Below are 112,450 nucleotides of genomic sequence, written 5' to 3' on the forward strand. Positions count from 1 at the left end.
CCGCCCGGGGCGGCGCCGCCGCCCCGGGCGGGGGGGTCGGCCGCGCCGCCCTGTTTCTGGGGGGCGTGCCTTGGGGGCTGGTCGTGCGGTCCGCCGTGTTGCTGGGGGCGTGCCCCGGGGCTGGTCGCGCGGTTCCCCGCGCCCCTGGGGCGTGCCCTCCAGGGGCCGGTCGTGCGGGTGCCCGCGCCGCGGGGGGCGTCAGGCGTTCGTTCGTAGCGGCTGCCGTACCTCCGGTGCCTCGAGTTCCTCCGCCGTGCGCCGGGCCGTGCGGCGGGCCCAGCGCCCGGTCGTCACGGCGCCGAGGACCAGGACCGCCAGGCCGCAGGCGGCCAGGATCCACCAGCCGGGACGGGCGGCGGAGACGAACGCGGACCGGTACGACGACGCGCCCACGCCCGCCGCGAGCACCGCTCCGATCACCGCCACGCCCAGGGTCTGGCCGAGCTGGCGGCTGGTGGAGGCGACGGCGGCGGCCACGCCGGCCTGGGCCCGCGGCATGCCGGAGACGGCGGTGTTGGTGATGGGCGCGTTGACGAAGCCGAAGCCGACGCCGAACAGGACGTACCCGATGAAGAGGGTTACGTTCGACGTCTCCGCCTCGAAGGCGGCGAACAGGACACCGCTCACGGTCAGCGCGCCGCCCGCGATCAGCAGGGGCAGCCGCGGCCCCCGGCTGCCGACCAGCCGTCCGGACAGCGGGGCGCACAGGAAGGTCGGCACGGCCATCGGCAGCATCCACAGGCCGGCGTGCAGGGCGCTCAGTCCCCGCACGTTCTGCAGGTAGAGCGTGGACAGGAACAGGAAGCCGCCCAGCGCGGCGAAGGCGCTGATCGCCGTGACGGTGGCCCCGCTGAACGGCACCGACCGGAAGAAGCGCAGGTCGATGAGGGGTTCGGCGCGGCGCGGTTCGTAGCGCAGCAGGCCGAGGAGCGCGGCCAGCGCCAGTACGGCGTAGGGGAGCACGGAGAGGAACCCGGCGCTCGGTGCCTCGATGATCGCGTACGTCAGGGAGCCGAACAGCACGATCACCATCAGCTGGCCCAGCGGGTCGGGACGGCGGGCCCTGGGGGCGCGGGACTCGGGGACGAACCGCAGGGTGAGCAGGAGCGCGACGAGTCCCACCGGCAGGTTGACCCAGAAGATCGAGCGCCAGCCGACCGACTCCACCAGCAGCCCGCCCACCAGGGGCCCGGCGGCCATCGAGATGCCGACGACCGCGCCCCACACGCCGATCGCGCGGGCCCGCTCGCGTGCGTCGGTGAAGGTGTTGGTGATGATCGACATGGCGACCGGGTTGAGCATCGAACCGCCCACCGCCTGCACCATCCGGAACACCACCAGCGACGACAGGTCCGGCGCCAGCGAGCACAGCAGCGAGCCGGCGGTGAAGACGACCAGGCCGGTCATGAAGACGCGTCTCCGGCCGATCCGGTCGGCCGTGGAGCCGGCCAGCATCAGCAGCGCGGCCAGCACCAGCGTGTAGGCGTCGATCGTCCACTGGAGCCCCGACGTGCTCGCGTGCAGGTCACGCTGCATGGCGGGCAGGGCGACGTTCAGGATCGTGTTGTCGATGCTCACGATCAGCAGGCTCATGCAGCAGATGCCGAGCACGAGCAGGCGTCGGCGGTGGGTCAGCTCGGGCATGATCTCCATCGTACGCCGCTTCGATAGTGCGGTTAACTAATGACCGTTACATGATCTCGCGGCGGCGCAGGCCGAGCACCGCTCCGCGTGCGTGACAATGGAGGAATGTCCACGCCCACCACGCCCGCCCCCGCCACCGCGAAGCCGCCGTTGCAGATCGGCCCGCACACCGTCGCACCGCCCGTGGTGCTGGCGCCGATGGCCGGGATCACCAATGCGCCCTTCCGCACGCTGTGCCGGGAGTTCAGCGGCGGCAAGGGCCTGTTCGTGAGCGAGATGATCACGACCCGGGCGCTGGTCGAGCGCAACGAGAAGACCATGCAGCTGATCCACTTCGACGCGACCGAGAAGCCGCGCTCGATCCAGCTCTACGGTGTCGACCCCGCGACCGTCGGCAAGGCCGTCCGCATGATCGCGGAGGAGGACCTGGCCGACCACATCGACCTGAACTTCGGCTGCCCGGTGCCCAAGGTGACCCGCAAGGGCGGCGGCTCCGCCCTCCCGTACAAGCGCAACCTGCTGCGGGCCATCCTGCGCGAGGCCGTCAGCGGCGCCGGTGACCTGCCCGTCACCATCAAGATGCGCAAGGGCATCGACGACGACCACCTCACCTACCTCGACGCCGGCCGCATCGCCGTCGAGGAGGGCGTGACCGCGGTCGCCCTGCACGGCCGCACCACCGCCCAGCACTACGGCGGCACCGCCGACTGGGAGGCCATCGCCCGCCTCAAGGAGCACGTCCCGGAGATCCCGGTGCTCGGCAACGGCGACATCTGGTCCGCCGAGGACGCGCTGCGCATGGTCCGCGAGACCGGCTGCGACGGCGTCGTGGTCGGGCGCGGGTGCCTCGGACGCCCGTGGCTGTTCGCCGACCTGGTCGCCGCCTTCGAGGGGCGCACGGACGCCTTCGTCCGGCCGACGCTGCGCGAGGTCGCCGACGTGATGGTCCGGCACGCCACCCTGCTCGGCGAGTGGATCGGCGACGAGGCCCGCGGCGTGATCGACTTCCGCAAGCACGTGGCCTGGTACCTCAAGGGCTTCGCCGTCGGCTCCGAGATGCGCAAGCGCCTGGCGATCACCTCCTCGCTGGAGGCGCTGCGCGCCGGTCTCGAGGAGCTCGACCTCGACCAGCCCTGGCCCACCGGCGCCGACGGCCCCCGCGGCCGTACCTCCGGCAACAACCGGGTCGTCCTGCCGGACGGCTGGCTGAAGGACCCGTACGACTGCGCGGGCGTGGGCGAGGAAGCGGAACTCGACACCTCCGGCGGCTGATCGCGTCCGCCCCTGCCGCGTTCACCCCCGCGTCCACCCTCTGCGTTCACCCCTTGGACGGACGCGGGGTCGAGCCGTACGCCGTCAGGAAGCGGTCGCGGAAGGAGCTCATCCGCCACACCGGCGCGTCGTGGGCGGGCCGGAGGCCGTCGGTCCAGTTCCAGCCGTCGATCGCGCCGAGCACCTTCGGGTCCTTCGCGACGATCGAGACGGGCACGTCACGGCTCGCCCCGTCGCCGCTGACCCGCGCGATCGGCTGGTGGTCGCCGAGGAAGACCAGGACGGTGTCGTCGGTGCCGTAGCGCTCCAGCCACTGGGTGAGGCAGGTGACCGAGTACTGGATCGACCTGCCGTACTCCTCGCGGGACAGCGCGGAGTCGGCGATGACGTCCGCGGACTTGCGGCCCGCCGCCTCGATCCCGTCGAACACCGAGCCGTCGCCGAGCTCGTCCCAGCCGACCATCCTCGGGATCGGCGCCCACGGCTGGTGGCTGGAGGTCAGGATGATCTCGGCCATCAGCGGCTTGTCGCGCTTCCTGCCGTGCTCCAGCCGCTGGAACGCCTCCAGCGCGTACTGGTCCGGCATGGTCGACCAGCTGAACTTCGGCCCCTCGTACCCGAGCCGGTGGGCGTCGTAGACCTTGTCCAGCCCGTGGAAGCGGGCCTCCGGCCAGGTCTTCTGCACGCCGGGCATGATGCCGACCGTGTCCCAGGCGCCCGTGTCGCCGAACATCGCGGTCAGCGTGCGGTGGCCGCCCGACGTCACCGTGCGGTAGCGCTGCTGGTTGTCCACCCACAGGCCGGACAGGAAGGTGGAGTGGCCCAGCCAGCTCCCGGCGCCGTACGTGGGCGAGGTCAGCCAGCCGCTCCTCGCCCGGTAGCCCGCCGCGGCCAGCGCCTTCGTGCTCGCGTCGAGCGTCCGGTCCACGCCCGGGGCCATGGCCGGGTCCTCGACCGCGCTGCGGCCGTAGCTCTCGATGAAGGCGAAGACCATGTCCTTGCCGCGCAGGTCCGGCACCAGCTCCTCGCCGGGCGTGGCCCCGAAGGCGTCGGCCTTCGCCTCCCTGGCGAAGGCCGCCTCGTCCCGCACCGTGTCCACCACCCGCTCGGTCTGCGCCCTGAGGGCGTGGGCGGCCCGGCCGGAGACGAGCGGCATGCCGAAGGCCTGCAGACCGAGGACCGAGCAGGTGATCCACACGGCGCCGGCGGCCAGCACCCCGCGCGTCGCCCGGTCCCGGTGCGCGGCCAGCAGATCACCCAGGCGGACCGTCGCCAGGACCGTGCACACCAGCAGGGCGAGCGCGAGCGCGACGGCGCCCAGGGCGGCCAGGGTCGCCACCGTCCCGCCCAGCGAGTCCGCCACGTACGCGCGGGCGTCGTCGAGCAGGCCCCAGTCGAGCACGACGTTGAAGCCGCGGCCCAGGTACTCGCCGAAGCCCATGTCCAGCAGGTTCAGCAGGGTCAGTACGCCGAGGCACCCGCCGCACAGCACGGCCACGACCCGCCGGGGCCGCCGTGGCAGGCCCAGCAGGACGGCGGCGCCGACGACCGCCTCGCCGGGTATCTGCGCGAAGCGGTTCGGCTCCAGGGCGACGTAGGTGTTCGGCAGGAGCAGCGCGGCGAGGACGAGGGCGGCGGCCAGGACCGTGGTGGTCCGGCGGAGGACGCGCGCGGGGACGGGATGGCGGGTGCGCCAGGCGCGCCAGTGGGCGAGGCGGGCGGCGAGGGGGCGGCCGGGTGCGGGTGCTGCCGCATCTCCGGCGCCGGGCCGCGGGGCGGGTCCGGGCGCCGGCCCCGCGGCGGCTCCCGGTGCCGCCTCCGCCGTCTCCGCGGTGTCTGTGCCTGTGTCTGTGTCTGTGTCTGTGTCTTTGCCTGCGGCTGTGCTGGTGCTGGCGTCCGGGTCCGGGCCTGTGGCGGCGGCGTCGGCGGCCGTGTGCGGTGGCCGGTGGAAGCGCGTGAAGACAGGCACCCGAAGGTCCTTCCCTGTGGAACCCGGTGGACGGCGGACCCGGTGTGGGGGCCCGGGTCCGCCGCACTGACGTACGTCCCGCGCCCGGGATGCGTTCAGCCCGGCGCGACCGCGCCCCGGACGGCGTCCCGGAACGACGTCCGCATGGTGAAATCCGGCGGGCTGTGGCAGCGTGATTCTCGCCACCTCTGATAGCGACAGTGCTCAGATGAGCGGATCTTGACCGAGTCCACTTCTCCAAACGGTGGCACTGAGTGCCATCCCATGATCGTTCATCGATCGAACTCAGACGAAGAGAATGGCGCTCAAGTGAGCGATGTGCCGGGTCGACGGGAGGTCATTCGTTCAAGAAGTGAAAACACAGACCGCCGCTCGCTTGCCAAGCTTTGACTTTCAATCCGCTGGCGGACGAGTGGTTACAGGCGCATGACGCACAAGTGGACGTACCCAGGTGCCTTCGATCTGGGTACATTCCTCGCCGTCAGGGCAGCCACCGCGTCCTCGAGGAGTCGAGACCCGTGTCGGAAAACAAAGAACCCCAGGTAGCCGAGCAGGGCACCGGCGTTGAGGGCGTGAAGTTCGTCTACGACTTCACCGAGGGCAACAAGGACCTCAAGGACCTCCTCGGTGGCAAGGGCGCCAACCTCGCCGAGATGACCAACCTGGGCCTTCCGGTCCCTCCCGGCTTCACCATCACCACCGAGGCCTGCAAGACCTACCTCGACAGCGGCGAGGAGCCGGCGGCACTGCGTGACGAGGTGAGTGCGCACCTCGACGCCCTCGAGGCGAAGATGGGCAAGAAGCTCGGCCAGGCCGACGACCCCCTCCTCGTGTCGGTCCGCTCCGGAGCCAAGTTCTCCATGCCCGGCATGATGGACACCGTCCTCAACATCGGCCTCTCCGACAAGTCGGTGCAGGGCCTGGCCAAGCAGGCCGGCGACGACCGCTTCGCGTGGGACTCCTACCGCCGCCTGATCCAGATGTTCGGCAAGACCGTCCTCGGCGTCGACGGCGACCTCTTCGAGGAGGCGCTGGAGAAGGCCAAGGCGGCCAAGAAGGTCACGGTCGACACCGAGCTCGAGGCCGCGGACCTGAAGAAGCTGGTCGCCACCTTCAAGAAGATCGTCAAGAAGGAGGCCGGCCGGGACTTCCCGCAGGACCCGCGCGAGCAGATGGACCTCGCCATCAAGGCGGTCTTCGACTCCTGGAACGGCGAGCGCGCCAAGCTCTACCGCCGCCAGGAGCGCATCCCGCACGACCTCGGCACCGCCGTCAACGTCTGCTCCATGGTCTTCGGCAACCTCGGACCCGACTCCGGCACCGGCGTCGCCTTCACCCGCGACCCCGCCTCCGGCCACCAGGGCGTCTACGGCGACTACCTGCAGAACGCCCAGGGCGAGGACGTCGTCGCGGGCATCCGCAACACCGTGCCGCTCGCGGAGCTGGAGCAGATCGACAAGAAGTCGTACGACCAGCTGATGCAGATCATGGAGACGCTGGAGAACCACTACCTGGACCTGTGCGACATCGAGTTCACGATCGAGCGCGGCCAGCTGTGGATGCTCCAGACCCGCGTCGGCAAGCGCACCGCGGGCGCGGCCTTCCGCATCGCCACCCAGCTCGTGGACCAGGGCCTGATCGACGAGGCCGAGGCGCTCTCCCGCGTCAACGGCGCCCAGCTCGCCCAGCTGATGTTCCCGCGCTTCGACGAGAGCGCCAAGGTCGAGAAGGTCGGCAGGGGCATCGCGGCCTCGCCGGGCGCGGCGGTCGGCAAGGCCGTCTTCGACTCCTACACCGCCGTGAAGTGGTCCCGTTCCGGTGAGAAGGTCATCCTCGTCCGCCGCGAGACCAACCCCGACGACCTGGACGGCATGATCGCCGCCGAGGGCATCCTGACCTCGCGCGGCGGCAAGACCTCCCACGCGGCCGTCGTCGCGCGCGGCATGGGCAAGACCTGTGTCTGCGGCGCGGAGGAGCTGGAGGTCGACACCAAGCGCCGCCGGATGACCGTGCCCGGCGGGCACGTCGTCGAGGAGGGCGACGTGATCTCGATCGACGGCTCGTCCGGCAAGGTCTACCTGGGCGAGGTCCCGGTGGTCCCGTCCCCGGTCGTGGAGTACTTCGAGGGCCGCATGCACCCGGGCGCCGACGACGCCGACGAGCTGGTCGAGGCCGTGCACCGCATGATGGCCTTCGCCGACCGCAAGCGCCGGCTGCGGGTGCGCGCCAACGCCGACAACGCCGAGGACGCGCTGCGCGCCCGCCGCTTCGGCGCCCAGGGCATCGGCCTGTGCCGCACCGAGCACATGTTCCTCGGCGACCGGCGCGAGCTGGTCGAGCGGCTGATCCTGGCCGACACCGAGGCCGAGCGCGAGGAGTCCCTCAAGGAGCTGCTGCCGCTGCAGAAGCAGGACTTCGTCCAGCTCTTCGAGTCGATGGACGGACTGCCGGTCACCGTCCGCCTGCTGGACCCGCCGCTGCACGAGTTCCTGCCCGACATCACCGAGCTGTCGGTCCGCGTCGCCCTCGCCGAGTCCCGTCAGGAACCGCACGAGAACGAGCTGCGCCTGCTCCAGGCCGTGCACCGGCTGCACGAGCAGAACCCGATGCTGGGTCTGCGCGGCGTCCGCCTCGGCCTGGTCATCCCCGGCCTGTTCACCATGCAGGTCCGTGCGATCGCCGAGGCCGCGGCCGAGCGCAAGGCGGCCAAGGGCGACCCGCGCGCCGAGATCATGATCCCGCTGGTGGGCACCGTCCAGGAGCTGGAGCTCGTCCGCGACGAGGCCGACCAGGTCATCGCCGAGGTCGAGGCGGCCACCGGCGCGAAGCTCAAGCTGTCGATCGGCACCATGATCGAGCTGCCGCGGGCCGCGCTGACCGCCGCCCAGATCGCCGAGGCCGCGGAGTTCTTCTCCTTCGGCACCAACGACCTGACGCAGACCGTGTGGGGCTTCAGCCGCGACGACGTGGAGGCCAGCTTCTTCACGGCCTACCTGGAGAAGGGCATCTTCGGCGTCTCCCCGTTCGAGACGATCGACAAGGACGGCGTCGGCTCGCTCGTCGCCGCCGCCGCCAAGGCCGGCCGCGCGACCCGCCCCGACCTGAAGCTCGGCGTCTGCGGTGAGCACGGCGGCGACCCGGAGTCGGTCCACTTCTTCCACGAGGTGGGGCTGGACTACGTCTCCTGCTCGCCGTTCCGCATCCCGGTCGCCCGGCTCGAGGCCGGCCGCGCGGCCGTCACCTCGCAGGGCAGCGACCACCGCTGACCCCGCGCGGGGCACAGGACCCCGGAGCCGCCGTCTGTCACCCGACCACCCTCACCGATCGGCGGCGGCTCCGGATCACGAGAGGGGGCGGCACCCTTGTGCGGGGGTGCCGCCCTTTCGTGCGTCGTCCTCCGGGAGGGAGCCGGCGTTCGCTCGGCTCCGTCGTCACCCGGGCCGGGGCGCCGCCGCGGTCACGCTGCCCGCGACGCAGACCAGTGACGCCACCGGGCGATCGGCAGGCCCGGCGCGCCGCGGACGCCCGAGCAGGGCGCCGCGATCGCCATCCCGCCGTACTGAGACTCCGCGAAGGGGAGCCGCCTGCCGCGCGGTGGGGTGCCGCCCCGGGCGTTCTCGCTGTTCACTGTGCGAGGGCTGTGTCCGTGTTGTGACTCTTCTTTCAAAGTCGCACCACAACCATCGGGTTCACCCGTTGGTCATCTGCACGATGGTCCTACACCCCTGACAGTAATGAGACGACACCGGAAATGGCGGACGGATGTCCCAGACGGAGCAGTCAAGGCCGGTCGACAAGGCCGTGGAGCACGATCGTGGCGAGGTGGTGACGCCGGAAGTGGTGCCGCCCGCCGCGGGCGCGCGCGTGGACGTCCCGGCCGGGCCGGTCGTCCGCGGCAACCGGCTCGCCGCGCTGGACGGGCTGCGGTTCCTGGCGGCCCTGGCCGTGGTGCTCTTCCACTTCATCGGGCAGACCCCAGGGGCCATGATCCACGTCTGGGGCCGCCCTTACCAGGAGACGTTCCCCGACGTGCACGGCTACTTCGCCTTCGGGCGGCTGGGCGTCGACCTGTTCTTCCTGATCAGCGGCTTCGTCATCTGCATGAGCGCGTGGGGGCGCACCCCGCGTGACTTCTTCATCTCCCGTGTCACCCGCCTGTACCCCATGTACTGGGTGGCGATAGCGGTGGCGGTGACCGTCATCTACCTCTTCGACACCCCCTTCGGGCACCCCAACCCGCGGGTCGTCTTCGCCAACCTGACGATGCTCCAGACCCCGCTCGGCGTGGACAACCTCGACTCGGTCTACTGGACGCTCTGGCCGGAGCTGTGCTTCTACCTCACCTTCGTGGTGGTGGTGTGGAAGGGGCTCACCTATCAGCGCGTGGTCATCTTCTGCGGACTGTGGACGGTCGCCGCGGTGCTGGCGCCCAGCGCCCACATCCCCCTGCTCACCCTGCTGGTGAACCCCACGTCCGCGCCGTTCTTCATCGCGGGCATGGCCTTCTACCTCATGTACCGCTACCGGCCGACGCCGCTGCTGTGGGGCATCGTCGCCATGTCGTGGCTGCTGGCCCTCCACTTCCTGCTGGCGCCGCGCGGTGGCCGCAACAACTGGGAGACGTGGACGCCGTGGCGCGGCTGGCTGGTCCTGGTGACCACGGTGTTCTTCCTGCTGATCGCGGTGATCGCGCTCGGCTGGACCAGCAGGATCCGCTGGCGGGGACTGACGGTCGCGGGGACGCTGACCTTCCCGCTCTACCTGCTCCACGACGTCATCGGCATGTCCGTCGCCCACCGCTTCGGCGAACGGGTCGACCCCTGGGCCCTCGTCGGCGCCACCGTGGCCGGCCTGATCCTGCTGTCGTACGTCATGCAGCGGTTCGTGGAACGGCCGATCGCGCTGGCCATGCGGCGGCTGCTGAGCAGCGCCGAGTTCAGTCTGCAGCCACCGAAGCCACGCCGCTGAGCGCGCGGGGCGGGGCCGGGGGCGACGCGACCCCGGCCCCGCCCGCCGTTTCCGGAGCCGGTCAGCCGGCGCCCGCGCACGGCCAGGAGAGGACCGCCGGGCGAGGAACGTGACGTGACCGGACGGTGACTTTCCGTTCCTGGGGTGCCTGCGCGTACGGTGGGACGAGGTCCGGGAGATCGGGAAGGAGCCGTCGATGGCCGGCTGGAGCGCGCGCGACATCCCCGATCAGGACGGGCGGACCGCCGTCGTCACCGGGGCCAACAGCGGGCTCGGGTACGTGGTCGCGCGGGAGCTGGCGCGCAAGGGGGCGCGGGTCGTGCTCGCGTGCCGCGACGAGGGGCGGGCCCGGGCGGCCCTGGAGCGGCTGACCGGCGAGGTGCCGGACGCCGACGCGGAGACGGCGCGGCTCGACCTCGGTGACCTCACCTCCGTACGGAAGTTCGCGAGCGCGCTGCCGTACGGGCGGATCGACCTGCTGGTCAACAACGCCGGGGTGATGGCGCTGCCCCACGGCACGACGGCGGACGGGTTCGAGACGCACTTCGGCGTCAACCACCTGGGGCACTTCGCCCTGACCGGACTGCTGATGCCGGCGCTGCTCGCCGCGCCGGACGCCCGGGTCGTCACCGTCTCCAGCATGCTGCACGCGCTGGCCGACATCGACCCGCGCGACCTCAACAACGTGCGGCGGTACGGGCGGTGGACGGCCTACGCCCGCTCGAAGTCCGCCAACCTGCTGTTCACGCACGAACTGGCGCGCCGGCTGGCGGCGCGGGACGGCGGCCCGCGCGTGACGGCCGCCGCCGCCCACCCCGGGTACGCGGCGACCAACCTCCAGACCGCCGGGCCGCGCGCCGAGGGGCGGCGGGTCGCCGAGCGCCTGATGCTGCTCACCAACCTGGCCGTCGCCCAGCCTGCCGAGGCGGGCTCGCTGCCCGTCCTGTACGCGGCCACCGCGCCCGCCGTGGCCCCCGACTCCTTCACCGGCCCGTCCTTCGCGATGTGGCGCGGGGCGCCCGCACCGTCCTGGCGGGCACCCCGGACCCGGGACGACGCGATGGGGGAGCGGCTCTGGTCCGCCTCCGAACGCCTGACGGGGGTCACCTACGAGGCGCTGCGCACCTGAGCGCGGTGCGGACCGGTCGGAAACGGACCGCGCGTGACACGGGCCCCGGCGCGGGGCGGGTCAGGCGGTCTGTCCGCCGTCCACGACCAGCTCCGTGCCCACCACCGAGGCCGCGTCGTCCGACGCCAGGTACAGCACGGCCGCGGCGACCTCGGCCGTGGCGGAGACCCGGCCGAGCGGCACCTCGTCCCGCATGCGCTCCGCCCGCCCGGTCTCCGTCTCGCCCGGCCGCAGGGACATGGAGGTCGCCGTGGCACCCGGGCTGACGGCGTTGACGCGGACGCCGTCGGCGATGTGGTCCAGGGCGGCGCCCCGGGTGAGCACCGAGACCGCCGCCTTGGTGGCGGCGTAGGCGGCGGCGCCCGGGCTGCGCTTGTGCACGCCGAAGGTCGAGGCGACGTTCACGATCGCCCCGCCGGCCGGCTGGGTGCGCATGTGGCGGATCTCCGCCTGGAGGGCGAGGAAGACGCCGGTGACGTTGATGTCGAGCTGCGTGTGCCAGTCCTCCTCGGCCAGGTCGGCCAGCGGGACTCCGCCGCGGAAGACGCCCGCGTTGTTCACCGCCACGTCCAGCGAGCCGAAGTGGTCCACGGCCGCGTCCACGACGGCCCGCACGTCCCCGGCCCTGGACACGTCGGCGGCGACGGCCAGCGCCTTGCCGCCCGCCTCCTCGATCAGGGCCACCGTTTCGTCGAGCGGCTCCCGCCCACGCCCGGCGACGACGACGTTCGCGCCCTCCCGGGCGAAGGCGAGGGCGACGGCCCGTCCGATGCCGGAGCCGGCGCCGGTGACGAGGGCGGTCCTGCCGGTGAAGCGCTGGGTGGTCATGAATCTCCCCTTTTCTTGACCGATCGGTTCATTATGAGGACGTGCGAGACACCCCTCCGGAGAGAGGTGCCCCGGTCGTGCCTCAGTCGAGCAGCGCGAGGGCCTGTTCCGCCGCGTCCCGCACCCGCGCCGGGTCCTGCGAGGCCTTGCCGACCACCCGCAGTCCCTGGAGCAGGACGAGCAGCATGCGGGCGAGGGCGAGCGGGTCGCGGCCGGCGGGCAGTTCGCCCTGGGCCCGGGCCCGGGTCAGGGCCGCGTGCAGCACCGTCTCGAGCCGGTCCCAGTTGCGCTCGACCCGCCGCGCGGCGACCGGGTCGTGCGGGGCCAGCTCGGCGGCCGTGTTGGTGACGAAGCAGCCGCGCCCCCGCTCGTCCTCGGCGGTCGCCTCGGCGGCGTAGCGCCGCACCAGGGACCGCACGCCCGGCAGGGCGGGGCCCGGGCGGGCCAGCTCCTCCAGCAGCTCCGGGAGCAGCCCCTGCTCGTAGCGCTCCAGTGCCTTCAGGTACAGCTCGCGCTTGTTGCCGAAGGTCGCGTAGATGCTGGCGCGCCCGACGCCGAGGTGCTCCACGAGGTCGGACATCGACGTCGCCTCGTAGCCGCGCCGCCAGAACAGCTCCAGGGCTGCCCCGAGCGCGGCGTCCGGATCGAACTCCTTGGTCCTGGCCACGCGACGCAGCCTAGGTCTTTCCGAAACGATCGGTCAAGAAAGTGGGTCAGGCAGCTCGTACCTCGTACGTCGCCACCCGCACCGTCTCGTCGTCCAGGCACTGCCCGGTCGTGAGGTCGAAGCGCTGCTTGAGCAGCGGGGAGGCGACGAAGGGGCGGCCCCGGTGACTGCCGGTCAGGCCGCGGGAGAGGACGGCCGCGCCGGTGAACGGGTCGCGGTTGTCGATGGCGTACAGCCCGCCGTCGCGGTCGCGGAACAGGGCCACCTGCCCGCCGTCCGGCAGCAGGGCCGCCACGCCGCGGCCGGGGAGCAGGGCGCCCAGGTCGCAGGCCGTGAACCAGTCGTCCGTCAGCCGCAGCCGGACCTTCGGGCCGGTGGTCTCGGGTGCCAGGGTCTCGGGTGCCAGGGTCATCGCCGGGTGCTTCCTTCCAGGAGGTCGTCTTCCGAGGGGCGTCGCCTGCCGATGGACAGCAGCGGCAGGTCGGGCTTCATCTGGTCGCGTTCGGGCACGAAGCCGACGACCGGGTCGGGCGTGTCCGGCGCGTTGACGAAGGACACGAACCGGGCCAGCTTCTCGGGGTCGTTCACGGTCTCGGCCCACTCGTCGCGGTAGTGGGACACGTGCGCCCGCATCAGGGACTCCAGCTCGTCGCAGATGCCGAGCGAGTCGTGCACCACCACGTCCCGGACGTGGTCCAGGCCGCCGGGGATGCGCTCCAGCCAGGTGGAGGTGCGCTCCAGCCGGTCGGCGGTGCGGATGTAGAACATCAGGAACCGGTCGATCAGGCGCACCAGTTCGGCGTCGGAGAGGTCCTGCGCCAGCAGGTCCGCGTGGCGCGGGGTGGCGCCGCCGTTGCCGCCGACGTAGAGGTTCCAGCCGTTGGACGTGGCGATCACGCCGAAGTCCTTCGACTGCGCCTCCGCGCACTCGCGGGCGCAGCCCGACACCGCCGACTTGAGCTTGTGCGGGGACCTGAGCCCCCGGTAGCGCAGCTCCAGGTCGATCGCCATCCGCACCGAGTCCTGGACGCCGTAGCGGCACCAGGTCCGCCCCACGCAGGACTTCACGGTGCGCAGCGACTTGCCGTACGCGTGCCCCGACTCGAAGCCGGCGTCCACCAGCCGGGCCCAGATCAGCGGCAGCTGCTCGACCCGGGCGCCGAACATGTCGATGCGCTGACCGCCGGTGATCTTCGTGTAGAGCCCGAAGTCGCGGGCGATCTCGCCGATGACGATGAGCTTCTCCGGCGCGATCTCGCCGCCGGGGATGCGCGGCACGACCGAGTACGAGCCGTTGCGCTGGAGGTTGGCCAGGAAGTGGTCGTTGGTGTCCTGCAGGGCCGCCTGCTCGCCCTCCAGGACGTAGCCGCTCGCGCCGATCGCCGGGGCGAGGGAGGCGATGACCGAGCCGACCGCCGGCTTGCAGACCTCGCAGCCCTCGCCGCCCCGGGCCTCCTCGCGGCCGTGCCGGTCCAGGAGGTCCCGGTAGGAGGTGATCCGCAGGGCGCGGACGATCTCGTACAGCTCCTCGCGGGTCTGCGCGAAGCAGCCGCACAGGCCCTTGTCGACCTCGACGCCGCTCGCCTCCAGCTCGGCGGTGACGAGCTGGCCGAGCACCTTGACGCAGGAGCCGCAGCCGGTGCCGGCCCGGGTGCACTTCTTCACCTCGGGCACCGTCGTGCAGGAGTGCTCCGTCACCGCGCCGCGGATCGTGCCCTTGGTGACGTTGTGGCAGGAGCAGATCACCGCGTCGTCGGGAAGCGCGGACGGGCCGAGCCGGTCCGGGGCGCCGGCGCCGGCCGGCAGCACGAGGGACTCGGGGGAGACCGGGGGGACCGAGCCGGTGAAGGCGCGCAGCGTGCCGTAGGCCTCCGCGTCGCCGACCAGGATGCCGCCGAGGAGGGTGCCGTCGCGGCCGACGACCAGCTTTTTGTACAGGCCGGCGCGGGAGTCGGAGTAGACGACGTCCAGGCACCCCTCGGCGGTCCCGTGGGCGTCGCCGAAGGACGCCACGTCCACGCCGAGCAGCTTCAGCTTGGTGGACAGGTCGGCGCCCGTGAACGCCGCCTCGTCCCGGGCGATGGCCGCGGCGGCCGTCTCGGCCTGCTCGTACCCCGGGGCCACCAGCCCGTAGACCCGGCCGTCGGCGGCCAGCGCGCACTCGCCGATCGCGAAGACGTGCGGGTCGGTGAGGGTCCGGCACTGCTCGTCGACGCCGATGCCGCCGCGTTCGCCGACCGCCAGTCCGCAGTCGCGGGCCAGCTGGTCGCGGGGGCGGACGCCGGCGCTGAACACCACCAGGTCGGTGGCGAGCTCGGAGCCGTCGGACAGCCTCATGCCGATGACGGCGCCGTCGTCGCCGGTCAGGACCTCCTGCGTGCCGACGCCCGTGTGGACGGAGAGGCCCATCCCCTCGATGGTGCGCAGCAGCGCGGCGCCGCCGCCCTCGTCGACCTGCACCGGCATCAGCCGCGGCGCGAACTCCACGATGTGCGGGACGAGCCCGAGCCCCTGGAGCGCGCCCGCCGCCTCCAGACCGAGCAGCCCGCCGCCGACCACCGCGCCGGTCGTCGCGTCCTTCGCGTACTCCTCGATGGCGAGGAGGTCCTCGATCGTGCGGTAGACGAAGCAGCCCTCGGCGTCCTTGCCGGGGACCGGCGGGACGAAGGGGTAGGAGCCGGTGGCCAGGACCAGGACGTCGTAGTCGACGGCCAGCCCCGAGCGGGCGGTCACCCGGCGGGTCTCGCGGTCGACGGTCTCGGCCGGGTCGCCGACGTGCAGTTCGATGCCGTGCCGGGCGATGAAGTCCGGGTCGGTCAGCGACAGGTCCTCGGGGGACTTCCCCGAGAAGTAGGAGGTGAGCTGCACCCGGTCGTACGCCGGGCGCGGCTCCTCGCACAGCACGACCACGCGGTGCGTGGCGGTCAGGCCGCGCTCGGCGAGCGCCTCGAGGAAGCGCTGGCCGACCATGCCGTGGCCGACGAGCACAATGGTGGGGGTGGGCCCCGGGGTGGCGGTCATCAGGAGCCTCCGTCGTTGGTGAGCAGGTGGAGCAGGGGGCCGCCGTCGGACGGGAGCGGCTCTGCTCCCTCCCAGGCGCGCGCGAGCGCGCCGACGGTGCCGAGTTCGCCGACCAGGACCCCGCCGATCAGCCGGTCGTCGCGGACGACGACCTTGCGGTAGGTGCCCCGGGTGGCGTCGGCGAGCCGCACGACGTCGTCCCCGGGGCGGGGGTCGGTCTCGCCGAACGCGGCGAGGTCGAGGGGGCCGTCCGGCCCGGTGAGGGTGAGCCGGGTCAGGGACCGGGTGCCGGTGTAGCGGGCGGCGCGGTCGCCGGCCAGCAGCGCGGCCAGCGCGCCGGCCTGTTCGAGGGCGGGCGCGGCCAGTCCGTACACCGTGCCCGCGTGCTCGGCGCAGTCGCCGACGGCACGGATGTGCGGGTCGGAGGTGCGCAGCTCGTCGTCGACGACCACGCCCTTCGCGACGTCCAGTCCGGCCGCCCGCGCGAGACCCGCCCGGGGCCGGACCCCGCAGGCCAGGACCACCAGGTCGGTGCCGAGGGTGTACCCGTCGGACATCTCGACCGACCGCACCGCCCCGCCGGCCGAGCGCACGTCCCGGACCCGGCACTCGGTGTGCACCTCGACACCGAGCTCCTCCAGACGGCGCCGGACGAGCGCGGAGGCGGCCGGGTCGAGCTGGCGTTCCATGAGCCGCTCGGACTGCTGGGCGAGGACGACCTGCGCGCCGCGCACGGCCAGCGCACGGGCGGCGGACACCCCGAGCAGGCCCCCGCCGACGACGACCGCCCGCACTCCGGGCCGCACCGCCTTGGACAGGGCCAGGCAGTCGTCCATGGTGCGGAACGCGTGCACGCCCTCGGGCAGCTCGCGGTCCGGGGTGAACAGGCCGCGCAACGGCGGCAGTACGGCGTTGGAGCCGGTGGCCAGGACCAGCGTGCCGTACGCGATCACCGAGCCGTCGGCGCAGCGCACCGTCCGCCCGGCCCTGTCGATGCCGGTGACCCGGGCGCGGGTCAGCTCCGCGGGCGCCGGCAGGGCGGTCACCTCGGGTCCGAACCGGCCGGCGAGCACCTCCGCGAGCAGTACGCGGTTGTACGGGCGGTGCTCCTCGTCGCCGACCACCAGGGCGGGCGTGCCGAGCTCACCGAGCCGCCGGGCGAGCGTCACACCCGCGAGCCCGGCGCCGATCACCACCACACGCGCATTCGAGGTCATGGCGACGAGCGTGCGACGCGGGTGTTACCCGGCCGCATCCCCGCTGTTTCCCACCGGGAACGCTGCCCTCAGCGGGGGCGGGGGAGGGGTGTGAGGGGCGGCGGGCCCGCCGCAGTTCCCCCGGCGGGCCCGCGGAAATTCCCCCGGCGGGCCCGCCGGGGAACCTCAGAAGTCCCTCATCTCGATGGACTGCACATCCATCCCGGTCCTAGGGTCGCGATCATGCCCGACATATCGCTGACCATGGTCGTTCTGCTGTGCCTCGCCGCCCTCGCGGCCGGGTGGGTCGACGCCGTGGTCGGCGGCGGCGGACTCCTGCTCCTGCCGGTGCTGCTGCTCGGCCTGCCCGCCGGGACCCCCGCCGCGCACGCCCTGGGCACCAACAAGGCGGTCGCGATCGTCGGCACCACGGGCGCCGCGGTGACCTACGCCCGCAAGGCGCCCGTGGACGTCCGCACGGCCGTGCGCATCGGGCTGGCGGCCCTCGCCGGGTCCTCCGGCGGGGCCTTCTTCGCCGCCGGCATGAGCACGGAGGTGCTCAAGCCGGTGATCATGGTGGTGCTGCTCGCCGTCGCGGCCTTCGTGATCCTGCGCCCCGCCTTCGGCACCGCCCCGGCCGCCGGCCCGGCCACCCGCCGCCAGGTCCTCGCCGCGATCGGCCTCGCGGGTCTCGGCATCGGCTTCTACGACGGCCTGATCGGCCCCGGCACCGGCACCTTCCTGGTCCTGGCGCTCACCGCCGTCCTGCACCTGGACCTGGTGACGGCCTCCGCCACCGCCAAGATCGTCAACTGCTGCACCAACGCGGGCGCCCTGGCCACCTTCGCCTGGCAGGGCGCGGTGCTGTGGCAGCTCGCCGCCCTGATGGCCGTCTTCAACCTCGCCGGCGGCATGTTCGGCGCGCACACGGCGCTGAAGAAGGGCAGCGGCTTCGTCCGCGTCGTCCTGCTGACGGTCGTCTTCGCCCTGGTGGCGAACCTGGCCTACGAGCAGTGGCTGGCCTAGGGTCCGTCGTTCGGATCAGGCCGGCTGAAAGAGACGGTGCCTCTGGGCCGGCCCGCGACGCCGGCATGGTCCGAACGACGGGCCCTAACCGCGCAGGGCCAGCAGTTCCACCACGCCGGTCGTGTCCTCCTCCCCGTGCCCCCCGGCGAGCCGTCGCTCCAGCAGCGCCATGTACGGGGTCAGCAGCTCCGCGCTCACTCCCTGTTCCGCGGCCGTGCTCAGCAGCGTCGCGTTGGCCGCCACCTGCATCGCGAGGTTGGAGACGACGTCCTTGCCGTAGTCGCCGCTCGCCAGTTGGTCGGCGGTCTTGTGCACCGAGCCGGACATCGCGCCCAGCCACGACGCCAGCAGCGGCGCGAAGTCCTTCGGCGCGATCTCCTCGGGACGGATCAGCGCGAAGGCGTGCGCGATGCCCGCGAACATGCCGCTCATCGCGCTCAGCAGGGCCACGTCGTGCAGCGCCGCGAAGCCCGCGTCCTCGCCGACGAAGCGGGTGCCGGCCGGGACGGCGAGGGTGTCGCGGTGCTCCTCGAAAAGGGCGGGGGAGCCGCTGTAGAAGACGTAGCCGCCCGAGCCGGGGTCCCCGATCATCGGCGGTACGGCCATGATCCCGCCGTCCAGGAAACGGGCCCCGCGCGCCGTCGCCCACGCGGCGCGGGCGCGGCCCTCGCCGGGCGTCCCGGTGGTGAGGTTCACCAGGTCCCGCCCGGTCAGGTCGGCCGCGTCGAGGGCTTCGCCGACCGAGGCGTCGTCCAGCAGGCAGACGATCACCAGGCGGTTGGCGGCCACCGCCGCCGCGGCGCTCGGGGCGACCGCCGCGCCGTCGGCGGCCAGGGCCTCGGCGCGGGCGGGGGTGCGGTTCCAGACGGTCACGGGGTGGCCGGCGGCGAGCCAGGCGCGGACGAGGGCGGCGCCCATGGCGCCGGCGCCGAGGACGGTGAGCGGAATACGAGGGGCGGTTGTCTTGTCAGTCATGACGATCAGCCTCCGCCGAGGCCGGGGCCCGCTCAAGTACGCACTTTTTAGTGGGTGGTTACCTCGGGGGAAGCATGCAGCCGGCGGGCAGGGACAGGGGGACGGGCATGGGGACGGCACGGCGGCCGGGGGCGTACGTCTGCGGGGTCGACGCGGCGATGGACGTCATCGGCGGCAAGTGGAAGGTGCTGATCCTGTGGGCGCTCGGGGAGGGGACGTGCCGCTTCGGCGCCCTGCGCCGCGAGCTGCCCGGCGTGACGGAGAAGGTGCTCGCCGCGCAGCTGCGGGAGCTGGAGGCCGACGGCATCGTGCACCGCGAGGAGTACGGCGAGGTGCCGCCGCGCGTCGAGTACTCGCTGACCGCCCGGGGCGTCGCCCTCAACGAGGCGCTGGCGCCGCTCGGCGCGTGGGGCAGGGCGAACGTCCTGAACGCCTCACCGGCTGCCGGTGAGGTGCGCGAAGACGACCACGTTCCCCTGGTACCCGGTCCCGCGTGAGTAGCCGCCGCCGCAGGTGATGACGCGCAGCTCGGGCCGGTCCGCCGCCCCGTACACCCGCTCGTCGGGGAAGTCCGTCGCCGCGTACACCTCCACCGCGTCCACGGTGAACACCGCGACGCCGCCGTCGCGCCGGTCGACCTCGATGGCGGCGCCCTTCACCAGGGCGCCGAGCCGGTAGAAGACGGCGGGCCCCTCGGCGTTGTCGACGTGCCCGGCGACGATCGCGGTACCCGTCTCGCCGGGCGTCGTGCCCGCCTCGTACCAGCCGGCGAGGTTCGTCCGCTCGGCGGGCGGGACGTCCAGGCTGCCCGTCGGCGTCAGGCCGAGACCGGTCAGCGGGGCGTCCACGCCGATCGCCGGGATGCGCACGCGGTCGGGCGGGGAGGGCGGCAGCGCCGGCGCGGCGGGCGCCTCCCGGGCCCGCGCCGAGCCGGCCTGCGCGGCCGACGGCTGCGGCGGGGCCCCGTCCGCCGCGCCGCCGCCGAGGAGATACGCCCCGGAACAGAGGGCGGCCGCGGTGACGACGGCTATCGCGGTGTTGCCGACCCTGCGCATGACGACCACTCTCCCTCGGGGGATCCCCGGCCCCCTCCGGGCCGCGAGGGGCATCGGACCCGGAGGGGGCGGGGAAGTGCGGTACCGGCGGACGGGCAGCGGAGGGTGCCCGTCAGATCCCGTCGCCTCTCGCCCGGCGATGCAGGAGCCAGGTACCGCCCGCGGCGGCGACGGCGAGAGCCGCAACGCCGGCCGCGGTCTGCACGGGATCGGGGCCAAGAGCGCCGCCGACCCCCGTCTTGACGCTTCCTCGCGGGTACACCTGCTCGCGGGCGGCGGTCAGCGTGACGACCAGGTCGCCCGTCACCCGGCGGCCGCTCCGGGCGCAGACGGCGACGATCTCGTACGTCCCCGGCTGCGCGCTCGGCGGCACGTCGAACCGCCCGGTCACCTCGCCCCCGGGCGTGTCCGGTGCCAGCGGGAACCGGCCCGCGCCCACCGCGTCGGCGTCACCCGTCGCGGAGCCGTCGTCGTCGCACGCCGAGGTGGTCACGACGGCCTCCTCGCCGGGCACGACCGAGGAGGGGAACACCTCCAGTCGGCCGGTGGCCTCGTCGCCGGAGTACGCGGGCGCGGTGGCGAGACCCGCGGCCGCGACGGCGAGCGCGGTACCGGTCAGCAGGCGGGCGGTGCGTCGCATCGGTGCTCCTTCGAGCTCTTCGGTGGCCCTGCCCTACCGAGGAAAGTGGCACCGGACGCGCCCCGCTCCCCGAGCGCGCCCCGCGACTGCGGCGAACGGGTGGCACCGGAGGGTCCGCCGGGTCCGTCCATGATCACGTCCCCGCAGGTCACCGCGGCGGTGCGGGCCGGCGGCGGAAAAGATCCGGAAGGGTGCGCGGCGGGCGTGTGAACGGGTGACCGGGCTGTTCGCCGCGGGGCGCCGCGGAAACGGGCTTGACCTCGAGCAAAGTTGAGGTACCAGGGTGTTCCGCATGACCACACAGACCGCTCCCCTGCACGTGACCCTGCTCGTCGGCAGCAACCGCCACGGCCGCTTCGGCCCCGTCGTCGCCGACTGGCTCCTGGACCACCTCCGCGAACGCGACGACCTGGTCCCCGAGGTCGTGGACGTCGCGGCGACCGACCTGCCCACGGACCTCGCCCGGACCCCGGAGGCGACCGCCGCACTGGCGGGGGTCACCCCGAAACTGGCGGGTGCCGACGCGTTCGTCGTCCTGACCCCGGAGTACAACCACTCGTTCCCGGCGGGCCTGAAGAACCTCGTCGACTGGCACTACGGCGAGTGGCGGGCCAAGCCCGTCGGCCTCGTCTCCTACGGCGGCCTCGCCGGTGGCCTGCGCGCCGTGGAGCACCTGCGTCAGGTCTTCGCCGAACTGCACGCCGTGACGGTCCGCGACACGGTCTCCTTCCACAACGCGGGCGCGGCCTTCGACGACGCGGGCACGCTCAGGGACCCGGCCGGTCCGGACGCGGCGGCGAAGACCATGCTGGACCAACTGGTGTGGTGGGGCCGGGCCCTGCGCGAGGCGAGGGAGAAGAGCCCCTACGGCGCCTGACCCCGGGCGGCCCACGTCCCGCGCCTGCCCGTCAACCCGCGACCCCGTCCGTGTCGACCACCGGCGATCCGAACGAACTGACACGGCACGGCGGCCGGCCCCCCCCGGGGAGGGTGCCGGCCGCCGTGCGGTGCCGACGGGCCGTCAGCCCACGTTCACCGCGCTCCACGCCGCGCCGACCGCGGCGTACTCGGTGCTGCCGGCGCCGTACAGCTCCTCGGCCGCGCTCAGGGTGGCGGCCCGCGCCCCCGCGTAGTCCGTGGAGGAGGTCATGTGCACCGTCAGCGCCCGGTACCAGATGGCGCCGAGCTTGTCCCGGCCGATCCCCGTCACCGTGGAGCCGTCGCAGGTCGGGGAGTCGTAGGCGACCCCGCCCAGGGTCCGCGGGCCGCTGCCCTCGGCCAGCAGGTACGCGAAGTGGTTCGCGACGCCGGACGAGTAGTGCACGTCGAGATCGTCGACCGAGTCGCTCCAGCAGTCCGCCGAGGCGCCGTCCCTGCTCGGCCGGTCCATGAAGCGCAGGGCGCCGCGCCCGAAGCCGGAGCGGACTACCTTCTCGCCGATCAGGTAGTCACCGGCGTCGGCGGGGTTGCCCGCGTACCACTCCACCAGCGTGCCGAAGATGTCGGAGGTGGCCTCGTTCAGGCCGCCGGACTCGCCCGAGTACGTCAGCGCCGCCGTCGACGACGTCACCCCGTGCGACATCTCGTGCCCGGCGACGTCCAGCGACACCAGCGGCCCGAAGGTCGTCCCGTCACCGTCGCCGTACGTCATGCAGAAGCAGGTGTCGTCCCAGAAGGCGTTGTTGTACCGGGTGCCGTAGTGCACCCGGTTGGAGGAGCCCTTGCCGTCACCCGCGATGCCGGTCCGCCCGTGGACGTTCCGGTAGTAGTCCCACGTCACGTCGGTGCCGTACTGCGCGTCCACCGCGGCGGAGGCGCGGTCGGCGGTCGTGCCCGTTCCCCAGTGGTTGTCGGCGTCGGTGAACACCGCCGAGGGCGCCCGGCTGAGACAGATGGTCAGGACGCACAGGTCGGTCTGGTTCGCCGCGTCGCCCGTGTACGTGCCGCCGCGCGTCGCGTCCTTGAGCTGGTACGCCGACCCCGACCGCGTCGTCTCCAGCGGCACCGTGCCGCCGTACAGCGACCGGCCGTCGCCGGAGACCGACTCGATGGTGTCCCAGGCGTCGATGCGGGAGCCCGTGCGCGCGTCGGTCAGCACCGTGCGCGCGACCGGGTTGCCCAGCGAGTCCAGCGCCACCGCGTTCGTGCGCCAGGCCAGCTTCGGGGCGCCGTGCAGGGCGTCGACGACCAGCTCGGGCTTGGCGGTGAGCCGCTTCAGGAGCTCGCCCGGGTTGGCGGCGCGCAGCGCGTCCGCCGCCAGGCCGGCGGCCCGGGGCGCGGACAGCTTCGGCGTGACGGTGGACAGGGAGAGGGACGTCCGCGTCGCGCGGTCGGCGCCGCGGTAGTCGCCGCCGGGGGACAGGTGGACGACGAAGTCGCCGCCGAGCACGGGCAGTTCGTGGTAGGTGCGGTCGTAGCGGACGTGCTGGGTGCCGTCCTCGTCGACGACGACGTCACGTACCCGCGTGTCCTGGGCCCCCGTCAGGCCCAGGCTCACGGCGTGGTCCGCGAGGGCCGCCGCCGCGTTGTCGAGGGCGGCGGCGGGGGTCGGCCGGCCGGCGGCACCCGCGGTGGGGACGAGAGCGGCGACCAGGAGGGACGCGGCGGTGACGGCGATGCCGCCCGTGACGGGAAGGGAACCTCTGACGCGCCGTATTCGGCTCATCGATCTCCTCGGGACAGGCGCTTCCGGCGCGTGGGGCGCTGGTGGCGCATGGGGGGCTCTGGTGCTGAATCGGATTCAAGAGCCCGCCGGATGTCATGTCCATAGCGCTCGCGTGGAGATCATGAGGGGAGAGAATGACCCTCGTGGACACCGAGCGACGGCCCTTCTTCGTCTACGGGACGCTCCGTCCCGGCGGCGCCCATCACGCCCGCTTCCTCGGCGGCCGCACCCGGGCCGTGGAGCCGGCCCGCCTCACCGGCGCCACGCTGTACTCCGGCCCGGGCTACCCCTGGGCCGTGGAAGCTCCGGACGGCACGGTGCGGGGCGACCTCGTCATCCCTGTGCCGGAGGCGTACGACGACGTGCTGGCCGCCCTCGACCGGCTGGAGGAGTACGTGCCGGGCGACCCGGGCAACCTGTACGACCGCGTGGCCAGGGACGTCGTCCGGGACGCCGACGGGACGCCCGTGCGCGCCTGGGTGTACGTCGCCGCCCCGGCCGTCGCCGCCCGGCTGCGGGCGCGCGGCGTCCCGGTCCCCGGCGGCGACTGGCGGGTCCGGTGAGTGCTACGCCACCGTTTCCACCCGCACCGCGCACACCTTGAACTCCGGCATCCGCGAGGTCGGGTCCAGGGCCGGGTTGGTCAGGGTGTTGGCGCGGCCCTCTCCGGGCCAGTGGAAGGGCATGAACACGGTGTCGGGGCGGATGCCGGTGGTGATGCGGGCCGGTGCCACCGCCCGGCCCCGCCGGGAGACGACGGCCAGCGGATCGCCCTCGGCCGCCCCCAGCCGCGCCGCGAGCCTCGGGTGCAGCTCCACGAAGGGTCCGGGCGCGGCGGCGTTCAGCTCGGCCACGCGCCGGGTCTGCGCACCGGACTGGTACTGCGACACGACCCGCCCCGTGGTCAGCAGCACGGGGTACTCGTCGTCGGGCTCCTCGGCGCTCGGGCGGTGCGAGACGGGGACGAAGCGGGCCCGGCCGTCGTCGGTGGCGAAGCGCTCCAGGAAGAGGCGGGGGCTGCCCGGGTGCGGCTCCGCCCCGGCCGTGTCCGGCGGGGGCGCCGCACACGGCCAGAACACGCCGCTCTCCTCGGCAAGCCGCCGGTAGCTGATCCCCGAGTAGTCCGCGGGCCCGCCCGCGCTCGCCCGGCGCAGCTCCTCGAAGACCTCCTCCGGATCGGTCGGGAAGCCCTTCTCCAGACCCCGCTCCGCCCCGAGCCGCCCGGCCAGCCCGTGCAGCACCTCCAGATCGCCGCGCACCCCGTCCGGCGGCGTCACCGCGCGCCGCCGCAGCAGCACCCGGCCCTCCAGGCTGGTCGTGGTGCCCGTCTCCTCCGCCCACTGCGTCACCGGCAGGACGACGTCCGCCAGCGCCGCCGTCTCCGACAGCACCACGTCGCACACGGCCAGGAAGTCCAGCGAGCGCAGCCGCCCCTCGACGTGTGCCGCGCGCGGCGCCGACACCACCGGGTTGGAGCCCATCACCAGCAGCGACCTGATGTCCGTGCCCAGCGCGTCCAGCAACTCGTAGGCGCTGCGCCCCGGCCCCGGCAGCGAGTCCGGGTCCACGCCCCACACCCCGGCGACATGCCGCCGCGCCGCCGGGTCGGTCAGCTTGCGGTAGCCCGGCAACTGGTCGGCCTTCTGCCCGTGTTCGCGTCCGCCCTGCCCGTTGCCCTGCCCGGTCAGGCAGCCGTAGCCCGACAGGGGCCGCCCGGCCCGCCCGGTCGCCAGGCACAGGTTGATCCACGCGCCCACCGTGTCCGTGCCCTTGGCCTGCTGCTCGGGCCCGCGCGCGGTGAGCACCATCGCCGCCCGAGGCGCGCAGAACAGCCGCACCGCCTCCCGCAGTTCGGGGACGGACACCCCCGTGATCCGCTCCACGTACTCCGGCCAGTGCGCCATCGCCGCCGCCCGCGCCTCCTCCCAGCCCGCCGTGCGCTCCTCGACGTAGCGCTCGTCGACCCGCCCCTCGGCGACGACCAGGTGCAGCAGGCCCAGCGCCAGCGCCAGGTCGGTGCCCGGCCTCGGCGCCAGGTGCAGATCGGCCTGCTCGGCGGTCCTCGTGCGGCGCGGATCGACGACGATCAGCGTGCCGCCGTTCTCGCGCAGCTCGTGGAAGTACCGCATCGACGGCGGCATCGTCTCCGCCGGGTTCGAGCCGACGAGGATCACGCACCCGGTCCGCGGGATGTCCTCCAGCGGGAACGGCAGCCCCCGGTCCAGCCCGAACGCCCGCGTGCCGGCCGCCGCCGCCGACGACATGCAGAACCGCCCGTTGTAGTCGATCTGCGAGGTCCCCAGCACCACCCGGGCGAACTTGCCCAGCGCGTAGGCCTTCTCGTTCGTCAGCCCGCCCCCGCCGAACACCCCGAGCGCGTCCGCGCCGTGCTCCTCGCGCGTGCGCGCCAGGTTCCCGGCGATCCGGTCCAGCGCCTCGTCCCACGACGCCGGCACCAGCGCGCCGGCACCGTCCCGGACCAGCGGAGAGGTCAGGCGGACCGCCGACGCGAGCACCGCCGGCGCCGTCCGGCCCTTGCCGCACAGCGCGCCCCGGTTCACCGGGAAGTCCGCCCGCTCGGTCACCTCGACGCTCCCGTCGGCGGCGGGCGTCAGATTCATCCCGCACTGCAGCGCGCAGTACGGGCAGTGCGTGGGCGTCGGGGTGCTCTGCATGCCGTCCAGCGTGCGTCGCCCGTGTTACGCGACCGGGCGGCCGATTGTTACGCCGCCGGGACGGTGACCTCCCGGCCGCCCTCCGGCCGCGGTGAGGGCCGGCTTCAGCGCCCGGCGGCCAGCGCCTCGGCCACTCCCGGCTCCTTCGGCCCGAGGAAGCGCGGATCCGGCTCGAACACCGCGTCCAGCGCCGCCTTGCCCGCCGCGAGGACCTCCCGCGCGCCCCCGTAGTACCAGGTCGCGTCGTGCTCGGCGTCGACCCCGACGCCGTACGACGCCACCCCCGCCTCCTGGCACAGGGCCACGGCCCGCCGGATGTGGAAGCCCTGGCTGATCAGCACGGCCCGGTCGACCCCGAAGATCCTCTTCGCGCGGACGCAGGAGTCCCAGGTGTCGAAGCCCGCGTAGTCGCTGACGATCCGCCCGTCGGGCACCCCGTGCCGGACCAGGTACGCGCGCATGGCGTCCGGCTCGTCGTACTCCTCCCGGCTGTTGTCCCCGGTCACCAGCACCACCTCGATCCGCCCCGCGCGGTACAGTTCCGCCGCCGCGTCCAGCCGGTGGGCGAGGTACGGCGACGGCTCGCCCTCCCACAGCCCGGCACCGAAGACGACCGCGACCTCGGTGCGGGGCACGTCGGCGGTGGTGCGCAGCCGGTCGCCGGCCACCGCGTACATCCAGGTCGACGGCAGCAGGGCCAGCACACACGCGGCCATCACCGCCTGGACCAGCCGTCGCTGCCCCGTACGGGTGCGCGGAAGGCGCGGTCTGCCAGGTCTCCAGCGGCGCATCGGTCGGTTCCCTCCCCGGTCGTCTCCTGCTCCCAGGGACGTGCGGGGGCGCCGTCCGGTTCGCCGCCCGCTCACACCGGGCGGCCGGTAGCGTGTGAGGCGACGGCACATCACCGTGACGCGGGCGCAACGGGGAGGCAACGTCCCCCCGCCACGCTCGGTGCATGACGGCGACCACGATGACGCGCAGGACGAGCGGCACGGACAGGACGGGCACGGCGCACCCCGGCGGTGGCCCCGCCCTGGTCGTCGTCGCCCACGGCAGCCGCGACCCCCGCGCGCTGAGCACCGTACGGGCACTCCTCGACCGGGTCCGCGCCCTGCGCCCCGCCCTGCCGGTGCGCCTCGGCCACATCGAGCTGAACGCCCCCCTGCTCCCGGACACGCTGGCCGCGCTCGGCGACGGCGAGGCCGTCCTCGTGCCGCTGCTGCTCACCCGCGGCCACCACGTCGGACGGGACGTCCCCGAGATGGCGGCGGCCTCCCCGGCCCGCACCCGGGTGGCCGCCCCGCTCGGTCCGCACCCCCTCCTGGTGGACGCCCTCCACGACCGCCTGACCGAGGCCGGCTGGCCCGCCACCGCCCCCGCGGACGGCGCCGTCGTCCTCGCCTCCGCGGGCTCCCGCGCCCCGGCCTCCCGCGCGGACACGGCCCGCACGGCGGCGCTCCTCGCCGCCCGCCTCGGTGCCCCGGTCGTCCCCGCCCACGCCTCGGCGGCCGCGCCGACGGTGCCGGAGGCCGTCCGCGCCCTGACCGCCGAGGGCCACCGCCGTATCGCCGTCGCCTCCTGCTTCACGGCCCCCGGCCGCTTCGCGACGGAGTGCGCGGCGGCGGCCCCGTGGATCGCGTCGGCCCCGCTGGGCACCCACCCGGCCATGGCCCGCCTCCTCCTGCACCGCTACGACGAGGCACTCAGAGCGGGCAGCGCCCGTGAACGCCGGGCGCCGGCGACCCCCTAGGGGCCCGCGAGACCGTACCGACATGCGGCTCCGCCGCGCGGGCGCGACCGGCCGCACACGACCCGCGGCAGCGCACCTACGGAACCCCGCGGACGGGAAGGCGCCCGACTGTCACACCTTCCCCTTACTGTTCATGACATGGAAGGCACCGCACCCCCCGCCCCGTACGACCCCACGTCAGTGGCCCGCTGGGCCCCGGAACCGGACAAGCGCCCCGGCCGCACCGCCTTCCAGCGCGACCGCGCCCGCGTCCTGCACTCCTCCGCCCTGCGCCGCCTCGCCGGCAAGACCCAGGTCGTCGCGCCGGGGGAGGGCAACCCCATGTGGGACGCCAGCCCCCGCACCCGGCTCACGCACTCCCTGGAGTGCGCCCAGGTCGGCCGCGAGCTCGGCGCCGCCCTCGGCTGCGACCCGGACCTGGTGGAGGCGGCCTGCCTCTCCCACGACCTCGGCCACCCGCCCTTCGGCCACAACGGCGAGACCGCGCTGAACGAGTTCGCCGAGGACTGCGGCGGCTTCGAGGGCAACGCCCAGTCCCTCCGGCTGCTCACCCGCATCGAGCCCAAGCGCTTCACCGACGAGGGCTCCGTCGGCCTCAACCTCACCCGCGCCACCCTCGACGCCGCCACCAAGTACCCCTGGCCCCGCGGCGCCCACCCCGGCGACCCGGCGTCGCCCAAGTTCGGGGTGTACGAGGACGACCGCCCCGTCTTCGAGTGGCTGCGCGAGGGCGCCCCCGGCACCCGCACCTGCTTCGAGGCGCAGGTCATGGACTGGTCCGACGACGTGGCGTACTCCGTGCACGACGTCGAGGACGGCCTGCACGCCGGTCACATCGACCCCAACTGCCTGCTCGCCGACCCCGAGCGCGAGGCCGTCTTCGAGGCCGCCGCCGGCCGCTACGTCCCGGCCGGCACCGACCACGCCGAACTGGCCGCCGCCCTCGACCGCCTCCTCGCCCAGGACTGGTGGCCGCACGGCTACGACGGCTCGGCCGTCGCCCAGGCCCGCCTGAAGGACGCCACCAGCCAGCTCATCGGCCGCTTCTGCCTCGCCGCCGAGACCGCCACGCGGGCCGCGTACGGGGACGGCCGCCTCACCCGCTACGCCGCCGAACTGGTCGTCCCCCGCGAGACCCGCATGGAGTGCGCCGTCCTCAAGGCCGTCGCCAACCTGTACGTCATGCAGCGCGCCGAACAGACCCGGCTGCGCGCCGACCAGCGCGTCGTCGTCGCCGAGCTGGCCGAGGCGCTCACCGCCCGCGCCCCCGACGGCCTCGACCCCCAGTTCCGCGCCCTGTTCGACCGGGCGGGCGACGACCGGGCCCGCAAACGGGTGATCGTCGACCAGATCGCCTCCCTCACGGACGCCTCGGCCCGCTCGCTTCACGCCCGCCTGACGGGTCATCCGTGAGACTGTCGGTGGCCTGATCGGGTCACTCCCCCTTCCCGCGCCACGCGGTGTGCGGGACGCTCGCCTGTGGCGGCACCCTGACGAGGAGGCAACAAGTGGTCGACGCGGATCAGACATTCGTCATCGTCGGAGGAGGCCTGGCGGGCGCCAAGGCGGCCGAGACACTCCGCACGGAGGGTTTCACCGGCCGGGTGATCCTCATCAGCGACGAGCGCGACCACCCCTACGAGCGCCCGCCGCTGTCCAAGGGCTACCTGCTCGGCAAGGAGGAACGCGACAGCGTCTTCGTGCACGAGCCCGCCTGGTACGCGCAGCACGACATCGAGCTGCACCTCGGCCAGACCGTCGTCGCCGTCGACCGTGCCGCGAAGACCGTCCACTACGGCGACGACGGCACCTTCGTCCGGTACGACAAGCTGCTCCTCGCCACCGGCGCCGAGCCCCGCCGCCTCGACGTGCCGGGTACCGGCCTCGCGGGCGTCCACCACCTGCGCCGCCTCGCCCACGCCGAGCGCCTCAAGGGCGTCCTCGCCTCCCTCGGCCGGGACAACGGCCACCTCGTGATCGCCGGCGCCGGCTGGATCGGCCTGGAGGTCGCGGCGGCGGCCCGCGAGTACGGCGCGGAGGTCACCGTCGTCGAGCCGGCGCCCACCCCGCTGCACGGCGTCCTCGGCCCCGAGCTGGGCTCCGTCTTCGCCGAGCTGCACGAGGCGCACGGCGTCCGCTTCCACTTCGGCGTGCAGCTCACCGAGATCGTCGGCCAGGACGGCATGGTGCTCGCCGCCCGCACCGACGACGGCGAGGAACACCCCGCGCACGACGTGCTCGCCGCGATCGGCGCCGCCCCCCGCACCTCGCTCGCGCAGGCCGCGGGCCTGGAGATCGCCGACCGCGCGCACGGCGGCGGCATCGTCGTCGACGAACGGCTGCGCACCTCCGACCCCGACATCCACGCGGCCGGCGACGTCGCCTCCTTCCCGCACGCCCTGTTCGACACCCGCCTGCGCGTGGAGCACTGGGCCAACGCCCTCAACGGCGGCCCCGCCGCGGCCCGCGCGATGCTCGGCAAGGACGTCGCCCACGACCGGGTGCCCTACTTCTTCTCCGACCAGTACGACCTGGGGATGGAGTACTCCGGCTGGGCGCCGGCGGGCTCGTACGACCAGGTGGTGATCCGCGGGGACGCCGCCAAGCGCGAGTTCATCGCCTTCTGGGTGAAGGAGGGCCGCGTGCTGGCCGGGATGAACGTGAACGTGTGGGACGTCACGGACCCGATCCAGCGGCTGATCCGCTCGAAGGCCCAGGTGGACACCGAGGCGCTCGCCGACCCGCACACATCCCTCGAAAGCCTCATTCCGTAGCTCCGATTCCGTCCCCGTAGAATTCACACGTGGCAGGACGGATCAACGACGAGGACGTGAAGGCGGTACGGGACGCGGTCCCGATCGACGCCGTCGTCTCCGAGTACCTCCAGCTGCGCAACGCGGGCGGCGGCAACCTGAAGGGGCTGTGCCCGTTCCACGACGAGAAGTCGCCGTCCTTCCAGGTCAGCCCGAGCAAGGGTCTCTTCCACTGCTTCGGCTGCCAGGAGGGCGGCGACACCATCACGTTCGTGATGAAGATCGACCACCTCACCTTCTCCGAGGCGGTCGAGCGCCTGGCCGGACAGGCCGGCATCACCCTGCGCTACGAGGAGGGCGGCTACAACCCCGCCCACCAGCGCGGCGAGCGCATCCGCCTGGTCGAGGCCCACAAGATCGCCGCCGAGTGGTACGCGGAACAGCTCGCGACCTCCCCCGAGGCCGACACCGGCCGGGCCTTCCTCGCCGACCGCGGCTTCGACCAGTCCGCCGCCGTCCACTTCGGCGTCGGCTACAGCCCGCAGGGCTGGGACCACCTCACCCGCTTCCTGCGCGGCAAGGGCTTCAGCGACAAGGAGCTGGTCCTCTCCGGCCTCGCCCAGGAGGGCCGCCGCGGCCCCATCGACCGCTTCCGCGGCCGCCTGATGTGGCCCATCCGCGACATCGGCGGCGACGTCGTCGGCTTCGGCGCCCGCAAGCTCTACGAGGCCGACAACGGCCCGAAGTACCTCAACACCCCCGACACCGCGATCTACCGGAAGTCGCAGGTCCTCTACGGCATCGACCTCGCGAAGAAGGACATCGCGAAGGCGTCCCGCGCGGTCGTCGTCGAGGGCTACACCGACGTCATGGCCTGCCACCTGGCCGGCGTCACCACCGCCATCGCCACCTGCGGCACGGCGTTCGGCGGCGACCACATCAAGATCCTGCGCCGGCTGCTGATGGACAACGGCTCGGCCCGCGTGATCTTCACCTTCGACGGCGACGCCGCCGGCCAGAAGGCGGCCCTGCGCGCCTTCGAGGACGACCAGAAGTTCGCCGCCGAGACCTACATCGCCATCGCCCCCGACGGCATGGACCCCTGCGACCTGCGCCTCGCCAAGGGCGACGACGCCGTCGCCGACCTGGTCGAGCCGCGCACCCCGCTGTTCGAGTTCGCGCTGCGCCAGATCGTCGCCCGCTACGACCTGGACACCCCGGCCGGCCGGGCCGCGGCCCTCGACGAGGCCGCCCCGGTGGTCGCCCGTATCAAGAACAGCGGCGCCCAGCACGAGGTCGCCGTGCAGCTCGCCGGCATGCTCGGCATCCTCGACACCCAGTTCGTCGTCAAGCGCGTCGCCCAGCTGGCCCGCTGGGCCCGCGACCGCGGCGGCCGGGGCCCCGCTCCCGACCGGCCGCAGCGCGGCGGCGGTGACGGCCCGCAGCAGTACGCCGCCGCCACCGTTTCGGCCCCCCGCGGCCCCGCGCTCAACCTGCGCAACCCCGTCTTCGCCACCGAACGCGAACTGCTGAAGCTCGCCCTCCAGCGCCCCCACCTGGTCTCCCCGGCCTTCGACGCGTACGGCGTGGACGAGTTCACCGCGCCGCCCTACGCGGCCGTGCGCCAGGCGATCATGGAGGCGGGCGGCGCCGAGTTCGGCGTCCAGGACCCGCAGGACTACCTGGTCCGGGTCCGCGAGGCCGCCCCCGACGACACCGTCCGCGCCATGGTCACCGAACTCGCCGTCGAGGCGATCATGCTGCACCGGGGCGTGAAGGACGTCGACGAGGTCTACGCGGGCGCCCAGCTCGTCACCGTCCGGCGCCGCGCCGTCGAGCGCCGCATCCGCGACATCACCGGCCGCCTCACCCGCCTGGGCGGCCACGGCGACCCCGCCGAACTCGCCGCCGTGCAGAACGAGCTGTGGGTCCTCCAGCAGTACGACCAGACCCTGCGCGAACACGGCGCCGCCGCGCTGTAGCAGCGCCCGCCGGTCAGCAGGCGGTCACGGACCGGACGCAAAAAGTCACCGCACGCCCCTCGTGGCGGCGATGTGTCGTACCCCACACTGGGGCGGTGCCCGACTCCTCGGAGCACGGCCGACCCGTCCCCGACGGTTCCCGAGGCCGCCCGGTCGCGTTCCCCGCGCACGGGACGGACAGCGGCGAGCGAGCCGGCTCCGCCCCCGAAGCACCGCTGCCTCCCCCGCCGGCAGCGTCCCCCCTGGAGGTCGCCCCCGTGCAGACCCGGACCCTCACCCAGACCGACGCGCGGACGGACGCCACGCGCCCCGAGGAGCCGCCGGCCGACGCCGTCGAGGCCGCCGGGGAGCCGTCCGAACCGCCGGCGCCCACGCGCACCGAGAGCGGCGGGCCCTCCGCCGACCTGTTCCGCCAGTACCTGCGCGAGATCGGCCGGATCCCGCTGCTCACCGCGGCCGAGGAGGTCGAGCTCGCGCGCCGCGTGGAGGCCGGGCTGTTCGCCGAGGAGAAACTGCGCCTCACCCCCGACCTGGACAGCCGCCTCGCCCTGGACCTCGACCGGATCGTCGTCCTCGGCCGCGTCGCCAAGCGCCGCCTGATCGAGGCGAACCTGCGGCTCGTCGTGTCGGTGGCCAAGCGGTTCGTCGGACGCGGGCTCACCATGCTCGACCTGGTCCAGGAGGGGAACCTGGGCCTGATCCGGGCCGTGGAGAAGTTCGACTACGCCCGCGGCTACAAGTTCTCCACGTACGCCACCTGGTGGATCCGCCAGGCCATGTCCCGCGCGCTGGCCGACCAGGCCCGCACCATCCGCGTCCCCGTCCACGTCGTGGAGCTCATCAACCGGGTCGTCCGCGTCCAGCGCCGCATGCTCCAGGAGCGCGGCCACGAGCCGACCCCGCAGGAGGTCGCCGCCCACCTGGACCTGCCCCCGGAGCGCGTCGGCGAGGTGCTGCGCCTGGCCCAGGAGCCCGTCTCCCTGCACACCCCCGTCGGCGAGGAGGACGACGTCGCCCTCGGTGACCTGATCGAGGACGGCGACGCCACCAGCCCCGTCGAGTCCGCCGCCTTCCTGCTGCTGCGCGAGCACCTGGAGGCCGTGCTCTCCACCCTCGGCGAACGCGAGCGCAAGGTCGTCCAGCTCCGCTACGGCCTGGTCGACGGCCGCCCCCGCACCCTGGAGGAGATCGGCCGCATCTTCGGCGTGACCCGGGAGCGGATACGCCAGATCGAGTCCAAGACCCTCAACAAGCTCCGCGACCACACCTTCGCGGACCAGCTCAGGGGTTATCTGGACTGACCGGGGCCCGTGGGCCGGGCCCCGGCCCGCTCAGCCGTCCACCTCGGCCACGGCCTGCGCGAACTGCGCCTTGTACAGCCGCGCGTAGGCCCCGTCGGCCGCCAGCAGGGCGGCGTGCGCCCCCTGCTCGACGATCGACCCGTTCTCCATGACGAGGATGGTGTCCGCGTCCCGGATGGTGGAGAGCCGGTGCGCGATGACGAACGAGGTCCGCCCGTGCGCCAGCTTGGCCATCGCCTTCTGGATCAGCACCTCGGTCCGGGTGTCCACCGAACTCGTCGCCTCGTCCAGCACCAGGATCACCGGGTCGGACAGGAAGGCCCGCGCGATGGTGATGAGCTGCTTCTCACCGGCGCTCACCCCCGTGCCCTCGTCGTCGATCACGGTGTCGTAGCCGTCGGGCAGCGTCCGCACGAACCGGTCCGCGTGCGCCGCCCGCGCCGCCTCCTCGATCTCGCCCCGGGTGACCTCGCGGGACGCGCCGTACGCGATGTTCTCCGCGATGGTGCCGCCGAAGAGCCAGGTGTCCTGGAGCACCATGCCGATCCCGGCCCGCAGCTCGTCCCGGGACATCTTCGCGACGTCGACGCCGTCCAGGGTGATCCGGCCGCCGGACACCTCGTAGAACCGCATCAGCAGGTTGACCAGCGTGGTCTTGCCGGCGCCCGTCGGGCCGACGATGGCGACCGTGTGCCCCGGCTCCACCGTCAGCGACAGGTCCTCGATCAGCGGCTTCTCCGGGTCGTAGCGGAACGACACGTGCTCCAGCTCCACCCGCCCGCGCAGCTCCTCGGGCCGGACGCCGGGGATCGGGTCCGCCGACTGCTCCTCCGCGTCCAGCAGCTCGAAGATCCGCTCCGCCGACGCCACGCCCGACTGCACCAGATTCGCCATCGACGCCACCTGCGTCAGCGGCATCGAGAACTGCCGCGAGTACTGGATGAAGGCCTGCACGTCACCGATCGACAGCGAGCCCGAGGCCACCCGCAGGCCGCCGACGACCGCGACGAGCACGTAGTTCAGGTTCGACACGAACATCATCAGCGGCTGCATGACGCCGCTGTTGAACTGCGCCTTGAACCCGGCCTCGTACAGCGCGTCGTTGTGCTCGGCGAACTGCTTCGCCGACTCCTCCTGCCGGCCGAACACCTTCACCAGCGCGTGCCCGGTGTACATCTCCTCGATGTGCGCGTTCAGCTGCCCCGTCGAGCGCCACTGCTGCACGAACTGCGGCTGCGACCGCTTGCCGACCCGTGTGGCGACCACGAAGGACAGCGGCACCGTCACCAGCGCGACCAGCGCCAGGATCCAGGAGACGTAGAACATCATCGCCAGCACGCCGATGATGGTCAGCAGCGAGTTGATGAGCTGGCCCATCGACTGCTGGAGCGTCTGCCCGATGTTGTCGATGTCGTTCGTCGCACGCGACAGCACCTCGCCGCGCTGACGCTTGTCGAAGTACGACAGCGGCAGCCGCGACAGCTTCGTCTGCACGTCCTCGCGCAGCCGGAACATCGTCCGGTTCACCGCCCGGTTCACCAGCCGCGTCGCCACCGCCATCAGCAGCCCGGCCACGGCGAACACCGCCAGCGCCAGCAGCAGCACGTGTCCCACGGCGGTGAAGTCGATGCCCTCGCCCGGCGTGAAGTCCGTGCCGCGCAGCATGTCGGCGACGTCCCCGTCACCGCGCTCCCGCATGGACGCGAGGACCTGATCCTTCGTCGCCCCGGACGGCATGTCCCGCCCGACGATGCCCGCGAAGACCAGGTCGGTGGCCCTGCCGAGGATCTTCGGCCCGACCACGTTGAGACCGACGCTGAGCACCACACAGGCCAGCAGCGCGTAGATCGTCACGCGCTCCGGCCGGAACTGGGCGACGAGCCGTTTGCCCGACCCCTTGAAGTCCATCGACCGCTGGTCGGGACCGCCCCCGGCCATCATGCGCCCCCCGGGCCCCGCCATCAGGCAGCCTCCGCTTCCGTGAGCTGGGAGAGCACGATCTCCCGGTAGGTCTCGTTGTCCGCCATCAGCTCGTGGTGCCGGCCCACGCCGACCACCCGCCCCTCGTCCAGCACGATGATCCGGTCGGCGTCCCGGATGGTCGCCACGCGCTGCGCCACGATCACCACGGTCGCCTCGGCCGTCTCCCGCGACAGCGCGGCGCGCAGCGCGGCGTCGGTGGCGTAGTCGAGCGCCGAGAAGGAGTCGTCGAACAGGTAGATCTCCGGGCGCTGCACCAGTGTCCGGGCGATCGCGAGCCGCTGCCGCTGGCCACCCGACACATTGGTCCCGCCCTGCGAGACCGGCGCGTCCAGCCCGCCCTCCAGCCGCTCGACGAACTCCTTCGCCTGGGCCACCTCCAGCGCGTGCCACAGCTCCTCGTCCGTGGCGTCCGGATTCCCGTAGCGCAGGTTGGTCGCGACCGTGCCCGCGAAGAGGTACGGCTTCTGCGGCACCAGGCTCACGATCCGGGCCAGCACCTTCGGGTCGACGGTCCGCACGTCCACGCCGTCGACCAGCACCTCCCCGTCCGTGGCGTCGAACAGCCGCGGCACCAGCCCCAGCAGCGTGGACTTGCCGCTGCCGGTCGAGCCGATGACGGCGGTCGTCTCGCCCGGCCGGGCCACCAGGTCGATGCCCTTCAGCACCGGCTCCTCGGCCCCCGGATACCGGAAGCCGGCACCGCGGACCTCCAGGTGGCCGTGCCGGCGCAGCTCGGTGACCGGCGCGAGGGGCGGCACCACGCTGCTCTCCGTGTCCAGTACCTCCTGGATCCGCTCGGCGCACACCTCGGCGCGCGGCACCATCATGAACATGAAGGTGGCCATCATCACGGACATGACGATCTGCATCAGGTAGGCCAGGAACGCGGTCAGGTCGCCGATCTGCATCCCGCCGCTCTCGATCCGGTGGGCGCCGAACCAGACCACCGCGATCGACGACAGGTTCACCACCGTCATGACCACCGGGAACATCAGCGCGAGCAGGTTGCCGGTGCCCAGCGCCACCTCCGTCAGGTCCGCGTTGGCCTTCCGGAACCGCTGCTGCTCGTACTCGTCCCGCACGAAGGCGCGGATGACCCGGTTGCCGGTGATCTGCTCGCGCAGCACCCGGTTCACCGTGTCCAGCCGCGCCTGCATGGCCCGGAACAGGGGCCGCAGCCGCCGCACGATCAGCGTCACGCAGACCGCCAGCACCGGCACGACCCCGACGAGCACCCCGGACAGCGGCACGTCCAGGCCCAGCGCCATCACGATGCCGCCCACGCACATGATGGGCGCCGACACCATCAGCGTGAACGTCATCAGGGCCAGCATCTGGACCTGCTGCACGTCGTTCGTCGTCCGCGTGATCAGAGAGGGCGCGCCGAAGCCGCCGACCTCCCGCGCGGAGAAGGACTGCACCCGGTCGAAGACGGCACCCCGCAGGTCCCGGCCGAGCGCCGAGGCGGTACGGGCGCCGTAGTGGACGGCACCGATGTTGCACACGACCTGCACCAGCGAGATGCCGATCATCAGAGCGCCGTAGCCCAGGATGTAGCCGGAGTCACCGCTGACGACACCGTTGTCGATGATGTCCGCGTTCAGGGTCGGCAGGTAGAGGCTGGCGCAGGTCTGCAGGAACTGCAGCGCCACCAGCAGGGCGATGGGTTTCTTGTAGGGCCTGAGACAGGTCCGCAGGAGTCGTATGAGCACGCTGGGTCTCTCGGAGTCGGCGACAGGGGCGGTCGGTCGCCCCTGGCACCTATCGTCGGACACTCCACCCGCGTTACCTCAACCGATTAAGCCGACAGCGTCGTACTTCCGGCCGTACGGGCGCCCCGGGCCCGGCCGCCTAGCGCAGCGCCCCCGGGTGGGTCTGCTCACGCACCGACACGAACTGCTGGCGCACCGCCTGGCCCACGGCCAGCTCCTCGCCCGGCTCCAGCACCTGCGCGACCGCGCCCTGCCAGGCCGGGGGGGTGCGCGGGTCCAGCGTCCCCCGCGACACGCCCAGCGCCCAGGCCGCCTGCCGGGCCGCGCCGGTCGCCGCGTAGTCCGCGGGCTGCGGTACGACGACCTGCACCCCGAACAGCGCCGGTGCCACCGCCTGCACGGCCGCCAGCTCCGCCGCCGCCCCCAGCAGGAACACCCGCCGTACGTCCACACCCCGGCCGCGCAGCACGTCCAGGGCGTCGGCGAGGCCGCACAGCATGCCCTCGAACGCGGCCCGCGCCAGGTGCTCGGGCTTCATCGACTCGCGCCGCAGCCCGGCCAGCGTCCCGGCGGTGTGCGGCAGGTTCGGCGTCCGCTCGCCCTCCAGGTACGGCAGCAGGACCAGCCCGTGCGCGCCCGGCGTCGACTTCATCGCCAGGTCGGACAGGCTCTCCAGGTCCGGCAGACCGAGCAGTTCGGCGGTGCCGCGCAGGGTCCGTACGGCGTTCAGGGTGGTGACGACCGGCAGGTGCATGCCGGTGGCGTCGGCCAGGGAGGTGATCATGCCGCTCCGGTCGACGAGCGCCTCGGGGTGCACGGCCATGACGGACCCGGAGGCGCCGAGGGAGACGACCGCGTCGCCGAGCCCGATGCCGAGCCCGAAGGCGGCGGCCATCGTCTCGCCGGTCCCCGCGGAGATCAGCAGGCCCTCCGGCGTCGTGCCGGCCGCGTCGGACGGGCCGATCACCTCCGGCAGCATCGCCTGGTGCCCGAGCGCCAGCTCGACCAGATCGGGCCGGTACCCGCCGGTCGCCGCCGACCAGTAGCCGGTCCCGGAGGCGCCGCCCCGGTCGGTGGTCCGGCGGGCCGGCCGCCCCAGGAGCTGCCACACCAGCCAGTCGTGGGCCTGGAGCAGCACGGCGGTCCGCGCGGCGGCCTCGGGCTCGGTCCTGGCCAGCCAGCGCAGCTTGGTCACCGGCTGCGGCGCCTGGGGCACGCAGCCCACCGCCTGCGCCCATTCCTCGCGCCCGCCGAGCGCGTCGATCAGGTCGGCCGCCGCCACCTGCGAGCGCTTGTCGCCGCCCACCATGGCCGGACGCACGGTGTTGCCCTGCGAGTCCAGCGGCACGACCGAGTTGGCCTGGGCCGAGACCCCGATGGCCTGCACGCCCTCCAGCAACCCGCCGCCGGCGGCCTCCCCCAGGGACAGCAGCCAGGCCTGCGGGTCCACGTCGGAGGGCCGGCCGCCGCCCTCGGGGCTCTCGACCGGATGCGGCGCGTATCCCTGCCGGAGCACGGCACCCGTGTCCGCATCACAGACGACGATACGAGTGAAATCGGGCGCACTGTCCAACCCGGCGACTATCCCCATGCGGAAATTCTGCCGCACGGCGGCAGGTGTCCGTACCGGGTGGGGGCACACGCCTCAGGTGTTGCTGGTGCCCCAGTCGTCCGAGGCGCTGCCGCCCGCGTTGCGCTCGCGCAGCGACCGCACCCGCTGGGCCACCGAGTCCGGCATCCGGTCGCCGACCTTGTCGCTCACCACGTGGTAGGCCTTGTCCGCGATGTGGCGGCCCTGCTGTGCCGCCGACTCCGCGGTGTTGCGGACCGCCGGGTTCTGTGCGACCTGCCGGGCGGACTTCCTCAACTGCTCGTAACGCTCACGCCCGGCCTTCGTGCCGAGCACGTATCCGAGGGCGAGTCCGACGACGAATGTGAGCCGGTATCGCATGGCGGCCACCTTCCCTTGCATAGCTCCGTAGGTGCCGGGGAGTACCGATTGGCGAAGCACCCCCCTGCTTGCGCTAATGTATGTGTCGCAGCGAGCGCGCGCCCCCTGGCGAATACCCGGGTGGGTGCGTTCGATGCAACGAGGCATTCCTCCGTAGCTCAATTGGCAGAGCAGCCGGCTGTTAACCGGCAGGTTACTGGTTCGAGTCCAGTCGGGGGAGCTCGGTCCTCCGTAGCTCAATTGGCAGAGCAGCCGGCTGTTAACCGGCAGGTTACTGGTTCGAGTCCAGTCGGGGGAGCATGTTGAACGAGGACCCTGCGGGGTCCTTTTTCATGTCCGGACGCTTGCTCCCGCAACTGCCGGGAACCCACGGGAACCGCGCGGCACGCTGCGGTGTCCCAAGGTCGTGAAGGCGCCGTGGTGAGCCGACCAGCCGAGGCAGGAGATCGTATGAGCGGCTATGCTGCGGCAGACGGCGCGCACACATGTACGCGACACGCCGTTCATGGGGCGGTAGCTCAGCCGGTTAGAGCAGCGGACTCATAATCCGTCGGCCGTGGGTTCGAGTCCCACCCGCCCCACCGAGCACCACCCACCCCGCGCGGGGGACGCCGGATCACCGGCCTCCCTCGCCGCCTTCCTCGGTCTCGTCGTCGCGTTCGCCCTCGGCCTGCGACGGGGTCGTCTGCGACGGGTTCGGGACGTCCGTCCGCTCGTCGTCGCGCTCGCCCTCAGCCTGGGACGGGGTCTGTTCGCTCATCGTGGCACCTCCTGCCGGACCGCTCTCCCGCGCCGAGTACCCCCGCCCCCCGTGTCGGTACCACGCCACCGGGACCGGCCTCAGCGGCGGGCCCGGTCCAGGGCCGTCCGCAGCGCCGCGCGTACCTCGGGCGGTGGCGGCGGGCCGTCGTCGCGGGCGCCGTCGGTCACCGCCGCGGCCACCGTCCGCAGCTTGGTGTTGGACAGCTGCGAGGCCTCCCGCAGGATGTGCCACGCCTCGTCCGGCGTACAGGCGTGCAGCGCCATCAGGACGCCCCTCGCCTGGTCGATGACCGGACGGGAGGCGATGGCCTGGCGGAGCTGCTCCACCTCCTCCTGCAGCACGTGCAGCCGCTCCGACCGCTCCGCCGCCACCGCCGAGCCCACCGGCTCCGCGGTGGAGGGGCGGGGCGTGCCGCGCAGGGGAGCGGTGGTGTCCAGGCCGAGCAGTTCGAGGATCCTGCGCGGCTGGCCGGTCCAGTTCCGTGCCGTCACCGGCACCGCCCACCGGTCGCCGTAGTCGCGCAGCAGCTCCAGGAACTGCAGTCCGGCCGTGTCCATGAAGACCACGCCGCCCATGTCCAGGTCGACCCGGTCGATGCCCGCGGGCAGTGCGGCCAGGGCCTCGGCCAGGACGTCCGCACACCCGTGGACCAGCTCTCCGTGCGCGACGAGCAGCGCTCGGCCCTCCTCCGCACGGCCCTCGATCACCAGGGCGGCCGGCCTCCCCGCCGGACGTGGTGGTGCCCCTGAGGTCATGTCACCGCCTTGTGCGTCCTCGTTGTTCCCCGACGACGACCGCGACGTCACCCGGCCCCCGTCTGCCGGAGCGCCTGCCCCCCGTCCCCGGGCGGTACACCCCGCTGCGGGGAATGACCGGCCCACGGACGGGTAAAGGCTGTGCGGGTTCCGGCCGGGCCGCCCGCTCAGAGGGGCGACTGCCAGGTGGCCGTCGTCACCGGGGTGCCGCCCTCGGCGGCCGTGCCGCCGGGGTCCCCGCCGGACACCGGGGCGCCGGACGTCCCCTCGGGCGTGCCGTCGTGCGTGACCGTCAGCCGCACGGCGTCGCGGCCGTCCGGCAGCGACGCGGTCGCGTCGACGGAGACCTCGACGCGGGAGACGCCGTGCCCGCGCGACGCGGCGGCCAGGGCGCGGCGCAGGGCGTCGAGGAGGCCGTCGGCGACCCCGTCCGGCACGCGGCTGTCGACGGGGCCCCTGAAGTGGGTGGAGGGCGGGAAGCCGAGCCGGGCGGCCGCGGACGCGGTCTCGCGCAGCACCCGGCCGCGCAGGCCGGCCGGCGGTCCGGCCGGGGGCTGCTGGAGCGCGAGGATCGCCGTGCGGACCTCCTGGACCGTGGACCGCAGTTCGTCCACCGCCCGGCCGAGCAGGTCGCCGACCTGGTCCGCCCCGGGGCGGCGCCGGGTGGACTCCAGCATCATGCCGGTGGCGAACAGCCGCTGCACCACCAGGTCGTGCAGGTCGCGGGCGATGCGGTCGCGGTCCTCGTAGACCGCGAGGCGCTCCCGGCCGCGCCGGGCGTCGGCGAGGACCAGGGCCAGGGCGGCCTGGGACGCGAACTGGGTGGCGAGCAGCCGTTCGACGTCCGTGTAGGGGCGGCCGCCGCGGCGGCGGGGCAGCGCCAGCGTGCCGATCAGCCGGCCGTTCGCCTGCAACGGCAGCATCATGCTGGGTCCGAACCGGTGCCGCACGCGCGTGGTCATGCGCGGGTCGGTCGCCGAGTCCGCGACGAACACCGGCTCGCCGCCGAGGAGCTGCTCCAGGACGGGGCTGCCGGGGGCGATGACCGCGCCGACGATGCCGTCCGGGTCGTCGGGCGCCGAGGCGGTCACGATCTCCATGCCGTCCTCGGCGGTCGGCTGGAGGATGACCCCCGCCGAGGCGCCGGCGAGCAGCCGGGCCCGTTCCGCGACCGTCGTCAGGGCGTCCTCCGCGCTCTCGCCGGTGAGCAGCGCGGTGGTGACGGCCGCGGCGCCCTCGATCCAGCGTTCGCGCTGCCGCGCCGTCTCGTACAGCCGGGCGTTGCCGATGGCGATGCCGGCCTGCGCGGCGAGGACCCGCAGCAACTGCTCGTCGTCGGCCGTGAACGGACCACCGCCGGGCGGCCCGGCCAGCCGCAGCTCGCCGAACTCCTCGTCCCGCACGTGGATCGGCACCCGCAGCCGGTGCCCGGTCCCGGCGGCGCCCTCCCCGGGGCCGGTGCGGATCTCGGAGAGGCCGGTCGCGTCCGGGTCGGCGGGGGTCAGGGTCGCGCGGGCCGCTCCGGTGAGCTCGGCGGCGCCGTCCACGACGTTCCGCAGGGTGCCGCGCAGGTCGAGGTCGGTGCCGACGCAGAGGACGGCGTCGAGAAGGCGGTTCAGGCGTGACGCGGGCCGTGGGGTCATGCCGTCGGACTCCCGGCCGGGTCAGTCGGCCAGCGGGTCCAGCACCAGCGGTTCGACCCGGCCCTCCAGCATCGTGCCGAGCCCCTGGACGGCGCACACGTCGGGCCGCTCCGCGATGTGCACCGGCATGCCGGTCGCCTGACGCAGCATCTGGTCGAAGCCGGGCAGCAGCGCACTGCCGCCGACCATCATGATCCCGCGGTCGGCGAGGTCCGCGACCAGGTCCGGCGGGCAGTCGCGCAGCACCTTGCCGATGCCGTCGAGCACGGCGGTCAGCGGCGTCTGGATCGCGTTGCGCACCGCCGCGGTGTCGACCTTCACGCTGCGGGCCAGTCCGGTCGCCACGTCCCGCCCGTGGATCTCGGTGGACGTAGGGCCCTGCGGGGTGAGCCCGTTCCCGGACAGGGCGAGCTGGAGCGGCCGCACCGACTGGCTGGGCAGGACCAGTTCGTGCTGGTGGCGCAGGAGCTGCACGATCGCGTGGTCCACGGCCTCGCCGCCGACCGGGATGCGCTCGGCGGTGACGGTCGAGCCGAGGGAGAGCACCGCGACCTGCGTGGAGTGCGCCCCGCACACCATGATCATCGTCGCCTCGGGCTGTTCCACGGGCAGCCCGCAGCCGACCGCCGCGGCGATCAGGGTGTCGACGAGCTCCACCCGCCGGGCGCCGAGCCCGACCAGCGTCTCGATCGCCGCCCGCTGGGCCAGCGGATCGGCGTCGTGCGGCGTGCAGACGGCGGCGCGCAGCCGGGGCTTGCGGCGCAGCGTCCGGCGGATCTTGTCGCCGAGCAGGTGGCGCAGCATGCGCTGGGCCATCTCGATGTCGACGACCGTGCCGCCGGAGACCGGCCGTACGACCCTGATGTAGCCGGGGGTGCGGCCGGTCATCTTCTCCGCGAGCTCGCCCACCGCGATGAGCGCGCCGGTGCGCGTGTTCACCGCGGCGGCGGACGGCTGGTCGACGACCAGCCCGGTGCCCTTCACATAGACCCGGGTCCTCGACGCGCCGAGGTCGACGCCGAAGTGGCAGCGGCGCAGCTGCTCCAGAGTGGCGGTCATGGCAGTTCCTCCCGAGAGCGCGGACCGTGCGGGTCCGGCGGGGTGGCCGGTCTTCTAGGCATCGTGCGCGCGGGCGGCGGCGGGCGCCGCCCGGAGGGGGCCGGGCGGGGGGCCGCCGAACGGGGGGCGGCGGAGCGCACCCCGCCGGCGGTCCGCGGCTCCGGCGTACGGCGCCGGGGCGCGGGGACGCCGGGAGCCGCCGCGCGGTGCCGTCGGCGCGTGGCGGGAACCTGCCGGGGCGCCAACCCGCCACGTCCGGACAACTCCCCTGCACCACATGCCCCCTGAGACTCTTCGCAGCACTCCACGAAGAGAGGCGAGGATGAACAGAGGACCAGTCAGACGCGTGGCGACCCTCCTGTCGGCCGGGCTCGCGCTGGCGCTGTTGCCGGCCGCACCGGCCGCGACGGCGCGCGAGGCTCCCCAGGGCACCCGGATCCAGGCGGCCACCCGTACCGTCACCCTCGTCACCGGCGACCGGGTGACCGTCACCGACCTCGGCGGCGGCCGGCGGACCGTCACCGTCGAACGGCCGGCGGGCGCCACCGGCGCCGTGCGCACCCAGAACGCGAACGGCGCGATCAGCGTCGTACCGGACGAGGCCCTGCCCTACCTGCGCGCCGGGCGGCTCGACGAACGGCTCTTCGACGTCGACGAGCTGCTGCGCCAGGGCCTCGCCGACGGCGAGAGCGGCGAGCTGCCGCTGATCGTGACGTACGAGAAGGACGCGCGGACCCTCACCCCGCGCGGCGCCGAGCGGACGCGGGCACTGCCCAGCGTGCGCGGCGCCGCCGTCGACGCGGACAAGGGGCGCACCTTCTGGCGGGCGTTCACCGGGCAGGACGGCATCGACGAGGTGTGGCTCGACGGCCGGGTCACCGCGGCCATGGCCGAGAGCAACGCCCAGATCGGCACCCCCGAGGCCTGGCAGGCCGGGCTGACCGGCAAGGGCGTCACCGTCGCCGTGCTGGACAGCGGCGTGGACGCCGGCCACCCCGACCTCGCCGGGCGGATCGCGCAGAGCCGCAGCTTCATCGCGGGGGAGGAGGTCGCCGACCGGCACGGCCACGGCACGCACGTCACCTCCACCGTCGGCGGCAGCGGTGCCGCCTCCGACGGCAGGGAGAAGGGCGTCGCGCCCGGCGCCACGCTCGCCGTCGGCAAGGTCCTGAACGACCAGGGCTCGGGCAGCGAGTCCGAGATCATCGCCGGGATGGAGTGGGCCGCCCGGGACGTCGGGGCCGACATCGTCTCGATGAGCCTCGGGTCGACCGAGGCGAGCGACGGCACCGACCCCATGGCGCAGGCCGTCGACACCCTCTCCCGCGAGACCGGCGCGCTGTTCGTGATCGCCGCCGGCAACACCGGCGCGCCCTCCTCCATAGGCTCGCCGGGTGCCGCCGACGCGGCGCTGACCGTCGGCGCCGTCGACTCCGCCGACCGGGCGGCCTGGTTCACCAGCGCCGGCCCCCGCTACGGGGACAACGCGCTCAAGCCCGACCTGTCCGCCCCCGGCGTCGGCATCCTCGCCGCCCGGTCCCGGCTCAGCGAGGGCACCGGCGACTACACCTCCATGGACGGCACGTCGATGGCGACGCCGCACGTCGCCGGAGTGGCCGCCCTGCTCGCCGAGGAGCACCCCGACTGGACCGGCGCGCAGCTCAAGGACGCGCTGATGTCCACGTCGAAGCGGCTCGACGCCTCCGCCTACCAGCTCGGCGCAGGCCGGGTCAGCGTGCCCGACGCCGTCGGCGCGCGGATCACCGCGACGGGCAGCGCCGACCTCGGCTTCTACTCCTGGCCCTACGACGGCAACGAGCCGGTCACCCGCACCGTCACCTACACCAACTCCTCCGACGCCCCCGTCGCGCTGGACCTGTCCGTGCAGGGGGCGCCCGACGGCGTCGCCGCCCTCGCCGACACCACGCTCACCGTGCCCGCGCACGGCACGGCGTCCACCACGGTGACCGGGGACGGCGCGAAGGCACCGGTCGGGAACACCGGCGGGCAGATCGTGGCCTCCACCGGCGGCACGCCCGTCGCGCACACCGCGTTCGGGCTGGTCAAGGAGGAGGAGCGGTACACGCTCACCGTCCACGTCAAGGACCGCGCGGGCGCGGCGACCGCCGCCGATCTCGCCGTCCAGCGGCTGGCCGAGGGCGTCGACACCGTGCCCGCCCACGTCGGCGACTCCGGCACCCTCCGGCTGCGGCTCGCCCCGGGGACGTACAGCCTGACCTCCTTCCTCGACGTGCGCGGCAGCCACGGCGCCGACTCGCTCGGCCTCGGCTTCCTCGCGGCCCCCGAGGTCGTCCTCGACCGGGACCGGGAGATCACCCTCGACGGCCGGAAGCTGCGCGAGGTCCGCGCGGACGTCGGCCGGCGCACCGAGACCCGGCAGCTCCTCATGGAGTTCGACCGCAGCGCGAACGGCTCCGACCTGTTCGGCGCGGTGCAGGTGCCCCTGACGTACGACAGCGTCTTCGCCGCGCCCACCGGGAAGGTCGCCCAGGGCGGCTTCGAGTACCGGACCGTGTGGCGGCTCGGCAGGCCGATGCTGGAGGCCAAGGGGATCACCGAGGCCGTCGTGCAGCCGGGCGGCACGCTCGCCGAGGGACGGACCAGGCTGCCGCTCGTCGACGCCGGCGCCGGCCCGGTCACCGGGGCGAAGGGCAAGGCGGTCCTCGCCCGGCTCACCGAGGGCACCGAACCGGCCGCCCTCGCCCAGGCCGCCCAGGACGCGGGCGCCAAGGCGCTGTTCGTCACCGACGACGCGCCCGGCCGGCTGATGGCGTGGTGGGGCACGGACGACAACGCCGACCGGCCGCTCACGATCGCCACGGTGAACGCCGCCGACGCCGCCCGGCTGCGCGCGGCGGGCCGCGTCGACATGACCGGCACGCGCGACACGCCCTTCGTGTACGACCTGTCCGAGGGACACCCCGGCGGGGTGCCCGACCGGGACCTGACGTACGAGCCCGGCACCCGTGACCTGGCCGCCGTGCACACGAAGTACCACGCCGCCGAGCCGGTGGCCGGGGGTGAGTTCCGGTACTCCATCACCGGCACCTTCCCGATCGGTATCGGCTTCAAGGAGCGCATCGACTACCCGGCCGAACGCACCGAGTACGTCTCGACCGGGCCCGGTCAGCTGTGGCACGAGTCCGTGGACGCCGCCGACGGCGCGCTGGAGCAGCGCGGCGGGCTGGTGCGGTACGAGGGCGGGACGCGGCCGGTGCTCGACTGGTTCAAGCCCGTCTGGCACCCGTGGCTCGGCACCGGGCTGGGCTGGGGCCAGCAGCGCGCCGGCGACCGGCTCCAGTTCAACGCCCCCGGCTGGGGGGACTCCGGTCCCGACCACACCGGCTTCGGCGACGTGTGGAGCGAGGGCAGCGGGATGACCCAGACCACGGCGGTGTACCTGGACGGGGAGCTGGTCGACGAGGGGCCGTCGTCCGCCGCCTACGTGGATGCCGCCCCCGCCGACGAGCACACGTACAAGCTGGTCACGGACACCGCGCTGGACGCGGACCGCTGGAGGCTCGGGACGAGGGGCCACGCCGAGTGGACCTTCCGGTCGGCCGCGACCCCCGAGGACCGGTGGACCTTCCTGCCCCTGATCAACCTGTCCTTCGACGTGGACACCGACCTCGCGGGCGAGGTGCGCGGCGGGCGGAAGCTGTCGGTCGGGCTCGGCGCCGAGTACGTGGCGGGTGCCCCGGACACCGGGACGATCGGCGGCGGGACGCTCCAGGTGTCCTACGACGACGGCGAGTCCTGGAAGCCGGTCCGGCTGACCGGCAAGGGCGCGTCCTGGCACGGGACGCTGGACGTGCCGCGCGGTGCCGAGCACGTCTCGCTGCGGGCCTCGGCGCGTGACGACCGGGGCGGCTCGGTCACGCAGGAGATCGTGCGGGCCGTGGGCGTCCGGTAGCACGCGGACGGCGCCGCCTCCCTGGGACGGGGAGGCGGCGCCGTCGTGTTTCCCGGACCGTCAGACCAGCAGGCCGACGAAGTGGACGAGGCCGGCGAGGATGTCGGTGAGAAGGTTCATGATCGTGCGGCTCCTAGCGCTGTGCATGTGTGGGACTGGCGCTCGCTCACGGTCTGCAGCCCGTCGCTCGCGCACCGTAAGTATCACCGGGCGCACGAGCCCCGTGCGATCTCATGAGCGACGATCACCTGTTCCAGGGAACAACTGCTCCCCTGTTCGAAGCCGCAGCACGCCCAGCTCCGCCAAGTCCTGCGGACGCAGGCGAAGTTGGCCGGCCGTAGCCTCCACCTCGTCCGGGGCGCGCTTCAGGATGGCCGCGGCGAGCTCCGGCGCGATGACGGAGAAGTAGCTGTCCGGCGTGGCCCAGGTGCCGCCGGGCGCGGCCAGGGCCAGCGCGCCGCCCGAACCGCCCTCCCCGATCACCAGCGTGGTCACCGGCGTCCGGGCCGCGGCCACGGCACCGAACAGGTCGGCGATCGCGGCGCCGGCCCCCTGGCGCTCGGCCTCCGCGTCGTTCGCCGCGCCCGGGGTGTCCACCAGGGTCAGCACCGGGATGCCGAGCCGGTCCGCGAGCCGGACCAGCCGGGCGGCGGTGCGGAATCCGGCGGGCCTGGTCGCCGCCCCGGTCTGGGCGGCGTACGCGACCGTCCGCCCCGCGTGCTCGCCGAAGCCGCACAGCATGCCCCCGGCGTCCGTGCCGCCGCAGCGGTCGCCGGACAGGGCGACGCGGTGGGTGAAGTAGGCGTCCAGGTAGGCCCCGGCGCGCGGCCGGCCGGGCGCCCGGGCCCGCCGGACCGCCTCCCACCCCGTTGCCGGCAGGCCGGTCGCGCCCAGCGGCTCGGGCACCGGCGCCGGGGCGTCCGACGGCGCCGTCAGCAGCCGCAGCCAGCGCCCCAGCGTCCCGCGCAGCTCCCCGGAGGGCACGACGGCGTCCGCGCTGCCCGCCGCCACCTGCGCCTCGGCGGTGTACGCCGCCGGGTCGGCGTCCGGCGGCCGGACCCGGGAACCGGCGAAGCCCACCTGGGCGCCGGGCAGCGCGAGGACCACGTCGGCGCCCGCGCCCAGCGTCGCCCAGCCGCCCCCGGTGGCCGGGTCCCGCAGCACGGCGATCTGCGGAAGGCCCGCCTCGCGGGTGAGCGCCGACTGGCGGGCCACCCGCTGGAGCTGGGTCAGCGCGAACATCCCCTCCTGCATCCGGCTGCCCCCGGTGGCGACCAGCGGCACGACCGGCAGCCGGTGCTCCCGCGCGTACGCGTACGCCGCCTCCAGCCGGTCGCCCGTGCGCCGGCCGAGCGAGCCGCCGAGGAACCCGAACTCGAAGGCGAGCAGCACGGCACGCACCCCCTCGACGTGCCCGGTCCCGCAGACCACGGACTCCGTCTCGCCGGTGCGCCGGGCGGCGCGGGCGCGCTGGGCGCCGTAGCCGGGCCAGCCGAGCGGGCCGTCGGGTTCCGGGCCGCCGCCCGCCGGGTCGCCGCCCGGGTGGGGGAGTTCGGCGAAGTCGTCGGTGAGGAGGGCGAGGAACGCGCGGGCCGGGAGCCGGTCAGTCATGGGCCAGCGCCCGCTTCATGATCTTCCCCATGTCGTTGCGGGGCAGGGCGTCCAGGCACCGCAGGACGCGGGGCCGCTTGTGCGGGGCGAGCCGGCCGGCGACGTGCGCGGCCAGCTCCTCCAGGGTGGGCGGCGCCTGGGCCTCGGCCGGGACGATCCAGGCCACGACCCGCTCGCCGAGGTCCGGGTCGGGTTCCCCGGTGACGGCCGCCTCCCGCACCCCCGGGTGCTCCAGCAGCGCGTTCTCGATCTCCCCGGCCCCGATCTTGTACCCGCCGCTCTTGATCAGGTCGGTGGCCTTGCGGCCGACGATGCGGACGTAGCCGTCGGGATCGCGCACCGCCATGTCGCCGGTGCGGAAGAACCCGTCCCCGGTGAAGGCGGCGGCGGTGGCGTCGGGGCGGTTGAGGTACTCCGTGAACAGGTTCGGGCCGCGCACCTGGATCTCGCCGACGGTCTCCCCGTCGTACGCCGTGATCGGCGTGCCGTCCTCCTCCACGAGCCGCAGCTCCACCCCCGGCAGCGGTACGCCCACGGTCCCGGCGCGGGGCTCGCCGTCCGCGCGGACGCTCGTGTTCATCAGGGTCTCCGTCATGCCGTACCGCTCGATCACGCGCCGGCCGGTCGCGGCGGCGATGCGCTCGTGGTCGTGCACGGGCAGCGCGGCCGACCCGGACACCAGCAGCCGGGCGCCCGCGAGCGCCTTGGCCAGCTCCGGGTCGCCGGGCAGGGCCTCCGCGACCCGGTGGTACATCGTCGGCACCCCGAACAGCATGGTCGCGCCGGCGCTCAGCTCCCGCGCCACGCCCTCGGTGCCGAACCGGCCGAGGTGCCGCACCGATCCGCCGCGCCGCAGCGGGCCGAGGATCCCGAGCACCAGCCCGTGCACGTGGAACAGCGGCAGCCCGTGCACCAGCACGTCGTCGCCGGTCCACTGCCAGGCGTCGGCGAGCGCGTCCAGGGTGGCGGCGAGGGCCCGCCGGGGGATGACGGCGCCCTTGGGCGGGCCGGTGGTGCCGGAGGTGTAGACGATCAGCGCCGCGTCCCCGGGGCCGCCGTCGTCCGCGGGGGCGGGGCCGGCGGCGCGCACGTCGACGTCCACGCGCGGCAGTCCCGCGAGCGGCCCGGGCAGTTCGTCGCCGGGCGCGGCCAGCACCAGGGCCGGGCCGCTGTCGGACAGGATGTGGCCGAGCTCCTGGTCGCCCGACTTCGGGTTGAGCGGCACGGCGGCGACGCCGGCGAGCAGGGTGCCCACGACGGCGACGGCGGTCTCCAGCGCCGGCGTCGCCCACACGGCCACCCGCCCGGCGCCCCGCACCCGTTCCCCGACGGCCCCGGCCGCCGCGGCCAGTTCCCCGTAGGTGAGGGAGCGTTCTCCGAAGCGCAGGGCGGCGCGGCCGTCCGGGGCGCTGGTGAGGGCGGGGAAGAGGGAGGACACGCGTTGCTCCTGGGGGCTCGGGGAACGGACACCCGGTTCCTACCCCGGCCCCACCGCGATCCGACGCGGCGGGAGGTTGACGCCGGTCACGTCACCCCCGCGGCACGGCCGCCGTCCGCTGGAGCAGCCCCCAGGTGAACTCCGCGACCACCTCGTGCCGCCTCCCGCGCGCGTCCGGGGCGGTGAGGGCGAGCCCCCACCGGGTGGGCGCCGAGCCCTGGAGCGGCCGGGCCGGGGCGAAGGCGCGGGCGGCCTCGTCGACCGTGCAGGACCAGGGGGTCAGGTCGTCCAGCGTGCGCAGCGGCGGTCCCTGGGCGCCGGGGGCGCGGACCAGCCACTCGTTCCAGACGACGCCCCGGCCGGCCACGAGCACCTCGAAGCGCAGGTCCGGCCACAGGGGCAGCCGCCACAGCCGGGCCTCGCACTCCAGGTCCCCGATGCGGCGCGGGGCCGCCGACTCCGGCTCGCCCAGCACCGAGCGGTAGCGTGCGGCGGCGGAACGGGCATGCGGCGAGCGGAGCATCGCCTGCCAGCGCCGGTTGGCCTCCCGCATGTCCGCGATCGAGGCCCCCAGTTCGCGGCGGGCGTCCTCGACCAGGCCCGGGTTGTGGTCGGCCATGCGGCGCAGCAGCACGAGCTGGAAGTCGAGCGGCGTGAACGGGCCGGCGGGGCGCTTCGCGGAGGGCATGGGCCCATCGTCGCGCACCGTGGCAGGCCGGGCCCGCGTGCCCATTGCCGGGGCAAACGCAGTATGAGTAGCCTGTGTTCGCCATTCCGATCGCCTGTTGATATCTCGAACATCGGGTATCGCGACCGCAGGCGCCTGAGACACCTAGGGAGGGGGCCGGACATGGGACGTCTCGTACCCGCCGTGACCCGGGCTCTCGACATACTGGAGCTCTTCCTCGACGGGGACGGCACGCTCTCCGCCCCCGACATCGTGCGCAGGCTCCAGCTGCCGCGCACCACCGTGCACGAACTGGTCACCACCCTCGCCGCCCGCAAGTACATCGTCCCCGTCGCGGGCCAGCCCGGACGGTACCGGCTCGGGGTGCGTCCGTACCAGCTCGGCGCCCGCTACGCCGAGCACCTCGACCTCGCCGCCGAGGGCCAGCAGGTCGCCCGGAGCGTCGCCGAGACCTGCGACGAGACCGTGCACGTGGCGATCCTGGAGGACACCGACGTCATCTACATCGCCAAGGTCGACTCCACGCACGCGGTGCGCATGGTGTCGGCGGCCGGGCGCCGGCTGCCCGCCCACTGCACGTCCGTCGGCAAGATGCTGCTGGCCTCCCTGCCCGAGCCCGAGGTCGCCGCGCGCTTCCCCGACGGCGCCGAGCTGACCGCGATGACGCCGAACAGCATCACCGACCCGGCGTCGCTGCGCACGGCCCTGGCCGGGATCCGCGAGCGCGGCATCGCGGTGGAGAACCGCGAGTCCAACCCGGACGTCTCCTGCGTGGCCGCCCCGGTCCGGGACCGCACCGGCAGGGTCGTCGCCGCGCTGTCGATCTCCGTGCCCATGATCCGCTGGAGCGAGGAGCGCCGCGCCGAGCTGGAGGAGCTCGCCGTGAAGGGCGCCGCCGACCTGTCCGAGCGCCTCGGCCACCGGAGCCCGGCATGACCTACGAGGTGGCGGTACGGGCCGAGGCCGCCCTCGGCGAGGGCCCGACCTGGGACGCGGACGCGGGCCGGCTGATCTGGGTGGACATCCTGGGCAGCCGCGTGCACACCTACGACCCCGTCTCCGGACGGAGGACGGTGCGCACCACCGGGCAGCACGTGGGCGCGGCCAAGCCGCGGGCCGGGGGCGGGCTCGTCCTGAACCTGCGCGACGGCATCGGCGTCCTCGACCCCGACGGGGCCTTCCGCCTGCTGCACCACGACCCCGTCCCCGGACGCCGGGCCAACGACGCCGCCGTCGCCCCCGACGGCAGCCTCTGGGCCGGCACCATGCGCTACGACGAGGCCCCCGGCGGCGGCACGCTCTCCCGCCTCACGGGCGACGGCACCGTGACGACCGTCCTGGACGACGTGGCGGTCAGCAACGGCACCGGCTGGAGCCCGGACGGCCGGCTGATGTACTACGTCGACTCGCCGACCCGCCGGATCGACGTCCTCGACCACGACGCCGCCACCGGCCGGGTCTCCGGCCGGCGCCCGTTCGCCGCCGTCGAGGAGGACGCCGGCTTCCCGGACGGGCTCGCCGTCGACGCCGAGGGCTGCGTGTGGGTGGCGCTGTGGGGCGGTTCGGCGGTGCGCCGCTACACGCCGGACGGTGCCCTGGACCGGGTGGTCGGACTGCCCGTCCCGCTCGTCACGGCCTGCGCGTTCGGCGGTGCCGGCCTGACCGACCTGTACGTCACCACGGCCCGTACCGGCCTCACCGCCCCGCACCCGCTCGCCGGGTCGGTGCTGGTGGTGCCCGGAGCGGGCCGGGGGCTGCGGCAGCCGGCGTTCGCCGGCTGACCGGGGCCCTGCCCGGCGGCTCAGGCGCCGGTGCGGTCCAGGGCGCGCAGGACGTCCCGTTCGGACGGGGTCAGCGGCGGCTCGGTCGCCGGGGGCAGCGGGGGACCGGCCAGCGCGGCCAGCAGGGCGGCCGGGCGCAGCACACGGGCCGGGCCCGCCAGGATGCTGGTCACGTCCCACAGGGCGGCGGCCGCCTGAGGGGAACCGGCCGCCGTCCGCGTCAGGCGCCGGGTGTACGCGGTGACGAGACGGTCGGCGGCGTTCGGACTTCCGCCGCGCGTGTCCGGGTACCTGACGTCCTGTCCGACGGCCATGGCCCACGCCGCGTCGACCGACCGGGCCGCCCGGCGCTGCACGCGGCGGGCGAGGCCGGGCGCGGTGGGGCCGGCCCGCCGCACCTCCCCGGCCAGGACGCGCGCGCCCAGCGCGGCCACCGACATGCCCTGCCCGTAGGCCGGGTTGAAGGTGGCCAGCGCGTCGCCGAGGACGACGAGGCCCTCGGGCCAGTGCCGGGCCTTCTCCACGTAGCGCCGCACGTTGCTGGTGCTGCGGCTGACGTGCACCCCGGTGAGCGGTTCGGCGCCCGAGACCAGCCGGCCCACGATCGGGTCGGGCAGCTCCAGCGCGTACCGCAGGAAGCCCTCCGGGTCCGCCGGGGGCTCGCCGCCCCGCGTCCCGGCGAGGCTGACCATCCAGCGGTCGCCCTCGATGGGCAGGACCATGCCGCTGCGGCCCGGCCGGGACACGTACGGGTCGGCCTGCACGACCGTCAGCGGGAACCGCCCGGCGCCCTCCGGCACACGGTAGACGCGGGTGGCGTTGACCAGGCCGGAGTCCACGGTCCGCTCCCGGACGCCGGGCACGCCGAGGCCGTCCAGCCAGGTGAGCAGCCGCGAGCCGCGACCGCTCGCGTCGACGACGAGGCCGGCGTCGAGGACCTCGTCCCCGGTGCCGTCCGCCGCCGCGACGCGGACACCCGTGACGCGCCGCGAACCGCCCGTCACTTCCCGCACGACGGCCCGGCGGACGCCGATCCCGGTCCGTTCGAGGACCGCCCGGCGCACCGACCAGTCCAGCAGCGCCCGGCTGCACGTGATCATGGCGGGGCCCTCGTGGCGCCAGCGCCGCAGCCAGCCGTCGGGCGTCAGCGCCAGCATGCCCGAGCTCAGCGGTATCTCGTGCGCCCCGGCCGCGAGCAGGCGCTCGCGCATCCCGGCGCCGGGGACGAGGTCCTCCATGGCGGCCAGGCCCCCGGCCATCAGCAGATGGGCGTGCCGCCCCTGCGGCAGGCCCCGGCGGTGCTCCGGCCCGTCGGGCAGCTCGTCGCGCTCCAGCACGACGACCTCGTCCACCGCGGTGGACAACGCCGCCGCGGCCAGCATGCCGGCGAGCCCGGCACCGATGACGACAGCTCTACGGGACATGGGTCTCCTCCGGTTCGGCCGGGCCACGGCCAACTTCCGCCGGACCCGGGCGGGTTCAGCCGTGGGTCCAGCCGTGGGCGGCCCTCACCGTACCCTCGCGCACGGTGGCGCCGGCCGGAGAGGCCGCCAGGGCCCGGGCCAGCTCCACCAGACCGCCCGGGCCGGGGACCTCCGTGGCGTGCAGCCGGTACGCGCTCGGGGTGTCCAGCGGCGCCTGCCGCTCGGCGGCGCGGCGCGCGGCGTCGGCGAGCATCGCCGCCTCGGCGGCCAGCCGCGCCTCGTGGGCGGAGCGGCCCGCGCGCAGGGCGGCGTCCCGTTCCCGTTCCCGCACCCGGTCGTCGAAGTACGGGGCCAGGGCGAGCAGCGCGTCGTGGATGGACACCTCGCGCCACTGGAGCCGCTCCCGGGGAAGCTGCCACCAGGAGGCCGGCGGTTTCGGGGCGGTCGGCACGAACCGCAGCAGTGACCACAGCGGGCCGAGCCCGCGGTAGTCGTCCAGCCCCCGCCACTGGGCCACGAGCGCCGGCAGCAGCCGCGGCAGCACGAAACCCGCCGAGCAGGTCAGGGCGCCGAGCGAGGCCATGGGCGGGGCGAGCGTCGTGGACAGGAAGTCCAGGTCGTGCCCCTGCCAACGGGCCACGACCGCCGTGTACTTGGCGAGCTGGAAACCGACCACGTCCAGCAGGCTGCCGACCAGGATCAGCCGCAGCCCGGTCCGCAGCAGCCCGTCGACCTCCCGCAGCCACCGGACGCACACGGCGCACATCACCAGCGTCGCGGCGCTGTGCCCGAGCAGGTACAGCAGGATCATCTCCCGCATGTACGGGGTGTTCGCGTAGTACGTGTCGAGGTCGGTGAGCCGTTCCGTGTGCGCGTCGGCGAGCACGAACAGGGCGACGAGCGCGACGATCAGCAGCCCGTAGGCGGCCATGCTGCGCAGCACCCGGCGCCGGATCCGCGCGCGCGAGCCGCCCCGCCAGTTGATCAGCAGCACGAGCAGTGCGCAGCTGTAGGCCGACAGCATCCCGTACGTCAGGGGCGCCCCGAAGTTGGGTACGCCGGTGAGGTCGTTGACGGCGGCGAGGGTCAGCGGGGCCGCGCAGACGAGGACCAGGGAGCCGAGGAGGATCGCCGCGCAGGTGGACAGGGCCAGCGGGCTGCGGACCGGGCCGCGCGGCCGGCGCAGCAGCACCAGGCAGGACAGCCCGAACGCCCCGGCCGCCAGATACACGACGAGACTCATGCCGGACAACCTCCCTCCCTCGTCGGCCGGTTCACGCGCGCCCGGTCCACTCGCGTGCGGTTCATGCCCCGCCCGCCGTGGCCGCGGCGCCGCGTTCCCGGGCCGCGGCGGCGGGACGGGCGGTGGCCAGCGCGTCGGCGACACGCACCAGCGCGGCCGGTCCGGGCAGTCGCTCGGGCAGCCGGCCGGCCGGGCCGGGGCGGGCGCCGCCGTACGTCCTGCCCGCAGGAGTGTCCCAGAGTTCCCTCGCGCGTGCCGCCGAGGCCACGACCACCGCCCACGCGTGCGCCTCGGCCCGCTCCCGGTCGCCGGTGGCCCGCAGCACGGCCTCGTGCGTGCGGTCGTACAGCGCGCCGTCGAGATGCGGGGCGAGGTGGCTCAGGGCGTTGTGGATGCTGGTCTGCCGCCACACCAGCCGGGTCGCGGGGGAGGACAGGCGGGGCCGGGGCAGCCGCAGGGAGCGCCGGGTGAGGACGTCGTCGAGCACCCGCTCCAGCGGAGCCAGCCGCGCGTACGCCCGCCCGGCCCGGCGCCACTCGGCGGCCCGCGGGACGACCAGCGGGATCAGTATCCCGGCGACGGTCAGGAAGGCGCTCACCGCGGCCGCCGCCGGGGAGATCCCGGTGACGAGCACCGTCCAGTCCCGCCCGCTCCAGCGCGCGGCCACCGCCGCCAGTTTGGCGACGCTGTACCCGGCGTTGCACAGCGTGCCGGCCCCCAGGACCGTCAGCCCCACCCGCAGCGGGCCGTGCACCTGCCGGGCCCAGCGCAGCGCCGACACCGTGGTGACCGTGACCGCGGTGAGGTGCCCGGCCAGGTACAGCACGATCATCTGGCCGATGTACGGCGTCGTCGCGTAGTAGGTGTCCAGGTCGGTCCGGCGCTCCACGGGCGCGTCGCCCAGCGCGAAGGTGACCGCGATGCCGAGGACGACGAGCGTGTGGGCGAGGATCCAGCGGCGGGCGACGACGCGCACCCGGGGCCCGCCCCGCCAGTGGACGACCAGCACCAGGGCGGCGGCGCCGTACGCGGTGATCGACGCGTACGTGAGCGGCGCGGCCAGGTTCGGGATGCCGCTGAGCCGGTTGACGGCGCCGACGGTGGGCGGGGCGCCGAGGAGGAAGCAGAGCCCGGCCAGTCCCAGCACCGCGCAGAGGGAGCGCAGGTAGGGATCGTGGCGGTGACGCACGAGATCGGGGGTCCGGGCGGCCAGGCCGAGCCACAGCACGGCGCAGCTGATGTAGTTGGCCAGGCCGTTCACCGGTGGGGCCCGCGGTAGTTGAGCGCGGCTCCGATGCGCCCGGCCAGTCCCTCGGCGTCGTCGTCCCGCGCCGCGTACACGGAGTCCCGCGGGGCCTCCAGCCAGCCGCGCAGCCGACGGCCCATCAGCATGCCGAAGCGGTCGGCCTCCTGCTCCTCGGTCAGGCTGAAGTCGGTGCGCGCGGCGACGGGCCGGGGCGGGGCGTCCCCGGCCGGGGACGGGTCCGCGTGCGGCGTGTGCCGGCTCATGTGCCACACCTCGTGGCAGAGGATCACGATCTGGTGCCACACGGCGGCCCGCCGGTCGACCACCACGACGTCGTGCGTACCGGCCTCCAGCCAGAGCCCGCTGGCGGTGTGGGGCGGGAAGGTCTCCCGGCGGACCACGATCTCGCGGCCCCGCCACTGGGCGACGGACGCGACGAGCGCGTCGAACAGGGCCTCCGGGTCCGCGGGGACGGGCACCCGGATGGGGTCGATGAGCGCGTCGGCGAGGCGACGCATCTGCCTGCTCGTGCGCACCGTTCTCCTCCCGGGTTCCGTTCCGCTCGCGGGGGTGCCGCGCGATCCCGCCCCCGTGCAATATGCCAAGACTCCGGTCCGCCCGGCCACCTCCGCGACCGGGTGGTCCCGGTGCCCGGCGGGCGGGTGCCGCGGCTGCCCGGCCCGGGGTCCGGCGGACCGGTCCGCGGCCCTGCCGAGGTTACGCGCCGGGGTCCGCCCGCGTCCCGCGATCCGGAGACCGTCGTTCCATAAGAAACGACCTCCGCCGCCCGAACGGAAAGTCACGCTCGGCTTATTGACGTGGGCGCGCTCCCACCTTACGTTCCCGTTCGAAGTGACGAGCATGATCCGAGATCTCGAACGATGAGACGAGGCGAGGCACGGGACGGCCCGGTCCGCGCCGCGGGCGCCTCCCGGCCGCGGCGGGTGGTCCGGCGGTCGCGCGAACACCGGCCTCGCCGGCCAGTGACCGAACCCCCGCTCCGGAAGGAACCCATGCGAACAGCCCGCTTCACCCTCGACCCCGCCTTCACCGTCGGCGCGGTCGACCCCCGCCTCTTCGGCTCGTTCGTGGAGCACCTCGGCCGCTGCGTCTACACCGGCATCCACGAGCCGGGCCACCCCACCGCGGACGCCGACGGCCTCCGGCAGGACGTGCTCGAACTGGTCCGCGAACTCGGGGTGACCGTCATCCGCTACCCCGGCGGAAACTTCGTCTCCGGCTACAGGTGGGAGGACTCCGTCGGCCCGGTGGAGGACCGCCCCCGCCGCCTGGACCTGGCCTGGCGCTCGACGGAGACCAACCGCTTCGGGCTGTCCGAGTACATCGCCTTCCTCAGGAGGATCGGCCCCCACGCCGAACCGATGATGGCGGTCAACCTCGGCACCCGGGGCGTCGCCGAGGCCCTCGAACTCCAGGAGTACGCCAACCACCCCTCCGGCACCGCCCTGTCGGACCTGCGTGCCGAGCACGGCGACAAGGACCCCTTCGGCATCAGGCTCTGGTGCCTCGGCAACGAGATGGACGGCCCCTGGCAGACCGGCCACAAGACCGCCGCGGAGTACGGCCGCGTCGCCGCCGAGACGGCCCGCGCCATGCGCCAGATCGACCCCGGCGTCGAACTCGTCGCCTGCGGGTCCTCCGGCCAGTCCATGGAGACCTTCGCCGCGTGGGAGGCGACGGTGCTCGAGGAGACGTACGACCTCGTCGACCACATCTCCCTGCACGCCTACTACGAGCCGCTCGACGGCGACGTCGACTCCTTCCTGGCCTCCGCCGTGGACATGGAGTCGTTCATCGAGAACGTCGTCGCCACCTGCGACCACGTCGGCGCCCGCCTCAAGTCGAAGAAGAGGATCAACCTCTCCTTCGACGAGTGGAACGTCTGGTACATGTCCCGGTCCCTGTCCGAGGTGAGCGCCCTGGACTGGCCCGAGGCCCCGCGGCTGCTGGAGGACAGCTACAGCGTCACCGACGCCGTCGTCCTCGGCTCGCTGCTGATCGCCCTGCTGCGGCACGCCGACCGCGTCACCGTCGCCTGCCTCGCCCAGCTCGTCAACGTCATCGCCCCGATCATGACCGAACCCGGCGGCCCCGCCTGGCGCCAGACGACCTTCTTCCCCTTCGCCCAGGCCTCCCGGTACGGCCGCGGCGAGGTCCTCGACGTCCGGGTGGACTCACCGGCGTACGAGACGAGGAAGTACGGGGAGACCGACCTGCTGCACGCCACCGCCGTCCGCGCCGAGGACGGCACGGTGACCGTCTTCGCCGTCAACCGCTCCCGCACCGAGCCGCTGCCGCTCGAGGTCGCGCTCGGCGGCCTCGGCGTCACCGGGGTCGTGGAGCACAGCGTCCTCGCGGACGCCGACCCCGACGCCCGCAACACGCTCGCCGAGCCCGACCGGGTCGTCCCGCACCCGGTCACGGGCACGGCCCTGGCGGACGGCAGGCTGACCACCGTCCTGGAGCCGCTGTCCTGGAACGTGATCCGGCTGCGCTGAGCTCAGGGCTCCCGGCGGCCGGGGGAGGCGACCGGGGCCACCGGCACGCCCCCGGCCGCGCTGCCCAGCAGCGTGAGCCGTACCGAACCCGGCCCCGCCGGGGTACCGCCGCCGGCCAGCACCGCCAGCGCGAGGGTGTTGGCGGCGGCGCGCGTGCGCAGGATGCCGTTCGGCAGCACGAGCGTGCGCTGCGGGCTCTTCCCGCCGTTGACGTACTCGCCCATGTTCCAGCCGTTCAGGAAGACCTGGACGCGGTAGTCGCGGGCCGGGTCGTCGTCGAAGGCGAGACCGACGGAGGCGTCCACGTCCGGCGGGACGTCCAGCCGGAACACCGTCCGGTACCACGTGACGCCCTGCCGCCGGTCCGCGCGCGGCAGGGACACGGACTCCCAGCCGCCGTCGTCGTACCCGGGCAGGTGCCAGCCCTTGCGCTCCCCGTACAGCCCGCCGTTGTTGAGCGGCCCGCGCACCGGGTCGGGGGCCACCGCGCCCCGCACCCGCCAGTGGACGGCCGGCGAGGCGCCGCGGAAGACGACCGACGTGAGCCCCCGGGCCGCCCGGCCGTCGTCCTGCCCGCGCTGCGTGCGCCGGACCAGGACGGACAGGACGGGGGAGTGCGGCCGGCCCCCGCCCAGCCGCTCGCGCAGCCGCTCCGGCACGAGGAAGCCGGCCGTGTCGCTCCACGTGCCCTTCCCGTCCTGCCGCGCCACGTCGTGCGTGCCCAGCGGCTCCCCGTCCAGCCAGGCCATCAGCATCCCCCGCGCGCCCGTGGCGGCGGTGAGGGAGACGGACTCCAGACCCGCGGCGCCGGTCAGCCGGCCCCGGTACCAGACGTCGCCGTAGTGGTAGCCGTAGTCGTCGGCGAAGAGCACGGGCTGCTCCTCGGGCACGCGCGTCGTGCTGTGCGACGTCCGGCGGTCGGCGACCGTCCAGCCCGAGTCGTCGTAACCGGGCTCGGCCTCCGGGTTCTCGTCCCGGCGCCGCCAGCCGTCCAGCGCGGGCAGCGCCGGCTCCGTCACGCCGGGCAGCGGCCGCCGCGACCGCATGCTCTGGGCACGGCTGACCGACGTGGCGACCGCGCGGCCGTTCCAGGTGACGTCGGTGATGCCGCGCGGCGCCCACACCTCCAGCCCGTAGGCGTCGACCATGTCGCCGGTCAGCCGCACCGTGCTCCCGTCCAGGGAGGCGTCGCGCAGCAGCGCCGGGCCGTACACGAGCCCCTTGCCCGAAGGGGTCTCGTACGGCCAGAGCCGCAGGGAGGTGGCGTCGTCCGCGAAGAGCAGCAGCAGCGTCCGGTCGGAGCCGCCGCTGCGCACCCGCACCCGGGCCAGGCCGTCCGCCCCGAGCGGCACCGTCACGTGCAGCTGCTCCTTGTCGTACGCCCAGGCGGCCTCCTCGTCCAGCCGGGTGGGCCACGGCTCCTCCGGGCAGTCCAGCACGAGGTGCGCCATCTCCCCGGCCCGGCCCACGAAGGCGGCGATGTCCAGCCGCCCGACGCCGAGGGTCAGCATGGGCTGCACGGTGGCGTGGGCCAGCTTGCGTCCCCCGCCCAGGTCGAGGCCGGCGGCGAGCATGCGGGCGTCCCGCGCGGGCACGGTCACCGGCACGTCCGTCCCGCCCAGCGGCAGGGTGGACGTCACGGCCGCGGCGGAGTCGTTGCGCAGGACGTACACCTCGGCGCCGGTGTCCGGGTTGGCCAGGTGCCGCACCTGGATCCGGGCGTCGCCGGCCCGGACCGCGGGAGCCTCGTCCAGCCGCGTGAAGTCCGGGACGTGGCGCAGGAGATGCCCGATCTGGTGGAGCGGGGCGAGCCGCTCCGTGGGCCTGCGCGCCTCGTCGATCGCGGCCGCCGGGTCGTACGTGGGAGTGGGTGCCGACGGCGCGGCCAGCCAGCCCCACGAGGTGCCGCCGAACGCCGTGCCGACGTCGTGCAGCGTGACACCGTCGGCGAGGTGGGCGAGATGGACCCGCCGGGCCCCGGCCGCGTCCGCGCCCCGGTGCGTCTCGCCCCGGGCGAGCGGGGAGTCGTCGTGGAGGAGGGGCACGTCGATGCCGTCCGCGCGGACCTTCTCCCGGAGGCGGGCCAGCGCGTCGGGCCGCGGGGCGTCGAGGCGGTAGAGCAGGACCGTGCCGGTGCCCCGCGTGTACTGGTGCCGGGCGACGACGGCGTTGACGCGGGTCAGCCACTCGTCGGCGTGCCGCAGATACGCCGGTCCCGCGGTCCGGGCGTCGGTCCCGGCCGCCGTCAGCCAGCCCGGCAGACCGCCGGCGTCGACGTCCGCGCCGATGTGCGGGCCCGGCCGCAGGACGACGTACAGGCCGGTCTCGGCGGCCGTCCGCAGGAACAGGTCCAGGTCGCGGACGCCGGTGAAGTCGTAGTGGCCCGGGGCGGGGGAGTGCTGGTTCCACGCGAGGGGCACACCGACCGCGTTGAAGCCGTGCGCCCGCATCTTCTGGAGCACGTCCCGCCACAGGGACGGACTCGGCAGCCGGAACGGCTGCAACTCGCCGGCCCACAGCACCAGGCGCCTGCCGTCGACCAGCAGGGAGTGCCGGTCGAAGGCGATCCGGTGGCGCACCCCGTCGGCGCCCGGCGGCGCGGGCGCCGGACCGGTGGGCACGGGCCCGGGCGCGCCGGAGGCCGGCACCGCCCCGCCGCTCACGCTGCCGCCGAGGGCGAGACCGAGGACGGTGGTGCCCGCGAGGGCGCTGAAAACTCGTCTGCTGAGCTCCAAGGGAGCCTCTCCTGTTGCCTGTACCGCCGGTGCCGGTGCGTCGGCCGGGACACCTGTGCCGGGCCCATTGTCCACAACGCCCCGCACAATGGACGTATGAGGATCTCGGCACGGGCGGACTACGCGGTACGGGCGGTCCTGGAACTCGCCGTCCGCCAGGGCGACTGCCCCGTGAAGGCGGAGACGGTCGCCACCGCCCAGGACATCCCGCACAAGTTCCTGGAGGGCATTCTCGGCGACCTGCGCCGGGGCGGCATCGTGGAGAGCCGGCGCGGCGGGGGCGGCGGGTACCGGCTGGCGCGCGAGGCGTCGGCGGTCACGGTCGCGGACGTCATCCGGGCGGTGGACGGCCCGATCGTCTCGGTCCGCGGCGAGCGGCCGACGGGCCTCGTGTACACGGGCACGGCGGGGCCGCTGCTGCCGCTGTGGGTGGCGCTGCGCGCCAACGTCCGCCGGATCCTGGAGGGCGTGACCATCGCGGACCTGGCGGCGGACGCGCTGCCCGCCCCGGTGCGGGAACTGGCGGCGGAACCGGCGGCATGGGAGAACCCGTAGGACGACCGGGTCACGGTCCGTGCGTGACCCCGCCGGGCGGCCGGGGTCAGCCCGTGCGGCCCATGCCCGCCGCGTCCGGCCAGGCCCGCGGACCCGGGCGGCCCGCCGCCGGGACCGGGTCCAGGCCGTTGGTGCCCCGGACCTGGGCGGCCGTGAGACCACCGCGGGCCGGGACACCGGGCGGGGTGGGGCCGGTGGGCGCCGGATACGCGGCGGCGGCCGGAGCCGGGGCGGGCACGGGCTGGGGGACCGGTGCCGGGTGGGGGACCGGCACCGGCTGCGGATACGGCGGCGCCGGCTGGGGGGACGGCGCGGGGAACGGCACCGGTCGCGGTTGCGCCGGCAGCTCCGCCGGCACCGGCATCGGGCCGGGCACCGCCGCCGCGGGGGCGACGGGCACCGCGGCGGGGAGCGGCATGCCGGTGCCGGTGGCCGGAGCGGCGAGCTGCCGCAGGCCGGCCCCGTTGGTCTCGCTCATGAGGCGGTCCACCGCCGCCGTGCCCGAGCTGTAGCCGGTCCCGGTGGCGGGCCCGGGCACGGCGGCTCCCCTCCCGGTCCCGTAGAGCACCTGTTCCAGGCCGGACACCAGGCGGCGCACGTCCGCCTGGGGGCGCACCACGAGACGCAGGAAGCGGCTGGAGGACCCGATCTTGTTGCCGCACTCGCGGACCAGCACCCGGTGCTCGGTGAGCATGCGGTCCCGGACGACGGTGCCCTCGGCGCCCACCGGGAGCCGGACGAAGAGGAAGTTGCCCTGGGAGGGGTACACGGTCAGACCGGGCAGCGCCGAGAGCTGCGCGGCCATCTCCAGCCGGTCCCGGCGGACCTGGAGCAGGCTCTGCGCGTACTCGGGGCCGTGGTCGCGCAGCATGAACACCACGTGCTCCGCGAAGGAGTTGAGGTTCCACTTGGGGAGCATGGCGCGCACCCGCCCGGCGAGCGCGGGGTTGGCGACCAGGTAGCCGAAGCGGATGCCGTGCAGCCCGAAGTTCTTGCCGAGGCTGCGCAGGACGACGACGTTGGGCCGCAGCATCGCCTCCTGGACCACGCTGGGTTCGGCCTCGGCGTCGGCGAACTCCAGGAAGGACTCGTCGACGACCACGAGGTCCCGGTCGGCCATCGCGTCCAGGAACTGCACGAGCGCCTGCTTGTGCAGATAGCCGCCGTCGGGGTTGTTGGGGTTGCAGACCACCACCGTGCGCGTCCCCCTGGCCCGGACGAACTCCGCGTACTGCGCGAGGTCGAGGGCGAAGCCGCCGGACTCCTGGAGCGGGAACATGTCGACCCGCTTGCCGGTCTCCATGGGCTGGTCGGTCCAGCGGCCGAAGGTGGGGACGGGGACGGCGAGGGAGTCGCGGACCAGCAGGTGGTCGATCCAGGTGATCAGCTCGGTGGAGCCGTTGCCCATCGCCACGCACTGCGGGGGCAGTCGCAGCAGTCCGCACAGCTCGGCGGTGATGGTGTCGGCGCCGCTCGGGTAGTACGTGATGATCTCGCGCAGCCGGCCGGCCATCTCGTCGAACATCGCCGGGGTGGGGAAGTACGGGTTGCAGGGGATGCAGAAGTCCACCGGCCCGGCGCCCGCCCCGTCGCCGCTCTCCCGCGTCAGCGCCGCCATGGACGGGCTGTGCGCCGCGGTGCTGCGGAACAACGAGGTGACGCTGCCGGACAAGGGGGACCTCCGTCGGTGGACGGCCCGCGCGGGGGAACGCGGGCCGCCCTCACATACGGAGGCGGACGGGACGCCGTTCAACTCGTGTGAAGAAAGTGTGTCTCTCCCACGGCGTCACGGCGTCACGGCTTCGCCCCCACGGCGTCGCGGCTCACGCGCCGAACGAGTGCACCGTCGTCGTCCGGTACGTCTGCCCCGGCCGCAGCACGGTCGACGGGAACGACGGCTGGTTCGGCGAGTCCGGGAAGTGCTGCGTCTCCAGGCACAGCGCGTCGCCCTGCCGGTAGACGGAGCCGCCGGTGCCGGTCAGCGTGCCGTCGAGGAAGTTGCCGGAGTAGAACTGGAGCCCCGGCTGGTCGGTGGCGATGCGCAGGGTGCGGCCGGAGGAGGCGTCGCGCAGGGTGACGACGTGCTCGGGCCGGTCGGTGATGCCCTTGTCCAGCACCCAGTTGTGGTCGAATCCTTTGGCGGTGACGAGCTGCGGGTGGCCGTCCCGGATGTCCCGGCCGATCGGCTTGGCGCGGCGGAAGTCGAACGGGGTGCCCGCGACCTTCGCCAGCTCGCCGGTGGGGATCAGCCCGGCGTCGGTCGGCGTGAACCGGGAGGCGGCGATCGACAGTTCGTGGTCCTCGATCGTGCCGCTGCCCTCGCCGGCCAGGTTCCAGTAGACGTGGCTGGTGAGGTTGACGACGGTGGCCTTGTCGGTGGTGGCCTCGTAGTCGATGCGCCACTCGCCGCGCCGGGTGAGCGTGTACGTCACCTCGGCCCTGAGCGTGCCCGGGTAGCCCATCTCGCCGTCGACGCTGGTGTAGTGCAGGACCAGGCCCACGTCGGAGCCCCGGGTGAACGGCTCGACGTCCCACACCCGGTAGTCGAAGCCCAGGGCGCCGCCGTGCAGGGAGTTCTCGCCGTCGTTGACGGAGAGCTGGTACTGCTTGCCGTCCAGGGTGAAGCGGCCCTTGGCGATGCGGTTGCCGTACCGCCCGATCAGGGCGCCGAAGTGCGGGCTGCGGGCCACGTAGTCGTCGAGGTTGTCGAAGCCCAGCGAGACGTTCTCGTAGCGCCCCCGGCGGTCGGGGATCTCCAGGGACTGCACGACGCCGCCGTACGACAGGACCTTCATCCGCGTGCCGCCGTTCTCCAGCGACCAGCGGTACACCTTCGTGCCGTCGGCGAGCCTGCCGAAGAGTTCCTTCACCGGCTTCCTGCCTCCCGTGGCGTGCGCCGTGCCGCCGAGGGCGGTCGCGGTGATGCCGGCGGCCGCGGCGGATGCCATGACCGTGCGTCTGCTCAGTTCCATTGCGGCTCCTCGTACTTCCGTGGAAGAAGCGGGCCCCGCCCGGAGGGGGCGGGGCCCGAAGTGACCTACGAACCGACCTTGCGCTTGTTCCACACGTCGAACCCGACCGCCGCCAGCAGCACCAGGCCCTTGATGACCTGCTGCCAGTCGGTGCCGATGCCGACGAGGTTCATGCCGTTGTTCAGCACGCCCAGGACCAGACCGCCGATGATCGCGCCGAGGACCGTGCCGACGCCGCCGCTCATCGACGCGCCGCCGATGAACGAGGCCGCGATGGCCTCCAGCTCGAAGTTGAGGCCGGCCTTGGGCGAGGCCGCGTTGAAGCGGGAGGCGAAGACGAGACCCGCCAGGGCCGCGAGCATGCCCATGTTCAGGAAGACCAGGAAGGTGACCTTCTTGTCCTTCACGCCCGACAGCTTGGCCGCGGGCAGGTTGCCGCCGATGGCGTAGACGTGGCGGCCGACGATCGCGTTGCGCATCACGTAGCCGAAACCGATCAGGAGCGCGGCCAGGATGAGCAGCACCACCGGAGCACCCTTGTAGCTGGCGAGCAGCAGGGTGAAGATCACCACGACGGCGGTCAGCGCGGCCAACTTGACCGCGAACAGCGAGCCCGGCAGGACGTCGAGCGAGTACTCCTGCTGGCGCCTGCGGTCCCGGACCTCCTGCCAGATCACGAAGCCGATCAGCACGAGACCGAGCAGCAGCGTGAGGTTGTGGTAGTTGGTGTTGGGGCCGACCTCGGGCAGGAACCCGTTGGCGATCTTCTGCAGGCTCTCCGGGAACGGGCCGAGCGTCTGGCCCTTGAGGAAGACCTCGGTCAGACCGCGGAAGATCAGCATGCCGGCGAGGGTGACGATGAACGACGGCATGCCGGCGTAGGCGATCAGGAATCCCTGCGCCGCGCCCGCGGCCGCGCCGATGGCCAGGCAGAGCACCACCGCGAGCGGCCACGGTATGTCGTGCTGGACCATCAGTACGGCCGCCACACCGCCGGTGAAGGCGGTGACCGAGCCGACGGACAGGTCGATGTGCCCGGCGATGATGACGATCATCATGCCGATCGCCAGGATCAGGATGTAGCTGTTCTGCAGGACCAGGTTGGAGACGTTGCGCGGCAGCAGCAGGTCGCCACCGGACCACACGGCGAACAGCGCCACGATGGCGCCGAGCGCGATCAGCATGCCGTACTGCCGCATGTTCTGGCGCATGCCGTCCAGCAGCAGCTTCAGCAGGCCGTCGGCCTGGCCCGTGCCGTCGCCGCCCGGTGGCGCCGGCGTCGGGCTCTTGGCGGTCACGTCGGTGCTCATCGCGTTACCTCTTTGTCCTTCGTCATCTGGCGCATCAGCACGTCCTGAGTGGCCTCGGCCCGGGAGAACTCGCCCGTCAGCCGCCCCGCGGCCATGGTGTAGATGCGGTCGCACATACCGAGCAGTTCGGGGAGCTCGGAGGAGATGAAGAGCACCGCTTTGCCCTCGGCGGCCAGCTTGTCGATGACCGTGTAGATCTCGAACTTGGCGCCCACATCGATCCCGCGGGTCGGCTCGTCCAGGAACAGCACGTCCGGGCCCACGAAGATCCACTTGCTGAGGACGACCTTCTGCTGGTTGCCGCCCGACAGCCTGCCCACCCGTTCCGCCACGTTGGGTGCCTTGATGTTCATCGTCCTGCGGAACCGCTCGGCGACCTTGCGCTCCTCGTGCTCGTCGACGATCCCGCGCCGGGCCACCTTGCCCAGACCGCTGAGCGAGATGTTGCGGCCGATGGTGTCGTCCAGGTTGAGCCCGTAGTGCTTGCGGTCCTCGGTGACGTACGCGATGCCGTGCGCGACCGCCTCGGGCACCGTCCTGGTCCGTATCTCACGGCCGTCCTTGAGGACCGTGCCCTCGGCGTGCCGGCCGTAGGTGCGGCCGAAGACACTCATCGCGAGTTCGGTGCGGCCGGCCCCCATCAGCCCGGCGATGCCGACGATCTCGCCGCGCCGTACGTTGATCGACACCCCGTCGACGATCTTGCGCTGCTGGTCGATCGGGTGGTGGACCGTCCAGTCGCGGATCTCCAGGGCCGGTGCCGCGCCGGTCTCCGCCCGGTGCGGGGTGCGCTGCGGGAACCGGTTGTCGAGATCGCGGCCGATCATGCCGCTGATGATCCGGTCCTCGGTGGTCCCCGCGTCCTTCACGTCGAGGGTCTCGATGGTGCGGCCGTCGCGGAGGATGGTCACCGAGTCGGCGACCCGGCGGATCTCGTTGAGCTTGTGGGAGATGATGATCGAGGTCATCCCCTGGGACTTCAGCTCCAGCAGCAGCTCCAGGAGCTTGCCGCTGTCCTCGTCGTTGAGCGCGGCCGTCGGCTCGTCGAGGACGAGGAGCTTCACCTCCTTCGACAGTGCCTTCGCGATCTCCACGAGCTGCTGCTTGCCGACGCCGATGTCCGCGACGCGGGTCTGCGGGTGCTCGTCGAGCCCGACCCGGCGCATCAGCTCGGTGGCCCTGCGCAGGGTCTCGTTCCAGCTGATGACGCCGCGCGTCGCCTGCTCGTTGCCGAGGAAGATGTTCTCCGCGATGGAGAGGTACGGCACCAGCGCCAGCTCCTGGTGGATGATCACGATGCCGTGCTGCTCGCTCGCCCGGATGTCCTTGAACCGGCAGGTCTCCCCTTCGAAGAGGATGTCCCCCTCGTAACTGCCGTGCGGATGGACGCCGGAGAGCACCTTCATCAAGGTCGACTTCCCGGCGCCGTTCTCGCCGCAGATGGCGTGGACCTCGCCCTGGTGAACGGTCAGCGTGACGTCCGACAGCGCTTTGACACCGGGGAAGGTCTTGACGATCGAGCGCATTTCCAGGACGGGTCCCGCCATGGTCGTGCCTTCCAATCCTTGGGTGGGCCCGGTTACTTGAGGTCGTTCTCGCTGTAGTAGCCGCCGTCGACGAGGACCTGCTTGTAGTTGGCCTTGTCGACGCTGACCGGCTGGAGCAGGTAGGCGGGGACGACCTTGGCACCGTTGTCGTACGACTTGGTGTCGTTGACCTCGGGCTTCTTGTCGTGCAGCACCGCGTCGACCATGTTCGAGGCGACCTTGGCGAGCTGGCGCAGGTCCTTGTAGACGGTCTGCGTCTGGTCGCCCGCGACGATCGACTTCACCGAGGCGACCTCGGCGTCCTGGCCCGTGACGACCGGCATGGCCTTGCCGGAGGAGCCGTAGCCGTCCGACTTCAGGGCGGACAGGATGCCGATGGAGATGCCGTCGTACGGCGAGAGCACCGCGTCCACGCGGGCGCTGCGGTAGCTGGAGGTCAGCAGGTCGTCCATGCGCTTCTGCGCGGTGCCGCCGTCCCAGCGCAGCGTGGTGACCTGGTTGAGGGCCGTCTGCTTGGACCGGACGACGAGCTCGCCCTTGTCCATGTACGGCTTCAGGACGTTCATCGCGCCCTGGAAGAAGTACTTGGTGTTGTTGTCGTCGTTGGAGCCGGCGAACAGCTCGATGTTGAAGGGGCCCTTCTTGCCCGCCTTCAGACCGAGCTTGTCGACGATGTAGCCGCCCTGGAGCTCGCCGACCTTCTCGTTGTCGAACGAGGCGTAGTAGTCGACGTTCTCGGTGCCGAGGATCAGCCGGTCGTAGGAGATCACCGGGATGTCGGCGTCCTTGGCCTGCTGGAGCACGTTGTTGAGCGACTTGTTGTCGATCGCGGCGACGATCAGCGCGTCCACGCCCTGCGTGATCATGTTCTCGATCTGGGAGACCTGCTGGTCGGGGTCGTCCTCGCCGTAGACGAGCTTGGTCTTGTACCCCTTGGCCTTCAGTTCCTTCTCGACGTTGGCGCCGTCGGCGATCCAGCGCTCGGAGGACTTGGTCGGCATCGCGATGCCGATGGTGGCGCCTTCGGCGCCGCCCTTGTCGTCCTCGCCGCCGCCCTCGCTGTTCTGGCCGCAGGCGGTCAGGGTGAGGGCGAGGGTGGCGGCCGAGGCGATGGCTGCGAGTGCGGCTCTGCGGTTGCGCATGGTCATCATCCTTGATGTGGGTGCAGGGCTCGGTCTGGTGGTGCCGGCACGCTGGAAGCGCTGAGGGTGGAACGACCGAGAGCAGGTGTGTGGGATTGTGCGCGGTCGTGTCGTCTTTTGTGAAGGGGGTTTCCGGAACGTTATGACGAGATCTCGAACCGGTTGAGCGGACCCGGAAGCCGCGAGCCGAGCGGGGCCATGTCCCCCGCGGCGCCGTGCCGTTCGAGGAGATCCAGGGCCAGCCGGCCGCGCCGCACCCGCTCCTTGGCGGTCGCCAGCGTCAGTTCCCGCAGGTGGTGTCCGTAGGGGTAGATCCCCGGCGCCTTCGACAGGCCGAACTTCAGGTACAGCGGGGCGCCGCGCCGGACCAGCTCGGCGACCTCGTACATGCGCACATAGCCCCCGAGGTCGTCCGGGGCCTCGATGTACATGTCCATCGGCGCGGCCGAAACCCGACGGATTTCGGTCAGGTGGTCCAGCGTCAGATCGCTGGGCACGTTGACCGAGTCGGCGCCCAGCCGCTCGTACACCTCGTACGAGGCCGGGTTCACGGGACCCACCAGCGCGGACAGCTTCAGCGTGGTGTCGGCCGGCAGGACGCCGGCCGACCGCGCCCGGTGCAGCGTCCACAGCACGCCCTCGTCGGCGACGAGCAGGCACCTGACGCCCAGCTCGGTCGCCCGGACGGCGTCCTCGACGCATCCGGCGACCGCGTCGTGGCCGCGGGCCCGGAGCCCCGCGCCACCGGAGTCGGTCCGGGTGGATCCGCCGATGTCCCAGGTGCCGCGCGGCCCGGTGAACAGGCAGAGCTCGATGTCGCGTTCGGCGGTGGACTCGACCATCTCGGTGATCTCGGCGTCGGTCAGCATCCAGACGCCGCTGCCCTGGCTGATCCGGTGGATCGGCACGTCCAGCCGCGAGGACTCCTTCAGGATCACCGCCAGCGCCTCCGGCCCCTCGCAGGAGGGGACCTCGGTGCGCCAGCGGCCGCCGCCCGGGAAGGAGTGCGGCGAGGCGTCGGCGGGGTCCAGGGCGGGCGCGGCCAGGCCGAGCGCGGTGAGCGCCTGCTCGCCGGGCCGGCGGGCGGCTGCCTGGGCGGAAGAGTCGGTCACGGGCTGTCCTTCGTGTTCGATGTGCCGCCCCGAGATGCCGGTTCGAAATACCGGACATGGTTCGCGGCGAAGGGTACGGAAAGCTCGGTTCGGGTGGTGTACGCCGGTACGGGGGCCGTCAGGTCGCCCCCGTACCGGCGTACGGCCTCAGGGACGCAGCAGCACCTTGCCGACCTTCGGGTCACCGGCGCCGACCAGCTCGATGGCCCGCGCGAACTCGGCGAGCGGCAGCTCGTGCGTCACCAGCGGCAGCGGGTCGAGCAGGCCGGCGCCGAAGACCCGCACGGTGTGCGCCCAGGCGTCCGGCGGCGCCCCGAAGACGGTGTGCACCTCCAGCTGACGCACCACCAGATCGGCCGGGTCCAGACCGCCGGCGCCCGGCGCCGGGATGCCGGTCAGGACCAGGCGCCCGCCCCTGCGCAGCAGCGCGGCGGAGGTGCGGGCGGCGTCCGCGGACCCGGCGGTCTCGATCACGACGTCGAAGTCGTCCGGCAGGGGCTGGTCCCTGGTGCGGAAGTCGGTCGCCCCGTACTGCCGGGACAGCGCCTCCCGGTCCCCGCGCGTGCCGACGACCAGCAGTTCGGCCGGGGAGGCGGCGCGCAGGAACTGCACGGCGAACATGCCGAGCGTGCCGGTGCCGACGACGGCGACCCGCTCGCCGGGGCGGGCGTTCGCCTTGAGCGCGGCGGCGGCGACGCAGGCGGCCGGCTCCAGCAGGGCGGCGGCCGTGAGGTCGGCGTCGTCGGGCAGGACGTGCAGCAGGCGCGCGGGCAGGGTCAGCGTGGGTGCCATGGCGCCCGGCTGGGTGAAGCCGGTCTCCTCGTACCCGGCGCCGCACAGGGTGGTCTCGCCCGCGTGGCAGCGGTCGCACACCTGGCAGTTGCGGAAGCCCTCGCCGACGACCTTGCGTCCCACCAGGGACCCGGGCGCCCCGGCACCGACCGCCTCGACGGTCCCGGACCACTCGTGCCCGGGCGTGAGCGGGTACCGCACGTACCCCTCGGGCCGGTTGCCCTGGTAGACCTCGCGGTCGCTGCCGCAGATCCCGGCGGCGTGCACCCGCACCAACGCCTCGCCGGGACCGGGTTCGCGGGGCTCGTGCGCCACGAGCCGGTGCTCGCCCGGCGCCTCGACGACGACCGCGCGGCTCATGCCTGCGTCCCCTTGGGCTTGCGCTGCTCCCAGCCCTCGGCCCACAGGTCGAACCGCGCCTGCTGCTGCGGGAACTCGGCCGCCGCGTCGGTGTCCAGCTCCACGCCGAGGCCGGGGGCGTCGGACAGGTGGAAGCACCCGTCCTCCGGGTCCACCACCGGCGCTCCCTTGACCACCTTCTTGATCTCCGCGTCGGCGAAGTCGTTGAAGTGCTCCAGGATCTTGAAGTTCGGCGCGGTGAAGCCGACCTGGAGGCTGGCGGCGGTGAGCACGGGGCCGCCGACGTTGTGCGGGGCGACGAGCGTGTAGTGGGTCTCGGCGGTGGCGGCGAGCTTGCGGGTCTCCCAGATGCCGCCGATGTGGCCGACGTCGGGCTGGATGATGTCGACGGACTGGTCCTCGAACAGCTCGCGGAACTCGATCCGGTCGTGGATGCGTTCACCGGTGGCGACCGGGATGTCCACCTTCTCGGCGACCTTCCTCAGCGCCCGGAGGTTCTCCGGCGGCACCGGCTCCTCCAGCCAGGCCGGCTTGAAGGGCGCCATCTCCCTGGCCAGTCGCACCGCGGTGGCGGGGGAGAAGCGGCCGTGCATCTCCAGCATCAGCTCGGCGTCGGGGCCGATGGCGTCGCGCACGGCCTCGATCAGCGACACGGCGTACAGGGTCTGCTCGTGGTCGAGCTCGAAGTGCCCGGTGCCGAACGGATCGATCTTCAGCGCCCGGTACCCGCGCTCCATCACGCCCTGCGCGGCCTTGTGGTAGGCCTCCGGCGTCCGCTCGGTGGTGTACCAGCCGTTGGCGTACGCCTTGACCTTGTCGGTGACCCGGCCGCCCAGGAGCTGCCAGACGGGGACGCCGAGGGCCTTGCCCTTGATGTCCCAGCACGCCATCTCGACGACCGCGATGCCGGACATCACGATCTCGCCGGCGCGGCCGTAGTCGCCGTACTTCATGCGGCGGACCAGATCCTCGACAGCGAACGGGTCGGAACCGAGAATGTGGTTGGCCTCGGCCTCCTTCAGATAGCCGAGGAGGGCGTCGGTGTGGCCGAGCATCCGGGTCTCACCGACTCCGGTGAGGCCCTCGTCGGTGTGCACCTGGACGTACGTCAGGTTGCGCCACGGCGTCCCGACCACGTGTGTGCTGATTCCGGTGATGCGCACGGCGGTTGCCCTTCGCTCTGTTCGATATTTCGTCACTCGTTCGAAATGCTGGCGTGACAGTAAGGAGGGGGTGGCGGGGGTGTCAATGGGTCGGACAGGTAACGGTTTCGGCAGTTTGGCGAGGGCGGGGCGCGACGGGCCCGGGCGCTTTCCCACACAACCTTCACAGCGGCCTCTGGAGACACGGCCGTCGCAGAACTTAACCTTCCCGCGTCATGGACTTCTGCCACCCGTGCCGACGGCACCTCAACGGCGCCCTCGCCTGTCCTGGGTGCGGCACTCCTGCCCCCGGACTCCCCGCGTCCGAGGCCCACTTGACGGCGGCCGGGGAGCGTCCGCCGGGGGCCACCGGCGCACCGGACACCGCCGGCACCCCCTACGCCGGCGAAGCCTCCGGCACCGCGGATGCCTCCGGCGCCTCGGGTGACGAGGGTCCGGCCGGCCGTGGCGGCAGGGCGAGCCGCCGGGACCGGAAGGCCGCCGCGCACCGCCGGCGCCGTCGCCGGACGCTGCTCGTCGCCGCGGGGTTCGTCCTGGCGGCCGGCGGTCTGAGCCTCGCCGAACTCGGCACGGACGCCGCGCACTCCCCGGCGCAGCCGGCGGCCGCCGGGGGCGAGACGGCGGACGGTGCCTCGGCGCGGGAGGTGGGGGAGGCCTCGGCCGAACCGGCCGCCGGGACCTCGATATCGACCTCGTCCTCGGAGGGCCCGTCCCCCGGTGCCTCCGCCTCGGCCTCCGCTTCCGCCTCCGCCTCGGCGTCCGCGTCGGCCTCGGCGTCGTCGTCCCCGGACGCGGGGGAGCCGGGAGCGGCGACCGGGAGCGGAAGCCCGTCGGAGCCCCCGGCGCCGGAGGCGACCCCAGGCCCGGACGGTCCGTCGACGCCCCCGGACGCCCCGCCCCCGGCCGAGACCCCCACCCCGACGCCCACGCCGGATCCGACCCCCACGGAGACGTGCGACCGCTTCCTGTGGTGGTGCACCTAGCCGGCGCGTGAGCCGCGGCCCCGCCCGGTCCGCGTTCAGGCCCCCAGCATCCGCCGCAAGGCGTCCCGCAGGGCGACCCGCTCCTCCTCCGCCAGCCCCGCCAGCGGCTCCCGGGCGAAGCGCAAGGTCTCCCGCAGGTCCCGGGCCACCCGCCGGCCCTCCTCCGTCGCCGCCGCCACCTTCACCCGCCGGTCGGCCGGGTCCGGGCGGCGCTCCACCAGCCCCCGCGCCTCCAGCCGGTCCACGATCCCCGTGACGTTCGACGGCTCGCACTTCAGCTTCTGCGCCAGCTTCCGCATTGGCAGCGGCTCCAGCGAGAGCAGGCTGAGCAGCTTGGCCTGCGCCCCGGTGAGGGCCCGCTCCGCCGCGGCCTCCTCGTAGTCCGCGTGGAAGCGGGCCACGACCTCGCCGATCAGTTCGACGACTTCGAGGGTGAGCGCGTCGGGTCGGCGGGGAGTGTCGCGTGGTGTGGCCATGGAATCCAGGGTACCCAGTTGTTTGACAACCTGAAATGTTCAGTCGCATGGTTGTTTCAGGCACTGAAACATTCTCCCCGCACCCCAGGAAGGCGTCCCCCATGGCCGACTCCCCCGCTCTCCCCACCGTCAACCGCGAATGGCACCTGCTCAGCCGCCCGGTCGGCTGGCCCAAGCCGGAGGACTTCTCCCTCGTCGAGGCGGAGGTCCCCACCCCGGGTGAGGGCCAGGTGCTCGTGCGCAACCTGTTCCTCTCCGTCGACCCGTACATGCGCGGCCGCATGAGCGCCGCCAAGTCCTACGTCGCGCCCTTCGAGCTCGGCAAGGTCATGCAGGGCGGGGCCGTCGGCGAGGTCGTCGCCTCCAACGCCGAGGGCATCGCCGTCGGCGACCACGTCCTGCACTTCTTCGGCTGGCGCGAGTACGCCGCCGTGGACGCCGCGAACGCCGTCAAGGTGGACCCGGAGGCCGCGCCCCTGTCGACGTACCTGGGCGTGCTCGGCATGACCGGCCTGACCGCCTACGCCGGCCTGCTGCGTACCGCCGCCTTCAAGGAGGGCGACGCGGTGTTCGTCTCCGGCGCCGCCGGTGCCGTCGGCAGCCAGGTCGGCCAGATCGCGAAGCTCAAGGGCGCCTCGCGGGTCATCGGCTCGGCCGGTTCCGACGAGAAGGTCAAGCTGCTCGTCGACGAGTACGGCTTCGACGCCGCCTTCAACTACAAGGAGGGACCGGTGGCCGAGCAGCTGCGCGCCGCCGCCCCGGACGGCATCGACGTCTACTTCGACAACGTGGGCGGCGACCACCTGGAGGCCGCCATCGGCTCCCTCAACCGGGACGGCCGCATCGCCGTCTGCGGCATGATCTCGGTCTACAACAACACCGAGCCGGCCCCGGGCCCGAAGAACCTCGCCCGCCTCATCCAGACCCGCGGCCGTATCGAGGGCTTCCTGGTCGGCGACCACTACGACCTCCAGCCGCAGTTCGTCCAGGAGGTCGGCCCCTGGGTCCGCTCCGGCGAGCTGAAGTACCGCGAGACGGTGGTCGAGGGCATCGAGAACAACCTCGAGGCCTTCCTCGGCGTCCTGCGCGGCGACAACACCGGCAAGATGATCGTCAAGCTCTGAGCCGGAGGGCGGACCTTCCCGGGATTTCCGCCATGCGGTAGCGTCATTCCGAAATCCGTCGTGATCGTGGGCGCGAGTCACGGCGGACCGAGGAGGAAGACACCCGCATGCCGATCCAGCAGTCCGAGGTCCTGTACACCGCCGTCGCCACCGCCGAGAACGGCCGCGACGGACGCGTCGCCACCGATGACGGCAAGCTCGACGTGGTCGTGAACCCGCCCAAGGAGATGGGCGGCAGCGGCGCCGGCACCAACCCCGAGCAGCTCTTCGCCGCCGGCTACAGCGCCTGCTTCCAGGGCGCGCTCGCCGTCGTCGCCCGCCAGGAGGGTGCCGACGTCTCGGGTTCGACCGTCACCGCCAAGGTCGGCATCGGCAAGAACGACGACGGCTTCGGCATCATCGTCGAGATCTCCGCCGAGATCCCGTCCGTGGACGCCGCCACCGCGCGGGCCCTGGTGGAGAAGGCCCACCAGGTCTGCCCGTACTCCAAGGCGACCCGGGGGAACATCACCGTGACGCTCGCCTGACCGGGCCCCTCACGCACACCGGAGGCCGCGTCCCCGAGCCCGGGGGTGCGGCCTCCGGCGCCCGGTAGAGTTCCGCCCATGCGTGATCTTGGGGCGGGATTCGGCCATCTCCTGAAGGGCCAGCGCTGGGTGGCCCGGCACGGCAAGAGCTACGGTTTCGGGCTCCTCCCGGGCCTGATCACCCTCGTGCTGTACGCGGCCGTGCTGGTCGCGCTGGCGCTGTGGGGCGAGGACGTCGTCGGCTGGGCGACCCCCTTCGCCGACGACTGGCCGAGCCCCTGGCTCGGCCTCTTCCGCGGCCTGCTCACCGCCGTCCTGTTCGCCCTCGCCCTGCTCATGGCGGTCCTGACCTTCACCGCGGTCACGCTGCTGGTCGGGCAGCCCTTCTACGAGAGCCTCTCCGAGCGGGTCGACCGGGACGTCTCCCCGGACGGCACCGCACCCGTGTCGAACCTGCCGCTCTGGCGCGAGCTGTGGATCTCCGCCCGCGACAGCCTGCGCATCCTGCTGCGCGCCGCCGTCTGGGGCGTGCTGCTCTTCGCCGCCGGCTTCGTGCCGGTCGTCGGCCAGACGATCGTGCCGGTGATCGGCTTCTTCGTCACCGGCTTCTTCCTCACCGAGGAACTGGCCGCCGTCGCCCTCCAGCGCCGCGGGGTCGAGCTGCGCGAGCGCCTCGCCCTGCTCCGCTCCCGCAAGACGCTGGTCTGGGGCTTCGGCACACCCCTGGGCGTGGCGTTCCTGGTGCCGTTCGTCGCCGTGTTCCTGATGCCGGGCGCGGTCGCCGGCGCCACGCTCCTCGCCCGGGAGCTGCTGGGCGAGGAGACCCGCGAGGGCGGCACCGAGCCCTCCGAAGACGGCTCCGGCGACGGCACGGCGGCCGGCGGCACGTTCACGGACCCCGCCGGACGCGGCGGCCGTTTGTGAAGGATTCGTACGAACCGCGCACCGGGCGCCGCTTGACGGACCGGTGGGCCACCGCGGCGATTACGGTCGGACCGGGGCGCCGCACGGCGACCCCCGCGGGACAGCCCCGGTCCGGGACCTGACGGCCGGGCCGGGGCTCACGCGGCCCGCCGCCCCGACCGCCGGCCGCCGTCCGGCCCGTCCACGGCCACCGCCCAGGGCTAGCGCGCCGAGAAGCCGTACACCGTCTCCGAGCGGAACACCTCGCCCGGCCGCAGCACCGTGCTCGGGAAGTCCGGCCGGTTCGGGGAGTCCGGGAAGTGCTGCGTCTCCAGCGCGATGCCGTCGCCGGGCGCGAACGGCTCGCCCAGGTGGTCCGCGGTGTAGAGCTGGAGGCCGGGCTCGGTGGTCGCCACCGTCAGCGCCCGCCCGGACGCCGGGTCGTACAGCTCGGCGACCGGCACCGCGGTGTCCGTCACGCCCTTGTCGAGGACGAAGTTGTGGTCGTAGCCCGCACCGACCTTGCGGGCCCGGCGGAAGTCGAAGCGCGTGCCCGCCACCTCGGCGGGCGCACCCGCCGGGATCAGGTCCGCGTCGACCGGCGTGATCCGGGACGCGTCGATCCGCAGCTCGTGTCCGCCCGTGTGACCGGAGCCGCCCAGGTTGAAGTAGCTGTGGTTGGTCGGGTTCACCACGGTCGGCGCGTCGGTCACCGCCTCGTACGCGATCCGCAGCGCGCCCGGCTCCTCCAGCGTGTACGTCGCCGAGATCTCCAGGCGGCCCGGGAAGCCCTCCTCGCCGTGCGGGCTGATCCTGCGCAGGCGGACGCCGTGCCGCCCGGCGGGCTCCGCGTCCCACACGCGCTTGTCGAAGCCGCGCTCGCCGCCGTGCAGCGAGTTGGGCCCGTTGTTGAGCGCCAGCGTGTACGTCCGCCCGTCCAGCGTGAAACGGCCGTCGGCGATCCGGTTGGCGTACCGGCCGACGAGCGCGCCGAAGTAGGGCTCCGGGTGCGCCAGATAGCCGTCCGGACCGGCGAACCCCAGCACCACGTCCGCGGTGCGCCCGTCCCGGTCCGGGACCTCGGCCGACTGCACGATCCCGCCGTACGTCAGGACCCGCACCCGCACGCCGGCCCGCTCCAGGGTCCAGCGGTGGACCGGCGTGCCGTCGGAAAGTGTGCCGAAGAGTTCGTTCATGTGCGGAACTCTAGGACACGCCGGGGACCCGCCCGGACCTGCGTCGGCGCGGTCCGTCAGGGGGTCTTCGCGGTGACGGCGCGATAGGCGATCTCCGCCAGCCGGGCCTGCCCGTCCACGCTCGGGTGGAACCAGTCCCACTGGCTCAACTGGTCGGTGCCGAACCGGAAGCCGTGCACCGCCCCGCCGTCGGTACGGCACTTGCGGTCCTTCGCGCAGACCTCCCGCAGGACCTCGTTGTAGTCGTCCACGCGGTCCCGCACCGTGTTGCGCCGCAGCGTCGCCGCCGCGTCCACGGCGTCCGCGTCGGCCAGCATCGACGGGCAGATGCCGAGCTGCCACACCTGCCTGCCCAGCGGGTTGGTGCGCCCCTCGGACCACAGCCGCTTCAGGTCCGGGATGCTGGCCACGTACACCTGCGTCCTGGGCAGCTCCCGGCGCAGCGTACGCATCGCGTCCTCGAACTGCGCCCGGAAGTCGGCCACCGGGGTCATCGCGTCGGTGGAGGTCCGGCAGGCGTCGTTCGCCCCGGCCATCACCGTCACCAGTTCCGGTCTCCGTGCCGCCGCCCGCGTCACCTGCCCGGTCAGATCCGCCATCCGGGCCCCGGTGACCGCGTAGTTCCAGCTCCGCCCGGCCGCCTTCGCCCCCAGCAGCCGCACGGCCAGGCTGTCGACCTCGGCACTGCTGCCGGTCGCCCACGACACCTCGGGGCAGTCCGACAGGATCGCGCAGGCGTCGAAGCCGCGCGTGATGGAGTCGCCCACCGCGGCGACCGACCTCGGGCTCGTGTCCCAGGCCGGCGTGGGACTCGGCGACGGCCGCCCGGAGCCGGTGCCGGACGCGCCGGGGGAGTCGCCGCCGGCGGCGTCGCAGCCGGCCACGCCGAGGACGGCGGCGGTCAGCACGGCGAGCAGGGCACGCGAACGGCGCAATCGGACCCGGGTTCCGTGATCCGTCCCCTGCCCCATGCCGGTACCGTCCCTCGCCTCGTGCCTCCAACGTCCTCAACCCATGACACGGCGCCAGGGTTCCCGGGCCCCGGATGCGACGGCTCACATCCGTACAGGCGTCCTGCCGGGTGAATGCCGACGGTTTCCCGGCACCTGGACCGACGGTACGTCACACTCCTTGCGCCGTCGCACGGTAGCCTCGCCCTCATGTGGCCCACCCGGTCACGGCCGTTCCACCCGTTCCGAGAAGTCCCGCTCAGCCCGGAGGTTCCGGTGACGACCCGTGGAGTCCTGTACGTGCACTCCGCGCCGCGCGCGCTCTGCCCGCACGTCGAGTGGGCCGTCGCCGGTGTGCTCGGCACCCGCGTCGCCCTGGACTGGATCCGGCAGCCCGCCTCGCCCGGCACCTGGCGCTCGGAGTTCTCCTGGCAGGGCCAGGCCGGCATCGCCTCCAAACTCGCGTCCGCGCTGCGCGGCTGGCAGATGCTGCGCTTCGAGGTCACCGCGGAACCGTCCGCCGGAGCCGAGGGCGAGCGCTACAGCTGCACCCCCGACCTCGGCATCTTTCACGCCGTCACCGGAATCCACGGCGACATCCTGATCCCCGAGGACCGCCTGCGGGCCGCCCTGTCCCGCTCCCGGGCCGGCGAGACCGACCTGGAGAAGGAGATCGCCAAGCTCCTCGGCAAGCCCTGGGACGACGAACTGGAGCCGTTCCGGTACGCCGGCGAGGGCGCCCCGGTGCGCTGGCTGCACCAGGTGGTGTGACGCCGCGCCCCCGGGCGCCGGCCGCGACGGCACGCGAAAGGGCCCCCACCGGCCGGTGGGGGCCCTTTCAGGCGCGTACGGGGGTCGCTCAGACCGTCCGGAACGCCAGCACCACGTTGTGCCCGCCGAAGCCGAACGAGTCGTTCAGCGCGGCGATGCGGCCCTCGACGGGCAGCTTGCGGGCCTCGCCGCGGACGATGTCCGCGGTGGCCTCGGCCTCGGGGTCGATGTTGTCGACGTTGATGGTCGGCGGCGCCACCCGGTGGTACAGGGCGAGCACGGTCGCGACGGACTCCACGCCGCCCGCACCGCCGAGGAGGTGACCGGTCATCGACTTGGTGCCGGAGACCGCCATGTGGTCCACGTCGTCGCCGAGAACCTTGCGCAGCGCCTTCAGCTCGGCGAGGTCACCGGCGGGCGTCGAGGTGGCGTGCGCGTTGACGTGCACGATCTCCGCCGGGTTCAGGTCGGTGCGGTCCAGCAGGTGCTGCAGGGCGGCGGAGATGCCGCGGCCCTCGGGCTCCGGCTGCACGATGTCGTGGCTGTCGGCGGAGATGCCCTGGCCGACCGCCTCCGCGTAGACACGGGCACCGCGCTCGGCGGCGTGCTCGGCGGACTCCAGCACGAGGACGCCGGCGCCCTCGCCGAGGACGAAGCCGTCCCGGGCGATGTCCCAGGGGCGCGAGGCGCCCTGCGGGTCGTCGTTGTTCTTGGACATCGCCATCATGTTGCCGAAGGCGGCGATGGGCAGCGGGTGGATCGCCGCCTCCGTGCCACCCGCGACGACGACGTCGGCACGGCCGGAACGGATCATCTCGATGGCGTAGCCGATGGCCTCGGCGCCCGACGCGCAGGCGGAGACCGGCGTGTGCACGCCCGCCCGGGCGCCCACGGCCAGACCCACGTTGGCGGAGGGGCCGTTCGGCATCAGCATGGGGACGGTGTGCGGGGAGACGCGGCGTACGCCCTTCTCCTTGAGCACGTCGTACTGGTCCAGCAGGGTCGTCACGCCGCCGATGCCGGAGGCGATGACCGCCCCGAGCCGGTCGGGGTCGACGGCGCCGTCCTCACCGGCCTTGGCGGTGAAACCGGCGTCCTTCCACGCCTCCTGGGCCGCGACCAGCGCGAACTGCGCCGAACGGTCCAGCCGGCGGGCCTGCGGCCGCGGAATGACCTCGGAGGGGTCCACGGCGACCGGGGCCGCGATGCGGACCGCCTGGTCGGCGGCCCACTCCTGCTCGAGGGGCTTGACGCCGGACCTGCCGGCCACCAGCCCCTCCCAGGTAGAGGCTGCGTCGCCACCCAGCGGTGTGGTTGCGCCGATACCGGTGACGACCACGGTGCGATTGGTCGAGCTCACGGGAATTCTTTCTCCAACGGGATACGGATTCGTACGGCGCCACCGCCGGGTGGCGGGGCAGTCAGCCCAGAGGCAGTGATCGGTCGATCAGCTCTGGTGCTTGAGGATGTAGTCGGTCGCGTCACCGACGGTCTTGAGGTTCTTGACGTCGTCGTCCGGGATCTTGACGTCGAAACGCTCTTCGGCGGCGACGACGACCTCGACCATGGACAGCGAGTCGACGTCCAGGTCGTCGGTGAAGGACTTGTCCAGCTGGACGTCCTCAACCGGGATACCGGCGATCTCGTTCACGATCTCGGCGAGACCGTCGACGATCTCCTTCTGAGTGGCGGCCATGGCGGCGCTCCTTCGTAGATGTTCCAGAGGGTGTGGCTCTTGTGCTCCGCCCCGGACCGCATGATCCGGCACGGAGTGCCTAGGGGAGAGTAACGACCGTCGCGGCGTAGACGAGACCCGCCCCGAAGCCGATGACGAGCGCGGTGTCGCCGCTCTTCGCCTCACCGGTCGCCAGGAGCCGCTCCATAGCGAGCGGGATCGAGGCGGCCGAGGTGTTGCCGGTGGTGCGGATGTCACGGGCGACCGTGACGTGCTCCGGCAGCTTCAGCGTCTTCACCATCGAGTCGATGATCCGCACGTTGGCCTGGTGCGGAATGAAGACATCCAGGTCGTCCGGGCTGATCCCGGCCGCTTCCAGCGCCTGCTGGGCGACCTTCGCCATCTCGAACACGGCCCAGCGGAACACCGCCTGGCCCTCCTGCGTGATCGCAGGAAACTTCACGTTGCCCTCGCTGTCGAGGGGCAGCTCCGATACGTCGCCGATCCGGAAACGGTCCCACGGCACCGTCTGCTTGATCGTCTCGGACTTGTCGCCCTCCGAGCCCCAGACCGTCGGGCCGATGGCCGGCTCCTGGGACGGGCCGACCACGACCGCGCCCGCGCCGTCGCCGAACAGGAAGGCCGTCGCCCGGTCCTCCAGGTCGGTCAGGTCCGAGAGCCGCTCCACGCCGATGACCAGGACGTACTCCGCCGAACCCTCGACGATCATGCCCTTGGCCAGAGTCAGGCCGTAGCCGAAGCCCGCGCAGCCCGCCGAGATGTCGAACGCCGCGGCCTTCTCGGTGCCGAGCTTGTCGGCGATCAGGGTGGCGACGGCCGGGGTCTGGCTGAAGTGCGACACGGTCGAGACGACCACGGCGCCGATCTGCGAGGCGTCGATGCCGGCGTCCGCGATGGCCTTGCCGGACGCCTCGATCGACATGGCCGCGACGGTCTCCTCGGGGGAGGCCCAGTGCCGCGTCTCGATGCCGGAGCGCGAGCGGATCCACTCGTCGGACGAGTCGATCGTCTCGAGGATCACCTCGTTGGGCACGACCCGCGTCGGGCGGTAGCCGCCCACGCCGAGGATGCGTGCGTACGGGGCGCCCTTGCTGGGCTTGATCTTCGGCATGCTCTGGGGCTCCTTGTCAGGCCTGCTCGGCGACGAGCTCGCGGGCCGCGTCGAGGTCGGCGGGGGTCTTCAGCGCCAGCGTCCGCACGCCGGGCAGCGCGCGCTTGGCCAGGCCGGTCAGCGTGCCGCCGGGGCACACCTCGATCAGGGCGGTGACGCCGAGCTCCTTGAACGTCTCCATGCACAGGTCCCAGCGGACCGGGTTGGCGACCTGGCCGACCAGACGCTCCAGCACCTCGGCGCCGGTGGCGACGGCCCGCCCGTCCTTGTTGGAGACGTACGTCACCTTCGGGTCGGCCGGCGCCAGCTCCTTGGCGGCCTCGGCCAGCCTGTCCACCGCGGGCGCCATGTGGTGCGTGTGGAACGCGCCGGCGACCTTCAGGGGCACGACCTTGCGGACGCCCTCGGGCTTGTCCTCGTTCAGCGCGGCCAGCTGCTCCAGGGTGCCGGCCGCCACGATCTGGCCCGCGCCGTTCACGTTCGCCGGGGTCAGGCCGAGCTTCTCCAGGTGCGCCACGCTCACCTCGGGGTCGCCGCCGAGCAGCGCCGACATGCCGGTCTCCGTGACGGCGGCGGCCTCGGCCATGGCCAGGCCCCGGCGGCGCACGAGGGTCAGCGCGGCGGTGTCGTCGAGGACGCCCGCGAGGGCGGCGGCGGTGAACTCGCCGACACTGTGGCCCGCGACGACGCCCGGCATCCCCGCCGCGTCAGCGGCAGACGAGTGCGTGCCGAGGGCCGCGGCGGAAAGCAGTCCGGCGGCGACCAGCAGCGGCTGCGCCACGGCGGTGTCGCGGATCGTGTCCGCGTCGGCCTTCGTGCCGTAGTGGGCGAGGTCGAGTCCGATGGCGTCGGACCACGCGGCGACGCGGTCGGCGGCACCGGGGAGGTCGAGCCATTCAGTCAGGAAGCCGGGCGTCTGGGCGCCCTGGCCGGGAGCGACGAGTACGAGCACTCTCACACTCTCTCTTGAGGACGGCCACGACCGCCCGTGGGGACAAGGACGAAGAACACGAGGGGGTTTTGTGGACCCCCGACAAAAACCTAGAGTTGCGGATCTCCATCGGCCAGACGCCCCAGGATGAGCGCGATCCGCAGGGTGAAGGCAGACCGTACATCAGAGGGCGACCACCCGGTGACGTCCGTCACACGTCGGAGCCGGTAGCGCACGGTGTTCGGGTGAACGAAGAGCATCCGCGCGGCGCCTTCGAGGCTGCTCGCCTGCTCCAGATAGACACTGAGCGTCTCCAGGAGCGCGGCCCCGGCGTCCTCCAGCGGTCTGTAGATCTCCTCCACCAACTGCTCGCGGGCCGAAGGGTCGGAGGCGATCGCGCGCTCCGGCAGCAGATCGTCCGCCAGCACCGGACGCGGAGCGTCCTGCCAGGCGGTGCAGGCCTTCAGGCCGGCCGCGGCCGCCTGCGCGGACCGGGTCGCGGCCAGCAGGTCCGGCACCACCGGACCGGCCACCACCGGCCCCTGCGCGAACGGGCCGATCAGCGACTTCGCGACGGCCAGCGGATTGTCGCTGCCGCCCGCGATCACCACCAGCCGGTCCCCGAGCACCCCGGTCAGCACCTGGAGCTTGGCGTGCCGGGCCGCGCGCCGGATGGCTTCCACGGTCAGTTCGGAGTCCCCGTCGGGGGCGGTGCCCAGCACCACGCACACGTGTTCGGGGGAGTTCCAGCCCAGCGCGGCCGCCCGGGACACGGCGCCCTCGTCGGCCTCGCCGCTGAGCACCGCGTTCACCACCAGCGACTCCAGCCGCGCGTCCCAGGCACCGCGTGCCTCGGCGGCCTGCGCGTACACCTGGGCGGTCGCGAAGGCGATCTCCCGGGCGTACACGAGCAGCGCCTCGCGCAGCACGGACTCGTCGCCGGGCGCCGCCACCTCGTCGATGGCCGACTCCATGACCTCGATGGTGGTCCGCACCATCTCGACGGTCTGCCGCAGCGTGATCGCCCGGGTCAGCTCGCGCGGCGCGGTGCCGAAGACGTCGGTGGAGATGGCCTGCGGGGCGTCCGGGTGCCGGAACCACTCGGTGAAGGCGGCGATGCCGGCCTGGGCGACCAGCCCGATCCAGGAACGGTTCTCCGGGGGCATCGCCCGGTACCACGGCAGCGTCTCGTCCATCCGTGCGATCGCCTGCGCGGCGAGCGATCCGGAGGACTGCTCCAGTCGCTTCAGGGTCGGGGCATGCGGATGGACGGCGCGCGCCGTGGGCTCGGGCTTGCTGGTTTCGGGTTCGGGCACGGGGACAAGACTGCCTTATCCGGACGGGCGGGCTTGCCGCCGGGTCTACGGTGGACGGCGTGATGGACGTACGGCGCGCCGACGAGCGCTATCCAGGCGGCGACCGGTCGGCCGGCATCGAGTCGCGCCACGCCTTCTCCTTCGGCCCCCACTACGACCCGGACAACCTCCGCTTCGGCGCGCTGATCGCCTGCAACGAGGAGCGCCTCGCACCCGGCGCGGGCTTCGACGAGCACCCGCACAGCCACACCGAGATCGTCACGTGGGTGGTGGAGGGCGAGCTGACCCACCGGGACAGCGCGGGCCACGAGACGCTCGTGCGCGCCGGGGACGTGCAGCGCCTCGGCTCGGCGGGCGGCGTGCGGCACGTCGAGCGCAACGACGGCCCGGTGCCGCTGACCTTCGTCCAGATGTGGCTGGCCCCGCGCGAGCCCGGCGGCGACCCGTCCTACGAGATCGTCCGCGGCATCGCCGACTCCACCCCGTACGCCGTCCCCGGGGCGGGCGCGATGTTGCACGTACGGCGGCTCGCGGCGGGGGAGCGGACGGCGGTGCCGGACGGGGCGTACCTCTACGTCCACGTCGTGCGCGGCAGCGTGCGCCTGGACGGCGAGGTGCTGGAGGCGGGGGACGCGGCGCGGATCACGGACGCGAAGGAGGTGGAGGCGGTCGCGGTGACCGCCGCCGAGCTGCTGCTGTGGGAGATGTCCTAGACCTCCGCCAGCACCGCGTCCGTGAAGGGCGGCCACGCCTCGGCCGCCCACGGGCCGAAGGCGCGGTCGGTCAGGGCCACGCAGGCGACCCGGGCGTCGGGGTCGATCCACAGGAAGGTGCCCGACTGGCCGAAGTGCCCGAAGGTGCGGGGCGAGGACGAAGCGCCCGTCCAGTGCGGTGACTTGGCGTCGCGGATCTCGAAACCGAGGCCCCAGTCGTTGGGGTTCTGGTGGCCGTAGCCCGGCAGCACGCCCTTGGTGCCCGGGTACTGCACCGTCATCGCCGCGGCGACCGTGCGCGGGTCCAGCAGGCGCGGTGCCTGCACCTCGGCGGCGAACCGCAGCAGGTCCTCGACCGTCGAGACGCCGTCCTTCGCGGGGGAGCCGTCCAGGGTGGTGTCCGCCATGCCCAGCGGCTCCAGCACCGCCTGCCGCGCGTACTCGGCGAAGGGGATGTCGGTCGCCTTGGCGATGTGGTCGCCGAGCTGCTCGAAACCGGCGTTGGAGTACAGCCGCCGCTCCCCGGGCGGGGCGGTCGTCCGGTGCTCGTCGAAGGCCAGCCCCGAGGTGTGCGCGAGCAGGTGACGGACCGTCGCACCGGGCGGGCCGGCCGGCTCGTCCAGCTCGATCGCGCCCTCCTCGTAGGCGACGAGCGCCGCGTACGCCGCGAGCGGCTTGGTGACCGAGGCGAGCGGGAAGCGCCGCCCGACGGGGCCGTGGGTGCCCAGGACCGTGCCGTCGGCGCGGACGACACCCGCCGCGGCGGTGGGAACCGGCCAGTTCTCGATCAGTGCGACGCTCTTCAAGGACATGCCACCGAGCCTAAGCGGCCCACGGGCGCGGCCGCACCGAGGGGGTCGGGTCGCACGTCGCCGCCGCGGCACCGGTGACCGGCCGCACCGGCCGTCCCGCGCGTTTCCCGCCGTCGTGCTTGCCTGGAGTGCACTCCAAGGTCATAGCGTGTGGGCCATGACGGTGATGCAGACCACGGCCGGGACGGCCCGGCCGAACGCCACCAGCACCGACACCTGCGCCGCCCCGCCCCGGCGCCACCCGCGCCCCGAGGGCCAGGACCGCTACACCATCAGCGAGGTCGTCGCCTTCACCGGACTGACGGCCCACACGCTGCGCTGGTACGAGCGGATCGGCCTGATGTCCACCATCGACCGCTCGCACACCGGGCAGCGCCGCTACAGCAACAGCGACCTCGACTGGCTCGACTTCGTCGGCAAGCTGCGCATGACCGGCATGCCGGTCGCCGACATGGTCCGGTACGCGGAGCTGGTGCGCGAGGGCGAGAGCACGTACCTCGACCGGCGCGAGCTGCTGGAGTCGACCCGCCGCGATGTACTCGCGCGGATCGCGGAGCTCCAGGACGCCCTCGCCGTGCTCGACCGCAAGATCGGTTTCTACGAGGACGCGGGACGCGTCTAGAGCTCCGCGAGGAGCTCCGCCTTCTTCGAGGAGAACTCCTCGTCCGTCACCAGCCCCGCCCGGTGCAGCTCCCCGAGGTGCCGGATCCGCTCGGCGATGTCCGCGGGGTCCCGGCGGGGCACCGGCACCGGTACCGGCGTCGCGTGGCCCCGCTCCCGCACCGCGGCCAGCACCGCCGCGGCGAACGGCAGCGACTCGTGCACCGGCCCGTACCCGAGCCCGAACACGACCGACGCGGGGTCCTGGTCGGCCTGCGGGGCGACCGCTTCGGCGTCCCGCGGCAGCAGCCGGAGGTACCCCTCGAACGCCTCGGGGGACCGCCACTCCACGCCGCCCAGCGCGGCGACCGGGAAGCTCTGGTCGCCGGCCTTCCACTTCGCCGACGACGCGCCAGTCCAGGACCAGCGGAACGTCACCGCCGTCCCGTCGAAGGACGCCTTCCCGTCGTACGCCTTGAAGTGCAGCGGTGCCTCGGGCGCCGCCACCAGGTACCGCTCGGTCCTGCCGGACTCGCTCAGCAGCCCGCGCAGCTCCTCGGCGTAGTACTCCGCGAGGGTCTCCCGCTCGGCGGGCAGGACCAGCCGGTACGGGTCGCAGCCCTCCCTGAGCTGTCCGGCCGCCGCCTCCATCAGCGGATCGGCGCCGGGGCGCGGCTCGGCGCGCAGCACGACGGTGCCGCGTTTCCCGGGCGTCAGCGTCACCCCGGCGAGCGCCTCCAGCGGGACGCGGCGTTCCCCCAGGGCCTGGAACAGCTTGGGTGTTCGAATCCCCCGTTCGTAGCGGATGAGCACGGAGTCGGACTGGAACTCCCAGGCGGCATGAAATCCGGCCAGTACGTCACCCATGCGGCTCATCGTATGCGGCACGCGCTTCTTCGTCCCCTGTCCGTGCAAACCGGAGTTTCTGCTCCTCTACGCGCGTTCCGCCGTCACCGCTGCGGACAAACCCGCCCGGCATGTGCCGTCCTCTCCGGCGCAGGCGAGCGTGCGGTATGCGCCAACGCCGATCCCGGCGAAGTTCGCGAGGCTCTCCGTGCCCGGTACGAAGTACCCGGCGTGCCCCTGGGCGCCGCGCGCCGACAGCACCCGGGCCCCGAACGCCGCGGACACCGGGTCGGCACCGTGTCCCAGCCCGCCGAGCTCCAGGTACGGCACGTCCTGGATCCAGTCGTCGGCGTCCCGCATCGACCACACCCGGGCGGAGGTGTGCAGGTGGGAGGCCTTCTCGACCCGCATGCCGGGGCTGCCGGCCACGGCGATGTCGCTCACCCGGCCGGGCAGCGCGCCGGCGGCGACGCCGCACACGACCGAGCCGTAGCTGTGGCAGAACAGGGAGACGGGCGCGCGGCCGGGCAGCGCCCGCAGCAGCGCGTTCAGCCGCACGGCACCGCGCTCGGCGCGCGTGGCCGTGGCCGCCTCCATGCCGAGGCCGGCGGGGGAGGTGTAGTCGGCCCAGGCGATCACCGCGGTCCGCGTCGACGGGCTCGCCGCGCGTTCGGCCGCGTAGAGCGACTCGGCCATGCCGGCGGGCGCCGAGTACCTGCGGTCGGAGCGCTGGAAGGTGAGCAGCTCGGTGTCCACGCCGGGGACGACGACGGACACCCGTTCGGCGCGGTCCAGGTCCCCGAACACCTCGGCGACCCGGCCCGAGCCGGCCGGGTCGAAGGCGAGGATGTGGCGGCCGGGGGCGAGCAGGGACGCGTAGCGCTCCACGCGCCGGCCCGCCTCCCGCTGCCCGGAGGGGGAGAGGCGCTTGTCGTGCAGGCGCCGCCCCTCGACCGTGCGCGCCTTGCCGAGTGCCGCGCGGTTGGCCCGGTAGCGCAGCTCGACCGGTGCGCCGTTCATGTTGCCGACGGCCAGGGGGTACCGGCGGGCCAGGTCCGCACGCTGAGCCGCGGTGAGCGAGGCGAAGAAGCGGGACAGCCGGGCGGGGGCCGCCTGCGCGTCGGGCAGCGGACGTCCGTCGATCCGGCCGTGCTCCCAGGCCGTGATCGAGGCCTCGAGCGCCGTGGGTCCCCGCTGGTCGCGCAGGGCGGTCCACCCGGTGGTCGCCAGCATCACGAACACCACGGCCAGGGCGAGCAGAGCGCGCCAGACGTTCAGTTGCGGGGAGGTGTCGAAGGAAGTCACTGGGAGGACACACTAGGAGAACGGCACGGTCTCGCGTGAATCCAGTGACACGGATCACGTTTCGCTCATGTGGTACGGGGTTGCCGCCACGTCCCGGCGAGCGCGGGCCCGACCTGATCGAGGTAGGAGACCGTCAGGGCGCGCAGCGCCGCGAGGCCGGCCTCGTCCCGTTCCGACCAGATCCGCTCCGTCACCCGCACGACCGCGCCGAAGACGGCCACGGCCACGCGCGGCCGCGGGTCCTCGTCCGGGTCGAGGCCCTCGCGCGCGGCGACGACACGGGCGAGCTCCTCCTCCAGCTCCGCCGCGCGCCGCAGGTCGGCGGCGAGCAGCGCGGGCGTCGACTCGATCACCCGGCGGAAGCGCAGGTGCAGCTCGAGCGGCACCAGCTCTTCGACTGCTTCGCCAATGGTGTCCCAGCTCTCCTCCAGCGCGCCGCGCAGCGCGTCCAGCGGCGCCTCGCCCGGCGGGCGGCGGCGCACGGCGCCGGCGAAGTGCGCCTCGGCGAGCCGTGACACGTGGAACGCCGCCTCCTCCTTGCTGGCGAAGTAGCGGAAGAAGGTGCGCTGCGAGACCTCGGCCGCCGCGGCGACGTCGTCGACGGTCGTCTCCTCGTAGCCGCGCTCGGTGAACAGCTCCAGGGCTAGGCGCAGCAGCGTCTCCCGGGTGTGCCGCTTCTTGCGTTCGCGCAGTCCCGGCCGGGGAGCCGCCTGGACGTCTCCCGCCGCCACCGGCGTGTCCGCCGTCGTCAAGGGTGGACTCCTTGTCCCCGGTGCGTCACCGTTTCACCTGATCAGGCCAGGTTCAGGCTATACGGGCCCTTCGTATGCGGCGCATCGGGCACTGACCGACGAATTGGATTGTCAACTGTCAGCGACTGTCACTAGCCTCTGAAGTTATGACTAGTCAGACCACCATCGACAAAACCGGGCCGGGGGACGGGCCGCCCACGCCGTCGGAAGCGACGCCTGCCTCGGGGCTGCGCGGCCACCCGTGGGCCACCCTCGTCACCGTCGCGGTCGGCGTCATGATGGTGGCCCTCGACGGCACCATCGTGGCCATCGCCAACCCGGCCATCGGCAAGGACCTGGGCGCCAGCCTGTCCCAGCTCCAGTGGATCACCAACGCCTACTTCCTCGCCCTGGCGGTCGCCCTGATCACCGCGGGCAAGCTCGGCGACCGTTTCGGCCACCGGCAGACCTTCCTCATCGGCGTGGCCGGCTTCGCCGCCGCCTCCGGTGCCATCGGGCTGTCCGACAGCATCGCGATGGTCATCACCTTCCGCGTCTTCCAGGGACTGTTCGGCGCGCTGCTCATGCCGGCCGCGCTCGGCCTGCTGCGGGCCACCTTCCCGGCCGAGAAGCTCAACATGGCCATCGGCATCTGGGGCATGGTCATCGGCGCCTCCACGGCGGGCGGCCCGATCCTGGGCGGCGTGCTGGTCGAGCACGTCAACTGGCAGTCGGTGTTCTTCATCAACGTGCCGGTCGGCGTCCTCGCCGTGGTGCTCGGCGTGCTGATCCTGCTGGACCACCGGGCCGAGAACGCCCCGCGCTCCTTCGACATCCCCGGCATCGTCCTGCTGTCGGCCTCGATGTTCTTCCTCGTCTGGGCACTCATCAAGGCCCCGGAGTGGGGCTGGGGCTCCGGCCGGACGTGGCTGTTCGTGGCGGTGTCGATCCTGGGCTTCGTCCTGTTCGCCTTCTGGGAGAACAGGGTCGAGGAGCCGCTGGTCCCGCTGACGATGTTCCGTTCCGTGCCGCTGTCGGCGGGTGCCGTCCTGATGGTCCTGATGGCCATCGCCTTCATGGGCGGCCTGTTCTTCGTCACGTTCTACCTCCAGAACGTGCACGGCATGAGCCCGATCGACGCCGGTCTGCACCTGCTCCCGCTCACCGGCATGATGATCGTCGCCTCCCCGCTGGCGGGCGCGATGATCACCAAGGTCGGCCCGCGCATCCCGCTCGCGGGCGGCATGGCGTTCACCGCGATCGCCATGTACGGCATGTCCACGCTGGAGACGGACACCGGCAGCCTGGCGATGTCCATCTGGTTCGCCCTGCTCGGCCTCGGGCTCGCGCCCGTCATGGTCGGCGCCACCGAGGTCATCGTCGGCAACGCGCCGATGGAGCTGTCCGGCGTGGCCGGCGGCCTCCAGCAGGCCGCGATGCAGATCGGCGGCAGCCTCGGCACGGCGGTGCTGGGCGCCGTCATGGCCTCCAAGGTCGACAGCGACCTGCCGGGCAACTGGGCGGACGCGGGTCTCCCCGCGCTGACGCCGGAACAGCTCGCCGGGACCTCCGAGGCGGTCCAGGTCGGCGCCGCCCCGGTGCCCGAGGGCACCCCGGCGCCGATCGCCGCGAAGATCGCGGACGTCGCGCACGACACCTTCATCTCCGGCATGAGCCTGGCGTCGCTCGTCGCCGCGGGGGTGGCCGCCGTGGCGGTGCTGGTCGCGTTCCTCACCAAGCGCGGCGACAACGCCGAGGCCGGCGCGGGCGTGGGCCACATCTGACGAAGGGTCCGGCCCTGTCGCCCGGGTTCGTCCATCAGGGTGACAGGGCCGGCGAAGCCTCCCCGCCGGGGGGCCTCGCAGGTCACAGTGGGTCAAGTCCTCCGCAGGGCATGGGGGGATGAGAGGCTGCGGCGCGCTGCCGGAGGGGGGCAGCGCGCGGGCAGCACACCGCGGGGGGATTGTCCACCCGGACGCGGGTACTCGCACATCAACCCGAGATGAACCGAACTCGGCCAGAGGTTCAGGGAGTTGATGATGGCGAGCTTCGAACACGGTACGCGCAGGAACCCCCGGTCGCCCGGCCGGACGTGGTCAGGGACCGGGCCGGACCGCGCGACACTCGGCATCATCGGCGTCGTCTGCGCGGTCGCGGGCTTCTTCACACTGGGGATCATCCTCGGCCCCGCCGCGATCGTCTGCGGATGGCTCGCCATGGGGCGCAGCTGGGAGGGTTCACGCCCGGTGCCCGCGGTGGTCGCCTTCGCCCTGGGTGCCATCGACACGCTCCTGGCCATCATCTGGCTCGCCGGGTCGGCCGGCATGAACAACGGCATGCTCTGACCGGTCGGCAAGCCCGACGGCAGGCGCGAACGAGGAGGGCCCCCGGCATCGCCGGGGGCCCTCCTCGCGTCGTCCGCGCTACGCGTCGCCGCCCGCGACCCCGGGGTCGGCCGCCGTCACGTCGAGCAGCCGGTAGCGGTCCACCGCCTGCTTCAGCACCGACCGGTCGACCTTGCCCTCCCGGGCCAGCTCGGTCAGCACGCCCACCACGATCGACTCGGCGTCGATGTGGAAGAAGCGCCGCGCCGCACCGCGCGTGTCCGCGAAGCCCCAGCCGTCGGCGCCCAGCGACTGGTAGGTCCCCGGCACCCACCGGGCGATCTGGTCCGGCACCGACCGCATCCAGTCGGACACCGCCACGAACGGCCCCTGCGCGCCGGCCAGTTTCCGCGTCACGTACGGCACCTGCTGCTCCTCCTCGGGGTGCAGCAGGTTGTGCTCCTCGCACGCCACCGCCTCGCGGCGCAGCTCGTTCCAGGAGGTCGCCGACCACACGTCGGCCCGCACGTTCCACTCGTCGGCGAGGATCCGCTGCGCCTCGACGGCCCAGGGCACCGCGACCCCGGACGCCATGATCTGCGCCGGGATCGAGCCGCCGGTGCCCGCGCTGAAGCGGTGGATGCCCTTGAGGATGCCTTCGACGTCCACGTTCTCGGGCTCGGCCGGATGCCGGATCGGCTCGTTGTAGACGGTGAGGTAGTAGAAGACGTCCTCGCCGTGCGGGTGCCGCTCGTCCGCGCCGTACATCCGGCGCAGGCCGTCCTTGACGATGTGCGCGATCTCGAAGCCGAAGGCCGGGTCGTACGCCACGCACGCCGGGTTGGTGGAGGCGAGCAGCTGCGAGTGTCCGTCCGCGTGCTGCAGGCCCTCACCGGTCAGGGTCGTGCGGCCCGCGGTCGCGCCCAGGACGAAACCGCGCGCCAGCTGGTCGCCCATCTGCCAGAACTGGTCGCCGGTGCGCTGGAAACCGAACATCGAGTAGAAGACGTAGACCGGGATGAGCGGCTCGCCGTGCGTGGCGTACGCCGAGCCCGCCGCGATCAGCGAGGCCGTGCAGCCGGCCTCCGAGATGCCGTCGTGCAGCATCTGCCCGTTCGGCGCCTCCTTGTAGGCGAGCAGCAGCTCCCGGTCCACGGACTCGTACTGCTGGCCGAGCGGGTTGTAGATCTTCGCACTCGGGAAGAAGGAGTCCATGCCGAACGTGCGGTACTCGTCCGGCGCGATCAGCACGAAGCGCCTGCCGAGCTCCTTGTCCCGCATGAGGTCCTTCAGCAGCCGCACGAAGGCCATCGTCGTCGCGATGGACTGCTGACCCGACCCCTTCTTCACGGTCGCGTACGCCTTGTCGTCCGGCAGGGCCAGCGGCTTCGAGCGCACCACCCGGGTCGGCACGTAGCCGCCGCAGCCCTGGCGGCGGTCGTGCATGTACTGGATCTCCTCCGTGTCCCGGCCCGGGTGGTAGTACGGCGGCGGGCCGGACTCCAGCTCCTTGTCGGAGATCGGCAGGTGCAGCCGGTCGCGGAAGCGCTTGAGGTCGTCGACCGTCAGCTTCTTCATCTGGTGCGTGGCGTTGCGGCCCTCGAAGTTCGGCCCCAGCGTCCAGCCCTTGATCGTCTTGGCCAGGATCACCGTCGGCTGGCCCTTGTGCGCCTTGGCCGCCGAGAAGGCCGCGTAGATCTTCCGGTGGTCGTGACCGCCGCGGCCCAGGTGCAGGATCTGGTCGTCGGTCATGTTCTCGACCATCGCGCGCAGCCGGTGGTCGTCGCCGAAGAAGTGCTCGCGGATGTAGGCGCCGGACTCGGTGGCGTAGGTCTGGAACTGACCGTCCGGGGTCGTGTTCATCCGGTTGACCAGCACGCCGTCGCGGTCCTGGGCCAGCAGCGGGTCCCAGGTGCGGTCCCACACCAGCTTGATCACGTTCCAGCCGGCGCCGCGGAAGATCGACTCCAGCTCCTGGATGATCTTGCCGTTGCCGCGCACCGGGCCGTCCAGGCGCTGGAGGTTGCAGTTGACCACGAAGGTCAGGTTGTCCAGGCCCTCGCGGGCGGCGATGGACAGCTGGCCCAGCGACTCCGGCTCGTCCATCTCGCCGTCGCCGAGGAACGCCCACACGTGGGACTTCGAGGTGTCCGCGATCCCGCGCGCGTGCATGTAGCGGTTCATCCGGGCCTGGTAGATCGCGCCGATCGGGCCGAGGCCCATCGAGACGGTCGGGAACTCCCAGAAGTCCGGCATCGACCGCGGGTGCGGGTACGACGACAGCATGTGGGGCGCCTTGGACTTCTCCTGCCGGAAGCCGTCCAGGTGCTGTTCGGTCAGCCGGTCCAGCAGGTACGCGCGGGCGTAGATGCCCGGCGAGGCGTGTCCCTGGAAGAAGACCTGGTCGCCGCCGTCGCCCTCGTCCTTGCCGCGGAAGAAGTGGTTGAAGCCCACGTCGTACAACGAGGCGGAGGAGGCGAAGGTGGCGATGTGGCCGCCGACGCCGATGCCGGGCCGCTGTGCGCGCGAGACCATCACGGCGGCGTTCCAGCGGGTGGCGTTGAGGATCTTGCGCTCGATCTCCTCGTTTCCGGGGAAGAACGGCTCGTCCTTGGTGGCGATCGTGTTGACGTAGTCCGTGCTGCGCATCTCGGGCACGGCCACGCGCTTCTCGCGGGCCCGCTCGATCAGGCGCAGCATCAGGTAGCGGGCCCGCTCCCGGCCCCGCGCGTCGACGGCGGCGTCCAGGGAGTCGAGCCACTCCCGCGTTTCCTCGGGGTCGAAGTCAGGAACCTGACTCGGCAGGCCGCCAATGATGATCGGATTGCGATCGGATGCGGAAGCCACGCTGTTCCTTCGCTGTCGAGGGCCACTTGTGCCGGTGTCTGCGCCGATTCCCCATCGTGTACCTCGCGGGGGCAAACGTCATCTGTACCGTGGGGTAACCGGTTCCCCCATGGGGACCGGGGGCACGTTCATTCGAGTCTCGTACCCACACATGGTTCCCAAATACGCAAACGGGGCACAAGGGTGTGGTGTACGTCACCTTCGGCTCGGACGGCATGGCTGGAGTTGCGGCGACACGGCCGGGATCGTCACCGTTTCGGCGGTCCCAGTCGCCGGGTACTTGCGCGATCCGTCCCGCCCGTGTGGACTACGGCCAGGCTTCGCGCACGCGCGTGGCTGAGAATTTCACCCAAGACATGATCAGGAGGCAACCCGTGAGCGCGACCGCGGACCACGCGGAGGAGCGGACGAACCCTGCCGCCAGGCTGGGTTTCCAGCCCGGGCAGGTGGTCCAGGAGATCGGCTACGACGACGACGTCGACCAGGAGCTCCGCGAGGCCATTGAGGGCGCCGTCGAGGGCGAGCTGGTGGACGAGGACTACGAGGACGTGGCCGACGCCGTCGTGCTGTGGTTCCGTGACGACGACGGCGACCTGACGGATGCGCTGGTGGATGCCACCACGTACATCGAGGAGGGCGGGGCGATCCTGCTCCTCACGCCGAAGACCGGCCGTCCGGGGTACGTCGAGGCCAGCGACATCTCGGAGGCCGCCACGACGGCCGGCCTGACGGCGTCCAAGAGCGTCAGCGTCGGCAAGGACTGGAGCGGCAGCCGGCTGGCGACCCCCAAGGCCGCCAAGTCGAAGCGGTAGCCGGTCCGGCTCCGCGTCACCCGGCTCCGGACGGGCCGACCGCCGTCGGCCCGTCCGCGGGTCCGTGATGATCCCTGCGTAGGGTGTTTCCAGCGAATCACCCTTCGAAGGGACGAACAGGACCATGACGATCCAGGTCGGCGACAAGGCCCCCGACTTCGAACTCAAGGACAACCACGGCGCGACCGTGAAGCTGTCCGACTTCCGCGGCCGGAAGAACGTCGTGCTGCTCTTCTACCCGTTCGCCTTCACCGGCGTGTGCACGGGCGAGCTGTGCGAGGTGCGGGACAACCTGCCGCAGTTCTCCGACCGCGACACCCAGGTGCTCGCCGTCTCCAACGACTCCATCCACACCCTGCGCGTCTTCGCCGAGCAGGAGGGCCTGGAGTACCCGCTGCTGTCCGACTTCTGGCCGCACGGCAACGTCTCGCGCGCCTACGGCGTCTTCGACGAGGACAAGGGCTGCGCCGTCCGCGGCACCTTCATCATCGACCAGGAGGGCGTCGTCCGCTGGACCGTCCGCAACGGCCTGCCGGACGCCCGCGACCTGGCCGAGTACGTGAAGGCGCTCGACGCCCTCTGAGCGACACCGTGTGATTCGTCGGCTCCAGGGCCTGCGGCGGGCGGGAACCCGTCACTAGGATCGATTCGTTGATCCGACAAGCCACACCACGTCATCCAACGCACTACGGGGCTTCCCGCCCCTGGACACCAAGGGAGGACTCGTGGGAGTCAGCCTCAGCAAGGGCGGCAACGTATCGCTGACCAAGGAGGCCCCGGGACTGACCGCGGTCATCGTCGGTCTGGGCTGGGACGTCCGTACCACGACCGGCACCGACTTCGACCTCGACGCCAGCGCGCTGCTGCTGGACAGCTCGGGCAAGGTCAGCAGTGACGCCAACTTCGTCTTCTTCAACAACCTGAAGAGCCCCGACGGATCGGTCGAGCACACCGGTGACAACATCACCGGTGAGGGCGAGGGCGACGACGAGCAGATCAAGGTCAACCTCGCGGCGGTCCCCGGCGAGATCGAGAAGATCGTCTTCCCGGTGTCGATCTACGACGCCGAGAACCGCCAGCAGTCGTTCGGCCAGGTGCGCAACGCGTTCATCCGCGTGGTGAACCAGGCCGGCGAGGCGGAGATCGCCCGCTACGACCTCTCCGAGGACGCCTCCACCGAGACCGCCATGGTCTTCGGCGAGCTGTACCGCAACGGGGCGGAGTGGAAGTTCCGGGCCATCGGCCAGGGCTACGCCTCCGGCCTGCGCGGCATCGCGCAGGACTTCGGCGTGAACGTCTGAGTCACCGCTCCGTCCGAGGCGACGGCCTCGATCGTCCGGCGCCGCACGGTTTACGTGCGGCGCCGGACGCGCAGGAAACCCAAGAACCATCACCCGGGGAGGGACCATCACCATGGGCGTCACTCTTGCCAAGGGGGGCAATGTCTCCCTGTCCAAGGCCGCACCGAACCTCACGCAGGTGCTGGTCGGTCTCGGCTGGGACGCGCGTTCCACCACCGGAGCACCCTTCGACCTCGACGCCAGCGCGCTGGTGTGCAGCGGGGGCCGGGTGCTCGGTGACGAGTGGTTCGTCTTCTACAACCAGCTCAAGAGCCCGGACGGCTCCATCGAGCACACCGGCGACAATCTGACCGGCGAGGGCGAGGGCGACGACGAGTCCCTGCTCGTCGACCTCCCCAAGGTGCCCGCCCACTGCGACAAGATCGTTTTCCCGGTCTCGATCCACATGGCGGACGAGCGCGGCCAGACCTTCGGGCAGGTCAGCAACGCCTTCATCCGGGTGGTCAACCAGGCCGACGGCCAGGAACTCGCCCGCTACGACCTCAGTGAGGACGCCTCCACGGAGACCGCGATGATCTTCGGCGAGCTCTACCGCTACCAGGGCGAGTGGAAGTTCCGTGCGGTGGGGCAGGGGTACGCGTCGGGGCTCCGCGGCATCGCTCTAGACTTCGGAGTCAACGTTTCGTAAAGCCGAGTACGGCGCGGGGGAGCCCCGTACACACACGATTGGGTAGCCAGTGCTTCTGAAAACCTTCGGCTGGTCGTTCGCGGTCACCGCGCTCGGCCTGGTCGCGGCGGTCTTCTACGGGGGGTGGACCGCTTTCGGGATCGTGGCGATCCTCTCCGTCCTCGAGATCTCGCTGTCCTTCGACAACGCGGTGGTCAACGCCGGAATCCTGAAGAAGATGAATGCCTTCTGGCAGAAGATCTTCCTCACCGTCGGCATCCTGATCGCCGTCTTCGGCATGCGCCTGGTCTTCCCGGTCGTCATCGTGGCCATCAGCGCCCAGCTCGGGCCGATCGAGGCCGTCGACCTCGCGCTCACCGACAAGGACCGCTATCAGGAGCTGGTGACGGACGCCCATCCGTCGATCGCCGCGTTCGGTGGCATGTTCCTGCTGATGATCTTCCTCGACTTCATCTTCGAGGACCGGGACATCAAGTGGCTCCAGTGGCTGGAGCGGCCGCTGGCCAAGCTCGGCAAGGTCGACATGCTGTCGGTCTGCATCGCCCTGGTCGTGCTGCTCGTCTCCTCGATGACCTTCGCCGCCCACGCCCACCAGCACGGCGGCGCCCACGCGGACAAGGCGGAGACGGTCCTGATCTCCGGCATCGCGGGTCTGATCACCTACATGATCGTCGGCGGTCTCTCCGGCTACTTCGAGGACAAGCTCGAAGAGGAGGAGGAACGCGAGCACGAGGCGGAGGAGCAGGCCGTACGTACCGGCAAGCCCAAATCGGCCGTCGCGCTGGCCGGCAAGGCCGCGTTCTTCATGTTCCTCTACCTCGAGGTCCTGGACGCGTCGTTCTCCTTCGACGGCGTGATCGGCGCCTTCGCCGTCACCAACGACATCGTCCTGATGGCCCTCGGCCTCGGCATCGGCGCCATGTACGTCCGTTCGCTCACTGTCTACCTGGTCCGCCAGGGCACCCTGGACGACTACGTCTACCTGGAGCACGGCGCGCACTACGCCATCGGCGCCCTCGCCGTCCTCCTGCTCGTCACCATCCAGTACCAGATCCACGAGATCATCACCGGCCTCGTCGGCGTGGTCCTGATCGCCTGGTCCTTCTGGTCCTCCGTGCGCCGCAACAAGGCGCTCGCGGCGGCCGGCGGGCCGGGCGACGGCGAGAAGGCGGAGGTCTCCTCCGGGGTATGACACCCCGGGGTCCCGGGCCGGTGCGCCCCCGGTGCGTCCGCGCCACCGGTGTGAACCCGGCCCGGACGAGGAACGCTCTGTGCGGGGCGGCCGACGAGGACGACTCCTCGGGGCCGCCCCGTCGGCGGTGAAGGGAACGTGGGGGCGGGAATGGGCTTCTTGGACGGGCTGTGGCGCGGCCGTGAGAACGAGTTCGACTCGGGCAGCGCGGCCACCAACTCGATCGAGCTGACCAAACGGCACAGCCAGGTCTCACTCACCAGACAGGGCGCGGCCACCGGGCACCTGCGCATCAACCTCACCTGGCGGATGCGGACCTCCGACATCATGGGCGTGCAGCGCGAGAGCCTGCTGCGGCACCCCTTCAAGGCCCTCAAGCCCCCCGAGGTCGTCGGCCACAGCCAGAGCATGGTCAACGTCGACCTCGACCTCGGCTGCCTCTACGAGCTCCAGGACGGCACCCGGGGCGTCGTCCAGCCGCTCGGCGGCTACCTGGGCGACGTCAACGCCCCGCCGTACGTCAAGCTCAGCGGCGACGACCGGTTCGGCTCGGCCTCCGGGGAGACGATCTACGTCAACCTCGACCACCGGGACTCCATCAAACGCCTGCTGCTCTTCGCCTACATCTACGACCAGACGCCGGCCTTCGACCGTACGCACGCCATCGTCACCCTCTACCCGAGCAACGGGCCGCGCATCGAGATAGGCCTCGACGAGCGCCACCCGCAGGCCCGGTCCTGCGCCGTGGTGATGATCGAGAACGTCAAGGGCGAGATCCTGGTCCGCCGCGAGGTGAAGTTCGTCTACGGCTTCCAGGGGGAGCTGGACCGGCTCTACGGGTGGGGGCTGCAGTGGGGGCGGGGCTACAAGACCAAGGTCGAGCGCTGAGCCCCGCACCGGCCGCACCCGCGTTCCGGTGAGCGGCGCCCGCTAGCGGCCGACGAACTGCGGCCCCTGCGGCGGCAGCCGGAAGTCCGGGCCGGGCGCCGTGGTCGCCGGCGCCGGGTAGCCGTACCCGGACTGCGCCCCGGCGGCCCCCGCGGTGGCGGGCGCCGCCTGCGGGTATCCGTAGTCCGGCCGCCCGGCCGGCTGCGGGTAGCCGTAGGCCGGCGGTGTCGCCGGCGGCTGCTGCGGATAGCCGTACGCGGGCTGCGCCGGCACCCCCGCCGGCTGCTCCGGGGGCAGCGGGTACGAGACCTCGGAGGAGGACAGGACGGGCAGCGGCTGCACGGTCGTCGGCTCGTCGGGGCCGAACACCGGCCGGTCCGGCGTGGACGGGGTGGTGGCGGGCGGCTCCGGCGAGGCGGCGGCCGGCTCCTGCGCCGCCTCGGACTCGTCCACGGAGATCCCGAAGTCGGTCGCCAGACCCTTCAGCCCGTTGGAGTAGCCCTCGCCGAGCGCCCGGAACTTCCAGGCCTCCCCGCGCCGGTACAGCTCCCCGCAGATCAGCGCCGTCTCCTGGCCCGTCTCCGGCCTGACGTCGAAGTAGGCCAGCGGCTCCCCGTCGGCGACCGTGGCGTCGTACAGCACGATGCGCAGGTCCCGTACCCGGTCGAAGGCGACGCCGTCCGCCGAGGCGACCACCAGGATCCGGCGCACCGAGGGCTCGACGCCCGGGAGGTCCGTCTGGATCGTGTCGGTCAGGCCCTCGGGGACCCGCTTCTTGCCGAGCCGCCAGACCTGCCCGGACGGATGCCGGGGCTGGTTGTAGAAGACGAAGTCCTCGTCGGAACGCACACGGTCGTCGGGGCCCAGGAGCAGCGCGGAGGCGTCGACGTCCGGGACCCCCTGCCCGGGTGTCCAGCGCAGCACGGCGCGTACCGTGGTGGCTTGCAGCGGGACGTTCGACCCCTTCAGCATCGCGTGCGTCATGCCGTCATCCTGCCCTCTCGGTCCTGCTCACGACAACGCGGGGGCGGGCTGCCCGGGGCCGTGTCCCCGCAGCCCGGTCGCCCGCCGCCGACACGGCGGGGTTACCTGGAATTCATGCCCGGTGGGAACCACCGACATGGATACGTACGTACTATTACCGGCCACCTTGGACTGTTCACCGGACGCCCAGACACCGCGGGGGAGTATTCATGCGTCATTTCGGTCACCTCGCCCCTGAGGTGCGCCAGCGCCTCTTCCACCGGGAACCCTGCGAGTTCACCGCGGACTCCCCGGCCCGGCTGCTGTCCGCGGCCCTCGGCGCCACGCTCTACAGCCCGGCCACCCGGCCGAGGCTCGCCGACGACGTCCTCAAGCAGGGTGCGCGCGGCGTGGTGTCGATGGTGCTGTGCCTGGAGGACTCGATCGACGACGCCGACGTGGCGGCCGGCGAGGAGAACCTGGTGCGGCAGTTCACGGACCTGGCGGACCGCACGGCTCCCGGGGCTCCCGGCGGCACCGAGGTGCCGCTGCTGTTCGTCCGGGTCCGCACCCCCGAGCAGATCCCCGACCTCGTGCGGCGCCTCGGCCCGGCCGTGCGGCTGCTGTCCGGGTTCGTGCTGCCCAAGTTCACCGGGGAACGCGGCGTGCCCTTCCTGGAGGCGCTCACCGCGGCCGAGGCGGCGAGCGGCCGGCGCCTGTTCGCCATGCCGGTCCTGGAGTCGCCGGACCTGCTGTACCGCGAGTCGCGCGTGCAGACGCTGGAGGGGATCTTCCGGGCGGTCGACAAGTACCGCGACCGGGTGCTCGCCCTGCGCCTCGGCGTGACCGACTTCTGCTCCTCCTACGGGCTGCGCCGGGCCCCCGACATGACGGCGTACGACGTCCAGATCGTCGCCTCCGTGATCGCCGACGTGGTGAACATGCTGGCCAGGGCCGACGGCACCGGATTCACGGTGACCGGGCCGGTGTGGGAGTACTTCCGGGTCCAGGAGAGGATGTTCAAACCGCAACTGCGGCAGAGCCCGTTCCTGGAGGTGCAGGCGGTGGAGCTGCGCCAGAAGCTGATCGAGCACTCCATGGACGGTCTGCTGCGGGAGATCTCCCTGGACCGGGCCAACGGCCTGCTCGGCAAGACCTGCATCCACCCCTCGCACGTGCTGCCCGTGCACGCCCTGTCCGTCGTCAGCCATGAGGAGTTCAGCGACGCCCAGGACATCCTGCGCCCCGAGCGCGGCGGCGGAGGCGTGCTGAGGTCGGCGTACACGAACAAGATGAACGAGGTGAAGCCGCACCGCGCCTGGGCCGAGCGGACGCTGCTGCGCGCCGAGGTCTTCGGCGTGGCCCACGAGGACGTCGGCTTCGTGGAACTCCTCGCCGCCGGCCTGTCCGACTGAACCCGCCCGACCGAACGCAAGGAATCGATGAACGACGCAGTGGACCACGGGAGGCACGAGCACATGGACGAGGGGGCGCGTGCCGGGGAGCACGCCGGCGTCTGGTCCGGCAGCTGGGTCGCGGAGCGGCTCGGCGTCGGGATCGCGGGCGACGACGCCCTCACCGGCATGCTGGGACTCGCCCTGCGCCGCAACCCCAAGCGCGCCCATCTGCTCGTGTCCAACGTGCTCGGCAAGCACGTCCCGCAGTCCCCGTCCGTCGTGTACGGCCACGGTCTCGCCCTCGGCCGGCGCGTCCGCGGCCTGCTGGGCGCCGAGGAGGCCGGCCGGGCCGTCGTCCTCGGCTACGCGGAGACCGCCACCGGCCTCGGCCACTCGGTCGCCGACGGCCTGGGCGCCGCCCCCTGCCTGCACTCGACCCGCCGTCCGGTCGCCGGGGCCGTCCCCGCGGGCGGCTTCGAGGAGTCCCACTCGCACGCCACCTCCCACCTGCTGCTGCCCGAGGACCCGGCGCTGCTGGCCGGCGACGGTCCCCTGGTCCTGGTCGACGACGAGTTCTCCACCGGCAACACGGTCCTGAACACCGTCCGCGCCCTGCACGAGCGCTACCCGCGGGGGTGGTACGTGGTGGTCGCCCTGGTGGACATGCGGTCCGCGGCGGACGTGGGACGGCTCGAGGAATTCGCGCGGGAGATCGGCGCGCGGGTGGATCTGGTGACGGCGGCCTCGGGGACGGTGCGCCTGCCGGAAGGGGTGCTGGAGAAGGGGCAGGCACTGGTGGCGCGGTACGAGGCGGAAGGGCCCGGGGCCGCCGGTCCGCCGTCCGCGGCGCCGTCGTGGCCGGTCGCGCGGTTCCCCACCCCCGTGGACCTGTGCTGGCCTTCCGGCCTCCCCGACGGCGGACGGCACGGCTTCACCCCCGCCCACCGTGCCCGCCTCGATTCCGCCCTGCCCGGCATGGCCGCCCGGATCGTGAGGGCGCTGCCGGCCGGTGCCCGCCGGGTGCTCGTCCTCGGCTTCGAGGAGCTGATGTACGCCCCGCTGCGCCTGGCCTGCGAGCTGGAGCGGACCGCCGGGGCCGAGGTGCGCTACTCCACCACCACCCGCTCGCCCGTCCTCGCGGTCGACGACCCCGGTTACGCGATACGCACCCGGCTGGTCTTCCCCGCGCACGACGACCCCGCCGACGGCCCCGGCGAGCGCTACGCCTACAACGTCGCGGGTGGCGGCTTTGACGCCGTCGTCGCCGTCGTCGACTCGGCCGCCGACACCCCCGCGCTGCACGCGCCGGACGGGCTGCTGGCCCGGCTCGCCGCGCACGTCCCGCACGTCCTGCTCGCGGTCGTCCCGTCGTACGTGCCCGGCTCCCCCGGGTCCCCGCACGCCCCCGAAAGGCCCCCGATGCTGCCCGAGCCCCTGCGCGGTCCCGCCTTCTCCTCGTACGCCCCCGACGAGGTCGGCTGGCTGCTCCAGGACCTCTCGGAGGTGACGCTGGAGGCGCCGACCGAGGAGCGCGAGGAGGCGATCCAGCGGGGCGGCGCCCACTACGCCGAGTCGCTGCCGGTGGAGTACCAGCCCAGCGAGCAGTACCAGGAGCTGTTCCACGCGGCGCTGGAGGCGTCCGCGGCACGCCTCGCGCGGGCCGTCGGCGCCGTCACCGAGATCGTGCTCACCGAGCGGTCGCCGCGGCCCGTCCTGGTCTCCCTGGCCCGCGCGGGCACCCCCGTCGGCATCCTGATGCGCCGCTGGGCGCAGTACCGGCACGGCCTCGACCTGCCGCACTACGCCGTGTCGATCGTCCGGGGCCGCGGCATCGACGCCAACGCACTGCGCCGGCTGGCCGCCGACCACGACCCGGCCGACGTCGTCTTCGTCGACGGCTGGACCGGCAAGGGCGCCATCACCCGCGAACTCGCCGCCGCGCTCCGCGACTTCGAGGTCTCCGACGGCATCACCGGCTTCGACCCGGAGATCGCCGTCCTCGCCGACCCGGGCTCCTGCGTCCGCACCTACGGCACCCGCGACGACTTCCTCATCCCGTCCGCCTGCCTCAACTCCACGGTCTCCGGCCTGATATCCCGCACCGTGCTCCGCGCCGACCTGGTCGGCCCGCACGACTACCACGGTGCGAAGTTCTACCGCGAACTCTCCGGCGCCGACCTGTCACGGGCCTTCCTGGACGCCGTCTCCGCCCGCTTCCCGGAGGTCGCGGACACCGTCGACGCGCAGGTCAAGGAGCTCCTCGCCGCCGACCGCACCCCCACCTGGGAGGGCTGGGCCGCCGTCGAGCGCATCAGCGAGGAGTACGGCATCCACGACGTCAACCTCGTCAAGCCCGGCGTCGGCGAGACCACCCGCGTGATGCTGCGCCGGGTGCCGTGGAAGGTGCTGGCCCGCGCCGGTGCGGGCGCCGACCTCGACCACGTGCGGCTGCTGGCCGAGCAGCGCGGGGTGCCCGTGGAGGAGGTGGCCGGCCTGCCCTACACCTGCGTCGGGCTGATCCACCCGCAGTACACGCGCGGCGCGACCGGCGCCGACGGCAGGGCGGTGACGCGCTGATGCCGGTGCTCGTCGCGAGCGACCTCGACCGCACGCTCATCTACTCCGCCGCCGCCCTGGGGCTGACCATGCCCGACGCGCGGGCACCGCGGCTGCTGTGCGTGGAGGTCTACGAGAGCAGGCCCCTGTCCTACATGACCGAGACGGCCGCGGGACTGCTGGCCGGCCTCGGCGAGACGGCCGTCTTCGTGCCGGTCACCACCCGGACCCGCGAGCAGTACCGGCGGATCAGCCTGCCCGGACCGCCGCCGAAGTACGCGATCTGCGCCAACGGCGGGCACCTGCTCGTCGACGGGGTCTCCGACGCCGGCTGGCAGGCGCGGGTGGCCGCGCGGCTGGCCGACGAGTGCGCCTCGCTGGACGAGGTCCGCGACCACCTCATGAGCGCCGCCGACCCCGTGTGGGTGCGCAAGCAGCGGGTCGCCGAGGACCTGTTCGCCTACCTCGTCGTCGAGCGCGAGCTGCTGCCCGAGGACTGGGTCAAGGAACTCGCCGTCTGGGCGGAGGACCGCGGCTGGACCGTGTCCCTCCAGGGCCGCAAGATCTACACCGTGCCCAGGCCGCTGACCAAGAGCGCCGCCGTGCGCGAGGTCGCCCGCCGCACCGGCGCCGATCTCACCCTGGCCGCCGGCGACTCCCTCCTCGACGCCGACCTGCTGCTGGCCGCGGACCGGGGCTGGCGTCCCGGCCACGGCGAGCTGGCCGACTCCGGCTGGACGGCACCGGCGATCGAGGCCCTGCCCGAGCGCGGCGTGCTGGCGGGGGAGCGGATCCTGCGCGAGTTCCGCACGGCGGCGAGCGGGGGCTAGCGGCCGTGCCCGGTGGCGCTCAGCGGCGGTCGGCCTTGCGGCGGCTGCCGCGGCCCCGGCGCAGCAGCCGCAGCAGCACGAAGGCCACGACGGCCAGCGCGGCGACGGCGAGCACCACCTTCGAGTAGGCGGAGACGACGGTGCTGACCTGGTGCCAGTTGTCGCCGAGGAAGTAGCCCGCCAGGACGAAGGCGGTGTTCCAGATGGCGCTGCCCGCCGTGGTCAGCGCCGTGAACACCGGCAGGGGCATGCGCTCCACGCCCGCCGGGACGGAGATCAGGCTGCGGAAGACGGGGAGCATCCGGCCGAAGAACACGGCCTTCGTGCCGTGCCGGCGGAACCACTCCTCCGTCCGCTCGATGTCCGAGACCTTCACCAGCGGCAGCCGGGCCGCCACGGCGACGGTCCGCTCCCGGCCGAGGAGCGCCCCGATGCCATACAGCGCGAGGGCGCCCACCACCGAACCGGCGACGGTCCACACGAGCGCGGCGACCAGGTTCATGCTGCCGGTGCTGGCGGCGAAGCCGGCCAGCGGCAGGATGACCTCGCTCGGGATCGGCGGGAAGAGGTTCTCCAGGGCGACGGCCAGCCCGGCCCCGGGCGCGCCGAGGGTGTCCATCAGGTCGCTGATCCACTGGGGCGCGCCGCCCACCGCCTCCGCCGCGTTGACTGCCATGTCCCCACGCTAGGCGGACGAACCTGAAGGGATCCTGAGCGGCCGGGGCGCGTCGGGCGCCCCGGCGTCACCGGTCAGCCGCAGCAGCCCCCGCCGCAGCAGCCGCCACCGCCTCCGCCGCCCGCGCGGGGAGCCGGGGCGGAGGCCGAGCCGCCGACGGCGACCGCCGACAGCAGCTTCACCGTGTCGTCGTGGCCCGCCGGGCACGGCGCCGGGGCGGAGGACTCGGCCATGGGCCGGCTCAGTTCGAAGGTGTCGCCGCAGCTGCGGCAGCGGTACTCGTAGCGAGGCATGCGCACAGGTTAACCGGCGGGCCCGGACGGCCGGTCCCGGCGGCGGGAGCCGGTCTCAGTGCCCGCCCCCGCGCTCCTCGCGGATGTGCGCCACCACGTCGGCGACCGTCCGGCGGACCGCGTCCGTCTCCGTCAGGAAGTGCCAGTAGTCGGGGTGCCGGCCCTCGAGCGTGGTGACCGCCCGTTCCAGCCGGGCCACGGCGTCGTCCAGGGGACGCGCGTGCCGCGGGTCGGGGGTGTTGCGGCCCGCCATGGCGAGCCGCTGGGCGTCGCGGATCGCGAACCGGGTGCGTTCGACCTCCTGCTGCGGGTCCTTCTGCACGGCGTTGAGCTGCCGCAGCCGGTCGCCGGCGGCCGAGACGGCCTCGTCGGTGCCGTTCAGCAGAGCGCGGACCGTGGACAGCAGGGCGGTGGCGTCGGGCCAGCGCTGTTCGTCGCGGGCGCGCTGCGCCTCGGCCAGCTTGCGCTCGGCCTGCCGGACCGTTTCGCCGGCCTGGTCGGGCACGTGCTGGAGGTCCTGCCAGCAGGCGGCCGTGAACCGCCGGCGCAGCTCGCTCAGCACCGGTTCGACCTGTCCGGCGCGGGTGGTCAGCGCCTGGGCGCGGGTGCGCAGGGAGACCAGCCGGTGGTCGGTCTCGGCGGCCCGCTCGGGCAGGCGCTCGGCCTCGGCGCGGACCGACTCGGCCTCCCGGGTGACCCGCTCGGCCCGCTCCAGGGTCTGCGGCACGCCGTGCTGCCCGGCGCCCTGGTTCAACCGGGTCAGCTCCGGGCCCAGGGTGGCGAGCCGGGCGGCCAGGTCGTCCGCCTTCAGCCCGGCCCCGCGTACGGCGTCCAGGGCGTGCGAGGCGGCGAGCAGGGCCTGCCGGGCGCGCTCGACGGCGGGGGCGAGCCGGGCCAGCTGGGTCTCGGCCTTGCCGAGCAGGGGGCCCAGTCCCTCGGCGAAGCGGTCCAGTTCCTTCTTGACCCGGCCCAGTTCGTCCTTGGCGGCCGTGAGGTCGGTGCGGGCCCGGGAGGCGGCCGACGCCTCCAGGTCGTCCCGGTCCAGGTCGTGGGCGTCGACGGCGCCGATGTACCGGCCGCTGGCCTCGTCGATGCGCCGGCCCAGCTCGGCGAAGCCGTCGACGGCGCGCCGGGCGGCGGGGGAGGAGTCCACGGCCGCGATCGTCTCGATGGAGATGCGCAGGTCCCGCTGGGCGGTGTCCAGCTCGTAGAAGGCCGCCGCGGCGGCGTCCTTCGCGGCCTGTGCCTCGGCCCGCTGGCTCTCGGCCCGGCCGCCGAACCAGCGCCGGGTGCCGCCGCCGGCGAACGCGGCGGGCAGGGCGAGCGCGGCGAGCAGCGGCAGGCCGAGCAGAGTGAGCGTGTCACGGAGCGCGCCGGGCGGGCGCTTGCCCGGGGCCCGGTGCGGCGGGCGCGGCGCACGCGGCACCATCGGCGAGTACGGCTGCGATGGTGTCGCCGTCACATCCCTCTCCCGTGTCGTCCGTCCTGCCCGGGTTCATTCTCCCACCCGTAAGAGACGAACACACGGGCCGGTCAGTTCGCGGTTCGGACCGCGACTTTGCCGTCCTGGGTGCGCGCGGTCACCACGTGGGAGCTCGTGTCGTCCCGGGGCACGGACACGTCGACCGACCCGTCGTCGCTGTCGGCGGACACCTTGTACGTGGCCCGGGGCAGGTCGACGGTGACGGAGCCGTCGTCGCTGCGGGTCTCCACCAGGTCGGGGACGGTGCCGAGTTCCAGGTGGATCGAGCCGTCCTTGGTGGACGCGTCCACCCGGCGCGAGGAGACCTCCGCACGCAGCGACCCGTCGTCGCTGCGCAGGGTCAGCGGTCCGGTGGAGTCGCCGACCCGCACGGATCCGTCCGCCGTGCGGATGTCCAGCGCGTCCCGGAAGCCCTGCGCCCGGACGCTGCCGTCGTCGCTGCGCACCGTGACGGTGACGCCGCGGGGCACCTCCACGCGGTGCCTGGTGTCGCAGTCGGCGACCAGGCCGGAGCAGTGCGTCCGCAGTTTCAGCCGGTCGCCGTCCATGCTCCAGGTCACCTCGGGGTCGGAGCCGACGACGACCGAGCCCTTGAACCACCGGGTGACCTCGACCCTGCCCGGCGCGTGCCCGTCCGCGGCGACGATCTCCAGCGCGGAGTCGTCGGCGTCGACGGTGAGGGTGCTGCCCTGGAGGGCGAAGGACCGGTGGTCCGGTTCCTTGTCCTCGTCGGCGGAGGAGCAGCCGCTGAGCCCGGCGACGAGGACGGCGACGGCGCCGGCGGCGGCGAGGGCGCGGACGGTGACGGTACGGGCGGCCATGACGGATCTCCCCCTGTGACGGATGTCGAGGCACCGCTCCGGGACGCCCGGCCGGCGGGGCCGGCGGGCCCGGTGCGGTGATGTTCCCGACCGTAGTGACAGGGGTCCCGCGCGGGGATCCGGACCGCTCCCGGATCCGGGGTGGGGTTAACCCCCGCCCGGGGCCGGGCCCGGTACGCGCTTGCCGGACGGCGCCCGGGGCCATGTAGGCTGTCGACTCGTCCCGGGTGCGTAGCTCAGGGGTAGAGCGCCTGCCTTACAAGCAGGATGTCGGCGGTTCGAAACCGTCCGCGCCCACCAGGACCGGCGTCGGTGCCGGTCGAGAGGCCCCCGGAGATCCTCCGGGGGCCTCTCGCGTGCGCCCGCCCTTACGCGTCCTGCTCCGCCCCGGTCTCGTGGGCGTGCTTGAGCTCCGTGCGCGCGGCCACGCGGTCCGGGCCGGTGATCCCGGACCAGTAGCGGTGGGTGGTGACGAAGACGGCGAGCTCGCGCTCGCGCTGCCGGAGCTTCTCCACCTCGGCCTGTTCGTCCTCCGACCAGCCGGGCGAGGCGGGGCGCTCGACCCTGCGCCAGCCGGTGTCGTCGCTGAAGCCGTCCAGCGGCTCGACGGACCAGGGAAGTCTCTTCAGCAGGGCCGACAGCTCGGCCCGGACCTGATGCAGTTCCTCCTGACCGGCGAGGAGGTCACTGGGGAAGTCGTAGGTCGTAGCCACGCCCTCAATCATACGCCTGTTCGATTTTGCGGCGCGCGTTCCCTTCGGTGGTTCACGCGAACGGGTGGCCACGGCCCGGCCGCCCCGCGCGCGGCTCTCCGGCGGGTGGGTGCCGCTTCGGCGCAGGCGTCCCGCGGGCGGGCCTCGGGGTGGAGACTGGAGCCATGTGCCGCAGCATCAAGACGCTCCGCCCGCCCGCGCTGGCCGAGGAGGCCACCGGGGACGAGATCAGGGCCGCCGCCCTGCAGTACGTGCGCAAGGTGTCCGGGTTCCGGGCGCCGGCCGCGCACAACCGGGAGGTGTTCGAACAGGCGGTGGAGGCCGTCGCCGCGGCCACGGCCGAGCTGCTGGACGGCCTGGAGGTACGGGGAGCCGCCGGCGCGCGCCGGGCGGGATGACGCCGATGCCGCTGCCGCTGCCGCTGCCGCCGCCGGCCCGCGCCCGCTACGAGGCCTCGGTGGCCTGCGGCTGGCGGCGCATCAGGTACGCCGCGCCCGCCCCCGCGGCGAACAGCGCGAGGAAGGACACCCCCGTCGCCAGCCAGCTCGGGCCGAGCCACTGGCCGCCGAAGTAGCCGAGGGCGACGCTGTAGGCGGCCCAGGACAGTCCCGCGAGGGCGGACCAGGGCAGGAACTCGCGGACCCGGCGGTGGGCGGCTCCGGCGACGAGGGAGACGACCGAGCGGCCGGCCGGGGCGAAGCGGGCCAGGACGACGAGGGCGCCCCGGGCGCCTCCGCTGCGGGCGAGCGCTCCGCCGAGACGCTGGTGCGCCGTGGTCAGCCGGCGGGACCGGGCGATCGCGCGGTCGAGGCGGTCCCCGCCGCGCCAGGCCAGGCGGTACACGGCCAGGTCGCCGAGTACGGAGGCGGTCGTGGCGCACAGGAGGAGGAGCACGATGTCGGGGACGTCGTGCGGCACCCGCCCGGCCGCCGCCGCACCCGAGCCCGCGGCCGCCGCGGTGGCCGCCGTGATCACGAGCACGCCGCTCGGCAGCACCGGTAGGAAGATGTCGAGCAGCACCGACAGGGCCACCAGCGCATAGATCCATGGGCTGCTGACCAGCGCCGCGACATTCCCGAAACCCTCGACCACCACTACTCCCCTGGATCCCCCGTGGACCGGACCGTGCCGCGGTGCGCGGGGAAACGGCAGGAGCGGTCGATGACAGCCATACAGCGTACGCGTGGGGTGTGACAAGGGTTCACAGGGGGCTCGCGCGCAGGGCGGGCAGCGTTCACCAGGCCGCCGGAAACGGTGCGGCGCCCACCCGCGCGGGGTGGGTGCCGCACCGGTCCGTTCAGGCCGCGACGGGCGTCTGCTCCGGGGTCTGCTTCTCCGGCTCGGACGAGCGCCGGGCCAGGACCCGGTCCAGGCCGAGGGCGCCGGAGCCGGTGAAGGCCAGCAGCAGGAAGGCCCAGCAGAACATCGCGGAGGCCTCGCCGCCGTTCTCCATCGGCCACAGGGCGCCCGGCTGGTGCACCTTGAAGTAGGCGTACGCCATCGAGCCCGAGGCGACGACCGCGGCGGCGCGCGTGCCGAGGCCCAGCAGGACGAGACCGCCCGCGACGAGCTGGATCACGGCCGCGTACCAGCCCGGCCAGGTGCCGGCCTCTATCGTGCCGCCGCCTCCGGAGGCGCCGCCGAGCACGCCGAAGAGGGAGGCGGCGCCGTGGCAGGCGAAGAGCAGGCCGACGACGATGCGGAACAGGCCGAGGGCGTAGGGCTGGGCGCTGTCGAGGCGTGCGGACATGTGGGGGGTGCTCCTTCGGTCGAGCCGGTCCGGGGGGGACCGGTGGGGGACGGAACCGATCGGGATGCCCACGTTAGGTGGCCCTAAGGAGTACTTGCAAGTTCAACATTTGGCCACGACGTGGCTCCGGGTTACTGGTTCGTAGGAAAAACCACCGCACGTACGGGTCGTCCCACGCACGCCGCCCGGGGCCGGCGGGCTGACCGAAACCGCGCGGAGCCCCGGGCTCCGCGCGGCCTCGCCGCTACGTCAGCGCCCGGTCCGTGACCGTCCGCAGCTCCGTCGTGCCGTCGGGGTCCGAGCGGGCCTGCTCCAGGCGCAGCCGGGCCGACCGGCCGCGCAGGGTCAGCGTCATGAGCTGGTTGCCGAACCAGGGGCCGCCGGTCCTGCGCCAGGAGACCGCCGGCGGCGCACAGCGCCCGTGGCGGGTGATGAGGCGGCCCAGAGCGCGCGCCGGGGCGCTCCAGCCGAAGCGGAAGCCGAGCCGCATCGAGAGCGGGACCGAGTTGTGCACGGGGGAGCAGGTGAGCTGCACGACCCGGGCGTCGGGGCCCCCGCCGGGCCAGGACGGCTCGGCCACGTAGGCGTGGTGGACGTCCCCCGACAGCACGCTCACCGTGGCGGGCGCCCCCGGCCCCTTCCCGGTGTCGGCGATCAGGCCGGCCAGCGCGTCGAAGGAGGCCGGGAAGGCCGGCCAGTGCTCCAGGTCCGCCCCGCGTCTGATCCGCTCCCCGAGCCGGGCCCAGCGGGCGCCCCGCTCGCCGCCGCACACCGAGGCGTTCCAGGCCTCCAGGTCGTGCACCAGGTGGGGCAGCAGCCAGGGCAGGGAGGTGCCGATGAGCAGGTGGTCGTACGCGCCCTCGCCGTCGTCCCGCCCGTCCAGCACCTGCTCGCGCAGCCAGGCCTCCTCGCCCGCGTCGAGCATCGAGCGCCGGTCCTCGTCCAGGACCCGGGCGGCGCGGGAGTCCACC

At 73.3% G+C, this 112,450-nt stretch carries 95 protein-coding genes, 4 tRNA genes and 1 pseudogene (1 of these 100 cut by a window edge); 41 read left to right on the plus strand and 59 right to left on the minus strand.

The genetic code is table 11. The features are described 5' to 3' along the window. Nucleotides 1–198: 198 nt before the first annotated feature. Complete coding sequence (locus ACFWJB_RS13585; RefSeq protein WP_386922256.1) at nucleotides 199–1,644, minus strand: MFS transporter; 1,446 nt, start codon at nucleotides 1,642–1,644, stop codon at nucleotides 199–201. A 105-nt stretch (nucleotides 1,645–1,749) separates the two neighbouring features. Between ACFWJB_RS13585 and dusB the strand changes: the two genes are divergently transcribed. Then, nucleotides 1,750–2,916, plus strand: coding sequence for a tRNA dihydrouridine synthase DusB (gene dusB, locus ACFWJB_RS13590; protein WP_386922258.1), 1,167 nt, complete (start codon nucleotides 1,750–1,752; stop codon nucleotides 2,914–2,916). 46 nt (nucleotides 2,917–2,962) lie between these two features. On the opposite strand, the gene ACFWJB_RS13595 is transcribed toward dusB, so the two are convergent. Beyond that, on the minus strand, nucleotides 2,963–4,885 hold the full coding sequence (locus ACFWJB_RS13595; protein WP_386922260.1) for a CDP-alcohol phosphatidyltransferase: 1,923 nt from the start codon (nucleotides 4,883–4,885) through the stop codon (nucleotides 2,963–2,965). Nucleotides 4,886–5,403: 518 nt separating this feature from the next. On the opposite strand from ACFWJB_RS13595, the gene ppdK reads away from it, so the two are divergent. The 3 genes from ppdK (at nucleotide 5,404) to ACFWJB_RS13610 (ending at nucleotide 10,982) form a co-directional block, all read left to right on the plus strand. Beyond that, the gene (ppdK, locus tag ACFWJB_RS13600) at nucleotides 5,404–8,151 is read left to right on the plus strand and encodes a pyruvate, phosphate dikinase (RefSeq protein ID WP_386922262.1); all 2,748 of its coding nucleotides are present in this window, start codon (nucleotides 5,404–5,406) and stop codon (nucleotides 8,149–8,151) included. 496 nt (nucleotides 8,152–8,647) lie between these two features. Then, nucleotides 8,648–9,853, plus strand: a complete 1,206-nt coding sequence (locus ACFWJB_RS13605) for an acyltransferase family protein (protein WP_386922264.1) — start codon at nucleotides 8,648–8,650, stop codon at nucleotides 9,851–9,853. 196 nt (nucleotides 9,854–10,049) lie between these two features. Continuing rightward, the gene (locus ACFWJB_RS13610; RefSeq protein WP_386922266.1) at nucleotides 10,050–10,982 is read left to right on the plus strand and encodes an oxidoreductase; all 933 of its coding nucleotides are present in this window, start codon (nucleotides 10,050–10,052) and stop codon (nucleotides 10,980–10,982) included. 60 nt (nucleotides 10,983–11,042) lie between these two features. Here the strand turns inward: ACFWJB_RS13610 and ACFWJB_RS13615 are convergent, their stop codons facing one another. From ACFWJB_RS13615 to ACFWJB_RS13635, 5 genes are all read right to left on the minus strand, one after another. After that, nucleotides 11,043–11,810, minus strand: coding sequence for an SDR family NAD(P)-dependent oxidoreductase (locus ACFWJB_RS13615; RefSeq protein WP_386922268.1), 768 nt, complete (start codon nucleotides 11,808–11,810; stop codon nucleotides 11,043–11,045). Between the two features lie 82 nt (nucleotides 11,811–11,892). Next, nucleotides 11,893–12,477, minus strand: coding sequence for a TetR/AcrR family transcriptional regulator (locus ACFWJB_RS13620; protein WP_385463454.1), 585 nt, complete (start codon nucleotides 12,475–12,477; stop codon nucleotides 11,893–11,895). A gap of 46 nt (nucleotides 12,478–12,523) precedes the next feature. After that, a complete protein-coding gene (gene nirD / locus ACFWJB_RS13625) occupies nucleotides 12,524–12,889 on the minus strand; it encodes a nitrite reductase small subunit NirD (RefSeq protein WP_385463451.1) in 366 nt (121 codons plus the stop codon). After that, complete coding sequence (gene nirB, locus ACFWJB_RS13630; RefSeq protein WP_385463448.1) at nucleotides 12,886–15,498, minus strand: nitrite reductase large subunit NirB; 2,613 nt, start codon at nucleotides 15,496–15,498, stop codon at nucleotides 12,886–12,888. The genes nirD and nirB overlap by 4 nt, the downstream gene beginning before the upstream one ends. Beyond that, entirely contained in the window at nucleotides 15,498–16,715 is a 1,218-nt protein-coding gene (locus ACFWJB_RS13635; protein ID WP_385463445.1) for an NAD(P)/FAD-dependent oxidoreductase, read from the minus strand. The genes nirB and ACFWJB_RS13635 overlap by 1 nt, the downstream gene beginning before the upstream one ends. A 222-nt stretch (nucleotides 16,716–16,937) precedes the next feature. On the opposite strand from ACFWJB_RS13635, the gene ACFWJB_RS13640 reads away from it, so the two are divergent. Next, nucleotides 16,938–17,720 (plus strand): sulfite exporter TauE/SafE family protein, encoded by a 783-nt coding sequence (locus tag ACFWJB_RS13640; RefSeq protein WP_385463442.1) that lies wholly within the window; start codon nucleotides 16,938–16,940, stop codon nucleotides 17,718–17,720. An 84-nt stretch (nucleotides 17,721–17,804) separates the two neighbouring features. Here the strand turns inward: ACFWJB_RS13640 and ACFWJB_RS13645 are convergent, their stop codons facing one another. Then, nucleotides 17,805–18,695, minus strand: a complete 891-nt coding sequence (locus tag ACFWJB_RS13645; RefSeq protein WP_386922272.1) for an NAD(P)-dependent oxidoreductase — start codon at nucleotides 18,693–18,695, stop codon at nucleotides 17,805–17,807. Between the two features lie 107 nt (nucleotides 18,696–18,802). Here ACFWJB_RS13645 and ACFWJB_RS13650 point away from each other — a divergent pair, with 107 nt between their 5' ends. After that, the gene (locus ACFWJB_RS13650) at nucleotides 18,803–19,192 is read left to right on the plus strand and encodes a winged helix-turn-helix transcriptional regulator (protein WP_386922274.1); all 390 of its coding nucleotides are present in this window, start codon (nucleotides 18,803–18,805) and stop codon (nucleotides 19,190–19,192) included. On the opposite strand, the gene ACFWJB_RS13655 is transcribed toward ACFWJB_RS13650, so the two are convergent. Next, on the minus strand, nucleotides 19,130–19,750 hold the full coding sequence (locus ACFWJB_RS13655) for a class F sortase (protein ID WP_386922276.1): 621 nt from the start codon (nucleotides 19,748–19,750) through the stop codon (nucleotides 19,130–19,132). The two genes, ACFWJB_RS13650 and ACFWJB_RS13655, sit on opposite strands and share 63 nt — an antisense overlap. A gap of 112 nt (nucleotides 19,751–19,862) precedes the next feature. Then, complete coding sequence (locus ACFWJB_RS13660; RefSeq protein WP_385463431.1) at nucleotides 19,863–20,390, minus strand: hypothetical protein; 528 nt, start codon at nucleotides 20,388–20,390, stop codon at nucleotides 19,863–19,865. A gap of 292 nt (nucleotides 20,391–20,682) precedes the next feature. Here ACFWJB_RS13660 and ACFWJB_RS13665 point away from each other — a divergent pair, with 292 nt between their 5' ends. Further along, nucleotides 20,683–21,267 carry an NADPH-dependent FMN reductase gene (locus ACFWJB_RS13665; RefSeq protein WP_385463428.1) on the plus strand — a complete coding sequence of 195 codons (585 nt, stop codon included), beginning with the start codon at nucleotides 20,683–20,685 and terminating at the stop codon, nucleotides 21,265–21,267. 144 nt (nucleotides 21,268–21,411) lie between these two features. On the opposite strand, the gene ACFWJB_RS13670 is transcribed toward ACFWJB_RS13665, so the two are convergent. Next, nucleotides 21,412–23,055: a M4 family metallopeptidase gene (locus tag ACFWJB_RS13670; RefSeq protein WP_386922278.1), complete on the minus strand. Its 1,644-nt coding sequence runs from the start codon at nucleotides 23,053–23,055 to the stop codon at nucleotides 21,412–21,414. Between the two features lie 134 nt (nucleotides 23,056–23,189). Between ACFWJB_RS13670 and ACFWJB_RS13675 the strand changes: the two genes are divergently transcribed. Continuing rightward, a complete protein-coding gene (locus ACFWJB_RS13675) occupies nucleotides 23,190–23,618 on the plus strand; it encodes a gamma-glutamylcyclotransferase family protein (protein WP_386922280.1) in 429 nt (142 codons plus the stop codon). Between the two features lie 3 nt (nucleotides 23,619–23,621). Here the strand turns inward: ACFWJB_RS13675 and ACFWJB_RS13680 are convergent, their stop codons facing one another. Further along, entirely contained in the window at nucleotides 23,622–25,730 is a 2,109-nt protein-coding gene (locus tag ACFWJB_RS13680) for a molybdopterin oxidoreductase family protein (protein ID WP_386922282.1), read from the minus strand. A gap of 104 nt (nucleotides 25,731–25,834) precedes the next feature. Next, the gene (locus tag ACFWJB_RS13685) at nucleotides 25,835–26,521 is read right to left on the minus strand and encodes a vancomycin high temperature exclusion protein (RefSeq protein ID WP_385463416.1); all 687 of its coding nucleotides are present in this window, start codon (nucleotides 26,519–26,521) and stop codon (nucleotides 25,835–25,837) included. A 179-nt stretch (nucleotides 26,522–26,700) separates the two neighbouring features. Here ACFWJB_RS13685 and ACFWJB_RS13690 point away from each other — a divergent pair, with 179 nt between their 5' ends. From ACFWJB_RS13690 to ACFWJB_RS13710, 5 genes are all read left to right on the plus strand, one after another. Beyond that, the gene (locus ACFWJB_RS13690) at nucleotides 26,701–27,480 is read left to right on the plus strand and encodes a sirohydrochlorin chelatase (RefSeq protein WP_385463480.1); all 780 of its coding nucleotides are present in this window, start codon (nucleotides 26,701–26,703) and stop codon (nucleotides 27,478–27,480) included. 138 nt (nucleotides 27,481–27,618) lie between these two features. Then, nucleotides 27,619–28,893 (plus strand): deoxyguanosinetriphosphate triphosphohydrolase, encoded by a 1,275-nt coding sequence (locus ACFWJB_RS13695; protein WP_385463414.1) that lies wholly within the window; start codon nucleotides 27,619–27,621, stop codon nucleotides 28,891–28,893. A gap of 95 nt (nucleotides 28,894–28,988) precedes the next feature. Further along, entirely contained in the window at nucleotides 28,989–30,254 is a 1,266-nt protein-coding gene (locus ACFWJB_RS13700; protein ID WP_385463411.1) for an NAD(P)/FAD-dependent oxidoreductase, read from the plus strand. A 29-nt stretch (nucleotides 30,255–30,283) separates the two neighbouring features. Continuing rightward, nucleotides 30,284–32,215, plus strand: a complete 1,932-nt coding sequence (gene dnaG / locus ACFWJB_RS13705; RefSeq protein WP_385463408.1) for a DNA primase — start codon at nucleotides 30,284–30,286, stop codon at nucleotides 32,213–32,215. A gap of 95 nt (nucleotides 32,216–32,310) precedes the next feature. Next, on the plus strand, nucleotides 32,311–33,516 hold the full coding sequence (locus ACFWJB_RS13710; protein ID WP_385463405.1) for an RNA polymerase sigma factor: 1,206 nt from the start codon (nucleotides 32,311–32,313) through the stop codon (nucleotides 33,514–33,516). A gap of 30 nt (nucleotides 33,517–33,546) precedes the next feature. On the opposite strand, the gene ACFWJB_RS13715 is transcribed toward ACFWJB_RS13710, so the two are convergent. The 4 genes from ACFWJB_RS13715 to ACFWJB_RS13730 form a co-directional block, all read right to left on the minus strand. Beyond that, the gene (locus ACFWJB_RS13715; protein ID WP_385463402.1) at nucleotides 33,547–35,478 is read right to left on the minus strand and encodes an ABC transporter ATP-binding protein; all 1,932 of its coding nucleotides are present in this window, start codon (nucleotides 35,476–35,478) and stop codon (nucleotides 33,547–33,549) included. Continuing rightward, nucleotides 35,478–37,211 carry an ABC transporter ATP-binding protein gene (locus tag ACFWJB_RS13720; RefSeq protein ID WP_385463399.1) on the minus strand — a complete coding sequence of 578 codons (1,734 nt, stop codon included), beginning with the start codon at nucleotides 37,209–37,211 and terminating at the stop codon, nucleotides 35,478–35,480. The genes ACFWJB_RS13715 and ACFWJB_RS13720 overlap by 1 nt, the downstream gene beginning before the upstream one ends. 139 nt (nucleotides 37,212–37,350) lie before the next feature. Then, nucleotides 37,351–38,802: an FGGY-family carbohydrate kinase gene (locus tag ACFWJB_RS13725; RefSeq protein ID WP_385463396.1), complete on the minus strand. Its 1,452-nt coding sequence runs from the start codon at nucleotides 38,800–38,802 to the stop codon at nucleotides 37,351–37,353. A 54-nt stretch (nucleotides 38,803–38,856) separates the two neighbouring features. Further along, the gene (locus tag ACFWJB_RS13730) at nucleotides 38,857–39,162 is read right to left on the minus strand and encodes a YtxH domain-containing protein (protein ID WP_385463393.1); all 306 of its coding nucleotides are present in this window, start codon (nucleotides 39,160–39,162) and stop codon (nucleotides 38,857–38,859) included. Between the two features lie 147 nt (nucleotides 39,163–39,309). On the opposite strand from ACFWJB_RS13730, the gene ACFWJB_RS13735 reads away from it, so the two are divergent. From ACFWJB_RS13735 to ACFWJB_RS13745, 3 genes are all read left to right on the plus strand, one after another. After that, nucleotides 39,310–39,382, plus strand: a tRNA-Asn gene (locus ACFWJB_RS13735). A gap of 5 nt (nucleotides 39,383–39,387) precedes the next feature. Further along, nucleotides 39,388–39,460: transfer RNA gene (locus tag ACFWJB_RS13740), tRNA-Asn, on the plus strand. Nucleotides 39,461–39,669: 209 nt separating this feature from the next. Continuing rightward, nucleotides 39,670–39,743: transfer RNA gene (locus tag ACFWJB_RS13745), tRNA-Ile, on the plus strand. A 35-nt stretch (nucleotides 39,744–39,778) separates the two neighbouring features. Here the strand turns inward: ACFWJB_RS13745 and ACFWJB_RS13750 are convergent. From ACFWJB_RS13750 to ACFWJB_RS13765, 4 genes are all read right to left on the minus strand, one after another. Next, nucleotides 39,779–39,922, minus strand: coding sequence for a hypothetical protein (locus ACFWJB_RS13750; RefSeq protein WP_385463390.1), 144 nt, complete (start codon nucleotides 39,920–39,922; stop codon nucleotides 39,779–39,781). Nucleotides 39,923–40,002: 80 nt separating this feature from the next. Beyond that, a complete protein-coding gene (locus tag ACFWJB_RS13755; RefSeq protein ID WP_385463387.1) occupies nucleotides 40,003–40,680 on the minus strand; it encodes an ANTAR domain-containing protein in 678 nt (225 codons plus the stop codon). A gap of 167 nt (nucleotides 40,681–40,847) precedes the next feature. After that, nucleotides 40,848–42,323, minus strand: a complete 1,476-nt coding sequence (locus ACFWJB_RS13760) for a GAF domain-containing sensor histidine kinase (protein ID WP_385463384.1) — start codon at nucleotides 42,321–42,323, stop codon at nucleotides 40,848–40,850. Between the two features lie 21 nt (nucleotides 42,324–42,344). After that, a complete protein-coding gene (locus tag ACFWJB_RS13765; protein WP_385463381.1) occupies nucleotides 42,345–43,382 on the minus strand; it encodes a rod shape-determining protein in 1,038 nt (345 codons plus the stop codon). A gap of 322 nt (nucleotides 43,383–43,704) precedes the next feature. On the opposite strand from ACFWJB_RS13765, the gene ACFWJB_RS13770 reads away from it, so the two are divergent. Then, nucleotides 43,705–47,316 (plus strand): S8 family serine peptidase, encoded by a 3,612-nt coding sequence (locus ACFWJB_RS13770; RefSeq protein WP_386922288.1) that lies wholly within the window; start codon nucleotides 43,705–43,707, stop codon nucleotides 47,314–47,316. A gap of 231 nt (nucleotides 47,317–47,547) precedes the next feature. Here the strand turns inward: ACFWJB_RS13770 and ACFWJB_RS13775 are convergent, their stop codons facing one another. The 3 genes from ACFWJB_RS13775 to ACFWJB_RS13785 all read right to left on the minus strand — a co-directional run bounded on the left by ACFWJB_RS13775 (nucleotide 47,548) and on the right by ACFWJB_RS13785 (nucleotide 51,053). Beyond that, nucleotides 47,548–48,927: a carboxyl transferase domain-containing protein gene (locus ACFWJB_RS13775; protein WP_386922290.1), complete on the minus strand. Its 1,380-nt coding sequence runs from the start codon at nucleotides 48,925–48,927 to the stop codon at nucleotides 47,548–47,550. Next, complete coding sequence (locus ACFWJB_RS13780; RefSeq protein ID WP_386922292.1) at nucleotides 48,920–50,365, minus strand: acyl-CoA synthetase; 1,446 nt, start codon at nucleotides 50,363–50,365, stop codon at nucleotides 48,920–48,922. The genes ACFWJB_RS13775 and ACFWJB_RS13780 overlap by 8 nt, the downstream gene beginning before the upstream one ends. A 91-nt stretch (nucleotides 50,366–50,456) precedes the next feature. Next, a complete protein-coding gene (locus tag ACFWJB_RS13785; protein WP_386922294.1) occupies nucleotides 50,457–51,053 on the minus strand; it encodes a hypothetical protein in 597 nt (198 codons plus the stop codon). A gap of 162 nt (nucleotides 51,054–51,215) precedes the next feature. On the opposite strand from ACFWJB_RS13785, the gene ACFWJB_RS13790 reads away from it, so the two are divergent. Together ACFWJB_RS13790 and ACFWJB_RS13795 are read left to right on the plus strand one after the other, a co-directional pair. Beyond that, on the plus strand, nucleotides 51,216–51,989 hold the full coding sequence (locus ACFWJB_RS13790) for an IclR family transcriptional regulator (protein WP_386922296.1): 774 nt from the start codon (nucleotides 51,216–51,218) through the stop codon (nucleotides 51,987–51,989). Continuing rightward, entirely contained in the window at nucleotides 51,986–52,834 is an 849-nt protein-coding gene (locus tag ACFWJB_RS13795) for an SMP-30/gluconolactonase/LRE family protein (RefSeq protein WP_385466586.1), read from the plus strand. Before ACFWJB_RS13790 ends, ACFWJB_RS13795 begins: the two co-directional genes overlap by 4 nt. 20 nt (nucleotides 52,835–52,854) lie before the next feature. Here the strand turns inward: ACFWJB_RS13795 and ACFWJB_RS13800 are convergent, their stop codons facing one another. The 4 genes from ACFWJB_RS13800 to ACFWJB_RS13815 all read right to left on the minus strand — a co-directional run bounded on the left by ACFWJB_RS13800 (nucleotide 52,855) and on the right by ACFWJB_RS13815 (nucleotide 57,283). Next, nucleotides 52,855–54,258 (minus strand): NAD(P)/FAD-dependent oxidoreductase, encoded by a 1,404-nt coding sequence (locus tag ACFWJB_RS13800; RefSeq protein ID WP_386922298.1) that lies wholly within the window; start codon nucleotides 54,256–54,258, stop codon nucleotides 52,855–52,857. A 55-nt stretch (nucleotides 54,259–54,313) separates the two neighbouring features. Beyond that, entirely contained in the window at nucleotides 54,314–55,501 is a 1,188-nt protein-coding gene (locus ACFWJB_RS13805) for an MAB_1171c family putative transporter (protein WP_385466592.1), read from the minus strand. Between the two features lie 61 nt (nucleotides 55,502–55,562). After that, nucleotides 55,563–56,762: an MAB_1171c family putative transporter gene (locus ACFWJB_RS13810; protein WP_385466595.1), complete on the minus strand. Its 1,200-nt coding sequence runs from the start codon at nucleotides 56,760–56,762 to the stop codon at nucleotides 55,563–55,565. Next, nucleotides 56,759–57,283 (minus strand): toxin, encoded by a 525-nt coding sequence (locus ACFWJB_RS13815; protein WP_385466598.1) that lies wholly within the window; start codon nucleotides 57,281–57,283, stop codon nucleotides 56,759–56,761. The genes ACFWJB_RS13810 and ACFWJB_RS13815 overlap by 4 nt, the downstream gene beginning before the upstream one ends. A 477-nt stretch (nucleotides 57,284–57,760) precedes the next feature. Here ACFWJB_RS13815 and ACFWJB_RS13820 point away from each other — a divergent pair, with 477 nt between their 5' ends. After that, nucleotides 57,761–59,266, plus strand: coding sequence for an alpha-N-arabinofuranosidase (locus ACFWJB_RS13820; protein WP_386922301.1), 1,506 nt, complete (start codon nucleotides 57,761–57,763; stop codon nucleotides 59,264–59,266). A 2-nt stretch (nucleotides 59,267–59,268) separates the two neighbouring features. Here ACFWJB_RS13820 and ACFWJB_RS13825 read toward each other — a convergent pair whose 3' ends face one another. Next, nucleotides 59,269–62,001, minus strand: a complete 2,733-nt coding sequence (locus tag ACFWJB_RS13825) for a beta-galactosidase (protein ID WP_386922303.1) — start codon at nucleotides 61,999–62,001, stop codon at nucleotides 59,269–59,271. Between the two features lie 96 nt (nucleotides 62,002–62,097). On the opposite strand from ACFWJB_RS13825, the gene ACFWJB_RS13830 reads away from it, so the two are divergent. Beyond that, nucleotides 62,098–62,556, plus strand: coding sequence for an RrF2 family transcriptional regulator (locus ACFWJB_RS13830; RefSeq protein WP_385466607.1), 459 nt, complete (start codon nucleotides 62,098–62,100; stop codon nucleotides 62,554–62,556). Between the two features lie 46 nt (nucleotides 62,557–62,602). Here the strand turns inward: ACFWJB_RS13830 and ACFWJB_RS13835 are convergent, their stop codons facing one another. The 8 genes from ACFWJB_RS13835 to ACFWJB_RS13870 all read right to left on the minus strand — a co-directional run bounded on the left by ACFWJB_RS13835 (nucleotide 62,603) and on the right by ACFWJB_RS13870 (nucleotide 72,954). Further along, complete coding sequence (locus ACFWJB_RS13835; protein WP_386922305.1) at nucleotides 62,603–64,228, minus strand: pyridoxal phosphate-dependent aminotransferase; 1,626 nt, start codon at nucleotides 64,226–64,228, stop codon at nucleotides 62,603–62,605. 151 nt (nucleotides 64,229–64,379) lie between these two features. Then, entirely contained in the window at nucleotides 64,380–65,528 is a 1,149-nt protein-coding gene (locus tag ACFWJB_RS13840) for an aldose epimerase family protein (RefSeq protein WP_385466613.1), read from the minus strand. A gap of 65 nt (nucleotides 65,529–65,593) precedes the next feature. Continuing rightward, nucleotides 65,594–66,838, minus strand: a complete 1,245-nt coding sequence (mmsB, locus tag ACFWJB_RS13845; RefSeq protein WP_385466616.1) for a multiple monosaccharide ABC transporter permease — start codon at nucleotides 66,836–66,838, stop codon at nucleotides 65,594–65,596. After that, nucleotides 66,835–68,385, minus strand: a complete 1,551-nt coding sequence (mmsA, locus tag ACFWJB_RS13850) for a multiple monosaccharide ABC transporter ATP-binding protein (RefSeq protein ID WP_385466619.1) — start codon at nucleotides 68,383–68,385, stop codon at nucleotides 66,835–66,837. The genes mmsB and mmsA overlap by 4 nt, the downstream gene beginning before the upstream one ends. Nucleotides 68,386–68,417: 32 nt before the next feature. Beyond that, entirely contained in the window at nucleotides 68,418–69,527 is a 1,110-nt protein-coding gene (gene chvE, locus ACFWJB_RS13855) for a multiple monosaccharide ABC transporter substrate-binding protein (RefSeq protein WP_385466623.1), read from the minus strand. Between the two features lie 140 nt (nucleotides 69,528–69,667). Then, nucleotides 69,668–70,639 carry a hypothetical protein gene (locus ACFWJB_RS13860; RefSeq protein WP_386922308.1) on the minus strand — a complete coding sequence of 324 codons (972 nt, stop codon included), beginning with the start codon at nucleotides 70,637–70,639 and terminating at the stop codon, nucleotides 69,668–69,670. A gap of 147 nt (nucleotides 70,640–70,786) precedes the next feature. Continuing rightward, entirely contained in the window at nucleotides 70,787–71,791 is a 1,005-nt protein-coding gene (locus tag ACFWJB_RS13865; protein WP_386922310.1) for a zinc-binding dehydrogenase, read from the minus strand. Beyond that, complete coding sequence (locus tag ACFWJB_RS13870) at nucleotides 71,788–72,954, minus strand: mandelate racemase/muconate lactonizing enzyme family protein (protein WP_385466629.1); 1,167 nt, start codon at nucleotides 72,952–72,954, stop codon at nucleotides 71,788–71,790. Before ACFWJB_RS13870 ends, ACFWJB_RS13865 begins: the two co-directional genes overlap by 4 nt. Before the next feature lie 215 nt (nucleotides 72,955–73,169). Between ACFWJB_RS13870 and ACFWJB_RS13875 the strand changes: the two genes are divergently transcribed. Continuing rightward, nucleotides 73,170–73,937: a hypothetical protein gene (locus tag ACFWJB_RS13875; RefSeq protein WP_386922312.1), complete on the plus strand. Its 768-nt coding sequence runs from the start codon at nucleotides 73,170–73,172 to the stop codon at nucleotides 73,935–73,937. Nucleotides 73,938–73,972: 35 nt separating this feature from the next. On the opposite strand, the gene ACFWJB_RS13880 is transcribed toward ACFWJB_RS13875, so the two are convergent. Then, a complete protein-coding gene (locus tag ACFWJB_RS13880; protein WP_385466635.1) occupies nucleotides 73,973–74,413 on the minus strand; it encodes a MarR family winged helix-turn-helix transcriptional regulator in 441 nt (146 codons plus the stop codon). Nucleotides 74,414–74,514: 101 nt separating this feature from the next. Here ACFWJB_RS13880 and ACFWJB_RS13885 point away from each other — a divergent pair, with 101 nt between their 5' ends. The 3 genes from ACFWJB_RS13885 (at nucleotide 74,515) to ACFWJB_RS13895 (ending at nucleotide 76,988) form a co-directional block, all read left to right on the plus strand. Next, nucleotides 74,515–75,537 (plus strand): NADP-dependent oxidoreductase, encoded by a 1,023-nt coding sequence (locus ACFWJB_RS13885; RefSeq protein ID WP_385466638.1) that lies wholly within the window; start codon nucleotides 74,515–74,517, stop codon nucleotides 75,535–75,537. A 107-nt stretch (nucleotides 75,538–75,644) separates the two neighbouring features. Next, nucleotides 75,645–76,064: an organic hydroperoxide resistance protein gene (locus ACFWJB_RS13890; RefSeq protein WP_385466640.1), complete on the plus strand. Its 420-nt coding sequence runs from the start codon at nucleotides 75,645–75,647 to the stop codon at nucleotides 76,062–76,064. 78 nt (nucleotides 76,065–76,142) lie between these two features. After that, a complete protein-coding gene (locus ACFWJB_RS13895; RefSeq protein ID WP_385466644.1) occupies nucleotides 76,143–76,988 on the plus strand; it encodes an EI24 domain-containing protein in 846 nt (281 codons plus the stop codon). Nucleotides 76,989–77,188: 200 nt separating this feature from the next. On the opposite strand, the gene ACFWJB_RS13900 is transcribed toward ACFWJB_RS13895, so the two are convergent. Both ACFWJB_RS13900 and ACFWJB_RS13905 read right to left on the minus strand, forming a co-directional pair. Further along, the gene (locus tag ACFWJB_RS13900) at nucleotides 77,189–78,163 is read right to left on the minus strand and encodes an aldose epimerase family protein (RefSeq protein ID WP_386922315.1); all 975 of its coding nucleotides are present in this window, start codon (nucleotides 78,161–78,163) and stop codon (nucleotides 77,189–77,191) included. Between the two features lie 56 nt (nucleotides 78,164–78,219). Then, the gene (locus ACFWJB_RS13905) at nucleotides 78,220–79,134 is read right to left on the minus strand and encodes an SGNH/GDSL hydrolase family protein (protein ID WP_386922317.1); all 915 of its coding nucleotides are present in this window, start codon (nucleotides 79,132–79,134) and stop codon (nucleotides 78,220–78,222) included. A 255-nt stretch (nucleotides 79,135–79,389) separates the two neighbouring features. Here ACFWJB_RS13905 and ACFWJB_RS13910 point away from each other — a divergent pair, with 255 nt between their 5' ends. Then, the gene (locus ACFWJB_RS13910) at nucleotides 79,390–79,884 is read left to right on the plus strand and encodes a DUF3145 domain-containing protein (RefSeq protein WP_385469940.1); all 495 of its coding nucleotides are present in this window, start codon (nucleotides 79,390–79,392) and stop codon (nucleotides 79,882–79,884) included. 88 nt (nucleotides 79,885–79,972) lie between these two features. Here ACFWJB_RS13910 and fabF read toward each other — a convergent pair whose 3' ends face one another. The 5 genes from fabF to fasR form a co-directional block, all read right to left on the minus strand. Further along, a complete protein-coding gene (gene fabF / locus ACFWJB_RS13915; protein WP_385469938.1) occupies nucleotides 79,973–81,244 on the minus strand; it encodes a beta-ketoacyl-ACP synthase II in 1,272 nt (423 codons plus the stop codon). A gap of 87 nt (nucleotides 81,245–81,331) precedes the next feature. Then, the gene (locus ACFWJB_RS13920; RefSeq protein WP_077795951.1) at nucleotides 81,332–81,580 is read right to left on the minus strand and encodes an acyl carrier protein; all 249 of its coding nucleotides are present in this window, start codon (nucleotides 81,578–81,580) and stop codon (nucleotides 81,332–81,334) included. Between the two features lie 79 nt (nucleotides 81,581–81,659). Next, on the minus strand, nucleotides 81,660–82,691 hold the full coding sequence (locus ACFWJB_RS13925) for a ketoacyl-ACP synthase III (protein WP_385469936.1): 1,032 nt from the start codon (nucleotides 82,689–82,691) through the stop codon (nucleotides 81,660–81,662). A 16-nt stretch (nucleotides 82,692–82,707) separates the two neighbouring features. Beyond that, on the minus strand, nucleotides 82,708–83,643 hold the full coding sequence (locus tag ACFWJB_RS13930) for an ACP S-malonyltransferase (RefSeq protein WP_386922320.1): 936 nt from the start codon (nucleotides 83,641–83,643) through the stop codon (nucleotides 82,708–82,710). An 89-nt stretch (nucleotides 83,644–83,732) separates the two neighbouring features. Next, entirely contained in the window at nucleotides 83,733–84,938 is a 1,206-nt protein-coding gene (fasR, locus tag ACFWJB_RS13935) for a fatty acid biosynthesis transcriptional regulator FasR (RefSeq protein WP_385469932.1), read from the minus strand. A gap of 62 nt (nucleotides 84,939–85,000) precedes the next feature. Here fasR and ACFWJB_RS13940 point away from each other — a divergent pair, with 62 nt between their 5' ends. Continuing rightward, nucleotides 85,001–85,651, plus strand: a complete 651-nt coding sequence (locus ACFWJB_RS13940; RefSeq protein ID WP_386922410.1) for a pirin family protein — start codon at nucleotides 85,001–85,003, stop codon at nucleotides 85,649–85,651. On the opposite strand, the gene ACFWJB_RS13945 is transcribed toward ACFWJB_RS13940, so the two are convergent. Beyond that, a complete protein-coding gene (locus ACFWJB_RS13945) occupies nucleotides 85,648–86,463 on the minus strand; it encodes a serine hydrolase domain-containing protein (protein ID WP_386922322.1) in 816 nt (271 codons plus the stop codon). The genes ACFWJB_RS13940 and ACFWJB_RS13945 overlap by 4 nt on opposite strands. Before the next feature lie 157 nt (nucleotides 86,464–86,620). Here ACFWJB_RS13945 and ACFWJB_RS13950 point away from each other — a divergent pair, with 157 nt between their 5' ends. Continuing rightward, a complete protein-coding gene (locus ACFWJB_RS13950; protein WP_385469928.1) occupies nucleotides 86,621–87,085 on the plus strand; it encodes a MerR family transcriptional regulator in 465 nt (154 codons plus the stop codon). Here ACFWJB_RS13950 and ACFWJB_RS13955 read toward each other — a convergent pair. From ACFWJB_RS13955 to ACFWJB_RS13965, 3 genes are all read right to left on the minus strand, one after another. After that, the gene (locus ACFWJB_RS13955; protein WP_386922325.1) at nucleotides 87,082–87,930 is read right to left on the minus strand and encodes a DUF4429 domain-containing protein; all 849 of its coding nucleotides are present in this window, start codon (nucleotides 87,928–87,930) and stop codon (nucleotides 87,082–87,084) included. The two genes, ACFWJB_RS13950 and ACFWJB_RS13955, sit on opposite strands and share 4 nt — an antisense overlap. Before the next feature lie 66 nt (nucleotides 87,931–87,996). After that, nucleotides 87,997–89,214 (minus strand): alpha/beta hydrolase, encoded by a 1,218-nt coding sequence (locus ACFWJB_RS13960; RefSeq protein ID WP_386922327.1) that lies wholly within the window; start codon nucleotides 89,212–89,214, stop codon nucleotides 87,997–87,999. Between the two features lie 65 nt (nucleotides 89,215–89,279). After that, nucleotides 89,280–89,966: a TetR family transcriptional regulator gene (locus ACFWJB_RS13965; protein ID WP_386922329.1), complete on the minus strand. Its 687-nt coding sequence runs from the start codon at nucleotides 89,964–89,966 to the stop codon at nucleotides 89,280–89,282. A 146-nt stretch (nucleotides 89,967–90,112) separates the two neighbouring features. Between ACFWJB_RS13965 and ACFWJB_RS13970 the strand changes: the two genes are divergently transcribed. Both ACFWJB_RS13970 and ACFWJB_RS13975 read left to right on the plus strand, forming a co-directional pair. Further along, nucleotides 90,113–91,729: an MFS transporter gene (locus ACFWJB_RS13970; RefSeq protein ID WP_386922331.1), complete on the plus strand. Its 1,617-nt coding sequence runs from the start codon at nucleotides 90,113–90,115 to the stop codon at nucleotides 91,727–91,729. 252 nt (nucleotides 91,730–91,981) lie between these two features. Continuing rightward, complete coding sequence (locus tag ACFWJB_RS13975) at nucleotides 91,982–92,290, plus strand: small hydrophobic protein (protein ID WP_385469918.1); 309 nt, start codon at nucleotides 91,982–91,984, stop codon at nucleotides 92,288–92,290. 78 nt (nucleotides 92,291–92,368) lie between these two features. On the opposite strand, the gene aceE is transcribed toward ACFWJB_RS13975, so the two are convergent. After that, entirely contained in the window at nucleotides 92,369–95,116 is a 2,748-nt protein-coding gene (gene aceE, locus ACFWJB_RS13980) for a pyruvate dehydrogenase (acetyl-transferring), homodimeric type (RefSeq protein WP_386922333.1), read from the minus strand. A gap of 374 nt (nucleotides 95,117–95,490) precedes the next feature. Between aceE and ACFWJB_RS13985 the strand changes: the two genes are divergently transcribed. The 6 genes from ACFWJB_RS13985 (at nucleotide 95,491) to ACFWJB_RS14010 (ending at nucleotide 99,997) form a co-directional block, all read left to right on the plus strand. After that, a complete protein-coding gene (locus tag ACFWJB_RS13985; RefSeq protein ID WP_385469914.1) occupies nucleotides 95,491–95,928 on the plus strand; it encodes a DUF3052 domain-containing protein in 438 nt (145 codons plus the stop codon). Between the two features lie 124 nt (nucleotides 95,929–96,052). Next, complete coding sequence (locus tag ACFWJB_RS13990; protein ID WP_385469912.1) at nucleotides 96,053–96,511, plus strand: peroxiredoxin; 459 nt, start codon at nucleotides 96,053–96,055, stop codon at nucleotides 96,509–96,511. Nucleotides 96,512–96,653: 142 nt separating this feature from the next. Continuing rightward, a complete protein-coding gene (locus ACFWJB_RS13995; protein WP_385469910.1) occupies nucleotides 96,654–97,229 on the plus strand; it encodes a calcium homeostasis/redox stress adaptation protein in 576 nt (191 codons plus the stop codon). Between the two features lie 112 nt (nucleotides 97,230–97,341). Continuing rightward, the gene (locus tag ACFWJB_RS14000; RefSeq protein WP_318218394.1) at nucleotides 97,342–97,917 is read left to right on the plus strand and encodes a TerD family protein; all 576 of its coding nucleotides are present in this window, start codon (nucleotides 97,342–97,344) and stop codon (nucleotides 97,915–97,917) included. Between the two features lie 49 nt (nucleotides 97,918–97,966). Then, on the plus strand, nucleotides 97,967–99,109 hold the full coding sequence (locus ACFWJB_RS14005) for a DUF475 domain-containing protein (protein WP_386922336.1): 1,143 nt from the start codon (nucleotides 97,967–97,969) through the stop codon (nucleotides 99,107–99,109). A gap of 150 nt (nucleotides 99,110–99,259) precedes the next feature. Further along, nucleotides 99,260–99,997 carry a Tellurium resistance gene (locus tag ACFWJB_RS14010; RefSeq protein ID WP_385470179.1) on the plus strand — a complete coding sequence of 246 codons (738 nt, stop codon included), beginning with the start codon at nucleotides 99,260–99,262 and terminating at the stop codon, nucleotides 99,995–99,997. 42 nt (nucleotides 99,998–100,039) lie between these two features. Here ACFWJB_RS14010 and ACFWJB_RS14015 read toward each other — a convergent pair whose 3' ends face one another. Further along, nucleotides 100,040–100,981, minus strand: coding sequence for a TerD family protein (locus ACFWJB_RS14015; protein ID WP_385470181.1), 942 nt, complete (start codon nucleotides 100,979–100,981; stop codon nucleotides 100,040–100,042). Nucleotides 100,982–101,190: 209 nt separating this feature from the next. Here ACFWJB_RS14015 and ACFWJB_RS14020 point away from each other — a divergent pair, with 209 nt between their 5' ends. From ACFWJB_RS14020 to ACFWJB_RS14030, 3 genes are all read left to right on the plus strand, one after another. Further along, on the plus strand, nucleotides 101,191–102,375 hold the full coding sequence (locus ACFWJB_RS14020) for an HpcH/HpaI aldolase/citrate lyase family protein (RefSeq protein WP_385470183.1): 1,185 nt from the start codon (nucleotides 101,191–101,193) through the stop codon (nucleotides 102,373–102,375). Between the two features lie 63 nt (nucleotides 102,376–102,438). Then, nucleotides 102,439–104,934: a phosphoribosyltransferase gene (locus ACFWJB_RS14025; RefSeq protein ID WP_386922412.1), complete on the plus strand. Its 2,496-nt coding sequence runs from the start codon at nucleotides 102,439–102,441 to the stop codon at nucleotides 104,932–104,934. After that, the gene (locus ACFWJB_RS14030) at nucleotides 104,934–105,743 is read left to right on the plus strand and encodes an HAD family hydrolase (protein ID WP_385470185.1); all 810 of its coding nucleotides are present in this window, start codon (nucleotides 104,934–104,936) and stop codon (nucleotides 105,741–105,743) included. The genes ACFWJB_RS14025 and ACFWJB_RS14030 overlap by 1 nt, the downstream gene beginning before the upstream one ends. 25 nt (nucleotides 105,744–105,768) lie before the next feature. Here the strand turns inward: ACFWJB_RS14030 and ACFWJB_RS14035 are convergent. From ACFWJB_RS14035 to ACFWJB_RS14050, 4 genes and pseudogenes are all read right to left on the minus strand, one after another. Beyond that, a pseudogene (locus ACFWJB_RS14035) lies at nucleotides 105,769–106,419 on the minus strand (DedA family protein); the annotation flags it as partial. Between the two features lie 74 nt (nucleotides 106,420–106,493). Then, the gene (locus ACFWJB_RS14040) at nucleotides 106,494–106,712 is read right to left on the minus strand and encodes a zinc ribbon domain-containing protein (protein ID WP_385470187.1); all 219 of its coding nucleotides are present in this window, start codon (nucleotides 106,710–106,712) and stop codon (nucleotides 106,494–106,496) included. 55 nt (nucleotides 106,713–106,767) lie between these two features. Continuing rightward, nucleotides 106,768–108,174 carry a hypothetical protein gene (locus tag ACFWJB_RS14045; RefSeq protein ID WP_386922339.1) on the minus strand — a complete coding sequence of 469 codons (1,407 nt, stop codon included), beginning with the start codon at nucleotides 108,172–108,174 and terminating at the stop codon, nucleotides 106,768–106,770. Between the two features lie 71 nt (nucleotides 108,175–108,245). Further along, a complete protein-coding gene (locus tag ACFWJB_RS14050) occupies nucleotides 108,246–109,016 on the minus strand; it encodes a DUF4097 family beta strand repeat-containing protein (protein WP_386922341.1) in 771 nt (256 codons plus the stop codon). A gap of 225 nt (nucleotides 109,017–109,241) precedes the next feature. Between ACFWJB_RS14050 and ACFWJB_RS14055 the strand changes: the two genes are divergently transcribed. Continuing rightward, a tRNA-Val gene (locus ACFWJB_RS14055) sits at nucleotides 109,242–109,316 on the plus strand. A gap of 68 nt (nucleotides 109,317–109,384) precedes the next feature. Here the strand turns inward: ACFWJB_RS14055 and ACFWJB_RS14060 are convergent. Further along, nucleotides 109,385–109,729 carry a hypothetical protein gene (locus tag ACFWJB_RS14060; protein ID WP_386922343.1) on the minus strand — a complete coding sequence of 115 codons (345 nt, stop codon included), beginning with the start codon at nucleotides 109,727–109,729 and terminating at the stop codon, nucleotides 109,385–109,387. A 164-nt stretch (nucleotides 109,730–109,893) separates the two neighbouring features. On the opposite strand from ACFWJB_RS14060, the gene ACFWJB_RS14065 reads away from it, so the two are divergent. Then, on the plus strand, nucleotides 109,894–110,127 hold the full coding sequence (locus ACFWJB_RS14065) for a DUF2277 domain-containing protein (RefSeq protein WP_385470195.1): 234 nt from the start codon (nucleotides 109,894–109,896) through the stop codon (nucleotides 110,125–110,127). Between the two features lie 46 nt (nucleotides 110,128–110,173). On the opposite strand, the gene ACFWJB_RS14070 is transcribed toward ACFWJB_RS14065, so the two are convergent. From ACFWJB_RS14070 to ACFWJB_RS14080, 3 genes are all read right to left on the minus strand, one after another. Continuing rightward, nucleotides 110,174–110,821 carry a DedA family protein gene (locus ACFWJB_RS14070; RefSeq protein WP_385470197.1) on the minus strand — a complete coding sequence of 216 codons (648 nt, stop codon included), beginning with the start codon at nucleotides 110,819–110,821 and terminating at the stop codon, nucleotides 110,174–110,176. 205 nt (nucleotides 110,822–111,026) lie between these two features. After that, the gene (locus tag ACFWJB_RS14075; RefSeq protein ID WP_386922346.1) at nucleotides 111,027–111,479 is read right to left on the minus strand and encodes a DoxX family protein; all 453 of its coding nucleotides are present in this window, start codon (nucleotides 111,477–111,479) and stop codon (nucleotides 111,027–111,029) included. Between the two features lie 244 nt (nucleotides 111,480–111,723). Beyond that, on the minus strand, nucleotides 111,724–112,450 hold the 3' portion of the coding sequence (locus tag ACFWJB_RS14080; protein ID WP_386922348.1) for an alkaline phosphatase D family protein. The gene runs 920 nt beyond the window's last position; the window shows 727 of its 1,647 coding nt (coding positions 921–1,647); its start codon lies off the right edge, out of view — the gene reads right to left on this strand; its stop codon occupies nucleotides 111,724–111,726.

Source organism: Streptomyces sp. NPDC127100 (assembly GCF_042724095.1).
Lineage (GTDB): Bacteria > Actinomycetota > Actinomycetes > Streptomycetales > Streptomycetaceae > Streptomyces.

What these genes read in the sequence shown, in the direction of transcription:
- nirB (WP_385463448.1), bottom strand. Translation starts at nt 15,498, where the DNA reads ATGACCGCCACCCCGGGGCCCACCCCCACCATTGTGCTCGTCGGCCAC.
- ACFWJB_RS13775 (WP_386922290.1), bottom strand. Translation starts at nt 48,927, where the DNA reads ATGACTGACCGGCTCCCGGCCCGCGCGTTCCTCGCCCTCCTCACCGAC.
- ACFWJB_RS13670 (WP_386922278.1), bottom strand. Translation starts at nt 23,055, where the DNA reads ATGAGCCGAATACGGCGCGTCAGAGGTTCCCTTCCCGTCACGGGCGGC.
- ACFWJB_RS13770 (WP_386922288.1), top strand. Translation starts at nt 43,705, where the DNA reads ATGAACAGAGGACCAGTCAGACGCGTGGCGACCCTCCTGTCGGCCGGG.
- ACFWJB_RS13925 (WP_385469936.1), bottom strand. Translation starts at nt 82,691, where the DNA reads ATGCCGAAGATCAAGCCCAGCAAGGGCGCCCCGTACGCACGCATCCTC.
- ACFWJB_RS13820 (WP_386922301.1), top strand. Translation starts at nt 57,761, where the DNA reads ATGCGAACAGCCCGCTTCACCCTCGACCCCGCCTTCACCGTCGGCGCG.
- ACFWJB_RS13975 (WP_385469918.1), top strand. Translation starts at nt 91,982, where the DNA reads ATGATGGCGAGCTTCGAACACGGTACGCGCAGGAACCCCCGGTCGCCC.
- ACFWJB_RS14020 (WP_385470183.1), top strand. Translation starts at nt 101,191, where the DNA reads ATGCGTCATTTCGGTCACCTCGCCCCTGAGGTGCGCCAGCGCCTCTTC.
- ACFWJB_RS13865 (WP_386922310.1), bottom strand. Translation starts at nt 71,791, where the DNA reads ATGAGCCGCGCGGTCGTCGTCGAGGCGCCGGGCGAGCACCGGCTCGTG.
- ACFWJB_RS14040 (WP_385470187.1), bottom strand. Translation starts at nt 106,712, where the DNA reads ATGCCTCGCTACGAGTACCGCTGCCGCAGCTGCGGCGACACCTTCGAA.
- ACFWJB_RS13885 (WP_385466638.1), top strand. Translation starts at nt 74,515, where the DNA reads ATGGCCGACTCCCCCGCTCTCCCCACCGTCAACCGCGAATGGCACCTG.
- ACFWJB_RS13690 (WP_385463480.1), top strand. Translation starts at nt 26,701, where the DNA reads ATGACGCGCAGGACGAGCGGCACGGACAGGACGGGCACGGCGCACCCC.
- dusB (WP_386922258.1), top strand. Translation starts at nt 1,750, where the DNA reads ATGTCCACGCCCACCACGCCCGCCCCCGCCACCGCGAAGCCGCCGTTG.
- ACFWJB_RS13660 (WP_385463431.1), bottom strand. Translation starts at nt 20,390, where the DNA reads ATGCGACGCACCGCCCGCCTGCTGACCGGTACCGCGCTCGCCGTCGCG.
- ACFWJB_RS13875 (WP_386922312.1), top strand. Translation starts at nt 73,170, where the DNA reads ATGGACTTCTGCCACCCGTGCCGACGGCACCTCAACGGCGCCCTCGCC.
- ACFWJB_RS13880 (WP_385466635.1), bottom strand. Translation starts at nt 74,413, where the DNA reads ATGGCCACACCACGCGACACTCCCCGCCGACCCGACGCGCTCACCCTC.
- ACFWJB_RS14025 (WP_386922412.1), top strand. Translation starts at nt 102,439, where the DNA reads ATGGACGAGGGGGCGCGTGCCGGGGAGCACGCCGGCGTCTGGTCCGGC.
- mmsB (WP_385466616.1), bottom strand. Translation starts at nt 66,838, where the DNA reads ATGAGCACCGACGTGACCGCCAAGAGCCCGACGCCGGCGCCACCGGGC.
- ACFWJB_RS14010 (WP_385470179.1), top strand. Translation starts at nt 99,260, where the DNA reads ATGGGCTTCTTGGACGGGCTGTGGCGCGGCCGTGAGAACGAGTTCGAC.
- ACFWJB_RS13695 (WP_385463414.1), top strand. Translation starts at nt 27,619, where the DNA reads ATGGAAGGCACCGCACCCCCCGCCCCGTACGACCCCACGTCAGTGGCC.
- ACFWJB_RS13615 (WP_386922268.1), bottom strand. Translation starts at nt 11,810, where the DNA reads ATGACCACCCAGCGCTTCACCGGCAGGACCGCCCTCGTCACCGGCGCC.
- ACFWJB_RS13675 (WP_386922280.1), top strand. Translation starts at nt 23,190, where the DNA reads ATGACCCTCGTGGACACCGAGCGACGGCCCTTCTTCGTCTACGGGACG.
- ACFWJB_RS13900 (WP_386922315.1), bottom strand. Translation starts at nt 78,163, where the DNA reads ATGAACGAACTCTTCGGCACACTTTCCGACGGCACGCCGGTCCACCGC.
- ACFWJB_RS14015 (WP_385470181.1), bottom strand. Translation starts at nt 100,981, where the DNA reads ATGACGCACGCGATGCTGAAGGGGTCGAACGTCCCGCTGCAAGCCACC.
- ACFWJB_RS13940 (WP_386922410.1), top strand. Translation starts at nt 85,001, where the DNA reads ATGGACGTACGGCGCGCCGACGAGCGCTATCCAGGCGGCGACCGGTCG.
- ACFWJB_RS13605 (WP_386922264.1), top strand. Translation starts at nt 8,648, where the DNA reads ATGTCCCAGACGGAGCAGTCAAGGCCGGTCGACAAGGCCGTGGAGCAC.
- ACFWJB_RS13640 (WP_385463442.1), top strand. Translation starts at nt 16,938, where the DNA reads ATGCCCGACATATCGCTGACCATGGTCGTTCTGCTGTGCCTCGCCGCC.
- ACFWJB_RS13730 (WP_385463393.1), bottom strand. Translation starts at nt 39,162, where the DNA reads ATGCGATACCGGCTCACATTCGTCGTCGGACTCGCCCTCGGATACGTG.
- ACFWJB_RS13950 (WP_385469928.1), top strand. Translation starts at nt 86,621, where the DNA reads ATGACGGTGATGCAGACCACGGCCGGGACGGCCCGGCCGAACGCCACC.
- ACFWJB_RS13725 (WP_385463396.1), bottom strand. Translation starts at nt 38,802, where the DNA reads ATGGGGATAGTCGCCGGGTTGGACAGTGCGCCCGATTTCACTCGTATC.
- ACFWJB_RS13895 (WP_385466644.1), top strand. Translation starts at nt 76,143, where the DNA reads ATGCGTGATCTTGGGGCGGGATTCGGCCATCTCCTGAAGGGCCAGCGC.
- ACFWJB_RS13970 (WP_386922331.1), top strand. Translation starts at nt 90,113, where the DNA reads ATGACTAGTCAGACCACCATCGACAAAACCGGGCCGGGGGACGGGCCG.
- ACFWJB_RS14030 (WP_385470185.1), top strand. Translation starts at nt 104,934, where the DNA reads ATGCCGGTGCTCGTCGCGAGCGACCTCGACCGCACGCTCATCTACTCC.
- ACFWJB_RS13650 (WP_386922274.1), top strand. Translation starts at nt 18,803, where the DNA reads ATGGGGACGGCACGGCGGCCGGGGGCGTACGTCTGCGGGGTCGACGCG.
- ACFWJB_RS13790 (WP_386922296.1), top strand. Translation starts at nt 51,216, where the DNA reads ATGGGACGTCTCGTACCCGCCGTGACCCGGGCTCTCGACATACTGGAG.
- ACFWJB_RS13715 (WP_385463402.1), bottom strand. Translation starts at nt 35,478, where the DNA reads ATGGCGGGGCCCGGGGGGCGCATGATGGCCGGGGGCGGTCCCGACCAG.
- chvE (WP_385466623.1), bottom strand. Translation starts at nt 69,527, where the DNA reads ATGCGCAACCGCAGAGCCGCACTCGCAGCCATCGCCTCGGCCGCCACC.
- mmsA (WP_385466619.1), bottom strand. Translation starts at nt 68,385, where the DNA reads ATGGCGGGACCCGTCCTGGAAATGCGCTCGATCGTCAAGACCTTCCCC.
- ACFWJB_RS13610 (WP_386922266.1), top strand. Translation starts at nt 10,050, where the DNA reads ATGGCCGGCTGGAGCGCGCGCGACATCCCCGATCAGGACGGGCGGACC.
- ACFWJB_RS13805 (WP_385466592.1), bottom strand. Translation starts at nt 55,501, where the DNA reads ATGAGTCTCGTCGTGTATCTGGCGGCCGGGGCGTTCGGGCTGTCCTGC.
- nirD (WP_385463451.1), bottom strand. Translation starts at nt 12,889, where the DNA reads ATGACCCTGGCACCCGAGACCCTGGCACCCGAGACCACCGGCCCGAAG.
- ACFWJB_RS13920 (WP_077795951.1), bottom strand. Translation starts at nt 81,580, where the DNA reads ATGGCCGCCACTCAGAAGGAGATCGTCGACGGTCTCGCCGAGATCGTG.
- ACFWJB_RS13785 (WP_386922294.1), bottom strand. Translation starts at nt 51,053, where the DNA reads ATGCCCTCCGCGAAGCGCCCCGCCGGCCCGTTCACGCCGCTCGACTTC.
- ACFWJB_RS13795 (WP_385466586.1), top strand. Translation starts at nt 51,986, where the DNA reads ATGACCTACGAGGTGGCGGTACGGGCCGAGGCCGCCCTCGGCGAGGGC.
- ACFWJB_RS13680 (WP_386922282.1), bottom strand. Translation starts at nt 25,730, where the DNA reads ATGCAGAGCACCCCGACGCCCACGCACTGCCCGTACTGCGCGCTGCAG.
- ACFWJB_RS13635 (WP_385463445.1), bottom strand. Translation starts at nt 16,715, where the DNA reads ATGACCTCGAATGCGCGTGTGGTGGTGATCGGCGCCGGGCTCGCGGGT.
- ACFWJB_RS13955 (WP_386922325.1), bottom strand. Translation starts at nt 87,930, where the DNA reads ATGGGTGACGTACTGGCCGGATTTCATGCCGCCTGGGAGTTCCAGTCC.
- ACFWJB_RS13990 (WP_385469912.1), top strand. Translation starts at nt 96,053, where the DNA reads ATGACGATCCAGGTCGGCGACAAGGCCCCCGACTTCGAACTCAAGGAC.
- ACFWJB_RS13645 (WP_386922272.1), bottom strand. Translation starts at nt 18,695, where the DNA reads ATGACTGACAAGACAACCGCCCCTCGTATTCCGCTCACCGTCCTCGGC.
- ACFWJB_RS13755 (WP_385463387.1), bottom strand. Translation starts at nt 40,680, where the DNA reads ATGACCTCAGGGGCACCACCACGTCCGGCGGGGAGGCCGGCCGCCCTG.
- ACFWJB_RS13890 (WP_385466640.1), top strand. Translation starts at nt 75,645, where the DNA reads ATGCCGATCCAGCAGTCCGAGGTCCTGTACACCGCCGTCGCCACCGCC.
- ACFWJB_RS13655 (WP_386922276.1), bottom strand. Translation starts at nt 19,750, where the DNA reads ATGCGCAGGGTCGGCAACACCGCGATAGCCGTCGTCACCGCGGCCGCC.
- ACFWJB_RS13765 (WP_385463381.1), bottom strand. Translation starts at nt 43,382, where the DNA reads ATGACCGCCACTCTGGAGCAGCTGCGCCGCTGCCACTTCGGCGTCGAC.
- ACFWJB_RS14075 (WP_386922346.1), bottom strand. Translation starts at nt 111,479, where the DNA reads ATGTCCGCACGCCTCGACAGCGCCCAGCCCTACGCCCTCGGCCTGTTC.
- ACFWJB_RS13800 (WP_386922298.1), bottom strand. Translation starts at nt 54,258, where the DNA reads ATGTCCCGTAGAGCTGTCGTCATCGGTGCCGGGCTCGCCGGCATGCTG.
- ACFWJB_RS14000 (WP_318218394.1), top strand. Translation starts at nt 97,342, where the DNA reads ATGGGCGTCACTCTTGCCAAGGGGGGCAATGTCTCCCTGTCCAAGGCC.
- ACFWJB_RS13945 (WP_386922322.1), bottom strand. Translation starts at nt 86,463, where the DNA reads ATGTCCTTGAAGAGCGTCGCACTGATCGAGAACTGGCCGGTTCCCACC.
- ACFWJB_RS13760 (WP_385463384.1), bottom strand. Translation starts at nt 42,323, where the DNA reads ATGACCCCACGGCCCGCGTCACGCCTGAACCGCCTTCTCGACGCCGTC.
- ACFWJB_RS13685 (WP_385463416.1), bottom strand. Translation starts at nt 26,521, where the DNA reads ATGCGCCGCTGGAGACCTGGCAGACCGCGCCTTCCGCGCACCCGTACG.
- ACFWJB_RS13905 (WP_386922317.1), bottom strand. Translation starts at nt 79,134, where the DNA reads ATGGGGCAGGGGACGGATCACGGAACCCGGGTCCGATTGCGCCGTTCG.
- ACFWJB_RS14065 (WP_385470195.1), top strand. Translation starts at nt 109,894, where the DNA reads ATGTGCCGCAGCATCAAGACGCTCCGCCCGCCCGCGCTGGCCGAGGAG.
- ACFWJB_RS13840 (WP_385466613.1), bottom strand. Translation starts at nt 65,528, where the DNA reads ATGGAACTGAGCAGACGCACGGTCATGGCATCCGCCGCGGCCGCCGGC.
- ACFWJB_RS13665 (WP_385463428.1), top strand. Translation starts at nt 20,683, where the DNA reads ATGACCACACAGACCGCTCCCCTGCACGTGACCCTGCTCGTCGGCAGC.
- ACFWJB_RS13750 (WP_385463390.1), bottom strand. Translation starts at nt 39,922, where the DNA reads ATGAGCGAACAGACCCCGTCCCAGGCTGAGGGCGAGCGCGACGACGAG.
- ACFWJB_RS13585 (WP_386922256.1), bottom strand. Translation starts at nt 1,644, where the DNA reads ATGCCCGAGCTGACCCACCGCCGACGCCTGCTCGTGCTCGGCATCTGC.
- ACFWJB_RS14050 (WP_386922341.1), bottom strand. Translation starts at nt 109,016, where the DNA reads ATGGCCGCCCGTACCGTCACCGTCCGCGCCCTCGCCGCCGCCGGCGCC.
- ACFWJB_RS13830 (WP_385466607.1), top strand. Translation starts at nt 62,098, where the DNA reads ATGAGGATCTCGGCACGGGCGGACTACGCGGTACGGGCGGTCCTGGAA.